The 99,942-nt window shown below is 60.6% G+C and carries 86 protein-coding genes, 1 tRNA gene and 1 pseudogene (1 of these 88 cut by a window edge); 58 read left to right on the forward strand and 30 right to left on the reverse strand.

Translation table 11 applies throughout. The annotated features are described in order from the left end of the window. Positions 1–204, forward strand: partial view of a dermonecrotic toxin domain-containing protein gene (locus HX803_RS13915; RefSeq protein WP_178921337.1) — the 3' portion only. It extends 4,959 nt beyond the left edge of the window; only the last 204 of its 5,163 coding nucleotides appear in the window; its start codon lies beyond the left edge, outside the window; it ends in the stop codon at positions 202–204. Here the strand turns inward: HX803_RS13915 and HX803_RS13920 are convergent. From HX803_RS13920 to HX803_RS13930, 3 genes are all read right to left on the reverse strand, one after another. After that, positions 143–769: a LysE family translocator gene (locus tag HX803_RS13920; protein ID WP_178921339.1), complete on the reverse strand. Its 627-nt coding sequence runs from the start codon at positions 767–769 to the stop codon at positions 143–145. The genes HX803_RS13915 and HX803_RS13920 overlap by 62 nt on opposite strands. 11 nt (positions 770–780) lie before the next feature. After that, positions 781–2,127, reverse strand: a complete 1,347-nt coding sequence (locus tag HX803_RS13925) for an NCS2 family permease (RefSeq protein ID WP_178921341.1) — start codon at positions 2,125–2,127, stop codon at positions 781–783. 241 nt (positions 2,128–2,368) lie between these two features. Next, entirely contained in the window at positions 2,369–2,809 is a 441-nt protein-coding gene (locus tag HX803_RS13930; protein ID WP_178921343.1) for a MarR family winged helix-turn-helix transcriptional regulator, read from the reverse strand. Between the two features lie 81 nt (positions 2,810–2,890). On the opposite strand from HX803_RS13930, the gene HX803_RS13935 reads away from it, so the two are divergent. Beyond that, positions 2,891–4,057 carry a PLP-dependent aminotransferase family protein gene (locus HX803_RS13935; protein ID WP_178921345.1) on the forward strand — a complete coding sequence of 389 codons (1,167 nt, stop codon included), beginning with the start codon at positions 2,891–2,893 and terminating at the stop codon, positions 4,055–4,057. 11 nt (positions 4,058–4,068) lie between these two features. Further along, on the forward strand, positions 4,069–4,671 hold the full coding sequence (locus HX803_RS13940; protein ID WP_178921346.1) for a glutathione S-transferase family protein: 603 nt from the start codon (positions 4,069–4,071) through the stop codon (positions 4,669–4,671). A gap of 118 nt (positions 4,672–4,789) precedes the next feature. Here HX803_RS13940 and HX803_RS13945 read toward each other — a convergent pair whose 3' ends face one another. Further along, on the reverse strand, positions 4,790–5,686 hold the full coding sequence (locus HX803_RS13945) for a LysR family transcriptional regulator (RefSeq protein WP_178921348.1): 897 nt from the start codon (positions 5,684–5,686) through the stop codon (positions 4,790–4,792). Between the two features lie 111 nt (positions 5,687–5,797). On the opposite strand from HX803_RS13945, the gene HX803_RS13950 reads away from it, so the two are divergent. The 3 genes from HX803_RS13950 to HX803_RS13960 are packed head-to-tail and all read left to right on the forward strand — an operon-like array spanning position 5,798 to position 8,734. Beyond that, the gene (locus HX803_RS13950) at positions 5,798–7,090 is read left to right on the forward strand and encodes a CitMHS family transporter (RefSeq protein WP_178921350.1); all 1,293 of its coding nucleotides are present in this window, start codon (positions 5,798–5,800) and stop codon (positions 7,088–7,090) included. 1 nt (position 7,091) lies between these two features. Beyond that, the gene (locus HX803_RS13955; protein ID WP_178921352.1) at positions 7,092–8,417 is read left to right on the forward strand and encodes an acyclic terpene utilization AtuA family protein; all 1,326 of its coding nucleotides are present in this window, start codon (positions 7,092–7,094) and stop codon (positions 8,415–8,417) included. Continuing rightward, complete coding sequence (locus HX803_RS13960; RefSeq protein ID WP_178921354.1) at positions 8,414–8,734, forward strand: hypothetical protein; 321 nt, start codon at positions 8,414–8,416, stop codon at positions 8,732–8,734. The genes HX803_RS13955 and HX803_RS13960 overlap by 4 nt, the downstream gene beginning before the upstream one ends. Positions 8,735–8,842: 108 nt before the next feature. Here HX803_RS13960 and HX803_RS13965 read toward each other — a convergent pair whose 3' ends face one another. The 5 genes from HX803_RS13965 to HX803_RS13985 form a co-directional block, all read right to left on the reverse strand. Then, positions 8,843–9,214, reverse strand: coding sequence for a glutathione S-transferase N-terminal domain-containing protein (locus tag HX803_RS13965; RefSeq protein ID WP_178921356.1), 372 nt, complete (start codon positions 9,212–9,214; stop codon positions 8,843–8,845). A 102-nt stretch (positions 9,215–9,316) separates the two neighbouring features. Next, positions 9,317–9,862: a GTP cyclohydrolase I FolE gene (folE, locus tag HX803_RS13970; protein WP_003204506.1), complete on the reverse strand. Its 546-nt coding sequence runs from the start codon at positions 9,860–9,862 to the stop codon at positions 9,317–9,319. Positions 9,863–9,940: 78 nt separating this feature from the next. Next, on the reverse strand, positions 9,941–10,498 hold the full coding sequence (locus tag HX803_RS13975) for a Smr/MutS family protein (RefSeq protein ID WP_178921358.1): 558 nt from the start codon (positions 10,496–10,498) through the stop codon (positions 9,941–9,943). A 75-nt stretch (positions 10,499–10,573) separates the two neighbouring features. Beyond that, positions 10,574–10,894 carry a hypothetical protein gene (locus HX803_RS13980; protein WP_178921360.1) on the reverse strand — a complete coding sequence of 107 codons (321 nt, stop codon included), beginning with the start codon at positions 10,892–10,894 and terminating at the stop codon, positions 10,574–10,576. Between the two features lie 141 nt (positions 10,895–11,035). Further along, positions 11,036–11,626, reverse strand: a complete 591-nt coding sequence (locus HX803_RS13985; RefSeq protein ID WP_178921362.1) for a cysteine hydrolase family protein — start codon at positions 11,624–11,626, stop codon at positions 11,036–11,038. Positions 11,627–11,865: 239 nt separating this feature from the next. Between HX803_RS13985 and prmB the strand changes: the two genes are divergently transcribed. Then, positions 11,866–12,774: a 50S ribosomal protein L3 N(5)-glutamine methyltransferase gene (gene prmB / locus HX803_RS13990; protein WP_178921364.1), complete on the forward strand. Its 909-nt coding sequence runs from the start codon at positions 11,866–11,868 to the stop codon at positions 12,772–12,774. A gap of 123 nt (positions 12,775–12,897) precedes the next feature. Here the strand turns inward: prmB and HX803_RS13995 are convergent, their stop codons facing one another. Both HX803_RS13995 and HX803_RS14000 read right to left on the reverse strand, forming a co-directional pair. After that, positions 12,898–13,704 (reverse strand): hypothetical protein, encoded by an 807-nt coding sequence (locus HX803_RS13995; RefSeq protein WP_176998079.1) that lies wholly within the window; start codon positions 13,702–13,704, stop codon positions 12,898–12,900. A 99-nt stretch (positions 13,705–13,803) separates the two neighbouring features. Beyond that, a complete protein-coding gene (locus tag HX803_RS14000; RefSeq protein ID WP_178921366.1) occupies positions 13,804–14,766 on the reverse strand; it encodes an alpha/beta hydrolase in 963 nt (320 codons plus the stop codon). Between the two features lie 143 nt (positions 14,767–14,909). Between HX803_RS14000 and aroC the strand changes: the two genes are divergently transcribed. The 4 genes from aroC to HX803_RS14020 all read left to right on the forward strand — a co-directional run bounded on the left by aroC (position 14,910) and on the right by HX803_RS14020 (position 18,250). Further along, positions 14,910–16,001, forward strand: coding sequence for a chorismate synthase (aroC, locus tag HX803_RS14005; protein WP_016976377.1), 1,092 nt, complete (start codon positions 14,910–14,912; stop codon positions 15,999–16,001). A gap of 79 nt (positions 16,002–16,080) precedes the next feature. Then, a complete protein-coding gene (locus HX803_RS14010; protein ID WP_178921368.1) occupies positions 16,081–17,244 on the forward strand; it encodes an MFS transporter in 1,164 nt (387 codons plus the stop codon). Next, positions 17,241–17,771, forward strand: coding sequence for an acireductone dioxygenase (locus HX803_RS14015; RefSeq protein ID WP_178921370.1), 531 nt, complete (start codon positions 17,241–17,243; stop codon positions 17,769–17,771). Before HX803_RS14010 ends, HX803_RS14015 begins: the two co-directional genes overlap by 4 nt. Positions 17,772–17,980: 209 nt before the next feature. Further along, positions 17,981–18,250: a response regulator transcription factor gene (locus HX803_RS14020; RefSeq protein ID WP_178921372.1), complete on the forward strand. Its 270-nt coding sequence runs from the start codon at positions 17,981–17,983 to the stop codon at positions 18,248–18,250. 57 nt (positions 18,251–18,307) lie between these two features. Here the strand turns inward: HX803_RS14020 and HX803_RS14025 are convergent, their stop codons facing one another. Then, positions 18,308–18,586: a DUF3509 domain-containing protein gene (locus HX803_RS14025; RefSeq protein WP_016970113.1), complete on the reverse strand. Its 279-nt coding sequence runs from the start codon at positions 18,584–18,586 to the stop codon at positions 18,308–18,310. A 406-nt stretch (positions 18,587–18,992) separates the two neighbouring features. Between HX803_RS14025 and HX803_RS14030 the strand changes: the two genes are divergently transcribed. From HX803_RS14030 to HX803_RS14050, 5 genes are all read left to right on the forward strand, one after another. Then, entirely contained in the window at positions 18,993–20,819 is a 1,827-nt protein-coding gene (locus HX803_RS14030) for a long-chain-acyl-CoA synthetase (RefSeq protein WP_178921373.1), read from the forward strand. Between the two features lie 110 nt (positions 20,820–20,929). Beyond that, a complete protein-coding gene (locus HX803_RS14035) occupies positions 20,930–21,445 on the forward strand; it encodes an ankyrin repeat domain-containing protein (RefSeq protein WP_178921375.1) in 516 nt (171 codons plus the stop codon). A 41-nt stretch (positions 21,446–21,486) separates the two neighbouring features. After that, on the forward strand, positions 21,487–22,017 hold the full coding sequence (locus HX803_RS14040) for a hypothetical protein (protein WP_178921377.1): 531 nt from the start codon (positions 21,487–21,489) through the stop codon (positions 22,015–22,017). A gap of 68 nt (positions 22,018–22,085) precedes the next feature. Then, positions 22,086–22,277: a PLDc N-terminal domain-containing protein gene (locus HX803_RS14045; RefSeq protein ID WP_003192770.1), complete on the forward strand. Its 192-nt coding sequence runs from the start codon at positions 22,086–22,088 to the stop codon at positions 22,275–22,277. Between the two features lie 423 nt (positions 22,278–22,700). After that, complete coding sequence (locus HX803_RS14050; RefSeq protein WP_178921379.1) at positions 22,701–24,791, forward strand: LTA synthase family protein; 2,091 nt, start codon at positions 22,701–22,703, stop codon at positions 24,789–24,791. 54 nt (positions 24,792–24,845) lie between these two features. Here the strand turns inward: HX803_RS14050 and HX803_RS14055 are convergent, their stop codons facing one another. Continuing rightward, positions 24,846–24,998: a DUF3309 family protein gene (locus tag HX803_RS14055; protein WP_015885095.1), complete on the reverse strand. Its 153-nt coding sequence runs from the start codon at positions 24,996–24,998 to the stop codon at positions 24,846–24,848. A 326-nt stretch (positions 24,999–25,324) separates the two neighbouring features. Here HX803_RS14055 and HX803_RS14060 point away from each other — a divergent pair, with 326 nt between their 5' ends. Both HX803_RS14060 and csrA read left to right on the forward strand, forming a co-directional pair. Further along, positions 25,325–26,140, forward strand: coding sequence for an SDR family oxidoreductase (locus HX803_RS14060; RefSeq protein ID WP_178921381.1), 816 nt, complete (start codon positions 25,325–25,327; stop codon positions 26,138–26,140). 128 nt (positions 26,141–26,268) lie between these two features. Further along, complete coding sequence (gene csrA / locus HX803_RS14065; RefSeq protein WP_178921383.1) at positions 26,269–26,466, forward strand: carbon storage regulator CsrA; 198 nt, start codon at positions 26,269–26,271, stop codon at positions 26,464–26,466. Between the two features lie 7 nt (positions 26,467–26,473). On the opposite strand, the gene HX803_RS14070 is transcribed toward csrA, so the two are convergent. The 4 genes from HX803_RS14070 to HX803_RS14085 form a co-directional block, all read right to left on the reverse strand. Then, the gene (locus tag HX803_RS14070; protein WP_064453367.1) at positions 26,474–26,701 is read right to left on the reverse strand and encodes a YheU family protein; all 228 of its coding nucleotides are present in this window, start codon (positions 26,699–26,701) and stop codon (positions 26,474–26,476) included. Between the two features lie 69 nt (positions 26,702–26,770). Then, positions 26,771–27,955 carry an osmoprotectant NAGGN system M42 family peptidase gene (locus tag HX803_RS14075; protein ID WP_178921385.1) on the reverse strand — a complete coding sequence of 395 codons (1,185 nt, stop codon included), beginning with the start codon at positions 27,953–27,955 and terminating at the stop codon, positions 26,771–26,773. Between the two features lie 148 nt (positions 27,956–28,103). Continuing rightward, positions 28,104–29,837 carry an N-acetylglutaminylglutamine synthetase gene (ngg, locus tag HX803_RS14080; protein WP_178921387.1) on the reverse strand — a complete coding sequence of 578 codons (1,734 nt, stop codon included), beginning with the start codon at positions 29,835–29,837 and terminating at the stop codon, positions 28,104–28,106. Positions 29,838–29,840: 3 nt separating this feature from the next. Continuing rightward, positions 29,841–31,613 (reverse strand): N-acetylglutaminylglutamine amidotransferase, encoded by a 1,773-nt coding sequence (locus HX803_RS14085; RefSeq protein ID WP_178921389.1) that lies wholly within the window; start codon positions 31,611–31,613, stop codon positions 29,841–29,843. A gap of 308 nt (positions 31,614–31,921) precedes the next feature. Between HX803_RS14085 and HX803_RS14090 the strand changes: the two genes are divergently transcribed. Next, on the forward strand, positions 31,922–36,772 hold the full coding sequence (locus tag HX803_RS14090; protein WP_178921391.1) for an NEL-type E3 ubiquitin ligase domain-containing protein: 4,851 nt from the start codon (positions 31,922–31,924) through the stop codon (positions 36,770–36,772). On the opposite strand, the gene mnmC is transcribed toward HX803_RS14090, so the two are convergent. Continuing rightward, positions 36,773–38,761, reverse strand: a complete 1,989-nt coding sequence (gene mnmC, locus HX803_RS14095) for a bifunctional tRNA (5-methylaminomethyl-2-thiouridine)(34)-methyltransferase MnmD/FAD-dependent 5-carboxymethylaminomethyl-2-thiouridine(34) oxidoreductase MnmC (protein ID WP_178921393.1) — start codon at positions 38,759–38,761, stop codon at positions 36,773–36,775. Between the two features lie 141 nt (positions 38,762–38,902). Between mnmC and pap the strand changes: the two genes are divergently transcribed. The 3 genes from pap (at position 38,903) to HX803_RS14110 (ending at position 42,867) form a co-directional block, all read left to right on the forward strand. Beyond that, on the forward strand, positions 38,903–40,417 hold the full coding sequence (gene pap / locus HX803_RS14100; RefSeq protein WP_176998096.1) for a polyphosphate:AMP phosphotransferase: 1,515 nt from the start codon (positions 38,903–38,905) through the stop codon (positions 40,415–40,417). A 113-nt stretch (positions 40,418–40,530) separates the two neighbouring features. Next, positions 40,531–41,715: a thiolase family protein gene (locus tag HX803_RS14105; protein WP_178921395.1), complete on the forward strand. Its 1,185-nt coding sequence runs from the start codon at positions 40,531–40,533 to the stop codon at positions 41,713–41,715. Between the two features lie 195 nt (positions 41,716–41,910). Further along, a complete protein-coding gene (locus HX803_RS14110) occupies positions 41,911–42,867 on the forward strand; it encodes a DMT family transporter (RefSeq protein WP_178921397.1) in 957 nt (318 codons plus the stop codon). Here the strand turns inward: HX803_RS14110 and HX803_RS14115 are convergent. Then, entirely contained in the window at positions 42,864–44,246 is a 1,383-nt protein-coding gene (locus tag HX803_RS14115; protein ID WP_178921399.1) for a class II fumarate hydratase, read from the reverse strand. The genes HX803_RS14110 and HX803_RS14115 overlap by 4 nt on opposite strands. 181 nt (positions 44,247–44,427) lie before the next feature. Between HX803_RS14115 and HX803_RS14120 the strand changes: the two genes are divergently transcribed. The 7 genes from HX803_RS14120 to HX803_RS14150 all read left to right on the forward strand — a co-directional run bounded on the left by HX803_RS14120 (position 44,428) and on the right by HX803_RS14150 (position 52,286). Next, positions 44,428–44,946, forward strand: coding sequence for a DUF2059 domain-containing protein (locus tag HX803_RS14120; RefSeq protein WP_178921401.1), 519 nt, complete (start codon positions 44,428–44,430; stop codon positions 44,944–44,946). 6 nt (positions 44,947–44,952) lie between these two features. Beyond that, a complete protein-coding gene (locus tag HX803_RS14125) occupies positions 44,953–45,249 on the forward strand; it encodes a BolA family transcriptional regulator (protein WP_178921403.1) in 297 nt (98 codons plus the stop codon). Positions 45,250–45,367: 118 nt separating this feature from the next. Beyond that, the gene (locus tag HX803_RS14130; RefSeq protein ID WP_178921405.1) at positions 45,368–46,309 is read left to right on the forward strand and encodes a rhodanese-related sulfurtransferase; all 942 of its coding nucleotides are present in this window, start codon (positions 45,368–45,370) and stop codon (positions 46,307–46,309) included. A gap of 36 nt (positions 46,310–46,345) precedes the next feature. Then, the gene (locus HX803_RS14135; protein WP_178921482.1) at positions 46,346–46,948 is read left to right on the forward strand and encodes a DsbA family protein; all 603 of its coding nucleotides are present in this window, start codon (positions 46,346–46,348) and stop codon (positions 46,946–46,948) included. After that, positions 46,941–48,761 carry an ABC transporter ATP-binding protein gene (locus HX803_RS14140; protein ID WP_178921407.1) on the forward strand — a complete coding sequence of 607 codons (1,821 nt, stop codon included), beginning with the start codon at positions 46,941–46,943 and terminating at the stop codon, positions 48,759–48,761. Before HX803_RS14135 ends, HX803_RS14140 begins: the two co-directional genes overlap by 8 nt. 198 nt (positions 48,762–48,959) lie before the next feature. After that, complete coding sequence (locus HX803_RS14145) at positions 48,960–51,434, forward strand: EAL domain-containing protein (RefSeq protein WP_178921409.1); 2,475 nt, start codon at positions 48,960–48,962, stop codon at positions 51,432–51,434. 78 nt (positions 51,435–51,512) lie between these two features. Next, the gene (locus HX803_RS14150) at positions 51,513–52,286 is read left to right on the forward strand and encodes a TenA family transcriptional regulator (protein ID WP_218647053.1); all 774 of its coding nucleotides are present in this window, start codon (positions 51,513–51,515) and stop codon (positions 52,284–52,286) included. Between the two features lie 22 nt (positions 52,287–52,308). Here the strand turns inward: HX803_RS14150 and HX803_RS14155 are convergent, their stop codons facing one another. The 4 genes from HX803_RS14155 to HX803_RS14170 all read right to left on the reverse strand — a co-directional run bounded on the left by HX803_RS14155 (position 52,309) and on the right by HX803_RS14170 (position 56,957). After that, on the reverse strand, positions 52,309–53,238 hold the full coding sequence (locus HX803_RS14155) for a GGDEF domain-containing protein (RefSeq protein ID WP_178921413.1): 930 nt from the start codon (positions 53,236–53,238) through the stop codon (positions 52,309–52,311). A 307-nt stretch (positions 53,239–53,545) separates the two neighbouring features. Then, the gene (locus HX803_RS14160; RefSeq protein WP_178921414.1) at positions 53,546–54,820 is read right to left on the reverse strand and encodes an MFS transporter; all 1,275 of its coding nucleotides are present in this window, start codon (positions 54,818–54,820) and stop codon (positions 53,546–53,548) included. Between the two features lie 55 nt (positions 54,821–54,875). Continuing rightward, positions 54,876–56,030 (reverse strand): acyl-CoA dehydrogenase family protein, encoded by a 1,155-nt coding sequence (locus HX803_RS14165; RefSeq protein WP_178921417.1) that lies wholly within the window; start codon positions 56,028–56,030, stop codon positions 54,876–54,878. 69 nt (positions 56,031–56,099) lie between these two features. Beyond that, a complete protein-coding gene (locus HX803_RS14170) occupies positions 56,100–56,957 on the reverse strand; it encodes an IclR family transcriptional regulator (RefSeq protein WP_178921419.1) in 858 nt (285 codons plus the stop codon). Positions 56,958–57,219: 262 nt separating this feature from the next. Between HX803_RS14170 and HX803_RS14175 the strand changes: the two genes are divergently transcribed. From HX803_RS14175 to HX803_RS14185, 3 genes are read left to right on the forward strand one after another with little or no spacing between them, the layout of a single operon-like run. Next, on the forward strand, positions 57,220–58,005 hold the full coding sequence (locus tag HX803_RS14175; RefSeq protein ID WP_178921420.1) for an enoyl-CoA hydratase: 786 nt from the start codon (positions 57,220–57,222) through the stop codon (positions 58,003–58,005). Positions 58,006–58,007: 2 nt separating this feature from the next. Then, positions 58,008–59,537 carry a 3-hydroxyacyl-CoA dehydrogenase gene (locus HX803_RS14180; protein WP_178921422.1) on the forward strand — a complete coding sequence of 510 codons (1,530 nt, stop codon included), beginning with the start codon at positions 58,008–58,010 and terminating at the stop codon, positions 59,535–59,537. Between the two features lie 26 nt (positions 59,538–59,563). Continuing rightward, positions 59,564–60,796 (forward strand): CaiB/BaiF CoA-transferase family protein, encoded by a 1,233-nt coding sequence (locus HX803_RS14185; RefSeq protein WP_178921424.1) that lies wholly within the window; start codon positions 59,564–59,566, stop codon positions 60,794–60,796. Here HX803_RS14185 and lldD read toward each other — a convergent pair. After that, a complete protein-coding gene (gene lldD, locus HX803_RS14190; RefSeq protein WP_178921426.1) occupies positions 60,793–61,923 on the reverse strand; it encodes an FMN-dependent L-lactate dehydrogenase LldD in 1,131 nt (376 codons plus the stop codon). The genes HX803_RS14185 and lldD overlap by 4 nt on opposite strands. 100 nt (positions 61,924–62,023) lie before the next feature. Between lldD and HX803_RS14195 the strand changes: the two genes are divergently transcribed. The 18 genes from HX803_RS14195 (at position 62,024) to HX803_RS14280 (ending at position 80,704) form a co-directional block, all read left to right on the forward strand. Next, the gene (locus tag HX803_RS14195; protein ID WP_178921428.1) at positions 62,024–62,920 is read left to right on the forward strand and encodes a LysR family transcriptional regulator; all 897 of its coding nucleotides are present in this window, start codon (positions 62,024–62,026) and stop codon (positions 62,918–62,920) included. 60 nt (positions 62,921–62,980) lie between these two features. Continuing rightward, positions 62,981–63,056, forward strand: a tRNA-Asn gene (locus HX803_RS14200). A gap of 337 nt (positions 63,057–63,393) precedes the next feature. After that, positions 63,394–65,115 (forward strand): ShlB/FhaC/HecB family hemolysin secretion/activation protein, encoded by a 1,722-nt coding sequence (locus HX803_RS14205; protein ID WP_178921430.1) that lies wholly within the window; start codon positions 63,394–63,396, stop codon positions 65,113–65,115. Positions 65,116–65,247: 132 nt separating this feature from the next. Beyond that, entirely contained in the window at positions 65,248–72,162 is a 6,915-nt protein-coding gene (locus HX803_RS14210) for a DUF637 domain-containing protein (protein ID WP_178921432.1), read from the forward strand. A 1-nt stretch (position 72,163) separates the two neighbouring features. After that, the gene (locus HX803_RS14215) at positions 72,164–72,715 is read left to right on the forward strand and encodes a hypothetical protein (protein ID WP_178921434.1); all 552 of its coding nucleotides are present in this window, start codon (positions 72,164–72,166) and stop codon (positions 72,713–72,715) included. Between the two features lie 493 nt (positions 72,716–73,208). Beyond that, complete coding sequence (locus HX803_RS14220; protein ID WP_178921436.1) at positions 73,209–73,580, forward strand: hypothetical protein; 372 nt, start codon at positions 73,209–73,211, stop codon at positions 73,578–73,580. A 65-nt stretch (positions 73,581–73,645) separates the two neighbouring features. Then, on the forward strand, positions 73,646–73,948 hold the full coding sequence (locus HX803_RS14225) for a hypothetical protein (protein ID WP_178921438.1): 303 nt from the start codon (positions 73,646–73,648) through the stop codon (positions 73,946–73,948). A 13-nt stretch (positions 73,949–73,961) separates the two neighbouring features. After that, complete coding sequence (locus HX803_RS14230; protein WP_178921440.1) at positions 73,962–74,432, forward strand: DUF4265 domain-containing protein; 471 nt, start codon at positions 73,962–73,964, stop codon at positions 74,430–74,432. Positions 74,433–74,802: 370 nt separating this feature from the next. Further along, the gene (locus HX803_RS14235; protein WP_178921442.1) at positions 74,803–75,174 is read left to right on the forward strand and encodes a hypothetical protein; all 372 of its coding nucleotides are present in this window, start codon (positions 74,803–74,805) and stop codon (positions 75,172–75,174) included. 373 nt (positions 75,175–75,547) lie between these two features. Then, on the forward strand, positions 75,548–75,964 hold the full coding sequence (locus tag HX803_RS14240; protein ID WP_178921444.1) for a contact-dependent growth inhibition system immunity protein: 417 nt from the start codon (positions 75,548–75,550) through the stop codon (positions 75,962–75,964). 424 nt (positions 75,965–76,388) lie between these two features. Further along, positions 76,389–76,829 carry a hypothetical protein gene (locus tag HX803_RS14245; protein WP_178921445.1) on the forward strand — a complete coding sequence of 147 codons (441 nt, stop codon included), beginning with the start codon at positions 76,389–76,391 and terminating at the stop codon, positions 76,827–76,829. 481 nt (positions 76,830–77,310) lie between these two features. Then, positions 77,311–77,742 carry a hypothetical protein gene (locus tag HX803_RS14250; RefSeq protein WP_256732852.1) on the forward strand — a complete coding sequence of 144 codons (432 nt, stop codon included), beginning with the start codon at positions 77,311–77,313 and terminating at the stop codon, positions 77,740–77,742. A 184-nt stretch (positions 77,743–77,926) separates the two neighbouring features. Then, a complete protein-coding gene (locus HX803_RS14255) occupies positions 77,927–78,409 on the forward strand; it encodes a hypothetical protein (protein WP_178921447.1) in 483 nt (160 codons plus the stop codon). A gap of 93 nt (positions 78,410–78,502) precedes the next feature. Next, positions 78,503–78,745 carry a hypothetical protein gene (locus HX803_RS14260; RefSeq protein ID WP_178921449.1) on the forward strand — a complete coding sequence of 81 codons (243 nt, stop codon included), beginning with the start codon at positions 78,503–78,505 and terminating at the stop codon, positions 78,743–78,745. A gap of 705 nt (positions 78,746–79,450) precedes the next feature. Then, a complete protein-coding gene (locus tag HX803_RS14265; protein ID WP_178921451.1) occupies positions 79,451–79,768 on the forward strand; it encodes a hypothetical protein in 318 nt (105 codons plus the stop codon). A gap of 100 nt (positions 79,769–79,868) precedes the next feature. Beyond that, positions 79,869–80,132 (forward strand): hypothetical protein, encoded by a 264-nt coding sequence (locus HX803_RS14270; protein ID WP_178921453.1) that lies wholly within the window; start codon positions 79,869–79,871, stop codon positions 80,130–80,132. A gap of 8 nt (positions 80,133–80,140) precedes the next feature. Next, positions 80,141–80,443, forward strand: coding sequence for a hypothetical protein (locus tag HX803_RS14275; protein WP_178921455.1), 303 nt, complete (start codon positions 80,141–80,143; stop codon positions 80,441–80,443). An 18-nt stretch (positions 80,444–80,461) separates the two neighbouring features. Next, positions 80,462–80,704 (forward strand): hypothetical protein, encoded by a 243-nt coding sequence (locus HX803_RS14280; protein ID WP_178921457.1) that lies wholly within the window; start codon positions 80,462–80,464, stop codon positions 80,702–80,704. Between the two features lie 155 nt (positions 80,705–80,859). On the opposite strand, the gene HX803_RS14285 is transcribed toward HX803_RS14280, so the two are convergent. Next, on the reverse strand, positions 80,860–81,759 hold the full coding sequence (locus HX803_RS14285) for a LysR substrate-binding domain-containing protein (RefSeq protein ID WP_176998601.1): 900 nt from the start codon (positions 81,757–81,759) through the stop codon (positions 80,860–80,862). Between the two features lie 180 nt (positions 81,760–81,939). On the opposite strand from HX803_RS14285, the gene HX803_RS14290 reads away from it, so the two are divergent. Then, positions 81,940–83,202: a dicarboxylate/amino acid:cation symporter gene (locus HX803_RS14290; RefSeq protein WP_178921459.1), complete on the forward strand. Its 1,263-nt coding sequence runs from the start codon at positions 81,940–81,942 to the stop codon at positions 83,200–83,202. Beyond that, positions 83,199–84,647 (forward strand): amino acid racemase, encoded by a 1,449-nt coding sequence (locus HX803_RS14295; RefSeq protein ID WP_178921461.1) that lies wholly within the window; start codon positions 83,199–83,201, stop codon positions 84,645–84,647. The genes HX803_RS14290 and HX803_RS14295 overlap by 4 nt, the downstream gene beginning before the upstream one ends. An 11-nt stretch (positions 84,648–84,658) precedes the next feature. On the opposite strand, the gene HX803_RS14300 is transcribed toward HX803_RS14295, so the two are convergent. From HX803_RS14300 to HX803_RS14310, 3 genes are all read right to left on the reverse strand, one after another. Further along, complete coding sequence (locus HX803_RS14300; RefSeq protein WP_178921463.1) at positions 84,659–85,930, reverse strand: cation:dicarboxylate symporter family transporter; 1,272 nt, start codon at positions 85,928–85,930, stop codon at positions 84,659–84,661. 94 nt (positions 85,931–86,024) lie between these two features. Further along, positions 86,025–87,233: a pyridoxal phosphate-dependent aminotransferase gene (locus tag HX803_RS14305; protein WP_178921464.1), complete on the reverse strand. Its 1,209-nt coding sequence runs from the start codon at positions 87,231–87,233 to the stop codon at positions 86,025–86,027. An 11-nt stretch (positions 87,234–87,244) separates the two neighbouring features. Further along, positions 87,245–87,910: an RraA family protein gene (locus HX803_RS14310; protein ID WP_178921466.1), complete on the reverse strand. Its 666-nt coding sequence runs from the start codon at positions 87,908–87,910 to the stop codon at positions 87,245–87,247. Between the two features lie 122 nt (positions 87,911–88,032). Between HX803_RS14310 and HX803_RS14315 the strand changes: the two genes are divergently transcribed. Further along, positions 88,033–88,929 carry a LysR family transcriptional regulator gene (locus HX803_RS14315; protein ID WP_178921468.1) on the forward strand — a complete coding sequence of 299 codons (897 nt, stop codon included), beginning with the start codon at positions 88,033–88,035 and terminating at the stop codon, positions 88,927–88,929. Here HX803_RS14315 and HX803_RS14320 read toward each other — a convergent pair. Next, a complete protein-coding gene (locus HX803_RS14320; protein WP_178921470.1) occupies positions 88,926–89,819 on the reverse strand; it encodes a LysR family transcriptional regulator in 894 nt (297 codons plus the stop codon). The two genes, HX803_RS14315 and HX803_RS14320, sit on opposite strands and share 4 nt — an antisense overlap. Continuing rightward, entirely contained in the window at positions 89,816–90,721 is a 906-nt protein-coding gene (locus HX803_RS14325; RefSeq protein WP_178921472.1) for a LysR family transcriptional regulator, read from the reverse strand. The genes HX803_RS14320 and HX803_RS14325 overlap by 4 nt, the downstream gene beginning before the upstream one ends. 154 nt (positions 90,722–90,875) lie before the next feature. On the opposite strand from HX803_RS14325, the pseudogene HX803_RS14330 reads away from it, so the two are divergent. The 5 genes and pseudogenes from HX803_RS14330 to HX803_RS14350 form a co-directional block, all read left to right on the forward strand. Further along, positions 90,876–92,203 (forward strand): annotated as a pseudogene (locus tag HX803_RS14330) (MFS transporter). 8 nt (positions 92,204–92,211) lie between these two features. Beyond that, positions 92,212–93,246 (forward strand): hydroxyacid dehydrogenase, encoded by a 1,035-nt coding sequence (locus HX803_RS14335; RefSeq protein ID WP_178921474.1) that lies wholly within the window; start codon positions 92,212–92,214, stop codon positions 93,244–93,246. Between the two features lie 99 nt (positions 93,247–93,345). Next, on the forward strand, positions 93,346–94,410 hold the full coding sequence (locus HX803_RS14340; protein ID WP_178921476.1) for a hypothetical protein: 1,065 nt from the start codon (positions 93,346–93,348) through the stop codon (positions 94,408–94,410). A gap of 54 nt (positions 94,411–94,464) precedes the next feature. Beyond that, positions 94,465–97,494, forward strand: coding sequence for a porin (locus HX803_RS14345; protein WP_178921478.1), 3,030 nt, complete (start codon positions 94,465–94,467; stop codon positions 97,492–97,494). Between the two features lie 10 nt (positions 97,495–97,504). Next, the coding region (locus HX803_RS14350) for a filamentous hemagglutinin N-terminal domain-containing protein (protein WP_178921480.1) at positions 97,505–99,942 on the forward strand (2,438 nt) is incomplete at its 3' end.

Below are 99,942 nucleotides of genomic sequence, written 5' to 3' on the forward strand. Positions count from 1 at the left end.
CGCGCCGCCACAGCGAGCTTTGCCACGGCGTTCGCGCCCATCAAGCAAGCGATGGACGAAGGGCGCCTGGTGAGGATCATCGCAGGCATCCAATGGACACCCACGACAGCCCCGACGGTGTTCTTCGTGCGGTTCGGCAGCCTCAGGCCCGCGCCAAGGCCGCACCGCCGGCGCCAGCAAACAAGGCCGCGCTCACGCGATTGAACCAGCCCTGGCCCTTGCCGCTGCGCAAGTAACGCGCAGCGCCGTGGGCGCTGAGTCCGTAGAACACCTTGCACAGCAGGTCCAGTACGGTCCAGGTGGCGATCATGATCAGCAATTGCGGGATGAAGGCCTGCTCACTGTGGAGGAACTGCGGCAGGAATGCGGCGAAGAACAGGATGTCCTTAGGGTTGCTGGCGCCGAGTACGAAAGCCCGGCCAAACAGCGCACGAAAGCGTGGAATCGGCGCGCTGTAGGGCACTTCTGCGGCCTTGGCCGGTTGCCGCGATTGCTGCCAGCTCTGCCAGGCGAGGTAGAACAGGTACACCGCGCCGACGATCTTCAGGGCGCTGAACAACTGTTCCGATGCCAGCAGCAGCGCACCAAGGCCCAGTGCCGAAGCACTGAGCAGGAGGATCGAGGCCGATACCCCACCGAGAAACGCTGGATACGAACGGCGCAGGCCGTAGTTGAGACTGTTGCTGATCATCAACAGTGACAGTGGCCCGGGTATCAGGATCACCACCCATGCTGCGCCGCTGAACAGTAGCCAGGTTTCCAGGTTCATCCGTTGCTCCTTTATAGAAATATGAATTTGGCGATAAAGATCGCGCACAGCACCCACAGGCTCGCGGAGATTTCACGGTACTTGCCGGTGCCGGCCTTGAGCGCCACATAGGTGATGAAACCCAGGGCGATCCCGTCGGCCACCGAGAAGGTCAGCGGCATCATGATCGCAGTGACAATCGCCGGGATGCTGTCGGTGGCTTCATCCCAGTTGATGTGCGCCATGCTTGCCATCATCAGCATTGCCACGTAGATCAGCGCACCTGCCGTGGCGTAGGCCGGGATCATGCCGGCCAGCGGGGCGAAAAACATCGCCGCCACAAACAGCACACCCACGGTTACCGCCGTGAGTCCGGTACGACCACCGGCTGCCACACCGGCAGCACTTTCCACGTAGCTGGTCACGGGCGGCACGCCGACCATGGCACCGAATACGCTGGAGGCGCTGTCGGCCTTCAAGGCGCGGGACAGGTTATCGATGCGCCCATCGGCGTTCACCAGGCCGGCGCGCTGCGCGACGCCCATCAGTGTACCTGCAGTGTCGAACATGTGTACAAAAAGAAAGGCAAATACCACGCTGATCATGCTGATATTGAATACACCTTTCACATCCATGGCCATCCAGGTCGGTGCCAGGCTCGGTGGGGTGGAGATCATGCCGTTGTAATGCACCAGGCCCAGGCCCCAGCCCGCGAAGGTGACGGCGATGATGCTGATCAGGATCGCGCCGAACACACGGTGATAGCTGAGGATGGCGATCAGCAGGAAGCACACGGCTGCCAGTAACGGTGCGGGCTCATGCAGCGAACCGAGCTTGATCAGGGTGGCTGGGCTGTCGACGATGATGCCGGCGGTCTTCAAGCCGATTACACCGAGGAACAGGCCGACACCGGCGCCCATGGCGTGGCGCAGGCTGACCGGAATGCTGTTGAGCAGCCATTCGCGCACGCGGGACAGGGTGAGGCCCATGAACAGCACGCCGGAGATAAACACCGCACCCAGCGCGGTTTCCCAGTGGTAGCCCATGGTGCCGACCACGGTGTAGGTGAAGAACGCGTTCAGGCCCATGCCGGGCGCCAGGCCCACGGGCCAGTTGGCGTACAGGCCCATCAGCAGGCAGCCCAGCGCGGCGGCGATGCAGGTGGCGACGAACGCCGCGCCGTGATCAATGCCGGCGTCGGCCATGATGTTGGGGTTGACGAAGATGATGTAGGCCATGGTGATGAAGGTGGTGAGGCCGGCGATCAGCTCGGTCTTCACTGTGGTGCCATGCACGCTGAGCTTGAACAGGCGTTCTAGCCAGCTGTTGTTGGGCGGGGCGATGTCCAGCGTCGGGGCTTCGGATTTGCGGCTTTCCACAGCGAGTACTCCTCAAGAGTTTTATTGTTATTTCCAGCGCCGGTCACAAAGGTGGGCAACAGCGCTTTGAGGTGCTGGCAAGTTTGTTGACCAATAGGTCAAGAACTCACTCGATGTGGATTATGCTTTTGTATACAAATAAAGCAAATAATGTTTTCAGTACGACAGATGAATGGCTCCTGTAGGAGCCGGCTTGCCGGCGAAAAACGCTTAGGCGCCTGGTTAATCAGGCATGCGACCGTTACACATTACGGGTAGCACACAGCGCTTGGTTGACCGCCAGCCAGCCACTGACGGCCTCTTCCCCGGCTTCGCCGAAGGCCCGCTGCAACAGCTTCACCTGCTCACGCCGCAGCGACTGCTCCAGTCGTACGCCTTCCTCACTCAATTGCAGCAGGCGTTTGCGCTTGTCAGTCTCGGACGCGACGCTGTCCACCAGGTGCATTTCCTGCAATTGGCGCAGCGGGATGTTCAGCGCCTGCTTGCTCACGCCGAGCAGTTCCAGCAACTCCTTCACGCTTAAGGCCGGGTAACGCGCAATAAAAAACACGATGCGCTGGTGCACCCGGCTCAGGCCACGGCGCTCAAGCATTTCATCGGCCTTGGCGGTAAAGGCCTGGTAGCCGAAGAAGAAGGCTTCCATGGCTTCTTGCTGGCTGGCGGGATTTTTAAGGTCAAGCATATTGACGTATCCGTTGAAGTCGTCGTAATTTCGGTCAACCAGTTTGACGTATTTCCCACAGGCTTCGCTAGCGGTGACCTTATGGCCTTCTCAGAACGTGTTACGCGCCTCAAAAGCTCCTTGATCCGTGAAATCCTCGCGGCTGCCCAGCGTCCGGAAGTGATGTCGTTTGCCGGCGGCCTGCCGGCCGAAGCGATGTTGCCGGCATTGAACTGGGACGCCATGCCCTTGACCATCGGCCAATACGGCATGAGCGAAGGCGAGCCGCAACTGCGCGAATTGCTCGCCGCCGAGGCCCGCGCCCTGGGCGTGCCGTGCCAGGCCAGCCAGGTGCTGGTGGTCAGTGGCTCCCAGCAAACCCTCGACCTGGCGGCCAAGCTGTACATCGACAAGGGCACGCCGATCCTGCTGGAAGGCCCGACCTACCTGGCCGCGCTGCAAATCTTCCAGCTGTTCGGCGCCGACTGCCTCACCGTGCCGTTGGAAGCCGATGGCCCCGACCTGGCGGCCTTGCGTGCCAGGCTTGAGCGCCACCGCCCGGCGTTCATCTACCTGATCCCGACCTTCCAGAACCCTTCGGCCGTGCGTTACAGCGAGGCCAAGCGCGCGGCGGTCGCAGCCTTGCTCGATGAATTTGGCGTGACGCTGATCGAAGACGAGCCTTACCGCGAGCTGACCTTCGACGGCGGCAGCGCCAAACCCATCGCCGGGCGCCTGAAAAAAGCCAGCTGGATCTACACCGGCACAGTGTCCAAGACCTTGCTGCCGGGCCTGCGTGTCGGCTATTTGATCGCCAGCCCGGACCTGTTTCCGCACCTGCTCAAGCTCAAGCAGTCGGCGGATCTGCACACCAATCGCGTCGGGCAATGGCAGGCAATGCAGTGGATCGGCAGCGAAAAATACCAGCAGCATCGGGTGGAACTGCGCAGCTTTTACCGTGAACGCCGCGATGCATTCCAGGCTGCGCTGGAGCGTCATTTTGCGGACCTGGCCGACTGGCAAGTGCCCCAGGGCGGATTATTCTTCTGGCTGACCTTGAAACAGCCGCTGGATACCCGCACTTTGTTGGCTCCATCGCTCGATCAGGACGTCGCGTTCATGCCCGGTGAACCGTTCTTTTCCGAGCCGGACCAGCACCATGGTTCGCTGCGACTCAATTTCAGTCATATCGACCCGGCCCGTTTGGACGAAGGTCTCAAGCGTTTGGCCGCAGTGGTCCGTCAAGCACAGCACGCGCAAGCGGCATAAGGGGAAGGTCCATGTACAAGGTTTATGGCGATTACAAGTCGGGCAACTGCTACAAGGTCAAATTGATGCTCAACTTGCTGGGCATCCCGTATCAATGGATCGATGTCGATATTCTCAAGGGCGACACCCAGACCCCTGAATTCCTGGCCAAGAACCCCAACGGCAAGATCCCGGTGCTGGAGCTGGAAGACGGCACCTGCCTGTGGGAATCCAACGCGATCCTCAACTTCCTGGCTGATGGCAGCGAGTTCCTGCCCAGCGAGCCACGCCTGCGCACCCAGGTGCTGCAATGGCAGTTCTTCGAGCAGTACAGCCATGAGCCGTATATCGCAGTGGCGCGCTTCATTCAGTTTTACCTGGGACTGCCAGAAGATCGCCTCGAGGAATACAAGAAGCTGCACAAAGGCGGCTACAAGGCGCTGAAAGTCATGGAGCGCCAGCTGCAACTGACGCCGTACCTGGTGGGTGAGCAGTTCTCCATTGCCGACGTGGCCTTGTATGCCTACACCCACGTGGCCCACGAGGGTGGTTTTGACCTGGACGCCTACCCGGGCGTGCAGGCGTGGCTGGCTCGCGTTGCCAACCATCCAAAACACGTCGCGATGCTGGACTGATAATACGGTTCAGATGTGGGAACTGGCTTGCCTGCGATGCGGGCAACTCGGTCTGTCAGTTGTACCGAGGTGATGCCATCGCGGGCAAGCCCGGCTCCCACACAAGCCTGCTCTAATTTTAGCGCTGCGGTTTATCAGATAATTGCTCGTTCAGCAGGTCAAAGCACCGCTGCGCGGCAGGGCTCAAGCCCATCCCGCTGCGCGTGATCAACCCGATTTCCCGGTTCACGCCGGGGTGATCGATGGGGATGCGCTTCAACCCCTCCAGACTGTCCGCCGCCGATTCCGGCAGCACACTGATCCCCAATCCCTGACGCACCAGTGCCAATACTGTCGACATGTAGTTGGCTTCCATGCCCGCGTTCAGCGTCAGTCGCGTCTCATCGAACAACCCATCCACTTGCTCACGCACGCTGCTGTCGCGCCCGGTCAGGATGATCGGCTGGTCTGCCAGTTGCTCAAGGGTCAGTTGGCGGTGACGAGTGAGGGGGTGGCTCACCGGTACAAACGCACACAGGCGATCATTGAGCACCGGCACGAACCCCAGCCCGTGGCTGAGCCGCGCCCGCACGCCAATACCAAAATCCACTTCGCCGGAACGTACTTGGGCGTGAATGCGGTGGGCTACCAGGTCATGCAGGCGCACTTCGATCCCGGCAAAACGCTCGCGGAACAGGCGCAGCACGGGCGGCAAGGTGCCGGCGCATACCGAGGGCAGGGCGGCAATGGTGACCACGCCCCGGCGCAAGGCCGCCAGGTCGCGGGAGCCGGTGACGATGTTGTCCAGGTCCAGCAGCAGTTTTTCCATGGGCCCACGGGCGTCCTGGCCGGCCGCAGTGAGGCTGACATGCCGCGGGCTGCGGTCGAGCAGGGCGACACCGAGCCAGTCTTCCAGCTGTTGCACCTGCACAGTCAATGCCGAAGGTGACAGGTGCAGTTCGTTGGCCGCCTTGGTGAAACTGCCCGTACGGGCCACGGCAAGAAACGCTTGAATGTGTTGGATGCTGTTCTTCATTTTGTTTTTCCGAACACTGACCGGTGAATATTCCAATTTACAAAGACTAACCCGCTTCCAATACTCCAGGGAAAACAATAACCGGCCACCAAGGCCGCTCTGGAGTAACCCATGCTCGCAACCCTGGGTGTCATCACCATCCTGTGCCTGCTCGCTGCCGTCATGAGCAAACGCCTCTCGCCCCTGGTAGCCCTGATCGCCTTGCCGATCATCGCTGCGCTGCTCGGCGGTTTCGGCCTGCAAACCAGCGCCTTTATCATCACCGGCATCAAGAACGTCGCCCCCGTGGTGGGCATGTTTGTGTTTGCCATCCTGTTTTTCGGGATCATGACCGACGCCGGCATGCTTGACCCCATCATTGATCGCATCCTGCGCACGGTAGGGACGCGTCCTACGCGCATTGTTGTAGGCACCGCCACCCTGGCGTTGCTGGTGCACCTGGACGGTTCCGGCGCAGTGACCTTCCTGGTCACGGTGCCGGCGATGTTGCCGCTGTATACGCGGCTGGGCATCGACAAACGCATCCTCGCCTGTGTGTGTGCGATGGCGGCCGGGGTCAACTTCCTGCCATGGACCGGCCCCGTCCTGCGCTCCTCGGCGGCCCTGCATGTGCCGGTGGCTGACCTGTTCCAGCCGTTGATTCCGGTGCAGATCGTCGGTTTGATCTTTGTGTTCGCCTGCGCCTGGTGGCTGGGGCGCCGTGAGGAAAAACGCCTGGGCCTGGGCGCCGGTTCCTCGGTGGGTGCGGTGCCGCAACGGGTGCTCAGCGACGATGACATCAAGCTGCGTCGCCCGCGTCTGTTCTGGGTCAACCTGGTACTGACCGTGCTGGTGATGGTGGTGATGATCGCCGGCTGGGTCGATCCGGTGGTGATGTTCATGCTCGGCACCGTGGTCGCGCTGTGCATCAACTACCCGAACGTGGACGCCCAGCGTGCACGCATTGACGCCCATGCGAAAACCGCCCTGACCATGGCCAGCATCCTGCTCGCCGCCGGCGTGTTCACCGGCATCATGCAAGGCACCGGCATGCTCAAGGCGATTGCCGAAGTGGCGGTGGCGCAGATCCCGGCCGGCCATGGCCAGTTGATCCCGGCAGTGGTGGGCTTTATTTCCATGCCGCTGAGCATGCTGTTCGACCCCGATTCCTACTATTTTGGCGTGATGCCGGTGATCGCCGAAGTGGGCAAGGCCCTGGGCGTCGACCCGCTGCAAGTGGCCCAGGCCTCGTTGCTGGGCGTGCACACCACCGGTTTCCCGGTCAGCCCGCTGACCCCCGCAACCTTCCTGTTGGTGGGCCTGTGCAAGATCGAATTGGCCGATCACCAGCGCTTCACCATTCCGTTTCTGTTTGCCGCGTCGGTGTTGATGACCCTGACCGCGTTGCTCCTGGGAGTGATTTGAGATGAAAACCTTGCGCATCGGTTCCGGCGCCGGCTACTCCGGCGACCGTATCGAGCCCGCCGTGGAACTGGCCGAACAAGGCGACCTGGATTACCTGGTGTTCGAGTGCCTGGCTGAACGCACGATCGCGTTGGCGCAACAGGCACGGATCAACGACCCAGCGGGCGGCTACGACCCGCTGCTGAGTGAACGCATGCGCCGCGTGCTGCCCTTTGTCGGCACGAAGGCGGGGCGCCGACGCTTGCGAGTGATCACCAATATGGGCGCGGCCAACCCGGTGGCGGCGGCTGATGAAGTGCGACGGATTGCGGCTGAGCTGGGCCGGGTTCTCAAGGTGGTTGCCGTGGTCGGCGATGACGTATTGCAGGCCTTGCAACCCGAGTTCTTGCTGGATAACGGCCAGACCGTTGGCTCCTTGGGCGAGCGGCTGCTTTCGGCGAACGCCTACCTGGGTGTCGACGGCATTCTGCAGGCGTTGCACGCGGATGCGGACGTGGTGATCACCGGGCGCGTGGCTGACCCTTCGCTGTTCCTGGCGCCGCAGATGTTTGAATTCGGCTGGGCGCAGGACGATTGGCAGCGCCTGGGGCGCGGCACGCTGGTGGGGCATTTGCTTGAGTGTGCCGGGCAGGTCAGCGGTGGTTACTTCGCTGACCCCGGGTTCAAGGATGTGGATGACCTGGCGCGCCTGGGTTTTCCGTTGGCCGAGATCGATGCCGAGGGTGAAGCGCTGATCACCAAGGTCAACGGTTCAGGTGGTCGCGTCAGCCGCGCTACGTGTACGGAGCAATTGATCTATGAGGTGCATGACCCGTCGGCGTACCTGACGCCGGATGTGACGGCCGATTTTTCCAAGGTCGGGTTTGTTGAAGAAAGCGTTGATCGGGTGCGTGCCCAGGGCGCGGGAGGGCGTTCGCGGCCCGAACAGTTGAAAGTCAGTGTCGGTTATCTGGACGGTTGGATTGGCGAAGGGCAGATGTCCTACGGCGGGCCTGGCGCTGTCGCACGGGCCCAACTGGCGCGGGATGTGGTGCTCAAGCGCCTGGAATTGATGGGCGTGAAGATGCAGGACGTACGCGCCGAATTGATCGGCATGGACTCGCTGCACGGCCCGCGCAGCGGCGTTGAACCCTGGGAAGTGCGCCTGCGCGTAGCAGCCCGTTGTGAAGCGCGCAGCGAAGCGGTGCGCGTGGGCAATGAGGTGGAAACCCTCTACACCAACGGCCCGTCGGGCGGCGGTGGGGCGAGTAAAAGCGTGCGGCAGGTGGTGGCGGTGGCGTCGTTATTACTGCCACGCGATAAGGTCAATCCGAGGATTCAAGCATGAAGCTGCACACGCTGGCCCATTCCCGTACCGGGGACAAGGGCGACACGTCGAACATCTCGATCATTGCGTACCGGGCCGAAGATTATCCATTGCTGTGTGAGCACCTGACGGCTGAGCGTGTGGCTGAGTTCTTTGCGGGCTTGCGGGATACAGGGGCGGCGCCGGTACGACGGTATGAATTGCCCAATGTGCAGGCGCTGAACTTCGTGCTGCCGGGGATTTTGCGTGGCGGGGTGACGCGTTCGCTGGCGCTGGATGCCCATGGCAAGTGCCTGGGCTCGGCGCTGCTGGAACTGGATTTGATAACACCGAACTAAATGTGGGAGCTGGCTTGCCTGCGATAGCGGCGGGTCAGCTTGCACTTTTGCTACTGATACACCGCTATCGCAGGCAAGCCAGCTCCCACAAGGGTTACCTCGCGCGTATCAGACCGCGGCGAAGCGCTTGTCCAGGTAGTCGATGATCACCTTGGAGTCGTACATCCAGGTGGTCTGGACGTTCTCTTCGATGCGCAGGCACGGCACTTTGATCTTGCCGCCTTGCTCCAGCAGGGTCTGGCGGTCCTGCTCGTTGTTCTTGGCGTCCTTCAACGCCACCGGCACATTCAGGCGGTGCAGGGTGCGGCGGGTCTTCACGCAAAACGGGCAAGCGTGGAACTGGTACAGGGTCAGGTCCTTGGCGGCCTCGTTCACCTGTGCCTGCTGTTCGGCAGGGCGCTGCTTTTTACGTGGACGGGTCAGGAAGTCGCCCGCGATGATGACGTGGCCGAGGCCCACTCGAAGTGCTTTGACGAACATGGCTTGAACCTCTTGCCCAGAACAGAAGGGGTCGCAGCTTACAGCAATTCTGCGGGTGAAAAAAAACCGGCGATGAACGCCGGTCTTTTCCTGCCCAGCCGATTACTTGATCAGGCTGAGGAATTCGCTGCGGGTGGCCGCGTTTTCGCGGAACTCACCGAGCATCACCGAGGTGATCATCGACGAATTCTGTTTTTCGACGCCACGCATCATCATGCACATGTGCTTGGCTTCGATCACCACGGCAACGCCCAGGGCACCGGTCACCTGCTGGACCGCATCGGCGATCTGGCGGCTGAGGTTTTCCTGGATCTGCAGGCGGCGGGCGTACATGTCGACAATCCGCGCGACCTTCGACAGGCCCAGCACTTTGCCGCTCGGGATATACGCCACGTGGGCCTTGCCGATGAACGGCAGCAGGTGGTGTTCGCACAGCGAGTACAACTCGATGTCCTTGACCAGCACCATTTCGCTGTTGTCGGAGCTGAACAAGGCACCGTTGGTGACTTCTTCCAGCGTCTGTTCATAACCGCGGCAGAGGTACTGCATCGCCTTGGCGGCACGCTTTGGCGTGTCGAGCAGGCCCTCGCGGGAAACGTCCTCGCCGAGCTGGCCGAGGATCGCGGTGTAATTCTGTTCCAGGGACATGAAACTACCTGTGGGATTTTCGCAAAGCGCAAGGTTACGGTGGCGGACACATCGCTGCAAGCCTGACGATGGCAGTTGTTACTCGTCGCGGCCTTCCATCATGGTGCGCTTGAGCATCACATACACGGCACCCGCGCCGCCGTGGCGGGCCTGGCACGAGGTAAAGCCGAGCACCTGGGCGTGTTGGCGCAACCAGGTATTGACGTGACTCTTGATCATTGGCCGCTTGCCATCGAGCCGCACGGCCTTGCCGTGGGTGACGCGCACGCAGCGGATTTCGAACCGGGTGGCTTCGGCCAGGAAGGCCCAGAGGGTCTCCCGGGCTTTTTCCACGGTCATGCCGTGCAGGTCCAGGCTGCCCTCGAAGGGGATCTGGCCGATCTTGAGCTTGCGCATCTGGCTTTCCTGCACGCCATCGCGGGCCCACATCAGCTCGTCTTCGGGGCCGACGTCGATCACGAACTGGTCCGACAGGCCGTCCACGGTGGTTGCATCGGTGCGCACGGTCGCGGCCTGGCGCAGCTTGGCGATCTGCGCGCGGTCAGCCTTGGGTTTACCGGTGTCGGCACGGTCGTGCTTGATCGGCTTGACGCCGCGCAGCTCGTTTTTGAACAGGGAAAAATCGTCGTCTTGCATGTCAGCCTCCGCGAAGGGCGGGCAGTTTACCTAAATCGCGGCGGCCGGGGCGCAGGAAACGCTATCCAAGCGCCATCAGTCGTGCTTTTTCATCAGGTGCGAAGCGATGTTGAGCGACAACGGCTGGCGCATTTTTCGACGACTACGGCGCCACAACCAAATGCCCAACCACAGCACCAGCAGCCCGATCGCCAACAGGATAGCCGAACCGCCAGGGCTGGCGTTCAATTCGCCCAGGGCGGGAGAGTGACCTAACAACCCGGCGCCACCCGCGCCAGCCATCAACAAACCTACAATCGCCAGCAGCGCGGCAAAGCCAGCCACCAGGCGCAGACGCCAGTTGCTCGGGCCCTTGGGGCGCAAGCGACGAGCATCAAAACCATCGGATATCTTCATTCCGACCTTTCCTCCAGGGTATCGGCCCTTCGACCGGACAATACACAGGTTGTTCCGGGGGGAGGGGTAAATGCGCCAAATGAGAGGGCTTTGCGGATGAGCGGGGCCGTAGACCGGCCGCGCCGCTCACCGGAAGGTCGATCAGATCAGATCTTTGGTCAACGCCAGGGTGGCGAAGTTGTCGGCCATGATGGCCATTTCGGTCTGTTGCACGTGCTCGGCGCTCAGGATGCCGCTTTTGTAAGGCAGGTCGCGGGTGGCGCAGGCGTCTTCCACCAGGGTGCAGCGAAAGCCCAGGTTCTTGGCCGCGCGCACGGTGGTGCTGACACTGGAGTGGCTCATGAAACCGCACACGATCAGGTCGAGGGAGCCAAGGTCTTGCAGGTGTTTTTCCAGGCCGGTGCCGTGGAATGCGCTGGGCAGCAGCTTACCGATGATGGTTTCGTCACCTTCGGGTTCCAGGCCGGGAATGAACTGGCCGCGCTCGCCCTGGGGGTCGAACAGGCCGCCCACGGTACCGAGGTGGCGCACATGCACGATGGGACGTCCGGCGTTACGTGCTGCAGCGACCAACTGCTTGATGTTGCCAACCGCCGCATCCATGCCCGAAAGGGCGAGTGGGCCGCTGAGGTATTCCTTCTGGGCGTCGATGATCACGAGGGTCGCATGGTTCAGGTTGGCTGCTGAGTAACCGCGACCGCTGAGTTGAAACATCGTCTTTGGAACGGACATTCTGGGGCTCCTGTGAGGGGGGCTTTTGCGACATTGTCCACTGGCTGAGCGGTTCTGTGAACCGCTACCATCGTAAGGTACGCCGTTGTTGGCGTGCAGCCATGTCAAGTGGGCGGGTTGTTTAGCGCAATGATGGCAAAATGGATGAAATCCGACGGATGGCGAAGGATTTTCGTACATCGAAGGGACAGGCGAAGGCTGTTAGAATCGCCCGTCGTTTTTTCCAGGAGTTCTCCCCCGTGATCACATCCCGCCTGCGCACCTTGCGCGACCACATCCGTTGGGCTGTCAGCCGTTTCCATGGGGAAGACCTGTTTTTCGGCCATGGCACCGATAATGCCTGGGACGAAGCCCGGCAATTGGTGCTCGGTGCCTTGCACCTGCCATGGGAAATTGCTGACAGCTACTTGGACTGCAACCTCGAAGAAGAAGAAATCTCCCATGTGCAGCGTCTGCTGCATCGTCGTATCCATGAGCGCGTGCCCACCGCCTACCTGCTGAAAGAGGCGTGGTTCTGCGGGCTGTCGTTTATTGTCGATGAACGCGTGTTGATCCCGCGTTCCCCGATTGGCGAGCTGATCGAAAACCGCTTCGAGCCCTGGCTCGCGCAACCACCGGCGCGCATCCTCGACCTGTGCACCGGCTCCGGTTGCATCGGCATTGCCTGCGCCTATGAGTTCCAGGACGCCGAAGTGGTATTGGGGGACTTGTCCTTCGAAGCGCTGGAAGTGGCCAACCAGAACATCGAACGTCATGGCGTCGATGAGCGCGTGTACACCGTACAGGGCGATGGCTTCGACGGCCTGCCGGGCCAGCGTTTTGACCTGATCGTGTCCAACCCGCCGTATGTCGATGCCGAAGATTTCGCCGACATGCCCGACGAATACCAGCACGAACCGGAACTGGGCCTGGCCTGCGGTGATGATGGCTTGAACCTGGTGCGGCGCATGTTGGCCGAAGCGGCAGACCACCTGACCGAGAAGGGGTTGCTGATCGTTGAGGTGGGCAACAGCCAGGTGCACGTCGAGGCGTTGTACCCGGAAGTGGATTTTGCCTGGCTGGACTTCCAGCGCGGCGGTCACGGCGTATTCATGTTGACGGCCGAGCAGTGCCGCCAGCATCAGGCCGTCTTCGCCGCTCGCATTTAACCCAATCGCAAGATAGAACGCGGTCAATGTGGGAGCTGGCTTGCCTGCGATAGCGATGGTGAATTCACTGCCGCTATCGCAGGTAAGCCAGCTCCCACCTGTTTGACCGCATTTCAGCCGCTGTCAGCGGTGCGTGGCAATCCAGATCAACAGCCCCGCCTGAAACACGGTAAACGCCACCAGGCAGGTGATGGTAAAGCGCAAGCCGCTGTCTTCACGCTTGAACTTGGTGACCTTTTCCTCTTCCTTGCGCAGCTTCACTTCCTGCTCTGCCAGGTTCTGTTCGGCCTGCTGCAGCATCTGCGCGGCTTCGAGGATCTCCACGAACTGCAGCTTCTCAGTGTTCCAGCTGTCCAGTACGTCGCTGACCTTGCCCGGTTGCACGTTGCCCTTTAGGTGCTGCACATCGGCGTAAGCCACATCAAACCCCTGGATACGCAGGAAGTGGTCGCGGCGCAGGCGCGTGGCTTCGTTCAGTGCATCCTTGTTGGCCAGGTCCACACCGTCGACGCGGTAGTGGGACCACTTCTTCTTCGCCCACGCCGCCCCTTGTGCCACGAGGAAACGGCCGATGCCACGGTTGGCGGGTTCGATTTCCAGGCTGTTGCCCGGGCCGAAATGCACACGATGGGTGTCGTGGTCGACCCAGATGTCCAAATGGTTCTGCTCGCGGCGCACCCGTTGCCCCGGCAATTGAATCACCATGCGCAACAGGCTGTGGCGTTTATCGTGGCGCTCGGCGTAGCCGAACTGCACGAAGCGCAGTGGCCGCACGCCGGTGGCGCGATCCGTGGCCAGGGGCGCCAGGCGCAGCATCTTGAAATGTTCGGCCTGCACGTCCGCCCACGGCAAGGCGGCCGCGTCGTTGGCCTCGGTTTTTTCAGCCGGGGTTTCGGCGGTCGGTTCCGGTGTTGCTTCAGTGGTTGTCATGCGGCGCGATCCTGTCCAAGCCCAGCGAGTCGGCAGTCTTTTTACTGTCGACACTGGGCTTATCGGCCGCTTTCTCCAGGACTGGAGGCAAATAGTCGCTTAACGGGGCCCAAGTCCGCCGATAAAGCGCACCACACGCTCACCCAGCTCGGCGGCCAGGGGTAATTGCGGGTCGTTGTAGGAGGCCAATTGTTCCTTCACGTTGTTGGGCACGATGCGCATCACGTGGTTCATGCCTTCGATCACCGCCAACTGCGCATCGGGCTTGGCCTTTTTCAGTTGCCGGGCATCGCCCACGCCCACCTGGATATCGTTGGTGCCCTGGAGGATCAGGGCCGGCATCTTCAACTTCGCAAAGGCGGCAGAGGGATCGGCGCGGAACAGGCTGATAAGGTAAGGCTGTACGCTCGGCCGGAAAATCCCCTCCAACGGGCCCGGCACATCGGCATCCACCTGGCCAGCCTTGAGGTGGTCGAGGATTTCATTGCTGCGCAGCAGCAGGGCAGGGGGCAGGTGGTCGGCCAGTTGCTGGCGGATCACCTGATCGACCGGGCGGGCGCTGCCGGACAAGGAAATGACCCCGGCCGGGTCGAGTTGCGGCGCGGCAAGGGCCGCCACCAACGCGCCTTCACTGTGGCCCAGCACGATCAGCGGGCCCATGCGTTTGTCGGCCTTGAGCAGCTTGCCCCAGGCCACGGCGTCAGCCACATAGGCGTCGAGGGTCAGGTTGCGTTCGTCCGGGGTGGCGGCCAGGCTGGCGGCCACGCCGCGCTTGTCGTAGCGCACGCTGGCGATGTTATGCCGGGCCAGTACCCAGGCCAGGCGCTTGAGGCTGTCATTGCGTGCGCCGTCGGCGCTGTTGCCATTGCGGTCCGTGGGGCCGGAGCCGGCGATGATCAGCACCACCGGCACCGGGGTGTCGGACTGGGGCAGCAGCAACGAGCCAAACAGCTCGCCGCTGCCGGTGTCCAGGCTGATGGGACGTTGCAGCACGACGGGGGAGGCGGCCTGGGCCACGGCGGTAAACAGGGTGAGGGTAAACAGCAGAACTCGCAGCATCATCGCGCCATTATGAGAGAGGTGCCGGTTGGACAGAGGTCTACCGGTAAGGTTTCGAGGATGAACTAGTCGATTAGCCTGCGTATACTGGCGCCCTTAAGTTATTACGGTTGACTTGATTCAACTGATTTCACGGAGCGCCCTGCATGTCCGGCAATACCTTCGGCAAACTGTTCACTGTCACCACCGCGGGCGAAAGCCATGGCCCGGCGTTGGTCGCCATTGTCGACGGCTGCCCGCCGGGGCTGGAGCTGTCTCTGGAAGACCTGCAGCGTGACCTCGACCGCCGCAAGCCCGGCACCAGCCGCCACACCACCCAGCGCCAGGAGCCCGACGAAGTCGAGATCCTCTCCGGCGTGTTCGAAGGCCGCACCACCGGTTGCGCCATCGGCCTGCTGATCCGCAACACCGACCAGAAGTCCAAGGACTACTCGGCCATCAAGGACCTGTTCCGCCCGGCCCACGCCGACTACACCTACCACCACAAATACGGCGAGCGTGATTACCGTGGCGGTGGCCGCAGTTCCGCGCGCGAAACCGCGATGCGCGTAGCAGCCGGTGCGATTGCCAAGAAGTACCTGGCCACCCAGGGCATTGTGATCCGTGGCTACATGAGCCAGCTGGGCCCGATCGAAATCCCGTTCAAGACCTGGGACAGCGTCGAAGACAACGCCTTCTTCAGCCCCGACCCGGACAAGGTGCCAGAGCTGGAGGCCTACATGGACCAGCTGCGCCGCGACCAGGACTCGGTCGGTGCCAAGATCACCGTGGTGGCCGAAGGCGTCAAGCCTGGCCTGGGCGAACCGATCTTCGACCGCCTGGACGCCGAACTGGCCCACGCGCTGATGAGCATCAATGCCGTGAAAGGTGTGGAAATCGGCGCCGGTTTCGCCTGTGTGTCCCAACGTGGCACCGAGCACCGCGACGAGCTGACCCCGGAAGGTTTCCTCAGCAACAACGCGGGCGGCATCCTCGGTGGCATTTCTTCCGGCCAGCCGATCGTGGCGCACCTGGCACTCAAGGCCACGTCGAGCATCACCACGCCGGGCCGTTCGATCGATGTGCACGGCAACCCGGTGGACGTGATCACCAAGGGCCGTCACGACCCCTGCGTGGGCATCCGTGCCACGCCGATTGCCGAGGCGATGATGGCCATCGTGCTGATGGACCACCTGCTGCGCAATCGCGGACAAAACGCCGATGTGCGCGTGAGTACCCCGGTACTGGGCCAATTGTGACAGCCCTGTGTGATGAGCGAGCTTGTTGTGGCGAGCGAGCTTGCTCGCGCTGGGCTGCGAAGCAGCCCCTTAATACACCATGACCCAAGCCCTCCCCTACTGGCGCCTCTCCAGCTTCTACCTCTTCTACTTCGCCCTGCTGGGCGCGACGGCACCGTTCCTGGCGCTGTATTTCGATCACCTGGGGTTCTCCAGCGCGCGCATCGGCGAGCTGGTGGCCATCCCCATGCTGATGCGTTGCGTGGCGCCCAACCTGTGGGGCTGGCTCGGGGACTACACCGGTCGGCGCCTGGCCATCGTGCGTTTCGGCGCGGTGTGCACCCTGGCCAGTTTTTCGCTGATCTTCGTCAGCAAGACCTACGCTTGGCTGGCGCTGGTGATGGCGCTGCATGCGTTCTTCTGGCACGCGGTGCTGCCGCAGTTTGAAGTGATCACCCTGGCCCACCTGCACAAACAGACCTCACGCTACAGCCAGGTGCGGCTGTGGGGCTCCATCGGTTTTATCCTCACCGTGGTCATCATGGGCCGTCTGTTCGATTGGCTGAGCCTGGACATCTACCCGGTGGTGGTCGTGGTGATCATGGCCGGTATCATCGGCGCCAGCCTGTGGGTACCAAACGCACAGCCCACCACCCACGGCAATCGCCTGGCCGGTGATGGTTTCCTCAAGCAACTGCTCAGCCCCGGCGTGCTGGCGTTCTATGCCTGCGTGGCGCTGATGCAACTGAGCCACGGCCCGTATTACACCTTCCTCACCCTGCACCTGGAACACCTGGGCTACAGCCGTGGTGTGATCGGTATGCTCTGGGCGCTGGGGGTGGTAGCTGAAGTGCTGATGTTCCTGGCCATGAGCCGTATTCTCACGCGCTTCTCCGTGCGCCGCGTGCTGCTGGCCAGCTTTCTGTTGGCCGCGCTGCGCTGGTTGTTGCTGGGCTCGTTTGCCGAATACCTGTGGGTATTGCTGTTGGCGCAAGTCATGCACGCCGCGACGTTCGGCAGTTTTCATGCGGCAGCGATTGCTTTTGTGCAACGCAGCTTCGGCGACCGCCAGCAAGGCCAGGGCCAGGCGTTGTATGCCGCGCTGGCCGGGACCGGTGGCGCGTTGGGCGCCCTGTATGCCGGCTACAGCTGGAACCTGCTGGGGCCGACCCTGACATTCAGTATCGCCAGCGTCGCGGCCCTGGCGGCCGCCGTTATCATTGGCCTGCGCTTGCAAGAGCCGAATAGAGGAACCGTGCAATGAGTTATGTCGCCGTTTATCACATCGCCACGCCTGATACCCCGAACAAGGTGCTCACCCACTTCGACGATATTGTGTCGACCCTGGCCGAGCACGGCGTGCGGTTCGAGCGTTGGCAGCCCAGCCCGATAGAGAAGGGCGCCAGCGCGGCTGAAATGATTGCGGCCTACCAGCCGCAGATCGACGCCCTGGGTTACCGCTCGGTCGAGCTGCTGAGTGTCACGGGCGGCCACCCGCAAGCGGCCGAAATGCGCGCCCAGTTCCTGGATGAACGCCGCTACAGCGAAGACGATGCGCGTTTTTTCCTGGCTGGCCAGGGCCTGTTTTGCCTGCATGTGGGTGACTATGTCTACGCCGTGCGCTGCGAAAAGAATGATTTGCTGCTGATTCCGGCCGGCTTGCCTCACTGGTTCGACATGGGTGAAAACCCGCACTTCGTGGCACTGCGCATGTTCGATACAGCCCAAGGCTGGGTACCGATGTTCACCGGCGACACCCTGGCCTCGGGCTTTCCAGGGTTGGATGACTAGGCGCAAACGTAAGAATGATCAACCCCGGCCAGTTGGAAGTTGGTGTGGGAAGCGGCCTAACAATCTGTGAGACCCTGCTGTTTATTCGGCACCCTATGCTTTCATTCCTTTCATTATGTAACTCTCTCCTGCCCCTATGTTTATAACGTCTGTCAATCGGAGGAATCCGAAGATGGGCGGGGGCATCCGATAATAAGAAGGAGAGAGTCATGAGCGGCCCCGAGGATTCATGCCGTAAGCCGGTTACTGCGCCGATCGCGACAAGAAGGCGCCTGAGCCAGTCGGGCAAAACCCTTACGGTTAGAGAGCTTGAGATCTTGCGCTGGGCGGCAGAAGGGAAAACCGTCTGGGAAATCAGCCAGATTCGCGCGGTCTCCGAAGCCACCGTGAAGTTTCACCTGCGTAATATCTACGGCAAGCTGCAGGTCACCAATCGTGTGCAGGCAATGAACGAAGCGGCCCGCCTGGGGCTGTATTGAGGGCAAAAAAAGGGCCGCGACGCTCAACGGCGTCGCGGCCCTTTTTTGTGCCGGTGCTTAGGCCGAATGGTAAGTCGGCAGGGCAAAGCGGTTCTGGCTTTGCAGCATCGAAATCTGTGGCAGCTCGCTGGCTTGCTCGGCCAGGTCGCGGCGAATGGCGCTGATCACCCAGGTCAGTTGATCGGCGGTGTGCAGCTGTTGGTACGAGATCGAGCGCTTGACCTGTTTGCCTTCGCTGTTGCGCAGGGTCAACAGGATGCCGCCGTCCGGGCGCGGCTGGGTGGTGACGTCGTATTGGGAGAATACAGAAGCGAATTTATCTTGGATCAGGCTCATGTCTATCAGCTCCGTTGGCTCAAGTTGGCAAGCATGGAGTGATAGGTGCAGTGATTGTGCCAGTATTGGCTATCTATAAAAAACCTTATAAATCAATTACTTATAAAAATATGCGATTTTCGATTTCGTGCAATTTGCATGAATGGCCATCGTGCATCCTGCATTTTGCGCTATCCGGGCCGGGTTTTTTCCGTGACGTCTCGGCGTCCAGTCCTTCTATCGACTGCTGTCTGCGGGGGTAATTCCATTTAACTGAACGCAGGGGTTCGGGATACAAAACTTTTCAAATCCCGCATGTACAGTCCAAGAATGGCTGGCGTATTTTCCTGCAAGACATTCGACCTCCTGCCTACAGAAGCGTCGCTGTTTCAGGATCCTACGAAGAATAAGAAAAAGGACGTTCCCCATGAGCCAACCGCCAAACGACATGATCACCTGGGGCATGATGCTGCGTAAGGTGCCCACCATTGTCCGGGCCCTGCCTCGGGTGGTGCGCGGCATGCGCGCGGCCAATGTCACCGACCCCGCGCAGCCCTGCGGCCTGGGCTGGCATTTTGAGCAGGCCACATTGCGCAACCCCGATGGCGTCGCGCTGCTGTATGCCGATACCTGCCTTACCTACCGTGAGGCTAACGGTCGCGCCAACCGCATTGCCCACTACCTGCATGACCAGGGCATCCGCAAGGGGGATGTGGTGGCGTTGTTCATCGAGAATCGCCCCGAATTGCTGCTCAGCGTGCTGGCCGTGGCCAAGCTGGGCGGTATCTGCGCCATGCTCAATACGGCGCAGACCCAGGCCGCGCTGGTGCACAGCCTGAACCTGGTGAGCCCGGCAGCGATTGTGGTGGGGGCGGAACTGGTGGCGTCCTATGAAGCGGTGCGTCATCAGGTGCAGATTCCCGCCGAGCACACCTGGTTTGTCGCCGACCAGCAGGCCAGCGCAGTGCCCGACGGCTACGTCGACCTGATCACCGCCAGCGCCGAGTCCCCGGCGGACAACCCGCCGAGCACCGCGCAAATCTTCTTCAACGACCCCTGCTTCTATATCTACACCTCCGGCACCACGGGGTTGCCCAAGGCCGGCATCATGAAGCATGGCCGCTGGACCAAGACCGCCGTCAGCTTCGGCAGCATCGCCCTGGACATGGGGCCGGAGGATGTCCTTTATTGCACCCTGCCGCTGTACCACGCCACCGGCCTGTGTGTGTGCTGGGGCTCGGCGATTGTCGGCGCGTCGGGGTTCGCCATCCGGCGCAAGTTCAGCGCCAGCCAGTTCTGGGATGATGCGCGCAGGTTCAAGGCCACCACCCTCGGTTATGTCGGTGAGTTGTGCCGCTACCTGCTCGACCAGCCCGCCAGCGAAAAAGACCGTGATCACAGCGTGACCAAGATGGTCGGCAACGGCCTGCGGCCTGGGGTGTGGGCGCAGTTCAAGGCGCGTCATGGCGTGGCGCATATCTGCGAGTTGTATGCCGCCAGCGACGGCAATATCGGCTTCACCAATATCTTGAATTTCGACAACACCGTCGGCTTTTGCCTGCAGCACTGGGCGCTGGTGGACTACGCCCACGACACGGGAGAGCCGGTGCGTGGCAGCGATGGTTTCATGCTGAAAGTGAAAAAAGGCGGACAGGGCCTGTTGCTGGCCAGGATCGATGAGAAGTCACCCTATGACGGCTACACCGACCCGGAAAAGAACCGCAAGGTGATCCTCACCGACGTGTTCGAAAAGGGCGACCGCTACTTCAATACCGGCGACCTGGTGCGCAGCATCGGCTTTGGTCACGCGCAATTCGTCGACCGCCTGGGGGACACCTATCGTTGGAAGGGGGAGAACGTGTCCACAACCGAAGTCGAGAACGTGTTGCTGCAACACCCGCAGATCGCCGAAGTGGTGGCCTATGGCGTGGAGATCGAAAACACCAACGGCCGTGCCGGGATGGTCGCCATCACGCCGAGCGAGTCCCTGGCCTCACTGGACATGCGTGAATTGTTGCGGTTCGCCCACGGCCAGTTGCCCCACTATGCGGTGCCGCTGTTCCTGCGGATCAAGGTGAAGATGGAAACCACCGGCACGTTCAAGTACCAGAAGGTCAAGCTCAAGGAGGAGGCCTTTGACCCGGAGAAGGCGGGCAATGACCCGGTCTATGCGTGGCTGCCGGGTTCGGACTGCTACGTGCCGGTGACCGGTCAACTGTTGGCGCAGATTCAGGGTGGGCACTTTCGTTATTAAAGGCGGCGTTATTGATTCTGCCTATGGCCGCTTTTGACAAAAAAGCCATGACAGGTGGGAACTCCCTCGCGACACTGGGCGCCTATAAAGCACCAGACAAGGAGCCCCACATGTCAGACCACGCCAAACAAATGACCGAAGACGAAGCCGCCGAATTTGCCGAACAGGTCTTCGACGTGGCCCGCCGCGGCGACGCAGCCATGCTCGCAGCGTTGCTGGCCAAGGGCTTGCCCGCCAACTTCCGTAACCACAATGGCGACACGTTGCTGATGCTCGCGGCCTATCACGGCCACGCCGACGCGGTGAAAGTGCTGCTGGAATTCAAGGCCGACCCACAGATCGCCAACGACAAGAACCAATTGCCCATGGCCGGTGCGGCGTTCAAGGGCAACCTGGCGGTGGTCAAGGCGCTGATTGAAGGCGGAGCGCCGGTGGATGCGGCCTCTTCCGACGGGCGTACGGCGTTGATGATGGCGGCGATGTTCAACCGTGTCGAAATGGTCGAGTACCTGCTCGGTCAGGGGGCCAACCCCAAGGCTGTTGATGCCCAGGGTGCTACTGCGCTGGCCGCGGCCCAGACCATGGGCGCAGTGGATACGGCGGCGCAGCTGCAGAAACTGGTGTAGGCTACGCGCCCTCGAAAACCCGCCCGCCACAGGATCGCCCCATGAAAACCGCCCTCGTCGAACTCATCAGCAAAATCAGCGCCGGCGTCATGGGCGAGGACGAAGTGGCGCGCATCGCCGATGAAGCGGCCCAGGCCTACGCCGACCCTGCGGCCTTTCTAGCGGCCAACCCGGATATCAACTACGACGACACCTTCCCTATTCCGCTGGGGGAGTGGGTCGTGGTTGGCAGCCTGCCCGATACCGTGCTGTTCCAGGCCGACACCTACGGCGACCTATTCGCCCAGATCGTCGCCTCGTTCGGCCCTGGCGTGGCGTTCAACCTCAAGCCCAAGCAACTGGCCAAGACCGAAGACCTCACGGCGCTCAACCGTATCCAGATCCAGATGAGCGCCCTCAGCCCGGAAGACGGTGGCTACGTGCTGCTCAACTTCAGCCAGTTGCTCGATGACGAAATCCAGGCGGTGCTGGTCTACGGCAACGACTTGCCGCGCGTGCTGGAGCTGTGTGCCGAAGTGGGCATCAAGGGCGAGCCGTCGTTGGAAGCGTTGCGCATTGCCCTGCACGTCTGAAATAAAACGGAACCCCTGGCAGGGCTGACTATCCTACAAGTGCATGCCCCTCACTAAGGAGCGACACCATGGGTTCCACGTTTAATAGCCTGATCGGGCTGATCATCCTCGCCCTGGATATCTGGGCGATCATCAACGTGTTCAAAAGCGGCGCGAGCACGGGTGCCAAAGTGCTGTGGATCCTGTTGATCCTGTTGTTGCCGGTATTGGGCCTGATCATCTGGGCGATTGCCGGGCCGCGTGGCAACGTGCGGATCTGATCCCCCCTCGATTCGAAGCGGACACAGTCAATGTGGGAGCGGCGGTGCGACGATTCGACTTGCCCGCGAATGCGGTGGATCAGTACCAGAAACTCAGGCTGACACACTGTTTTTGCGGGCGGCTCGTTCCCACGTTGTTTTGTGTGCGTCCAGAAATTTATGTGTCGAAATATTCGCTGCACAGAATTTTCACAACTCCCCTCGGATAATTCCCACGCTTCCACTCTCTGCCGGAAAGATCTTTTTCATGCCAGGGAAAACACCACAAAGAAGCGCTAATCCTCAGTAAACCATAGCGTTGCTGGCAGTGATGGGGCACCATTCGCGCCAAAGCGCCGCCTCTGTTTTCCTACATGCTTGAGTGTCGGTAGGAAGACGCTGCAATATTTCGCAACTTTAACTTCCAATGGGTCCTTAAACGACATGGCAAACCCGGACGCCCTGAGTCAGCAGCGAGCTTCTAATCGCTTGCTGCAACCGACCGTCAAATCCCATCTGGCGTACACGCTGCTCTGCGCACTGGTCATGATGGTGATGTTCTCCCTGCTGCGCCTTGCGCTGCTGGTCTACAACCGCGAGATGATCCTCGACACACCGGCCTCGACATTCCTGGAAGCGTTTGCCAACGGCCTGCGCCTGGATATCCGCCTGGTGATGTACGTGCTGGTGCCGCTGCTGCTGGCCCTGTTCAGCGTGCGGGCCATGGCGGCACGTGGGTTCTTCCGTTTGTGGCTGACCGTCGCGTCCAGCATTTGCCTGTTCCTGGGCCTGATGGAAATGGACTTCTACCGTGAGTTCCACCAGCGCCTCAATGGCCTGGTTTTTCAGTACGTGAAGGAAGACCCGAAAACCGTGATGAGCATGCTCTGGTACGGTTTCCCGGTGGTGCGCTACCTGCTGGCGTGGGCCGTGGGCACGCTGATCCTGAGCATTGCCTTCAAGGGCGCCGACCGTGCAACGCGCCCCCGTGGCCCGTTCAGTGGCGGCAGCATCGGCACCCGCCAAGTGGCGCCGTGGTACACACGCATTGCGGTGTTCGTGGTTTGCCTGTTGATCGCCGTGGTCGCCATCCGTGGCACCCTGCGCCAGGGCCCGCCACTGCGTTGGGGTGACGTCTACACCACCGAATCGAACTTCGCCAACCAACTGGGCCTCAACGGTACTCTGTCGCTGATCGCCGCCGCCAAGTCGCGTTTCTCCGAAGAGCGTTCCAACATCTGGAAGGCCACCCTGGAGCAGCCGCTGGCCACCCAGACCGTGCGCGACATGCTGGTACTGCCGGCCGAGAAGCTGGTGGACACCGACACCGCTGCCGTGCGCCGTGACTACACGCCACCGGCCGAGAAAACCCTGCCGATCAAGAACGTGGTGGTGATCCTGATGGAAAGCTTCGCCGGTCACTCGGTGGGCGCCTTGGGCCGTCCCGGCAACATCACGCCTTACTTCGACAAGCTGTCCAAGGAAGGCCTGCTGTTCGATCGCTTCTTCTCCAACGGCACCCACACCCACCAGGGTATGTTTGCCACCATGGCCTGCTTCCCGAACCTGCCGGGCTTCGAATACCTGATGCAAACCCCGGAAGGCAGCCACAAGCTGTCGGGCCTGCCGCAGCTGCTCAGCGCGCGCAAGTTTGACGACGTGTATGTCTATAACGGCGACTTTGCCTGGGACAACCAGTCGGGCTTCTTCAGCAACCAGGGCATGACCAACTTCATCGGCCGCAATGACTTCGTCAACCCGGTGTTCTCCGACCCGACGTGGGGCGTGTCCGACCAGGACATGTTCAACCGTGGCCTGGAAGAGCTGAAAACGCGCGGTGAAAGCGGCAAGCCGTTCTATGCGCTGCTGCAGACCCTGTCCAACCACACCCCGTACGCCTTGCCGACGCCTTTGCCGGTCGACAAGGTCACCGGCCGTGGCAGCCTGGACGAGCACTTGACCGCCATGCGCTACTCCGACTGGGCCTTGGGCCAGTTCTTCGAGAAGGCGCGCAAAGAGCCGTACTTCAAGGAGACCCTGTTCGTGGTGGTGGGTGACCACGGGTTTGGCAACGAGCAGCAGATCACCGAAATGGACCTGGGCCGTTTCAACGTGCCGATGCTGATGATCGCACCGGGTATCCAGGAAAAATTCGGCCAGCGTGACCACACCGTGGGCACTCAGATCGACATCGTGCCGACCATCATGGGCCGCCTCGGTGGTGACACCCTGCACCAGTGCTGGGGCCGCGACCTGCTGAACCTGCCGGAAGGCGACAAGGGCTTCGGCGTGATCAAGCCATCGGGCAGCGACCAGACCGTGGCCTTGCTCACTGCTGATCGCGTGCTGGTATTGCCCAAGGAAATGCCACCCAAGCTGTGGGAATACGAATTGGGTGAAAACCCCACGGGCAAAGTGATTCCTGAATCGCCGGACGAGGCGGCGCTTAAGCAGAAACTCGAGTCGTTCCTGCAAACCGCTACCAAGAGCCTGTTGGATAACACCGCGGGTGTGGTTGATGGCAAGCCGGACTAACTAATCGGCAATAAAAAAGAGGCCTCTTGGAGGCCTCTTTTTTTTGCCTGGGTTTTATATCCGACCGAGTAACAACAGCACCAGAAGCACCACCAGTACAACACCGAGGATACCCGAGGGGCCGTAACCCCAGTTACGCGAGTGCGGGAACACTGGCAGGCCACCGACCAGCAGGAGGATCAGGATAATGATCAGAATGAGGCTCATGGTTTATCTTCCTTATAGGCCTTCTGCAAAGACCGGTTATTTAAAGTAAGGTCCGTTTATTTACGAACGCCTTAACAACTCCGACTCTGGCACTTCACAGAAAATTCACTATTTTTTTAAAGCATTTTGCACGCCGTGTTATTTCTTTTAATACGCTCGCAACTTCATCTGTCTAGTTGAAAATTATTGAACTTGCGCTATAGGCCGCCCTCGCACCCGGGCGCCGGTTTGCCTGAGGCATTCATCAATTGGATGGTACGTGGGTGTAGGAAAAACCTTCGCTACACTGCCGATCACTTCTTCCGTGAACCACAAGGCTACTTCCTATGCAAAATCGCATGATGATCACTGGCGCCGGGTCCGGCCTGGGTCGCGAAATCGCTCTGCGCTGGGCGCGCGAGGGTTGGCAACTGGCCTTGTCGGACGTCAGCGAGCCGGGCTTGCAGGAAACCCTGAAGCGGGTGCGCGAGGTCGGCGGTGACGGCTTTGTGCAGCGTTGTGACGTGCGCGACTACAGCCAGCTCACGGCATTTGCCCAGGCCTGCGAGGTCAAGCTCGGCGGTATCGATGTCATCGTCAACAACGCCGGCGTGGCCTCGGGCGGCTTCTTCGCCGAATTGTCCCTGGAGGACTGGGATTGGCAGATCGCAATCAACCTGATGGGCGTGGTCAAGGGCTGCAAGGCGTTCCTGCCGCTGCTGGAAAAGAGCAAGGGGCGCATCATCAACATCGCGTCGATGGCGGCCTTGATGCAAGGCCCGGCGATGAGCAACTACAACGTGGCCAAGGCCGGCGTGGTGGCTTTGTCGGAAAGCCTGCTGGTGGAGCTCAAGCAGCAGGAGGTGGGGGTGCACGTGGTCTGCCCGTCGTTCTTCCAGACCAACCTGCTGGATTCCTTCCGTGGGCCAACCCCGGCAATGAAAGCCCAGGTGGGCAAGTTGCTGGAAAGCTCGCCGATCTCGGCGGCCGATATCGCCGATTACATTTACCAGCAGGTGGCCCAGGGCGAGTTCATGATCCTGCCTCACGAGCAGGGCCGCATGGCCTGGGCGCTGAAGCAGAAAAACCCGCAGTTGCTGTACGACGAGATGACAAGCATGGCGGACAAGATGCGCGCCAAGGCCCAGGCAGCCAAAGGCTGATTGGGTCGCAGTCTGTCAGGTAAGTTACCTTGTGGTGTAGGTGCGGCCTGATTTGGCCGCAAGGCATTGATGCCCGCCTGCTCTAGCGCGCATGGTCAAGGTCCTGTCACTGAATAAGGACAACCGCCATGCTGGTCTTAAGCCGCGCCGTAGGCGAAGTCATCTCCATCGGCGATGACATCACCCTGCACATCCTCGAGTTGAATGGGCCCCAGGTGAAATTTGGTGTGGAAGCACCGACCGGGGTGCACGTGCACCGGGCCGAGGTGTATCAGAAAATCCTTGAGCGCCAGGGCACCGCTGCCCACGCGGTGCCCAACCCCTGAGCCTCCCTCAGTCGAACAGATGCTTGGGCACATCGTGCTTGAGCATCAATTGGCATTGCTCGCTTTCAGGGTCGAACACGATCAGCGCCTGGCCCTTGGTCAGTGCCTGACGCACACGCAGAACACGCGTTTCCAGGGGCGTTTCATCGCCGTTGTCGGTGCCGTCGCGGGTGACGAAGTCTTCGATGAGGCGGGTCAGGGTGTCGACTTCAAGTGCGTCGTAGGGAATCAGCATACAAGCCTCGGGTAGTGAGTCCCGGCGATCCTACTGCGCCGGGGCTCTTGTGACCAGCTGTTGCCCGTATCAGGACTTCTGTCCGACCAGGCTGTCCACCGACGGCACCCGCGTGTCGCTCTCCATCTGTGTCTCATGTTCCAGCTGGTGGCTGAACCGGTCCAGGGAGCCCTGGGCGGGCTGCGCATCGCTGGCGAACACGGGCGGGCTGAGGATGTAGGCCCCCAGCAAGCGGCTCAGCGCCGCAAGGCTGTCGATGTGCGTGCGCTCGTAACCGTGGGTCGCATCGCAACCGAATGCCAGCAAGGCGGTACGGATGTCGTGGCCAGCCGTGACCGCCGAGTGCGCATCGCTGAAGTAATAACGGAACAGGTCACGACGCACCGGCAGCTCGTTGTCCGAGGCCAGGCGCAGCAGGTGACGGGACAGGTGATAGTCATAAGGGCCACCGGAATCCTGCATCGCCACACTCACCGCATGTTCGCTGGAATGTTGCCCGGGGGCGACCGGGGCGATGTCGATGCCGACAAACTCACTCACGTCCCATGGCAAGGCGGCTGCCGCGCCGCTGCCGGTTTCCTCGGTGATGGTGAACAGCGGGTGGCAGTCGATCAGCAAGGGTTCGCCGCTGTCGACGATCGCCTTGAGCGCGGCGAGCAGGGCGGCCACGCCGGCCTTGTCGTCGAGGTGACGGGCGCTGATGTGCCCGCTTTCGGTAAATTCAGGCAGGGGGTCGAAGGCCACGTAGTCACCGATGCCGATCCCCAGGGAGTCGCAGTCGGCGCGGGTGGCGCAGTAGGCATCCAGGCGCAGCTCCACGTGGTCCCAGCTCACCGGCATTTCATCCACGGCGGTGTTGAACGCATGCCCGGAGGCCATCAGCGGCAGCACGCTGCCCCGGATCACGCCGTTATCGGTGAACAGGCTGACGCGGCTGCCCTCGGCAAAGCGGCTCGACCAGCAGCCCACCGGGGCCAGGCTCAGCCGGCCATTGTCCTTGATGGCGCGGACGGCGGCACCGATGGTGTCCAAGTGTGCCGACACGGCACGGTCGGGGCTGTTCTTCTGGCCTTTGAGGGTGGCGCGAATGGTGCCGCGCCGGGTCATTTCAAAGGGGATGCCCAGTTCTTCCAGGCGCTCGGCGACGTAGCGCACGATGGTGTCGGTAAACCCGGTGGGGCTGGGAATGGCGAGCATTTCCAGCAGCACTTTCTGCAGGTAGTTGAGATCGGGTTCGGGGATGGTTCGGCTCATAAAGACTCCTATTGGCTTGTCAGGATGTAGTGCCTGTAAAGGCCTCATCGCGGGCAAGCCCGGCTCCCACAGGTGATCGCATTCCAATGTGGGAGCTGGCTTGCCTGCGATAGGGCCAGTGCAGGCACCCCACCTCTCAAGCAGTCAGCTAACTGTGGGGAAACAGCAGGTCCACAAACCGCTCGGCCGTTGGCTGCGGCTCATGGTTGGCCAGTCCGGCCCGTTCGTTGGCTTCGATAAACACGTACTCGGGTTGATCGGCGGCCGGCACCATGAGGTCCAGGCCCACCATGGGGATATCCAGTGCACGGGCGGCACGCACGGCGGCGTCCACCAGCGTGGGGTGCAGGATCGCGGTGACGTCCTCCAGGCAGCCCCCGGTGTGCAGATTGGCGGTGCGGCGCACGGCCAGGGTCTGACCACGCGGCAGGATGCTGCTGTAGTCGTAACCGGCGGCGTGGAGGGTGCGCTGGGTTTCGGCGTCGAGGGGGATCTTGCTCTCGCCATCGGTGGCCGCCTGGCGGCGTCGGCTCTGGGCCTCGATCAGCGCGCCAATGGAGTGATGACCGTCGCCGGTCACCTCGGCCGGACGGCGGATCGCGGCGGCGACCACCTCAAAACCGATCACCAGGATGCGCAGGTCCAGGCCTTCATGAAAGCTTTCCAGCAGCACGCGGCTGTCGAACTGGCGCGCCGCTTCAATGGCTTTCTGCACCTCTTCGATGTTCTGCAGGTCCACTGCCACACCCTGGCCCTGCTCGCCATCGAGTGGCTTGACCACGATGCGCTGGTGCTCGTCGAGAAACTCCAGGTTGTCATCGGCACTGCCCGCCAATTGCTGCGACGGCAGTTTCAAACCGGCGGCCTTGAGCACCTTGTGAGTCAAACTCTTGTCCTGACAAAGGGTCATGCTGATGGCGCTGGTCAGGTCGCTCAACGACTCGCGGCAGCGCACGCGGCGCCCGCCGTGGCTCAAGGTGAACAGGCCGGCATCGGCGTCGTCCACCTGCACATCGATGCCGCGCCGATGGGCTTCCTCGACGATGATCCGCGCATAGGGGTTGAACCCTGCCTGGGGGCCCGGGCCAAGGAACAACGGCTGGTTGATGCCGTTCTTGCGCTTGATCGCAAAGGTGGTCAGTGCACGAAAACCGAGCTTGGCGTAGAGGCTCTTGGCCTGGCGGTTATCGTGCAACACCGACAGGTCCAAATAGCTCAGGCCACGGCTCATGAAATGCTCCACCAGGTGACGCACCAGTACCTCACCGACGCCTGGGCGCGTGCATTGCGGATCGACTGCCAGGCACCACAGGCTGCAACCGTTTTCCGGGTCATGGAAGGCCTTCTGGTGGTTGAGGCCCATCACGCTGCCGATCACCGCGCCGCTGTCTTCGTCTTCGGCCAGCCAGTACACCGGGCCACCTTGATGGCGCGGCGTAAGGCGTTCAGCGTCCACCGGCAACATGCCGCGTCCCTGGTACAGCTGGTTGACCGCTGCCCAATCCGCCTCGGTCTGCACCCGGCGAATGCGAAAGCCGCGAAACACCCGGGTGGCCGGGCGGTAGTCGGTGAACCACAGGCGCAGGGTGTCGGAGGGGTCGAGGAACAGTTGCTGCGGGTCGATCCCCAGGATCTGCTGGGGCGCGGCCACGTACAACGCGATATCCCGCTCTCCGGGCTGCTCGTTGAGCAGCTCCTGGGCCAGGCTCGCAGGGTCGGGGAAGGTATGCCCGATCAGCAACCGGCCCCAACCGCAGTGCACGGCAATCGGTTCGGCGCTCGAAGGACTCCCGTCTTCGGCCAGCCGGGCTTGCAGGCGCTCGTAGGAGGGCGCCTGGCCCTTGAGCAGGCGTTGGCTGTAAGCCGCTGCATGGGGTTTCATCGATCAGATTCCTTGTTCACTGAGCCACAGGTTCAGCGCCGCCAGTTGCCACAGCTTGGAGCCGCGCAGCGGTGTCAGTTGGCCTTGCGGGTCGGTGAGCAGGCGGTCGAGCATCGCAGGGTTGAACAGGCCACGATCCTGACGCGGGTCCAGCAGCAGTTCGCGCACCCAGTTCAGGGTGTCGCCTTGCAAATGCTTGAGGCCCGGCACCGGGAAATAGCCCTTCTTGCGGTCGATGACTTCACTGGGGATGACCCGGCGCGCGGCTTCTTTCAACACCTGTTTGCCGCCATCGGGCAGCTTGAACTTACCCGGCACACGGGCCGAGAGTTCCACCAGGCGGTAATCGAGAAACGGCGTGCGCGCTTCCAGGCCCCAGGCCATGGTCATGTTGTCGACGCGTTTGACCGGGTCGTCCACCAGCATCACCGTGCTGTCCAGGCGCAGGGCCTTGTCCACGGCGGCATCGGCGCCTGGCATAGCGAAGTGCTCCCGCACGAAGTCACCGGCCGCGTCGTTGGCGGTCAGCCACTTAGGCGCGACGGTGGCAGCGTAGTCGTCGTAGCTGCGATCAAAGAACGCCTCGCGGTACGCCGCATACGGATCGCTGGCGCCGTCCACCTGCGGGTACCAGTGGTAACCGGCGAACAGCTCATCGGCGCCCTGGCCGCTTTGCACCACCTTGCAATGCTTGGCCACTTCCCGCGACAGCAGGTAGAAGGCGATGCAGTCGTGGCTGACCATCGGCTCGCTCATGGCACGGAACGCGGCTGGCAGTTGCTCGATGATCTCGCGTTCGGCAATCCGCAACTGGTGATGGCGTGTGCCGTAGTGCTTGGCGATCAGGTCCGAATACTGGAACTCGTCACCGCGCTCGCCGCCGGCGTCTTCAAAGCCGATGGAGAAGGTCGACAGGTCTTCCACGCCGACTTCGCGCAACAGGCCGACGAGCATGCTCGAGTCCACGCCGCCGGAGAGCAGCACGCCGACATCCACCGCCGCACGTTGGCGGATGGCCACGGCTTCGCGGGTGCTGTCCAGGACGCGGTCGGTCCAGTCTTCCAGCGTCAGGTGCTTTTCATCCTCACGCGGACCGTAAGGCAGGGTCCACCAGGTTTTCTGTTCGGTCTTGCCGCTGGCGTCGATGCGCATCCAACTGGCCGGTGGCAGTTTTTCAATGCCCGCCAGCAGGGTACGCGGGGCCGGCACCACGGCGTGGAAGTTCAGGTAATGGTTGAGCGCCACCGGATCGAGGATCGGGTTGATATCGCCGCCCTTGAGCAAGGCTGGCAGTGCGGAAGCAAATCGCAGGCGCTGGCCGGTGCGCGACAGGTACAACGGCTTCACGCCGAGACGGTCGCGGGCAATGAACAGGCGCTGAGCGTCACGCTCCCAGATGGCAAAGGCAAACATGCCGTTGAGCTTGGGCAGCAAGGCTTCGCCCCAGGCGTGGTAACCCTTGAGCAGCACTTCGGTATCGCCACCGGAATAGAAGGCGTAGCCCAGGGCTTCCAGCTCTTCTCGCAGTTCCGGGAAGTTGTAGATGGCGCCGTTGAAGGCCAAGGACAGGCCCAGGTGGGCGTCGACCATCGGTTGGGCCGAGCCGTCCGACAGGTCCATGATTTTCAGGCGTCGGTGGCCCAGGGCAATCGGCCCTTGGGCGTGGAAGCCCCAGGCGTCGGGGCCACGGGGGGCCAAATGATGGGTGATGCGCTCAATCGCAGCCAGGTCGGCAGGTTGGGCATCGAAACGTAATTCTCCAGCTAATCCGCACATAAATTCCTTACCGGTTTTTCCGTTGGGGAGGTTTTTAAACTCAATACGCCCTGAGGGCGCGTACCCAGAAACTGACCCAGTGCTATCCGTGGAGTTTTAGACCGATAAGTTATAAGGCACATAGCCGTAGGCGCCGCGACTGCTGTGCAGGCGTTGCGCGGGCTGCACACCTGTGGCGGTAACAGCTGCTGGTTTAGAACCAGAATCTTGAGCATGTGGGCGCGCAAAGCATGGGAATTTGAATCTTTCAGGGCGACAGCCGGGCTTATCGTATCCGGTCATCATTGACGGCATGAGGGACGGTTGGGATGACTGAAACACGAGATGTACAGGCGCTGGTTGCGCCGATGACCGCCGATGAGCTGGACGCGGGGTTGCTGGAGATCACCGGCGACCTGGACAAGGCCCGGGTGTTGCGCGAGCGACTGCCGCTGTGGATGGTTCAAGCGCCACCGCAGACGCTGTCGGCCATCGAGCAGGCGCACAGTCACAGTGAAACGTCGAGAAGGGAATTGACCGAACGCCTGCGCGCGCTGCAGCCACTGGATCGTTTTTGCGCGGAAAAACTGCGCGCTTACCTGATCGCCCAGGGGCATATCGGGCTGGATGTGCGCCGCGATTACCTGGAGCGACCCCGACGCCAACCCTTCGGAGTGGGGCTCTACGTCACCGGCGTTTTGCTGGAAACGGCGAGAGTGGAAAGGCCCAGCCTGTTGCAGGCGGCCATGCAGAACTTCACGGCCGCGGAAGCCGAACCCGGTGGGTTGCCGGACGATACCGTGATTCGCCGGGGCGAGGACGCAAGCCTGGCGCCTGGAATGACCGCGCGACAGTTCGTGGGCTATTGCCGCGCGCTGGACCTGGGCAGTGCCTACCAGGCCCATCTGCGAGAAGTGTTCAGTTTGCCGGCCCCCGGTGAACCTCCACTGGGGCTGAGCTACAACGCGATGGCGGTGGCCGTGGGTTCGGTCAAGCGTTCAGACGTACTGATCGACCTGCATATTGCCCTGGGCAAGCAACATATCAGCGCGGCCATCCATGCCCGGTTGCTGTCGTTGATCAACGCCGATGTTCCGGCCGGCCAGGTCGTCCAGGCGACGGCCGCGCAAACGCCTCTGATCTGGCAAGGCTTGAACATCGACGGCGCCTGCCTGTGGAGCGTCGTGGTGTTCGGCGAGGCTTCGCCGGGCGAGTTGCCGGCCAGAGACCTGATCGTCTACATGCCCAATGAACCCGTACGCCCCTGGTATGAGTACCCGTCCCTACAGGATTTCGAGCAATACCTCACCCTGAAATTGCAGGTGGCCTCGTATCGACAGGTGTTCGGGCAATACCTGGACGAATCCGAGCGCCTGAATTTTTTCACGCAGTTTGATCAGCGCCAGGCCTTGGGCGCCATTACGGCGGTGCCGGTGCTCAGTAACCTCAGCGATTTTTTCTTTCGTGCCTATGTCGGCAAGCTCCAGTTGGACGCCCGGTTGCTGGCCGTACCCGTCGAGCAGGTGGATGAAGATGCCCGGCAACAACGCTGGCTGGATTACCTCGGCGTTGGGTTGGACGTGTTGAATGTGGCGTCCTTCGTCGTGCCGGTGCTGGGGCAATTGATGATGGGCGTGGCCATTGGGCAGCTGCTGGGGGAGGTGTTCGACGGGGTCGAGGACTGGAGCCACCACGACAACGCCCAGGCGCTCCGGCATCTGGTGAACGTGGTGGAGGACATTGCGGCCATGGTGCTGTTTGCGGCAGGAGGGCGCGTGGTGGGTTCGCTCAAGCGTAGCCTGAGTGCCTCGACACCCTTTTTCGACGGGGTGGAGGCGGTCAGGCATGTGGATGGCCAGCCACGCCTGTGGCGCCCACGCCTTTCATCGTACCGGCCGGGGGTGGACCTGCAGGTGCCCAGGGTCAATAACAGTCGCGGGGTGTACCAGGCCAATGGCAAGTCTTACATCCGCATGGATGGGCACGTCTATGACATCAGCTATGACCCCGCCATCGGCCTGTGGCGGATCAACCATCCGCGGAACCCGAAGGCGTATCGGCCGCCGCTCAAACATAACCACCAGGGCGGATGGCAGCAAACTCACGAGCGTCCGCAAAGCTGGACCGACCCTGTGTATCACCTCCGGCGCCTTGCACCAGGCCTGGCCGACGTGCCTGCCGAAAGCCTGCAGCGTATTGCAGCCATCAACCAGGTCGACCTGGAGGTGCTGCAGCAGTGGGCGCAGGATCACCAGGCGCTGCCACAACGCTTCCAGGACGGCGTGGCCCGATGGCGCCAGCACCGCAAGGTGCTGGACCTGATCGAGACCCTGGAAAACGGCCACGCCCCGGATCCCGTCACCGCACGCACCCAGATTCTGGCCCTGGCGCTGATGCCCGGGTGGCCGGAAGGGCGTTTCTTTGAGGTGTTGGACGAAGAGGGCTACCTGTTGGTCAGCTACCCGGACCTGGCGCCGTTCGACTACGAAGACCGGAGCATCCATATCACCGAGCAGCAACTCAGGGACGGCCAGGTCACCGACACCTTGCTGCTGGCCTTGACCGAGGATGAGCGCCATACGCTGCTGGGGCAAACCGTTGAACTCAAGGAGGCGCCGGCGTTGCTCACACGCCGTTTGCTGGACACCGTGAAAGATCAGCACCACGTCCTCTATCGCAAACTGTATGAACACTACAATGGCTTCGCCGTTGGCGAACTGGCGGCCCTGTGTGCGCACTTTCCACGGTTGCCGCGTCGCGTCGCCTGGGAATTGTTCTGCGATGCCCCTGGGGTGGAACGTCATTACCTGCGCAAAACCGGCCGAGTGTCACTGGGGTTGGCGCAGCGCAGCCGAGTGATGCTCGACCTGATCGATGAGGACCAGGCCCTGATGGGCCTGTACTGGCCTGAGTTGGCCGATGCGTCGACCCGGCGCGCGGTGTTCGGCATGCTCGGGCGCCTGGCGCATTGGCCCAAGGACCTGCTGCTGCAACTGCGCGAGGGAAGCCTGGCCGGGCCGGTGCTGGATCAGGTCGGCGCTGCCACTGCCGCAGTGCGCCGGACGATCTTGCACACGGCCGAGGGCTTCCAGGCCTTCGATGAGCGCGCAGCAGACCTCAATACCCGCGTCAACGGGCCCGATGGCCTGCTCCAGGCCGTGGTGGATTGTCTGTCGGCCGCCGAGCGCCGGACGATGAACCTGGTGGGTGAGCAGTCGGTCGATCACCTGCGCAGCCAGTTACGCTTCAAGAGTCAGGATGAACGTGGGCGCATTGCGCGTTACCTGTGGCCTGAACGGGTGCAGATGGAAGAGGACGAGCCCGCTGTGTGCATTCAAAGCCAGTTGCAAGGCAAGCCCGGCCCCGCGGTCGAGTTTGCTCCGGCGCTGGTGCGCAAGGTCGGCAAGCTTTACCCGGGCATGTCTCCGGCACAGATCTGCGTGTTCCTGCAGGGGGCAGGCCACGATCACTTGAGCCGCGCCAAGGCTGTCCAGGGGCTGGAGGTGGAACTGGGCGCGCTGCAGCAGGCACTCAAACGCTGGGCCAGCGACCGTCGTGGCCACACAGACGCCGATGGCCCCTTGTGGGACTACCGCCTGCGACGTGCCCAGGCCAGTAAAGCCATAGAGCGTTGCTGGCGCGGCCAATTCATCGTGCATGACGCGCAGCGTCTCGATGTGCCCGGCTTGACGCTGGATGGCATGACACTGGGCAGCCTGCCGCCTCTGCCGCCCCAGGTGCGTTTCGACAGGGCCCGGCAGGTGTCCCTGCGCAACATGGGGTTGGGCGATGACGTGACCTACTTTCTCAAGCACTTCACTCGCCTGCGTTCGGTGGACCTGGCGGACAATCGGCTGACGCGCCTGCCAGAGGCGCTGTCCCTGATGCCCGATCTCGACCATCTGCGCCTGGCTCGCAACCGCCTGCAACTGACCCAGCACACGCGCAAGAAACTCGCCGAAATGCGTGGCCTGAAAAGCCTCGACCTGGCTGGCAACCCGCTGATCGACTCCCCGGATGTAGGCCAGTTGCGGGGCTTGCGCGAATTGATCCTGCGGGACTGCCGGCTCAAGGACTTTCCCGCCAGTGCCCGTGGCTTACCCTATCTGGAACAGGTTGACCTGCGCGAAAACGACATCGCCGAGTTGCCCGACTGGCTGCTGGCGTTGCCACGGGAGAGGGCTCGGGCGTTCAACCTGCGCCATAACCCGTTGTCCACCGTCAGCCGCGCGGCGCTGGGCGACTACCGTCAGCGCGTGGGTGTCGGCATGGGGTTCCTTGAAGATGACATCAGCCGTTTGAACGAACAGCGGGCCCGGGATACTTGGCTGGCGGATGAGCATGTGGCGGATTACGCCGACAAGGACCTGGCCTGGTCCGGCCTTAAAAACGAACCCGGCAGTGACGGGTTATTCACCTTGCTGGCTGAACTGGGCCATACCTCGGATGCCCGGCAGGTGCGTGAGGACATGAACCGACGTGTGTGGCAGGTACTCGACGCTACGGCAGCCGATGCCGATCTGCGTGAAGAGATTTTTCAGCGCGCGGCCACGCCCCTCAATTGCGACGATGCGGCGTCCGTGAATTTCAGCAGCCTGGAAGTGCTGGTGGAAATCCATCAGGCGTCGCGTGCGATCAATGGCAAACCCCTGACTGCCAAGCCGCTGTTGAAATTGGCCAAGGGCTTGTTTCGACTCGACCAGTTGGAACACATCGCCCGGCGTCATAGCCTGGAGCACCCGGGCGCCGACCCGTTGGAGGTCAGCCTGGCGTTTCGCACCGGGCTGAAGGGCGTCGTGTATCTGCCAGGGCAGCCCCAGGGCATGCTCCACAGCGATTTGGCCAAGGTTTCGCGCACGGCACTCGACCAGGCGCAACTGGATCTCAAAGCCGCAGAGCTGTCACCGGCGCTGTTGAAGTACATCGTCGAATTGCCGTTCTGGCGGGAGTATTTGAAGCGCACCCATGCCAGCCGTTTCGAGGCGTTGAATGCGCCATTCAGCCAACGCATGCAAGACGTCTTCGACAACGCGCTGGAACTGCAGGATGCCGAGTATCGCGCGCGCATGAACGAGGTCCATAGGGATCAGCGCCAGGCCGAAGTCAGGGAAGTCGAAACCCTGACTCAGGATGCGTTGCGCCTGGACGACTTCAGCCTGTGCGCGCCGTCGGCCAGTTGATCAACGCGCTGGCGCCTTGCCACGGATCAACGTGCGCAAGGCAAACCGGTTCGGATGGCACGCCTCGGCGACACTGGCCGGCACGGGCAGCGGTTCGTCATTGAGCCAGGCTGCCAGCAGTTCGCCGCACAACGGTGCGGTGATCAGCCCGCGCGAGCCATGGCCAGTGTTGATGTACAGGCCAGGCAGCCAGGGGCAGGGAGTGTCCGGCACTTGCCGGGCATCCTTGCCCAGTACGGCATAGGCCTGGTTGAACGCAGTGAAATCGGCCAGTGGCCCGACGATGGGCAGGTAGTCGGGGCTGGTGCAACGAAACGCGGCGCGGCCTTCCATGTGTTCGGGCGCCAGGGTTTCGGCGCCCAGGCGATGCAGCAAGTCTTCGGAGATCTCCCGCAGCATCGTCAGGTTGCCCGCGTGCTCGGCGGCTGTGGGTGTCAGGTCGTCGTTCTTGAAGTCGAAACTGGCGCCGAGGGTATGCTCTCCCAGGCGTGCTGGCGCGACGTACCCTTCGGCGCACACCACCGTAGTCAACGCTTCGCTCGCCGGGGTTTGCGCCAGCCGCGTGATCTGCCCGCGAATGCGTTTGAGGGGTAGCTCGCGGCTGGCGGGGAACTGTCTGATCTCGGCGGCGCCGGCCAGTACCACCACGCTGGCGCTGGCCAGCAGCGTGTCGCCGTCATGGGCCTGCCACTGCTGGTCGACGCGCTGCAACTCGACGGCATGGTGATGGGTGAGGACATTGATCAACGGGTGCGTCGCCTGCCATTGGCACAGCGCCGGCGGGTGGACCCAGCCACCTTCGGGGAAAAACAGCCCACCGTGGGCCAGCTCGATGCCGGCTTGTCGCTGAGCCTGGTCGCGGTCCAACAGGTGCAGCAGCTCAGGCGCAAAGGCCTCGGCCAGTTGCGCCTGACGCTCGGCTTCCTTGGCGTCGAACGCCAGTTGCAACACGCCGCAGCCCTCCCAGTCGAGACCCCGGTGCAGGTGTTCCAGCAGACGCCGGGTGTGGCCGAAACCACTCAGGATCAATTGCGACAACGCCGTGCCGTGGGCCGACAGCTTGAGGTACAGCACACCCTGGGGGTTGCCTGAGGCTTCCTGGGCCAGGGCGGCATGCCGCTCCAGCAGACTGACGCGCCAGCCACGGGCGGCAAGGCTGGCCGCGGTGGCGCAACCGGCCAGGCCGCCGCCGATGACCATGGCATGGCGTTCGCCATCGAGTGCCGGCGGGCGTGAGAACCAGGGTTTGGCGGGCGGCGGCGCAGGTGCTTGCGAGGGCCAGCCGAGGAACTCACCGCGCAGGATCTCCCACTTGTGGCCGATGCCTGGCGTGCGCTTCATCTTGAAACCGGCCGCATTGATCAAGCGGCGAACCCAGCCGGTGCTGGTGAAGGTGCTGATGGTCGAGCCGGGGGCTGCCAGGCGTGCCAGTTGGGCGAACAGCTCGGCGGTCCACATCTCAGGGTTTTTTGCCGGGGCGAAGCCGTCGAGAAACCATGCATCGATTTGCGCGTCCAACTGCGGCAATTGCTCCAGCACGTCGCCGATCAACAGGGTCAGCGTTACGCGGCCGTTGTCCAGCACCAGGCGTTGGAAGCCCTGGTGGATGGCGATGTACTGCGCCAGCAATTGCTCGGCAAAGGGTTGCAGCTCGGGCCAGAGGGCGAGGGCCCGTTGCAGGTCGGCGTGGCTCAGCGGGTATTTCTCCACGCTGACAAAATGCAGGTGCGCACCGGCCACCGCCTGCTGCTCGAACAATTGCCAGGCGCACAGGAAATTCAAGCCGGTGCCGAACCCCGTTTCACCAATCACCAGCCTCCCGCCCACCGGCAAAGCCGCAAAGCGCTCCTGCAAGCGGTTTTGTTCAAGGAACACATAGCGGGTTTCTTCAAGGCCGGACTTGTCGGAGAAGTACACATCGTCGAAGACCCGTGAGTGCGGGCGGCCTTGTTCGTCCCAGTCGAGCTGGGCAGGGGTGATGGGGGTCATGGGCGGCTCGGTAAAGGCAAGGCGGCCATTCTAGCTGATCAATGGGCTTTGAATTGACCCACGGCAAGCGCAGGTGGAATTTCCTGCCGCGCGTTGTTGCCCAATCCGCTAGTCTTGATCCATCTTCACACGGAGCTGCCCATGTTCGAATCCGCCGAAATCGGTCACGCCATCGACAAAGACACCTACGACGCCGAAGTGCCGGCGCTGCGCGAAGCCTTGCTGGAAGTGCAGTACGAGCTGCAACAGCAGAAGCGCTTCCCGGTGATCATCCTGATCAACGGTATCGAAGGCGCCGGCAAGGGTGAGACCGTCAAGCTGCTCAATGAATGGATGGACCCGCGCCTGATCGAGGTGCGCACCTTCGACCAGCAGACCGACGAAGAACTGGCCCGCCCACCGGCGTGGCGCTATTGGCGGCAGCTGCCGGCCAAAGGGCGCATGGGGATTTTCTTTGGCAACTGGTACAGCCAGATGCTGCAAGGCCGGGTGCACGGGCAGATCAAGGACGCGCGCCTGGACCAGGCCATCGCCGGTGCCGAACGCCTCGAAAAGATGCTCTGCGACGAAGGCGCGCTGATCTTCAAGTTCTGGTTCCACCTGTCCAAGAAACAGATGAAGGCGCGGCTCAAGGCCCTGGCCGACGACCCACTGCACAGCTGGCGCATCAGCCCGCTGGACTGGCAGCAATCGGAGACCTACGACAAGTTCGTGCACTTCGGTGAGCGCATCCTGCGCCGCACCAGCCGCGACTACGCGCCCTGGCATGTCATCGAAGGGGTGGACGCCCATTACCGTGGGCTCACCGTGGGCAAGCTGCTGCTGGAAGGTCTGCAGAATGCCCTCAAGCTGCCCAAGGGCAAGGCCAGCGGCATGAACCCGGCGCCGCTGATTGCGTCGGTGGACAAAAAGAGCCTGCTCGACAGCCTGGACATGACCCTGCGCCTGGAGAAGGACGACTACGAAGAACAGCTGATCACCGAGCAGGCGCGCTTCTCTGGCCTGATGCGCGACAAGCGCATGCGCAAGCACGCCCTGGTCACGGTGTTCGAGGGTAACGATGCGGCGGGCAAGGGCGGGGCGATTCGCCGTGTGGCCGCAGCGCTGGACCCGCGCCAGTACCACATCGTGCCGATTGCCGCGCCCAGTGAAGATGAACGCGCCCAGCCTTACCTGTGGCGGTTCTGGCAAAAGATCCCGGCGCGGGGCATGTTCACCGTGTTCGACCGCTCCTGGTACGGCCGCGTGCTGGTGGAGCGCATCGAGGGTTTCTGCACCCCGGCCGACTGGATGCGCGCCTATGGCGAGATCAACGATTTCGAGGAGCAGCTGCGCGATGCGGGGGTGATCGTGGTCAAGTTCTGGCTGGCCATCGACAAGGACACCCAGCTGGAACGTTTCCAGGCCCGCGAAGAGATCCCGTTCAAGCGTTTCAAGATCACCGAGGACGACTGGCGCAACCGCGACAAATGGGACGACTACCGCGCGGCAGTCGGCGACATGGTCGACCGCACCAGCACCGAAGTGGCGCCCTGGACCCTGGTGGAAGCCAATGACAAGCGCTGGGCGCGGGTCAAGGTATTGCGCACCATCAACCTGGCGCTGGAGGAGGCCTTCGCCAAATCCGACAAGCACGACAAAAAGAAAAAGAAATAACCCGTGGCCCGTCATCATGGGTTTGCATATCCGGGGTGAATGATCGTCGCGGTTGGCGGGAGCGGGATCTATCCTCGATCCATCTCCTGACAACCACAAGATCGAGGTAGCCCATGCGTGAAGTAGTGATCGTCGACAGCGTGCGAACCGGCCTGGCCAAGTCCTTTCGCGGCAAGTTCAACCAGACGCGCCCGGATGACATGGCGGCCCATTGCGTCAACGCGTTGCTCACCCGCAACGGCATCGACCCGGCGACGGTGGAGGACTGCATCGTCGGCGCCGGCTCCAACGAAGGCGCCCAGGGCTACAACATCGGGCGCAACGTGGCGGTGCTTTCGCAATTGGGCACCGGTACGGCCGGGATGACCCTCAACCGTTTCTGCTCTTCGGGGCTGCAGGCGATTGCCATCGCGGCCAACCAGATTGCCTCGGGGTGCAGCGATATCATCGTTGCAGGCGGTGTGGAGTCCATCAGCCTGACCATGAAAAGCGTCAACACCGATCACCTGATCAACCCGTTGCTCAAGGAGCAGGTGCCGGGCATCTATTTCCCCATGGGCCAGACCGCCGAGATCGTCGCTCGTCGTTACAACGTCAGCCGCGAAGAGCAGGACCTGTACGCGCTGCAAAGCCAGCAGCGCACGGCCCAGGCGCAGGCCGACGGCTTGTTCAACGATGAAATCGTGCCCATGGCCGTCAAGTACAAGGTCGAGGACAAGAACACCGGCGCCGTGCAGGTGCTCGACGGCGTGGTTGATCGCGATGACTGCAACCGCCCTGACACCACCCTGGCCAATCTGCAAAGCCTGAAACCGGTGTTTGCCGAAGACGGCTCGGTGACGGCGGGCAACTCTTCGCAGCTCTCCGACGGTGCGTCCATGACCTTGGTGATGAGCCTGGAGAAAGCCCTGGCCCTGGGGCTCAAGCCCAAGGCGTTTTTCCGAGGTTTTACCGTGGCCGGCTGCGAGCCGGACGAGATGGGCATCGGCCCGGTGTTCTCGGTGCCCAAGCTGCTCAAGGCCAAGGGCTTGCAGGTGGCGGACATCGATCTGTGGGAACTCAACGAAGCGTTTGCGTCGCAGTGCCTGTATGCGCGTAACCGCCTGGAGATCGACAACGCCAAGTACAACGTCAATGGCGGCTCGATCTCCATCGGACACCCGTTCGGCATGACCGGCTCGCGGCAGGTGGGGCACCTGGTGCGTGAGTTGCAGCGACGTAACCTGCGCTACGGCATCGTCACCATGTGCGTCGGCGGCGGCATGGGCGCGACTGGCTTGTTCGAAGCCGTTCGCTAAATCCCACTGGAGAAACGGGATCAAAATGTGGGAGCGGGCTTGCTCGCGAATGCAGGGTGTCAGTCGCTAGATGTATAGGCTGATACACCGCATTCGCGAGCAAGCCCGCTCCCACATTTTAATGTGTGGCGTATCCCGAGTCTGGCTATTACCCCTAGAATGCCCCTTCCACTTCCTCTGGTATCTGGGGCATTCATGCACATCTCTTCCGGCCGCTGGGTCTACGGCTTTTGCTTGACCCTGTTGACCGCGCTGCTCTGGGGCATCCTCCCGGTGAAACTCAAACAGGTGTTGCAGGTGATGGACCCGATCACCGTGACCTGGTTTCGCCTGATCGTCGCCGGCAGTTGCCTGTTCATCTACCTGGCGCTCACCAAGCGCCTGCCCAGCCGCAAGGTGCTCGGGCCCAGAGGCGGTTGGCTGGTGGGCATGGCGGTGTGCGGCCTGGTGGGCAACTACGTGCTGTACCTGGTGGGCCTGAAAATGCTCAGCCCTGGCACGGCGCAGTTGGTGGTGCAGATGGGGCCGATCTTCCTGATGATCGCCAGTGTCTTTGTGTTCAAGGAGCGTTTCAGCCTGGGGCAAGTGGCCGGGCTGGTGGTGCTGGTCGTGGGGTTCGGCCTGTTCTTCAACCAGCGCCTGGAGGAAATGCTGACCTCATTGGGCACCTACACCGCCGGCGTGTTGACCATCCTGCTCGCCACCACCATCTGGGTGTTCTACGCCCTGGGCCAGAAGCAATTGCTGACGGTGTGGAATTCGCTGCAGGTGATGATGGTGATCTACCTGTCTTGTGCCGTGCTGCTCACGCCCTGGGCCCATCCTCTGGAAGCCCTGGACCTGAGCCCGCTGCAAGGCTGGCTGTTGCTGGCGTGCTGCATGAATACCCTGGTGGCGTATGGCGCGTTCGCCGAGGCTTTGGCCCATTGGGAAGCCTCGCGGGTGAGCGCCACCCTGGCCCTCACGCCGTTGGTGACGTTTGTCGCCGTGGCGCTGGCCGCCTGGCTGTGGCCGGACTTTGTGCAGGCCGAAGAGATCAACGCCCTGGGCTATGCCGGGGCGCTGGTGGTGATGCTGGGGTCAGCGACCGTGGCGCTGGCGCCGTCGCTGATTGCCGGGCTCAAGGCCCGGCGCATGCGCTTGGCGTCTTAGTTGCCCAGCATGTTTTCCGGGCGTACCCACTGGTCGAACTCTTCATCCGTGAGGTAGCCCAGCTCCAGCGCGGCTTCGCGCAGCGTCAGCCCCTCGGCGTAGGCCTTCTTGGCAATCTCTGCCGACTTGTCATAGCCGATATGCGGGTTGAGTGCAGTCACCAGCATCAGCCCACGCTCCAGGTGTTCGGCCATCTGCGCAGCGTCGGGTTCAAGCCCGGCCACGCAATGCTCCTGGAAGTTATTGCAGCCGTCCGCCAGCAAGCGGATCGATTCCAGCAGGTTGTGGATGATCACCGGCTTGTACACGTTCAACTGCAAATGCCCCTGGCTGGCGGCCATACCGATGGTCACGTCGTTGCCCAGTACTTGGCAGGCCAGCATCGACAGCGCTTCGCACTGGGTAGGGTTGACCTTGCCCGGCATGATCGAGCTGCCCGGTTCGTTGGCCGGCAACTTCACTTCGGCCAGCCCCGCACGTGGACCGGAGCCCAGCAGGCGCAGGTCATTGGCGATTTTCATCAAGGCCACCGCCAGGGTTTTCAGCGCGCCGTGCAGGGTCACCAGGGGTTCGTGGCCGGAGAGGGCGGCGAACTTGTTCGGCGCGGTGACGAACGGCAAGCCCGACAACGCAGCCAATTCGGACGCAATGGCCTCACCAAACCCGTGAGGTGCATTGAGCCCGGTGCCCACGGCGGTGCCGCCCTGGGCCAGCTCGCACACGGCGGGCAGGGCGCTGCGAATCGCGCGTTCGGCGTAATCGAGTTGGGCAATAAAGGCTGAGAGTTCCTGGCCGAAGGTGATGGGCGTGGCGTCCATCATGTGGGTGCGGCCGGTTTTTACCAGGGTCATATGGCGCGCAGCCAGCTCGGCCAGGCCACCGGAAAGCGTGGCGATGGCCGGCAGCAGGCGCTGATGCACGGCCTGCACGGCGGCGATACTCATGGCCGTGGGGAAGCAGTCGTTGGAACTCTGTGAGCGGTTCACATGGTCATTGGGGTGCACCGGGCTCTTGCCGCCACGGGTCTTGCCCGACAGCTCGTTGGCGCGGCCGGCGATCACTTCGTTGGCGTTCATGTTGCTCTGGGTGCCGCTGCCGGTCTGCCAGACCACCAGCGGGAACTGGTCGTCATGCTGGCCTGCGAGCACCTCATCGGCGGCCTGTTCGATCAGGCGGGCGATGTCGGCGGGCAGGTCGCCGTTGCGGTCGTTGACCCGTGCGGCGGCCTTCTTGATCAGGGCCAGGGCGTGCAGTACCGCCAAGGGCATGCGCTGTTCGCCGATGGCAAAATTCACCAGCGAACGTTGGGTCTGGGCGCCCCAGTAAGCGTCATCCGGGACATGGACTTCTCCCAGGCTGTCGGTTTCGATACGGCTCATCGGGCACACTCCTTCAGGTCTGTTTGCGCAGTTTAGGCCGTGATCGACCGGGCGGGTTCCCTAAAAGACTTTTCATCGGGCAATCCAGGCTCTACCAGGCTCGGGGTTGAGCCATAAGGTTTTTTAGGCGCAGAATGGGCGCCCTTGGGGTCTTACCTCGCCTGCTAGAAAAGGAAACTCGATGACTCGTCTTCGTGCCATCTGTACCGCGGTTGCTCTGGTTTGCGCCAGCGGCCAGGTTTTTGCCGATACCGCCAGCCACAACGCCAGTGCCGAAGCCTTCCTTACCCTGGCCCATGCCGACAAGCTGGGTACCCCGGTGTACATGCAAGTGCAGCAAATGTTCGCCCAGCGTTTCGAACAGACCAAGGCGCCTGCCGCCAAGCAGTCCGTACTGGACAGCTACCAGGCCAAGGCCAACGCCGCCCTGGACCAGGCCATCGGCTGGCCCAAGCTGAAGCCGGACATGGTCAAGCTCTACACCAGCAACTTCAGTGAGTCCGAGCTCAAGGACCTTGTGGCGTTCTACCAGTCGCCACTGGGCAAGAAAGTTCTGGAAAAAATGCCGCAGCTGACCCAGCAATCGGCCCAGATGACCCAGGCCAAGCTGGAAAGCGCCGTGCCGGTGGTGAACAAACTGCTGGAAGACATGACCAACGAGCTGTCGCCTAAAGCCGCCGCTCCGGCCAAGAAGAAGTAAGCAGGAATGACCATGCAACAGCGTATCGAAACGGCGCTTGCCGCCCTGGGCACCGACCATTTGAGCGTGCTGGACGAAAGCCACATGCACAGCCGTGGGTTGCAGACCCACTTCAAGGCCGTGCTGGTCAGCTCGCAGTTCGAGGGGCTCAACCGCGTCAAGCGCCACCAGAAGGTCTACGCCACCCTGGGTGACCTGATGAGCGAGTTTCATGCGCTGGCGCTGCATACCTACACGCCTGAAGAATGGGCGAAAATCGACGCAGCCCCGGCCTCGCCGACCTGCGCCGGCGGGCATGACTGACGCACGGGTGTCTCTGGCACCGGGCATTTGTTAGAATCCGCAACGCGCCGCTTAGCCGGCGCGTTTTTTTTGCATCCGGTTCACCCCTTACGAGGGTAGCCACCTGGAGAGAACACCCATGACTCAACCGATTGTCGTGGCGGCACTGTATAAGTTCGTCACCCTCGAAGATTACGTCGCCCTGCGCGAGCCCCTGCTGCAGGCGATGGTCGACAACGGCATCAAAGGCACCTTGCTGATCGCCGAAGAAGGCATCAACGGCACGGTTTCCGGCAGCCGCGAAGGCATCGACGGCCTGATCGCCTGGCTCAAGACCGACCCGCGCATGGTCGACATCGACCACAAGGAATCCTACTGCGACGAGCAGCCGTTCTACCGCACCAAGGTCAAGCTCAAGAAAGAGATCGTGACCCTGGGCGTTGAAGGCGTGGACCCGAATAAAAAGGTCGGCACCTACGTCGACCCGCAGGACTGGAACGCGCTGATCAGCGACCCGGAAGTGCTGCTGATCGATACCCGTAACGACTACGAAGTGTCCATCGGCACCTTTGAAGGCGCGATCGACCCGAAAACCACCAGTTTTCGCGAATTTCCTGACTACATCAAAGCCAACTTCGACCCGGCCAAGCACAAGAAGGTCGCGATGTTCTGCACCGGTGGCATCCGTTGTGAGAAGGCGTCGAGCTACATGCTCAGCGAAGGCTTCGATGAGGTCTACCACCTCAAAGGCGGCATCCTGAAGTACCTCGAAGAGGTGCCGCAGGAGGAAACCAAATGGCAGGGCGACTGCTTTGTGTTCGACAACCGTGTGACCGTGCGCCACGACTTGAGCGAAGGCGACTACGATCAATGTCATGCCTGCCGCACACCGGTGAGCGTGGAAGACCGTGCGTCCGAGCACTATGTGGCGGGCATCAGTTGTCCACATTGCTGGGATAAGCTGCCGGAGAAGACCCGACGCAGCGCGATCGACCGGCAAAAGCAGATCGAGCTGGCCAAGGCCCGCAATATGCCGCACCCGATTGGCTTCAACTATAAGCAATCACCTTCCGAGGCCTGACCCATGCCCGCACGCCTGCTCTATGTGATGGACCCGATGTGTTCCTGGTGCTGGGGCTTTGCCCCGGTGGCCGAGGCGTTGGTGGAGCAGGCCCAGGCCGCTGGCGTCGAGCTGCACCTGGTGGTGGGCGGCTTGCGCACCGGCAGTGGCGCGGCCCTGGAGCCGGCTACCCGGCGCTACATCCTCGAACACTGGCAGGCGGTCACCGAGGCCACTGGCCAGCCGTTCAACCGTGAAGGCGCGCTGCCCGACGGTTTTGTGTACGACACCGAGCCTGCGTGCCGCGCGATCGTCACCGCGCGCAGCCTGGCGCCGGATTGTGCCTGGAAGCTGCTGGGGCTGATCCAGCGGGCATTTTATGTCGAAGGTCGCGACGTGACCCTCGCCAGCGTGTTGGTGGAATTGGCCGAAGAGGCCGGTATCCCGCGTATCGAATTTGCTGGCGCCTTCGACCGCGCCGAGCAGCACGCCGCCACGGCCGCTGACTTCACCTGGGTGCAGGACCTGGGTATCGCCGGTTTCCCGACGCTGCTGGCCGAGCGCAATGGTCAACTGGCCTTGCTGACCAACGGCTACCAGCCGTTGTCCGAGCTGTCGCCGCTGTTGGGCCGATGGCTGGAGCGAGCAACCTGTGCATGACCAGCCCGACCTCACTGAGCGGCCCAAACGCACTGATCGTCTGACCTGGGCGGAAATTCGCCGCCTGGCCCTGCGTCACAAGAAATCCCTGTGGATTGCCAATGGCGTCGCCGTCCTGGCGACCCTGTGCAGCGTGCCCATCCCCCTGCTGCTGCCGTTGCTGGTAGACGAAGTGCTGCTGGGCCATGGTGATGCAGCCTTAAAAGTCATGAATCACGCGCTGCCCCTGGGCTGGCAAAAAGCGGCGGGCTATATCGGCCTGATGCTGCTGGTGACCCTGCTGCTGCGCTGCGGCGCGCTGGTGTTCAACGTGGTGCAGGCGCGGTTGTTCGCACGGTTGGCCAAGGACATCGTCTACCGCATCCGCGTGCGCCTGATCGAACGGCTCAAGCGCATTTCCCTGGGCGAGTACGAAAGCCTGGGCAGTGGCACGGTCACCACGCACCTGGTCACCGACCTGGACACGCTGGACAAGTTTGTCGGCGAAACCCTCAGCCGCTTCCTGGTGGCGATGCTCACGCTGGTGGGCACTTCGGCGATCCTGGTATGGATGCACTGGCAGCTGGCGTTGCTGATCCTGCTGTTCAACCCGTTGGTGATCTACGCCACGGTGCAGTTGGGCAAACGCGTCAAACACCTGAAAAAACTGGAGAACGACAGCACCTCGCGCTTCACCCAGGCCCTGACCGAAACCCTGGACGCGATCCAGGAAGTGCGCGCTGGCAACCGCCAGGGCTTCTTCCTCGGCCGCCTTGGCCAGCGTGCCCAGGAGGTGCGTGATTATGCGATCAACTCCCAATGGAAGAGCGACGCATCGAGCCGCGCCAGCGGGCTGCTGTTTCAGTTTGGTATCGACATCTTCCGCGCGGCGGCGATGCTCACCGTGTTGTTTTCCGACCTGTCCATCGGCCAGATGCTCGCGGTGTTCAGCTACCTGTGGTTCATGATCGGCCCGGTGGAGCAACTGTTGAACCTGCAATACGCGTACTACGCGGCAGGTGGGGCGCTGACGCGGATCAACGAGCTGCTGGCGCGTGCCGACGAGCCCCAATATCCCGGCGGTGAGGACCCGTTCATCGGGCGCGAAACCGTCGGTATCGAGGTGCGTGGCCTCAACTTCGGCTACGGCGAAGACCTGGTGCTTGACCAGTTGAACCTGGCCATTGCGCCCGGCGAGAAGGTGGCGATCGTCGGTGCCAGCGGCGGCGGCAAGAGCACCTTGGTGCAACTGCTGCTGGGGCTCTACACCCCGCAGGCGGGCAGCATTCGTTTCGGTGGGGCGACCCAGCAGGCAATCGGCCTGGAGACCATTCGCGAGAACGTCGCCGTGGTGCTGCAACACCCGGCGCTGTTCAACGATACAGTGCGCGCCAACCTGACCATGGGCCGCGAACGCTCGGACCAGGCCTGTTGGCAGGCACTGGAAATCGCCCAGCTGGATGCTACCGTCAAGGCATTGCCCTTGGGCCTGGACAGTGTGGTGGGGCGCTCGGGGGTGCGTTTTTCCGGGGGCCAGCGCCAACGCCTGGCCATCGCGCGGATGGTCCTGGCCGAGCCCAAGGTGGTGATCCTGGACGAGGCCACTTCGGCCCTGGATGCGGCTACCGAGTACAACCTGCACCAGGCGCTGGCGCGGTTTCTCAGTGGCCGTACTACACTGATCATCGCCCACCGGCTTTCAGCGGTGAAACAGGCTGACCGGGTGTTGGTGTTCGATGGAGGGCATATTGCCGAGGATGGCGACCATCAGCAGCTGATTGCCGACGGTGGTCTCTACGCCAAGTTGTACGGGCACTTGCAGCAAGTTCGTTGATGTCGGGTGTGCACGGGTTTTTATGTAATAAGTACGAGAGTCTCCCCAGGAAATAGTGGCCTTCCCTCTCCGGACGACGGCGTGGGCACGTAAATCGGCGCGATCCGTTTGGTCGGTTCGAGCGAATTCAGCCAAGGCCGTGCTGTCAGGAGCGTTAACCACTCGCCGTTTTTTGGTAGTGCTTGTGCAAGGGACCTCATGAAGCAAAAGCGGACTCTCGGAACGACGTTAAGCACGCCTCGACTATTGGGCATCGTCTGGCCCTTTATCGCGGTGGTGCTGTTCCAGGCATTATTGGGCTGCGTCAGCCTCTACGTGCTCTCGGCCGTGCGCGGTTATGTGGCGGGCGAAAGCTTGTGGTCCAAGGGCCAGAAAGACGCCATCTACTACCTGACGCTGTACGCCGACAACCGCGACGAAGCCACGTTCCTCAAATACCAGCAGGCCATCGCCGTGCCCCAGGGCGGGCATGAGCTGCGCATTGCCCTGGATCATTCCACGCCGGACCTGACCGCCGCACGCCTGGGCATTCTCAAGGGCGGTAACCACCCGGATGACGTGTCCAGCCTGATCTGGCTGTACCTCAATTTCCGTCACTTCAGCTACCTGGAAAAAGCCATCGAGCTGTGGACCGTGGGTGACGGCTACCTGGTGCAATTGGATGACCTGGCGCAGACCATGCACCGGGCGATCAGGGCCAATCAGGTCAGCAGCGGCGATGTGCGAGAGTGGAAGGCGCGCATCATCGGCATCAACGACGGCGTCACCCCGGCTGCCAAGGCCTTCAGTGATGCGTTGGGCGAAGGCTCGCGGGTCATCCTGAGGTTGCTGTTGATCACCAACCTGGCCACCGCCCTCGGCCTGATCGCTCTGGCATTGTTGCGCACCCATAAATTGCTGACCCAGCGCCACGCGTTTGCCGACGCCCTGCAGGTGGAAAAGGAGCGGGCGCAGATCACCCTCGAATCGATTGGCGACGGGGTGATCACCACCGACGTCGACGGCGCCATCGCCTACATGAACCCGGCCGCCGAGGCGCTCACTCACTGGAAGTCAGCCCAGGCCCAGGGCTTGCCGCTGGCGGCGCTGTTCAACCTGCTGGATGAGAACGCCGAGCCTGACGGCTTCACCTTGATCGAGCACATCATCAAGGGCCAGCTCAGTGGCGGCAGCGAGCATTCCAAACTGATCCAGCGCCTGGACGGCAGCACGGTCTCGGTGACCCTGGTGGGGGCGCCGATCCGCAGTGCGGGCAAAGTCAGCGGCGCGGTGCTGGTGCTGCATGACATGACCCAGGAGCGGCAGTACATCGCCAACCTGTCCTGGCAAGCGACCCACGATGCGCTGACCGGCCTGGCCAACCGCCGCGAGTTCGAGTTCCGCCTGGAGCAGGTGTTGCAGCAGGTGGGGCGTCAGCCGGGCGGGCGGCATGCCTTGATGTTCCTGGACCTGGACCAGTTCAAGCTGGTCAACGACACCTGCGGCCATGCGGCCGGTGATGAGCTGTTGCGGCATATCTGCGCGCTGCTGCAATCGGACCTGCGCGAGGGCGATACCCTGGCACGGCTGGGGGGCGACGAGTTTGGCATCCTGCTGGAGAACTGCCCGGCGCCGGTGGCGGAAAAGATCGCCGAGAGCCTGCGCCATACCGTGCAGAGCCTGCATTTTGTATGGAAGGGCCGGCCGTTCATGACCACGGTCAGTATCGGGCTGGTGCATATCTCGCAAGCGCCCACCACCCTGGAGACGTCACTGCGCGCCGCCGACATGGCCTGCTACATGGCCAAGGAAAAAGGCCGCAACCGCGTGCAGGTCTATCACGCCGATGACTCGGAACTGTCGCTGCGTTTTGGTGAAATGGCCTGGGTGCAGCGTTTGCACATGGCGTTGGAGGAAAACCGTTTTTGCCTGTATGCGCAGGAAATCTCGCCCCTGGGCCACACCGACGGCGGGGACGGCCATGTCGAGATCCTGCTGCGCCTGCACGATGAGGCCGGCCGGATCATCCTGCCGGACAGTTTCATCCCGGCCGCAGAGCGTTACGGCTTGATGACGTCGCTGGACCGCTGGGTGGTAGAGAACGTCTTCAAGATCATCGCCAACTGTATGCGTGAGCGCCCAGGCCGGCCTATGGCGATGTGTGCGATTAATCTGTCAGGTATTACTATTGGTGATGATGACTTTCTTGGTTTTCTGCATGAGAAGTTTGCCGCTTATAACATTCCACCGACGATGATCTGTTTTGAAATAACAGAAACCAGCGCTATAGCGAATTTAGGTAGCGCGATCCGTTTTATCAATGAACTCAAGGCGTTAGGTTGTCATTTCTCCCTCGATGACTTTTGTGCCGGTATGTCCTCATTCGCCTATCTCAAACATTTACCTGTAGACTTCCTGAAGATCGATGGAAGTTTCGTAAAGGATATGCTGGACGACCCGATTAACCGCGCGATGGTCGAAGTGATCAATCACATTGGCCATGTCATGGGTAAGCGCACAATTGCCGAGTTTGTTGAAACACCGCAAATCGAACAGGCTTTACTTGAGATAGGTGTGGATTACGCTCAGGGTTACCTGATTGAACGACCGCAATTGTTTACCTTTGATAGCTTGCAGTGTCGACCTGTGCGGCCGCAGCCTCTGCTGTTCAAGGCGCCCGGCACATTCCGCTGAAAACTTTGCTGGTCTGTACAATCACACTTAAAAAGGAGCCCTATAGTGATCGACACATTCAACAGAACCGGCCCGCTTATGGAAGCCTCGAGTTACCCCGCCTGGGCGCAGCAATTGATCCAGGACTGTAGCGAGAGCAAGCGCCGAGTTGTCGAGCACGAACTGTACCAGCGCATGCGCGACAACACGCTCAGCGCCAAGACCCTGCGTCACTACCTGATCGGTGGTTGGCCCGTGGTGGAACAGTTTGCCTTGTACATGGCACAGAACCTCACCAAGACCAAGTTTGCCCGCCATCCTGGGGAGGATATGGCGCGCCGGTGGCTGATGCGCAATATTCGCGTGGAACTGAACCATGCCGATTATTGGGTGCATTGGGCGCGGGCACATGGTGTCAGCCTCGAAGAACTGCAGGCGCAGAATGTACCGCCTGAGTTGCACGCACTGAGCCATTGGTGCTGGCACACCAGCTCGGCCGACGCGTTGATCGTGGCGATTGCCGCGACCAACTACGCCATCGAGGGGGCTACTGGGGAGTGGTCCGCCGTGGTGTGCTCCACCGGTGTGTACGCGGCAGCCTTCCCTGAGGAAGACCGCAAGCGCGCGATGAAGTGGCTGAAGATGCACGCCCAGTACGACGATGCTCACCCGTGGGAAGCCCTGGAAATCATCTGCACCCTGGCCGGAATGAACCCGAGCAAGGCCCTGCAGGTTGAGTTGCGCCAGGCGGTGTGCAAGAGCTACGACTACATGTACCTCTTCCTGGAAAGCTGCATGCGTCTGGAAAAAGAAAAGGAAAAGGCGCCCGTAGCCGTTCGCGAGCGTCAGGCGCGCGTGGCCAGCGAAGCGTGATGTAAGCGTGATGGCGGGGTGCTTACCCCGCCATTGCCAAGCGGTTGCGGCCTTCGCGCTTGGCCACGTACAGCGCATTGTCGGCGCGGCGCAGCAAGCTGTCGGCCGTTTCCGCCGCCAACAATGTCGAGCAACCCAGGCTCACCGTCAATTCGATCCGCGTACCGTCCGCCCAATAATCCTGGGCCTGTGCCGCCTGGCGCAGGCGCTCACCGACCATCGCCGCCGCCTCCCGGCCGGTGTTCGACAGCAGGATCAGAAACTCTTCCCCGCCAAAGCGAAACACCATGTCCACATTCCGCAACTGGCTTTTGATTGCTCCGGCCACGGCGCGTAGCACGTTATCGCCGGCAGCATGGCCGTGGGTGTCGTTGATTTTCTTGAAGTGGTCGATGTCCAGCATCAGCAAGGACAGCGGGCTCAGGTGTCGGCGTGCCATGTCGATTTCCCGTTGCAGGGTCTGGTCCATGGCGATGCGGTTGCCGGTTTCGGTCAAGGGGTCACGCAGGGCGCTGCGGGTGGCGGCGCGGTAGAGCAGGGCGTTGCGCATCGGGTACAGCAGGGTGGCCAACAACGATTCTAGCTGCCCGAGTTCTTCTTCGACCAAGCGTTGGTTGCGACGGAAAATCAGCTCACCCAGATGCTCGCCTTCATGGCTCAAGGTATAGCTCACCGAGTGATGGCCGCGATGACCAAACTCCAGGCGCAGGTCGCTGGCTTCGTGGCGATAGTGCAGGGCATCCAACGGCACCAAGCGTTGAACCTCACGGAAAAACAGGCCGAGGATGCGCTCCGGTTCCAGGCTGGTCTGCAAGTGCAGGCCCAATTGCTGGCGCAATTGAGCGATCGACGCGGGGCGGCGAATGGGGAGGAGGGAAGGCTGACCAAAGCCCAGGCGTTGCAATTTGGCACTGTCGAAGTCAATTGCGTGGGTCTGGGTCGGTGTTTTCATAAGCGATCGGCCTCTAAGCACTTACTGTCTTACAGGCTCGATGAGAGTGGCGAGTGCCAAGCGTCTTACTGTTCCTTCAGTTCCGTAAAACATTGGAAACAGTTTAAACCGCTTTGACAAGGGTTATAACCCCTGGGTACTGCCGCACGTCTTGTCATCGCTTAACCTGCTTGAAAAAGGTTAGAGCGAGATTCATGCCAAATCGTTGTATAAAAATAAAACCCTTTATAAATCAAGCGACTGTTTTCAGATTCGAAAACAGTCGCTGAATGATGACGCCAGTTATTTGGCAACTAAGCGGGCGGCCTTACTGTTTCTGTGGGTCGAACTGCTTATCGCGAATAAACAACGCGGGGATCACACCACAAATAAAGTACGCGCCCCCCATCACCAGGAAACCCATGCCGATGGAACCGTGGGACGCCAGGAAACCAATGGCCGCCGGCGCTACGGCCGCGCCAATACGCCCGATGTTGTAGGCCCCGCCCACCGCCGAACCGCGAAATTTCGCCTCGAAGCTTTCAGTCATGTAGGTGGCGTTCACACCATAGGGAATCCCGTACAGGAAGCCGAACACCACCAGCATCCACAGGATGTTCTCAGGGCTCTGGTCCAGCACGATCACCGGCAGGAAGATCGCTGTGCCCAAGGCACCGAACGCGAACACGGTGCGCCGGCCCAGGCGGTCGGCCGCGAGGCCGGCGAGGATCTTGCCGAAGATCATCGCCGCGTAGGTGCCGACCATGTAGCTGGTCATCGACTTGAAGTTCATCCCCAATTCACTTTCCAGGTAGGACGGCATCCAGTTGTTCACGCCGTAGTAGCCGAACTGCAGGAAGCCTGCGGTCAGCGCCCACAACAGGAACATGCGGCTGGCTTTCGGGTCGCTGAAGATCAGCTTGAACATGCCGTCGGGCTTTTTCTGCGTGGCTTGGCGTATGCCGTTGGCTTTCTGCTGGGCGCGTTCAGCCTGGGCAGTGATCCAGGCCTGGGGTTCCGGCACCAGGCGTTGCATGAGCACCGCCAGGATCACCGGGATGATCGCCACGTAGAAGAGCCAGCGCCAGCCGTGCTCCGGCAGGATCCAGCCGGCGAGCAGGGTGGCGACGATGTAGCCCACCGACCAACCGGCTTGCAGCGTACCGAGCACCGTGGTGCGGTAGCGAGTGGGCACGTATTCGGCCATCAGGGTATTGCACGCCACGTAGAGGGCGCCCAGGCCCAGGGAGGCGAAGAACCGTGTGCTCGCGAACTGCCAATAGCTGTGGGTCATGCCCAGCACCGCCGTACCGACGGAAAACAGCAGGATGCTCCACACCACGGTTTTCACCCGGCCGAAACGGTCGCAGGCCCAGCCGCCGTAGATGCCGCCGATGGCCATGCCGGCCAGGGTGAAGCTGCCCAGGCTGCCGGCTTCGACGCTGGTCAGGCCGAACTCGGCTTTCAGGCTGCTGAGGCTGTAGGACAGCAGCATCAGGTCTGCACCATCGATCAACAGGCCGAGGAAGCAGAAGGCGAACACAACAATCCACAGTTTGCTTTTTGCAGGCGACAACGCGCCCGCCGATGCGGCGACTTCCATAGCGATACCTTGTTTGTAGTTGTTAGGGCATTGGGTATGGGTGAAGCGGTGAAACCTAGCGTTGCGCCGCGCGAATCATGTTGCGGGCAATCACCAACTGCTGGATTTGCGTGGTGCCCTCATACAGGCGGAACAAGCGCACATCCCGGTAGAAACGTTCGATGGCGTATTCGCTGATGTAGCCGGCGCCGCCGTGGATCTGCACGCAACGGTCGGCGACGCGGCCGCACATCTCGGTGGCGAACATCTTCGAGCACGAGGCTTCGGTGCCGATGTCCTGGCCTTCGTCACGCTTGCGCGCAGCGTCCAACACCATGCAGCGGGCGGCGTAGATCTCGGCCTTGCTGTCGGCGAGCATCGCCTGGATCAACTGGAACTCGGCGATGGGCTGACCGAACTGCTTGCGTTCGATGGCGTAGTTCAGCGCGTCATTCAACATGCGTTCGGCGGCGCCGACGCTGACGGCGGCGATGTGCAGGCGACCCTTGTCGAGCACCTTCATGGCGGTCTTGAAGCCCACGCCTTCCACGCCGCCAATCAGTTGGCTGGCCGGCACGCGCACGTTGTCGAAAATCACGTCGCTGGTATGGGCACCTTGTTGGCCCATCTTGTGGTCGCGCTTGCCGAGGGACAGGCCGGGAGTATCGCGCTCGACGATAAATGCGCTGATGCCGCCCGAGCCTTTGATCGCCGGGTTTGTGCGCGCCATCACGGTGAAAATGCCGGCGTGGGGCGCGTTGGTGATAAAGCGCTTGGTGCCGTTGATCACGTAGTGGTCACCCTCGCGCACGGCAGTGGTTTTCAACGAGGCGGCGTCGGAGCCGGAGTCGGGTTCGGTGAGGCAGAACGAACTGAGCAACTCGCCGCTGGCCAGCAACGGCAGGTAGTGTTCCTTCTGTGCGTCGGTGCCGTCGAGCAGGATGCCGATGGAACCGATGCCATTGTTGGTGCCGAAATAGGAACGGAACGCCGGGGAGGTGCGCCCCAGTTCAAAGGCGATGGTCACCTCTTCTTCCATGGTCAGGCCCAGGCCGCCGTAGGCTTCGGGAATGGTCAGGCCGAACAGGCCCATGTCCTGGAACTGGCTGACGATGTCCGCCGGGATGTCATCGGTCTCGGCGACTTCGTTTTCCCGTGGGATCAGCGCTTCATCGACGAACTGCGCGATGGCGTCCACCAGGATATGAAGCGTTTGTGCGTCTCGGATCATGTGCATTCCTCAGCGGCCCGTTCGGCGGGCCTGTTATCGTCGATCTGCCGAGGCCATGCACCGGTCCAGCTAGCGGGTGGCGGCCTCGATGTTGTTCACCATGTGCTTGAGGCGTGGGCCGATGTCGTCTTCGAGTTTCTCCCGCGAGAGGTGGAAACTCGGTCCGCCACAGTTGAACGCCAGCAAGCCGTGTTGTGCGTGTCGCAGCGGTACGGCGATGGCGTTGACATCGCGGTGCCACTCACCGATCGACATGCAATAGCCGTAATCGGTGTAGTCCCGGAAGGCGCGTTCCAGCCCCTTGCGGATGTTCGGCCAGTCCTCCAGATGGCGCTGGCGGATGTGGTCGAGAATGAACTCCCGCTCGTTTTCCGGCATTGCTGCCAGGCAGGCGCGGCCTGCTGAACTCAAGTGCAACGGCAACCGCGTGCCGACCTGGCGGCGCATGGTCATGTTCGCTTCACCCTGGACCACGTCCAGGTACACCGCATCAAGGCGGTCCCGAGTGGCCATTGCGACGGCGGCCTGGGCGTACTTGGCCATGGTCTCCATCAACGGATGGGCCACAGCCCGTACCGACAGGTTCGACAACATGGCGTAACCGAAGGCCATCACCCCCACGTCCAGCTGATACCGACCCGACTGCGGCATTTGCTTGAGATAACCCAAGCGCGTCAGTGTGTGGGTCATCCGCGTGATCGTCGGCTTTGGCAGCCCGGTCTTGCGCGCCAGTTCCTGGTTGCCCAGCACACTCTCGCTCGGCGTGAAGCAACGCAGCAGTTCCAGGCCGCGCGCCAGGGCGGTGACGAACTGACGGTCCTTGTCTTCCTCCTCATCGTTGTTCATCGGGTCAATCAGCACATGCTCGAAGGCGGTGTTGCCTGCAGGCACTTCGGTGCTGTCCGCATCCAGGTTTCGACGGCGCATGGTAAGCCTCATTTTTTTATAAAATCAACAAAACAAAATAGTATTCCGCACAGCGAAACTAAGCAAGTTTTCGAAACCTGCACCTGGCGACTGATAAATACCTTTAAAACAAAGGTTTATAGGCCGTTTTCAAATGTGTTCTGGTTTTTACGTTTACACCTGCAGAGTCGATACCTATGATTATCGCTAAATACGGAATGTTATTTCGCATAGCGAAACAAATGACAGTCCAACTAACAAGAACGTTGCAGCAGGAGTGAATGTGACCAGCGCAAACCCATCTGTGGTGACCCTCGACGTCCATGACAATGGCGTGGCCGTAGTACGTATCCACCGCCCCGAGGTGAAAAACGCCCTCAATGCCCAGGTGCGCGAAGCACTGGCCGAGCACTTTCGTGACTTGGCCAAGCGTCGGGAGGTGCGTGCCATCGTGCTCACCGGTGGCGAGCAATTCTTCGTGGCCGGCGCGGACATCAAGGAGTTCGCCAGCGCGGGCGCGATCGACATGTACCGTCGCCACACCGAGTACCTGTGGGAAGCCATCAGCCGCTGCCCCAAGCCGGTGATTGCGGCGGTCAACGGATTTGCCCTGGGCGGTGGGTGCGAATTGGCAATGCACTGCGACCTGATCGTGGCCGGCGAGTCGGCGCGCTTTGCCCAGCCGGAAGTGAAGTTGGGCCTGATGCCGGGGGCGGGCGGCACCCAACGCTTGATTCGGGCGGTGGGCAAATTCCAGGCGATGCGCATTGCGCTCACTGGCTGCATGGTGAGTGCGCCGGAAGCCCTGGCCATGGGCATGCTCAGCGAGATGGTCCCTGACCACCAGACACTGCCCCGCGCCCTCGAGTTGGCCGCGCAGATCGCTGCCTTGCCGCCCTTGGCGGTGGAGCAGATCAAGGAGGTGATGTTGGCCGGCGCCGACTTGCCGCTGGAAAGCGCCCTGGTGCTGGAGCGCAAGGCGTTCCAATTGCTGTTCGATTCCAAGGACCAGAAGGAGGGCGCCGCCGCGTTCTTCGAAAAACGCGCGCCGCACTACCGAGGGGAATAAACATGAGCCACACGATCAATACCTTGGGCCTCGTGGGCACCGGCGTCATGGGCGCCGGCATTGCGCAGATCGCCGCCCAGGCGGGCGTGACGGTACGGTTGTTCGATGCGCGTGAAGGCGCTGCGCAATCGGCACGGGAAAACCTCGGCGCGACATTCGCCAAGCTGGTGGGCAAGGGCAAGATCAGCCAGGCGGTGATGGATGAGGCACTCGCTAACCTGCAGATCGCTGGCGTGATCAACGACCTGAAGGATTGCGACCTCATCGTCGAAGCCATCGTGGAAAACCTCGACGCCAAGCGCGGCCTGTTGCAACAGCTGGAAGGCATCGTCAGCCCGACCTGCATCCTGGCCACCAATACCTCTTCACTGTCGGTCACGGCCATCGCCACCGGTTGCCAGCGCCCCGAGCGTGTTGCCGGGCTGCACTTCTTCAACCCGGTGCCGTTGATGCGTGTCGTGGAGGTCATCGACGGCCTGGCCACCGCGCCAGCCGTCGGCGATGCACTGCTGACGTTGGTTGCCCGCATCGGCCATCGCGGCGTGCGCGCCAAGGACACCCCCGGTTTCATCGTCAACCACGCCGGTCGCGCCTACGGCACCGAAGCCTTGAAGATGCTCGACGAGGGCATTGCCGAGCGCGGTGATATCGACCGTATCCTGCGTGACGGCGCCGGGTTTCGCATGGGGCCGCTGGAGTTGCTGGACCTCACAGGTTTGGACGTGTCCCACCCGGTAATGGAGTCGATCTATAACCAGTTCTACCAGGAGCCGCGCTACCGGCCATCTGCCCTGACCCGGCAGATGTTGGTGGCGGGTCGCCTGGGGCGCAAGACGGGGCAGGGCTTCTATCACTATGAAAACGGCCAGCTCATCAACGGCCCGCAACCTCAGCCTGTGCCCACGGTACAGCCGCAGCCACCCGTGTGGATCGCCACCGAGAACAGTGAAGACTACGAGCGCCTGAGCGCCTTGGTGATCGACCTCGGCGCCCATCTGGAGCATGTCGCGCAGCCGTCGGCCCAGGCACTGTGCCTGCTGGCGCCGTACGGCCGTGACGCCACCAGCGCCTGCGTGCGTTTCGACACCGACCCGGCGCGCACCCTGTGCATCGACCTGCTGACGGACCTGTCGCGTCATCGCACCCTGATGCAAAACCCGCTCACATCCCCCGCCATGCGCGACGCTGCCCATGCCTTGCTGGCAGCGGATGGAGTAGGGGTGACGGTGATCGGTGACAGCGTGGGTTTTGTCGCCCAGCGCACCTTGGCCATGGTGGTCAACCTGGCCTGCGATATTGCCCAGCAGCGCATCGCCAGCGTCGACGATATCGACCAGGCGGTGCACCTGGGCTTGGGCTATCCACAGGGCCCGCTGGCCTGGGGCGATGCCCTAGGGCCACGGCGCCTCCTCACGATTTTGCAGCGCATGAACGAACTCACCCACGACCCGCGCTACCGCCCCAGCCCCTGGCTGCGGCGGCGGGCGATGCTGGGTGTTTCCCTGCGCCATGAAGAGCCGACTGTCGGCTGATTTGCCAACCTCACAGGATAAGAACAATGGGTGCTTTGACAGGTTTGCGAGTATTGGATTTAAGCCGGGTGTTGGCCGGCCCCTGGTGTGGGCAAGTGTTGGCGGACCTGGGTGCGGAAGTGGTGAAGATCGAGCGCCCTCAAAGCGGTGACGACACCCGTGGCTGGGGCCCGCCCTGGATGAAGACCGACACCGGCGAGTCGTCCGGCGAGGCGTCGTATTATCAATCGACCAATCGCGGCAAGTTATCCGTGGCCATCGACCTGGCCACCCCTGAAGGCCAGGAACTGGTGCGGGCGCTGGCGGCCAGTTCCGATGTGCTGATCGAGAACTACAAGGCCGGCTCCCTGGCGCGCTACGGCCTGGACTACGCGACCTTGGCCGAGATCAACCCGCGCCTGGTGTACTGCTCCATCACCGGCTTCGGCCAGACCGGCCCGCGTGCCGAAGAGCCGGGTTATGACTTCATCATCCAGGGCATCGGCGGCTTGATGAGCATCACCGGCGAGCGTGATGACTTGCCGGGCGGCGGTCCGCAAAAAGTCGGCGTGGCGTTTTCCGACCTGATGACCGGCCTGTATTCCACCGTGGCGATCCAGGCCGCGCTGCTCAGCCGGGAGCGCACTGGCGTCGGTCAGTACATTGATATGGCATTGCTGGATGTGCAGGTCGCCACCTTGGCCAACCAAAGCATGAACTACCTGGCCTCGGGCAAGGTGCCGCAGCGCTACGGCAATGCCCACGCCAATATCGTGCCGTACCAGGTGTTCCGCGCCGCCGACCGCGACTTCATTATTGCCTGCGGCAACGACAGCCAGTTTATCGCCCTGTGCCAGAGCATCGGTTTGCCGCACTTGCCGGATGACCCGCGCTTTCGCCGCAATGCCGACCGCGTGGCCCACCGTGAAGAAATCGTGGCGTTGCTTTCGGCGCACTTCCTCGGGCGCAGCGCCGATGAGTGGGTGGCCTGCATTCACGCCTCGAAAGTGCCGGTGGGGGCGATCAACTCCATTGCGCAATCCCTGGAAGAACCCCAGGTGATTGCGCGCAATTTGATGGTGAAGATTCCCCACCCGCAGAACCCGGACTTCGCCATGGTCGGCAGCCCGATCAAGATGTCCGGCACCCCCGTGGAATACCTGCGGCCGGCGCCGAGGCTGGGGCAGCACACCGACGATATCCTCGGGCAGCGCTTGGGCCTGTCAGCCGAGCAACTGGCCCAGCTCAAGGCCCGTGGGATCGTCGAGCAGCAGGGCTAGACCAGCGTCGAGCGGTCGATCTGCGCGATGGAGGTGACCCCGGTGAGGGTCATCGCCACGCGCATTTCCTTGGCGAAGATGTCCAGCAGGTTTTCCACGCCGCTCTGGCCATCGGCGGCCAGCGCGTAGGCGGTGGCGCGGCCCAGCAAGCACGCCTTGGCACCCAGGGCGAGCATGCGCACCACATCGAGCCCGGAGCGGATGCCCGAATCCACCAGCACCGTGAGGTCATCGCCCACCACGTCGGCAATCGGCGGCAAGGCCTTGGCGGTGGAGAGCACGCCGTCCAGCTGGCGTCCGCCATGGTTGGACACCACGATGCCGTCGGCGCCGAAGCTCACCGCGTCCTTGGCGTCTTGCGGGTCGAGGATGCCCTTGATGATCATCGGGCCCTTCCAGAACTCGCGGATCCACTCCAGGTCTTTCCAGCTGATGGACGCGTCGAAATTATTCGCCAGCCAGCCGATGTAGTCTTCCAGGTGCGTAGGTTTGCCCAGGTACTTGGAGATGTTGCCCAGGTCGTGAGGGCGGCCCATCACGCCCACATCGAAGGCCCATTGCGGCTTGGTGACGGCCTGCAACATGCGCCGTGAAGCCGCGAACGGCCCGGACATGCCCGAGTGCGCATCCCGATAACGTGCGCCTGGGGTCGGCATGTCGACGGTAAATACCAGGGTGGTCACGCCCGCCGCTTGCGCACGCTCCAGCGCATTGCGCATGAAACCGCGGTCTTTGAGCACATAGAGCTGGAACCAGATCGCCCGGGCGCTTTGTGACGCCACTTCTTCAATCGGGCACACCGACACGGTCGACAGGCAGAACGGAATGCCCTTGTTTGCCGCCGCCTTCGCCGCCTGCACTTCACCGCGTCGCGCGTACATGCCAGTCAGGCCCACGGGGCTGAGGATCACCGGCATGTCCAGTTCCTGGCCGAACAGCGTGGTTTTGAGGCTCAGGTTGTCGACGTTGCGCAGGATGCGCTGGCGCAGGCTGATCTCGGCCAGGTCCGAACTGTTCGCGCGCAGCGTGTGTTCGGCGTAGGCGCCGCCGTCGATGTAGTCGAACAGAAAGCGCGGCAGCTTGCGCTGGGCGGCTGCGCGGTAGTCGGAGGCGGACGAGATGATCATGAACAGTGGCTCCACAAGGCAAGGTGGCTCAGGATAGGCAAACTTCTGGCATGATAAAAACAACTTTTATCGCTAGTAGCCAGTCGCGAAAGGAATACTGATGAACCTCAGAACATTACGCGCCTTTGTCGAGGTGGTGCGCCAAGGCGGCTTCTCCCAGGCGGCTGAAGTGGTGTCGTTGACTCAGTCGACGGTGAGCAAGGCGGTCAAGACCCTGGAAGACGAACTGGGCGTGCCGCTGCTCAATCGCCTGGGGCATCGCAACGAACTCACCGCGGCCGGCGAAATCGCCTACCGCCGCGCCCTGGTGCTGCTTGCCGAGCGCAACGACCTGGTCGCTGAAATCAACGACCTGCGCGACCTCAAGCGCGGCCTGCTGCGCATCGGCTTGCCACCGGTGGGCTGCGGTGTGTTGTTTGCGGCGATGTTCGCCACTTACCGCAGCCGCTACCCGGACATCGAAATCGAACTCACCGAATACGGCAGCAAAAAACTGCGCGAATGCCTGGAAGCGGGGGAGATCGACCTGGCGGCGCTCTTGTTGCCTATAGATGAAGGCTTCGACTATCAGCCGGTGCGCAACGAGCCGTTGATGGCAGTACTGCCCGTGAGCCACCCGCTGGCGCAGCGCACACGTATCGACTTCACCGACCTCGCGGATTCGCCGTTTATTCTGTTCGAAGCCGGTTTTGCCCTGAACGCCAAGATCCTCGCCGCCTGTGAGCGCAAAGGTGTCACGCCCCGGGTGACCGCCCGCAGCGGGCAGATCGACTTTATCGTCGACCTGGTGTCCGCCGGGCTGGGCGTCGCCTTCCTGCCGCGCATGCTCGCCCACAAACATCAACACCCGGGCATCGCCCTGATCCCCCTGGACGAACCCCACACCGACTGGCACATCGCCCTGGCCTGGCGCGCCAGCGCCCACCTGCCACCGGCCGCGCTGGCCTGGTTGGAGTTGGCTAGGGAACACCCGCTTTCAACCGGCCATCCGGTTTAATCGACCCAATTGCCAGAGAAAGCTTGACTTCCCCTTTTTAATCAGTAACATACGGCGCATTCCGCGATAGCTCAGTTGGTAGAGCAAATGACTGTTAATCATTGGGTCCCTGGTTCGAGTCCAGGTCGTGGAGCCAGATAGAGAAAAGCCTGCAGAGATGCAGGCTTTTTTTTGCCTTGAATTCCGTGCTTTCGGGTTTGCCCCGCGCTGCGGTGTGTCAGGTAGACATGCGGGGTCTCAGACATCGCGGCGCGGGGCAAGCCCGCTCACTACAGTTAGTCATGTGTACATCCCAGGCGTGGAACCCGATAGAGCAAAGCCTGCAGAAATGCAGGCTTTGTTGCCTTGGGTTTTATCAGTCCACGTTACGTACCAACGCTGAAACAAATTTATACATTTTGTTGACGCCATCAAAACGCCACCCTAAGATCGCCGCCCATTGATGGCACAGTGCCATGTAGAGGGATCTAAACATGTGGCGTTCGGTACGTCGGACCAGGCTCAGCCTGCTGTCCGCTTTTTTTTGCCTGGGCACAGCCAGCTTGGCTCAAGGCGCCACTCCACCGAACACGCCAGGCGTCACTGACCTGATCCGCGACCGCCAGGACCGTCTGCTCGAAGAGCAGCAACGCCGCCTGGAAGAACTGAAAGACCTGCCCGGAAAAACTTCCGCCCCAGCCAAACCATCAGCACCTGCCGACACCCGCTGCTTCCCCATCAAAACCATCGAACTCAGCGGCGCCGACGCCCTGTCCGAAGGCGAGCGCGACAGCCTGCTCAAACCCTACATCGGCCAATGCCTCGGCGTGCCGCAGCTCAACGAGCTGCTCAAGGTCATCACCGATCATTACCTCGGTAAAGGCCTGGTCACCAGCCGCGCCTACCTGCCGCAACAGGACCTCTCCAGCGGCAACCTGAAGGTGCAGGTGATCGAAGGCCGTTTGGAAGGAATGAAGAGCGAGGAGGGCAGCGGCATCAGCGATCGCCAACTGGCCATGGCTTTCCCCGGCAAATCCGGCGACTTGCTCAACCTGCGTGAAATCGAGCAGATGGTCGACCAGTTGAACCGCCTGCCGTCGAACCAGGCACAGATGGAACTGGCCCCCGGCAAGGCCGTCGGCGGCAGCGACGTGTTGGTGAAGAACGCCCCGCAGAAACCCTGGCGCGTCGGCCTGTCGCGCCACAACGGCGGCCAACGCAGCACCGGCGAACAGCAGTGGGGCGCGAGCCTGGACTGGGACAACCCGCTCGGCCTGGCCGACCAACTCTCCCTGCGCGGCGGCCATGATGCGGTCAGCGATCACCAGAAAACCTCGCGCAACTCGATGCTCAATTACAACCTGCCCTTTGGCTGGTGGAACCTCAATTACAGCTACAGCGAGTCCGAGTACCGCTCCCTGGCCCAGGCCAGCAACTTCAACTTCAAGCAGTCCGGTGACAGCCAGAACCACCAGTTGCGCCTGGAGCGGGTGGTCCACCGCGACTCGCTGAGCAAAACCTCCCTCAGCACCGGCGTGGCCTACCTGCGCACCAACAACTTCATCGAAGACAGCAAGCTGGCCCTGAGCAGCAACCGCTTGAGCGAAGCGCAATTCGGCATCAACCATGGCCGGCGCATTGGCGGCTCATTTCTCAACATCGACCTGGGCATGCAGGACGGTATCGGCGCCTTCGACGCCCAGGCCAACCACAACCCGCGCCCGGGCCAGCCGGATGCGCGCTACCGCAAATACACCGCGACGCTCAGCTACCTGTACCCGTTCAAGCTGTGGGGCGAGTCGTTCAGTTTCAGCAGCCTGATGACCGGCCAGCGCAGCGAAGACGTGCTCTTCAGCCCGCAACGCATGAGCCTGGGCGGGCAGTCGTCGATTCGTGGCTACAAGGACCAGACCCTCAGCGGCGACAGCGGCGGCTACTGGCGCAACGACCTGCGCTGGAGCCGCCCGGTGACCTGGGCCTGGCTGCAACCGGTGCTCAGCGAATACGGCACCAGCCTCGGTTACGACCAGGGCGTGATCAGCCACGGCCGCTACAACGCCGAGCAGCATGGGCGCATGAGCAGCAACTCGGTCGACCTGTTTGCCCGCGGCCAGAACGTCGCCGCCACGGTGACCTTCGCACACTCTTTGGAACGACCGGACCCGATCACAGAACGTGAAGCGCCGATCTATTTCCGACTGGATTTCTTCCTTTAATTTTTTACCGCCCTTTGGGCATCGAGACATCACATGGACGTTCGCCAGTTCGCCTTCCTTGCGCGCCAACCTTCTGCGGCCGTAAAAAGCCGCTCTACCTTCCTGGGCATGCCCAAGCGCGGGTTGGCATTGGTGCTGGCCAACGCCATGTTCTGGCAACCGTTGTTGGCGCAGGCGGACGGCATTGTGGTCAGCGCACCCGGCACCAGCCTGGGACAGGCAGCGAATGGCGTGCCCATCGTCAATATCGCTGCACCCAATGCCAGCGGGCTGTCGCACAACCAGTTCAAGGACTACAACGTTGGCGCCAACGGACTCATCCTCAACAACGCGACGAATCGCACCGAGTCCACGCAGTTGGGCGGGATCATTCTCGGCAATAGCAACCTCAACGGTCGCGCCGCCAGCACCATCCTCAATGAAGTCAATGGCGGTAGCCCAAGCCAGTTACGCGGCTACACCGAGGTGGCGGGGCAGTCGGCTCATGTGATCGTTGCCAACCCCTACGGCATCACTTGCAACGGTTGCGGCTTTATCAACACCCCACAGGCGACGCTGACCACGGGTAAGGCGGTTATCGAGAACGGCCAGGTCAGCCGCTATCAAGTGGATAAGGGCAGTGTTTCCATCGAAGGTGCCGGGCTTAACGCCAACAATATCGACCGCTTCGAAATCATCACCCGCTCGGCCAAGCTCAATGCCGAGATCCAGGCCAAGAACCTGGCGATCATCGCCGGCGCCAATGACGTCGATGCCAAGACCCTCAAAACCACGGCGCGTGCCGCTGACCCGGCGACCGCCCCTCAACTGGCTATCGACTCTTCGGCGTTGGGCGGTATGTACGCCGGCGCAATCAAGCTGGTCAGCAGTGAAGCCGGTGTGGGCGTGAGGCTCGACGGCAAGATGCTCGCCAGTGGCGGCGACATGCAACTGGATGCCAATGGTCACTTGAGCCTGGTGCAAGCCACCGCTGCTGAAGCGGTTGTCATCAAGGCCCAGAGCCTCGACGCTCAGGGCAAGATCTACGCCGGCACCCGTGTTGAAGCGACCACTCAAGGCACGTTGACCAATCGCAGTGCCATCGCTGCCCAAGACAGCGTTGCGCTGACCAGTGCGGGTCAGCTTGAAAACCTGGGCATGATCGAAGCCGGCGTCACCCCGGAGAACACCCGCAACCAGACGGGTGACGTGGTGCTCACCGCCAAGCGCATCGACAACCGTGGCCAGAGCGTTGTCGCCAGCCGCGACCTCAAGGCCACCGCCACCGAAGCACTCGACAACCGGGCAGGTACGCTTTCAGCCAACACCCGCCTGACGCTTGACGCGCAGGATCTGGACAACCGTGGCGGCACGTTGACGGGGCAGGGCGCGGTCAATACCACCCTTAGCGGCACACTCGATAACCGAGACAAAGGCACGCTCGCCAGCGGCGGCGAGCAAACGTTGAAGGCGGCGGCGGTAAAAAACACTGATGGCGTGATCAGCAGCCAGGACACGCTCGGCCTGGATGTAGCCAGCCTCGACAACACCAGCGGCAAGATCACCGCCCAAAACACCCTGACCCTTGATGGCACGACCTTTGAAAACGCCAAGGGTCAGATCACCAGTCAGGGAGACATCCTCGCCACGGCCAAAACGTTCAGCCAGCAAGGCGGCAAATTGATCAGCCAAGGCCAGCTCACGCTGGTAGCCGACACCCTTGACAACAGTCTTGACGGCTACATCGCGTCCGCCAATGCCATGAGCCTTACGGCCCACCAGCAATTGATCAACACCGGCAAAGGCATTATCAGCACCCAGCAGGGCCTGACGATCAACGGCGGGGCGGTGGACAACACCACCGGCAGCCTGCTCAGCCAGAGCGGTATCACCGCTACGTTGAGCGAGGGGCTCAACAACCGGGACGGCAGCGTCATCACGCAAACAGACGACCTCACGATTGACGCCGACGGCGTCGATAACCGTGGGGGCGTATTGGCGAGTGTCGCGGGCAAACTCAAGGCCACCCTGGCATCTGTTTTGGATAACGGCAAGTCGCTCAGCACGCCCGGCGAGGCGGGACTGATTCAGGCTCAGTCGCTCAATCTCGGTGCCCAGCAGGCCGTGCTCAACAATGGCGGCCAGGTCTCTGCCTTGAATGGCGATGCCCTGATCACCACCGCCACCCTCGACAACCAGGGCGGCGCCTTGCTGGCCAAGCAACAGCTGACGGTACGCGCTCACGACCTCAACAACACCCAAGGCCGCGCGGCCGGCGACTCCATCGATTTCGGCCTGACCGGCGCACTGAGCAACCAGTCAGGCCTGGTCGAGGGCAGCAGCGGTTTGCTGATCGACGCCGCCTCCATCAACAACCAGAACGGCAAGTTGCGTTCCCTGGGCCAACAAGGCACCGCCAGCGTAGCCAGTGCGCAGTTGCTGGATAACCAGAGCGGCATGATCGAAGCGGCTAACCATGACGTCTCGTTGCGCATGGCCAGCTTCAATAACGCGGGGGGCAATATCCAGCACGTCGGCACGGGGACCTTTGGCGTCGATCTGGCGAAGTTCAGCAACATCGGCGGCAGCGTCGCCACTGCCGGCACACTGACCATCGATGCGGCCAAGTGGGATAACAGTACCGACGTTCAAGCCGATGTACTGAACGTCACCGTAGGCCAGTTCAACCAGGCCGCTACCGGCAAGCTTGCCGCCAGCCAGCGTTTCACCGGTCAGGGCGACACCTGGACCAATGCCGGGCGTATCACCAGCGGCGGGGCGTTCTCCCTGACCGCGACCAACGTCATCAACACCGGTACCCTCGGTGGTGCCGGCAAGGTGGATCTGAACGCCGAAGCCGTGCGCAACGACCATGGCCTGATCTTCAGCGGCACTGACATGGCATTGCGCTTTAAGAACCTGACCAATTACTACGCCGATATCTACAGCCTGGGCGGCCTGAGCATGATGGCTCGCGACGGCGTGGCACGCAGTGCGTCGTTGGAAAACATCTCCAGCCATATCGAAGCCACCAACGATGTGCTGGTGCGCAGCGACAGCGTCATCAACCGCAAGGACGTATTCAGCACCGTCGACGAGGCAGTCTCGGGCTACCTCAGCGTGACTTGCTACGACTGCGGCGGTGATCACCACAACGTCGACTACGTGGCACACGAAGTCTCCAAGAGTGTGGTGGCAACGGATTCCGCCAGTTCCTCGATCCAGAGTGGCGCCAAGCTGACCGTCGACGGTTCAAGCGTGCTCAATAAATACAGCACCATGGCCTCGGGTGCCGACCTGGTGATCACCGCTGATAACTTCGCCAACATCGGCGCGACTACCGGCACCAGCACGCGTACACGTACCTGGAACACAGGCCGCATAACTGACGGTACCGATGACCGCTTCCGTGCAAACTGGATCTACCCCTACAACGCCCAACCCAACCCCAAGGTATTGCCGGTTGGCGCACTCAACTCCTTCAGCCTGGTAGGTGATACCACCACCGTGACCCCGGGCGACCCGATCGCCTCGGTGATTCAAGCGGGTGGCAACGTCAGTATCTTGGCTACCCAGCAGCTGGAAAACAGCAGCATCGTACAGTTCGCGCCGCCTACACCTGTTCCGGACAAAGGCGGCGCCACTGCAGTGACCAAACCCGCTGTGGTCGTGCTGAACCCACAACTGCCACCCGACCTGGCACAGCAACAAGTCAACCCGACCACCCTGCCAGGCTTCACGTTGCCGAGCGGTACGAATGGCTTGTTCCATGTGGTCGATAGCGCCGCTGCCGCCAAAAACAGCCAGGACCTGAGCAAGGCCAACATCCAGGGCTCGGACGCCAGCCGCGTGGTTGTTGGCCCTAAATACCTGGTCGAAACCAACTCTGCCTTCACCGACCTCAAGCAATTCATGAGCTCGGACTACCTGCTCGGCCACCTCGGCTATGACCCCGAAACCAGCTGGAAACGCCTGGGTGACGGCCTTTACGAACAGCGCCTGATCCAACAAGCCGTTACTGCCCGAACGGGCCAACGTTTCATCGCTGGCCAGACCACCGATGAAGGCATGTTCAAGTACCTGATGAACAATGCCATTGCCAGCAAGGATCAACTCAACCTTTCCGTGGGTGTAAGCCTCACCTCACAACAAGTCGCCGCACTGACCCACGACATCGTCTGGATGGAAGACCAGGTGGTCAATGGTGAACACGTGTTGGTGCCCGTGTTGTACATGGCCCAGGCGAACAATCGCCTGACGGCGGATGGTGCGCTGATTCAAGGCAAGGATGTGACGCTGATTGCCGGTGCGGACTTGAAGAACGCCGGGACCTTGCGCGCCAGTGAAAGTCTGTCGGCAGCGGCGGGCGGCAATCTGGTGAATACACGCCTGGCTGAGGCTGGTGAAAAGCTCAAGCTGGTCGCAGGCAAGGACCTGGTGAACATCCAGGGCGGCATCCTCAAGGGCAAGGATGTTGAGCTGAACACGTTGACCGGCGATATCCGCAACGACCGGACCATCACCACTGTTGAGAACAGTGGGAAGGGTTTCAGCTCCAGGACTGCAGTCGTAGATAGCGCTGCGAGCATTGAAGCTGGAAACAACCTGACGATGCATGCCGCTCGCGACCTGCTGAACGTGGGCGGGGCCATTACGGCAGGCAAGAGCGCGTCGTTGAGCGCGGGTAACGATGTTGTTATCGCGGCGGCTCGCGAAGAAACCGGGTCGATGCGCCAGGACAAACGGCATTTCTGGGATCAAAGCCAGACGGTGCAGCACGCCAGTGAGATTAAGGTCGGTGAAGATCTTGAGGTTAATGCGACGAATGAACTGACGATGGTTGCCAGTCATATTAAAGCCGGTGGCGACGTCAACTTATCAGGCACTGACGTGAGCCTCCTCGCGGCTGCCAACGAGGAGTCGAGCGAATATCGCTACAAGCGTAGCGGCAAGAAGATCAACCAGGAAGAAGAGCATGCTCGGCAGCAGGGCACAACGATTGAGGCCGGTGGGGATGTAAAAGTCGCTGCGCTGCACGATGTGACGATGGTCTCCAGCAAGATCGACGCCGGAAATGAGGCCTATCTGGCTGCCGGGAACAAGTTGAATTTGTTGGCAGAGCTCAACCGCGACTACTCCCTTTATGACATGACCAAAAAGGGCAGTTGGGGGAGCAATGCGGCGAAACGCGATGAGGTAACGCAGCACACGAACGTCGGGAGTGAAATCAAGACGGGTGGCAATCTCACACTCAAAAGTGGCGGCGATCAGCGTTACCAAGTGGCAACCCTGGACAGCGGTAAGGACCTGACGCTGGAGAGCGGTGGCCGCATCGTGTTCGAGGGCGTGAAGGACTATCACGACGAGAGCCATACCAAGAGCAAGGGCGACTTGGCTTGGTACAAGATGAAGGGCGAAGGAAAGACAGACGAGACGCTACGGCAAAGCGCCCTGATTGCTCAGGGTAAGTTGGTGATCAAGGCTGTTGAAGGCGTGCAAATCGACATCAAACAAGTCGACCAGCAGAGCGTCAGTCAAACCATTGATGCGATGGTTCAAGCCGACCCGAATCTCGCCTGGATGAAGCAAGCAGAAGCGCGTGGCGACATCGATTGGCGTCAGGTCAAGGAAATTCACGATAGCTTCAAGTACGAGTCTTCCGGGTTGGGGGCGGGGGCGAAGATTGCCATCGCAATCTTGATGTCGTTCATCATGGGCCCAGCAGGTTTCGGGTTAGAGGGCGCCAACTTGGCCGTGGCGACAAGCCTGGGGACAACTGCTGTCACGAGCACCATCAACAACAAGGGCAATCTTGGGTTGGCGGTGAAAGAAACGTTCAGTGCGGGCAGCTTGAAAAACGCTGCTGTTGCGGGCGTGACGGCGGGTCTAATCGACTACGCAGACACCAAGTGGTTTTCCGATGCGAGTGGAGCGACTAATGGCGGCTCAACAGTTGTCTCCAGCGGGCCGATACAGAATCCTGGCTACGCCTCAAGCATGCTCAAACCGGAAAACTGGGCCGATACTCTCCTGAGAAGTGGCACCCATGCACTCATCAACGGCAGCGTCTCTACAGTCATTACCGGCGGGAGTCTAGGTTCTAATCTGGGAGAGGCGTTCATTGGTGAAGGCATTGAGCTAGGTGCCGCAATCGGGAACAAGAAAATTGGTGACTTGGCGGCGAACCTGGACGTTGCCCCCAAGATAGCTGAGAAGCTGGTACTGCATGCGGCATTGGGTGGCCTGATCGCCAAGGCTCGCGGAGAGAGTTTTGCCAGTGGAGCAATTGCAGGCGGTGTGGCTCAAGGGCTGACACCCATTGCGAATGGCTTGTTGGCAGAGTATGTCAGCTCACGCTTTGAGGCGGCTGACCTAAGCGATGCGGGAAGCCAGCTGAAGATCGGAACAGCGCAGATCATTGGTTTGATTGCTGCGGGAGCCGCAGGTGGAAACCCGGCGACAGGTAGCCTGATTGGCGGCACGGCGGAAAAGTACAATGATCAGGGGTTTCACCTTGACCCTACCGATCAGTTTAATGACCATGGCTTGCCACCGCAGAATACGCCGTCTGACGTCGATAAGCTCAAAGCGGAAATATCGTTATTCATCCTGATGGGGCTTGTCCCCGAATTGTTGGGCGGGGCTGCTGAGGGGTTCATAGCTAGAATCACTGGGATGTTCAGCAAGTCTCCAAGTGAAGCATTGGCTGGAGCGGGGACCAGGGCTGGGGCAGGTGGGGCTATAGATGTTGGAGCGGCATCGGAAGGTGGTGCTCTTGAAGTTGGCGCCAGTAGTCAAGTCACCGAGATTGAGTTCTTGCCGAAGGCGACCAGAAATAGTTCAGGGCAAATTGAGACTAAAATTTCTCAAGGTGAAGCTATAAAAAATCTTGAGTCCAGCGGGTACAAAAAAACTTTTTCTCAAGATGGAAAAGTTACTATATTAATGAACGGAGAGAAAACATATCGCTTCTACCCGCTTTCGACATCCACTGGACAACCTTCAGCATCTTTAACTGTTGAGGGGGTCAAAGGTGTAGTTGTGAAGATTCGTTTTTTGGGAGAGTAAAGTGACTATTTTGAAAGTTGAGCAAAGAGAGTTGGACTTGTTTGTTGAGAAGTTGTTATGTGTTATCGATTTTGATAAAGATTTGCCGGAGAACGTTTTTTTAAGGGATGAGTATATTTATTGGTTTTTCGAAAGGCCGCTACTTTGTTTTTATGATTTGTTTTCTGGTTTGGTTTTGGAGAGTGTTTCAAGCTTTAAGTCTGACGTCTTCATAAAATTTTCTGGCGGGCAACCATTGTCGGGGTCGTGCTTTTCAATTGATTCAAGCAACATAAGTGGGGACTCTAATTGGTTGGTCGTTAACTCCGAGAATTTTTTTGAGGGAACAGTAGGGTACCCGATTGTTTTGTGTAATGACACGGATGATTGGTTTGCTTTTGAAAGCGCCCACGAGGAATTCGGTGTTTTAGCTGTAAATAAGTCTTCTCTTCATGAGGGGTTTTTGGGGTATTTGAATGCGAATTTAATTTCGATGAGTGATTTGAGTGAATTGGCAAAGACATCTGTGGCAGAAGGTGTGATCGCACAAGTCTTGATTTCCTATTATGGCTGAAGGGTTGGATTTGAGTGAAGGTCAGATTTTCAAATATTTTGCTGTGCTAGTAGCTTGTAGGGTGTTCAATTTATTGATTGTTTGGTAGGTTTATTAATCAAAGGTTTGGGTGTGAAATGTCTAGGCTGCGAAGCATAAGCGAGTAGAGGTGCGGACACTGATGATGTTGATTTCGCTAAACAACTAATTGAGGGGCTCGACAGTGCTCATCGCCGATGAGTTTTTCAAAAAATTTGTTTTGTGATTGGTTTTTTACGCTCCGGCTGAGGGGGTGAGTTTAAAAATAACAGTGGAGCCTCCGTTTTTAAGGGGGTATGAATGCTATGTTGTTAATACACCCGAAGGAAATTTCACGCTTCGAAACTTTTCCTCTTCATCTGGTCCAGCCTGGACTATTGATGTGCCTAAAGCCGCCACAGGCACAACGTATAATCCAGAAATAAAATTCCTGATTGGAAACCCATAATGGATATTAAGTTTGTTGAAAAAAATAGTGCGTGATTCATTTGGTCTATGGATATCGGCACTTTTCAGCGCCATTGGTTCATGGAATCCTGAGCTATCATTCTCTCAACAAAAAGATGCTTTTTTTTCTGTGATCGAATACCTGCTTGTTACTGGAAGAATAAAATTTATCGCGCCAAATGCAGATTGCTATATTTCTTCAGAAAATCCGCACCCCAGATTTTCGATTGATGATGAAGAGTCTCACTGGGGGTTGGATGCGAAGCAGATTGTTTCTTACTTGAAAGATAAGTGGCCGGAAGGTGTCGTGAGTGAAAGTGACGAAGCACTCACGCTGTATTTTTATGAGGTGCCAGGGATCATTTGGGTTGACGAAAACGGCTGTTTGTTTGCTTCATGATTTGTTGGTGGAACAGGAAAGGGCGAAGCTTCAGGGGGCGCAAAAAATTTCTTATGTGATGACTTATGCGCGTGGCGGAGAAGTTGCAACCAAATTCGCCGGCTGATGGGTACGAAGTCCTCACCTTTAAAAATAATGGTGCATTCTTCGTTTTGGGCGAACGTATGAATATTGAATTTTATTGGAGCAATTTTCTAGATGAGCCCGCTCCGAATTGTCGTTCAGGCGTGGATGGTCCTAGTGGAGTGGATTTTCTCGCTTGCCTGTTGGGTGATGATGGCGGCAGGTGCTTTAATACGATGCATCAGGCTTTTTTCGATCCCCTCCAGAGTTTCTTGGTGAATAGCCCTATTCCCACGGGTAAATAAGTAGAGGATACATATGAAGTATCAGGCCGGAGAATATGAAGCTGTTCATCAATCGCCCGTTTGGCGTGATCGTGCCAATTTCATATTCGCCGCTCATCTTGGAACCAAGGATGGAAATAACGAATGGGAACAGCTCTGGGGGCAAAAAACAGCTGCTCACAAATTTATTGTGTGCTGTATACCTTTCTTTGCTCGAAATATTGCTCTAGGCGACGAAGTAGAAACGGATATTGACTTTGTGGTTCAGCGAGTTATTCAGCGTGGATGGCAAACTACCTTCAGAGTATGGTTTGCTTCCCACGATAAAATGCTACGCGAAGCATTGATGATAGAGATTGAAAGCATGAGCCCATTAATGGAATGGTCTTCAGGGGATTTGCTCGCACTTAGCCTTTCTGATGGGGTCGAAGCGCAGCGCATGGCCAATTATTTGCATGCGTGTGAGGAGAAAGATTTGCTCAAATATGAAACTGGGCGGCGCTGATATTTAGATGCAAAAGGGATAGGCGAAGCTTCAAGGCCCATAGAATTTCTCAACTGCCGGTCGCTCCTTTGGTCGGTATCAATGATACTCAAATTGGGTACTTGTAAGAAAGTTTGATGTTTCTGTCTTGCAGGCCCGTTCTAATAATCTTGGAGCTACTCGGTTCCTACTCGGAAGGACAGGGGGCGCCAATGTAATTTTAAAAATTAGAAGGGATGCTGATTCAAATTACCTTGCCGTGAGGTGAGATGAACATTATTTCTGCTGGTGCGATTAAATCTAATAAAAAAATAGAATATTGGTGCGAACGTTAAAGGCTCGGCTGCTGGGGATATGGATTTCGCTAAATAACTAATCAAGGATCTTAACAATGCTCTTGGCCGATGAATGTTTAAAAAGGTTTGTTTTGTGGCTGGTTTCTTTGCCTTTCCTTTCTGCCGAAGTTTTGGAGGACTCATTGCAAGACCTAGGCGGGATGGATGGCATTATTGAAAACTCATATTATATATCTGCGTACGAGTCTTTAGGTCGGGCTCTGGTGCAAGAAAACTCATTTCAAAGTATTTTAGAGTTTTTTCGAGTTTTTAAATTGGAGTTGAGTGTGTGTCCTGAGCATTTGTACTACTTTGTCGAGTCAATAGTTGATTGGTCTTTAGCTCGTGGTGACCAGTTGGAAGAGCTAATAAGTGTGGCTCCTGAAAATTATAAAATATTTCTGCATAGAAGGTTTTCGCCAAGATAAACTGATTCGTTACTGCAAAGGTGAATACTGGCTTTTCCAAAACACTAAGGTTCAGTGTGGACTATGCCGGTAAAACTATTGGCTTAGATCTCGGGGCTCAGGGGAACAAATGTAATGGTCATGGGGCGTATGCCGGTGCTCAGTATCCGTTGCAAAGGAAAATTCTAGCGTCATGGCTGATCATACCTAGCCCTTTTTCCTACAGATCATTGATTTCCCCTGCTTTGACAAGCCACCCCAGCACGACCGGATTCAGGGACTGACTAAGCATTCTGAAATGCTCAAGAACGTCAACTATCCCGAGGCAAGAGCAGCTCGACAGGCAGCGCTTGATGCGTTAAAAAATTTCTGATGCTCTAGGGGGTGCTGAAATATGAAAAAGACATTCCGTGATATTGACGAAAGTAAAGGATTTAAATGGGAGCTTGGGCCTGACCCGTCAGCCCTGGAGTTGTGGCATATGTCTATATTAGATACCCCGATTACGGAATTGGAAATTGGGGGCTTGTGTCGGGCTGTTAGGCAGGATATGTATATTTCAGAGCTGCTTCCCTTGGTGGTTTCTGAATTGGATAAAGATGTATTGGTTGGTTATTGGGATGATGCAGAGCTGCTGAGATTAACTTCAGAACTACCCGGTTCAGTGTGGGGGCAGTGTTTTGTGCTTACCAAGAAGATGTTCGATATCCTTTGCAGAGATAAAGAATTGCTTGCGCAAGATACATGCGCTGTCGCCTGTGCTACAAAATTAGAGCATAAACTTTTTATTGCTCTTGGCGATCAGGGATGAGGCCGTAAGGGGAGGGGCCGTTTGGACGGGGCACTCGCTGCGTAAAAATTGCGAATGTGCTAAAAGGCGAATGAACCGTCAGCAGGTTCTGCTCAATATGTCTCAATGGGATCAGGATACTCATCTACCTCGGACGATTGCTCTGAGACCGGCTGAGGCGTGCTTGAAAGATGCGTGTATTGAAATTTCGGAGGCCGCAAGGAATATTTCGAGGGTTTTATCGTCTATCGAAAATCGTTAGAGGGGATTGTTTAAGCTTTAAATGCGTTTGTCGAAGTGGCAGGCTTTCGCAGGGCAGTGGTAACAGAAAGCAGTACTCGCGTGAATTAATGTATGGAATGAAGGGGGGGCTAAAATTGGTAATAAGAGATGGCCAGAGAGTTATCATCGATTCCAGTCCTGGGTAGCGAGAGGAGAAAGTGTTATGTCCGAATTCAAATGTATTTTCCTCGATCATGAACTCGACGCCGACCCTGCGTTGCGTTTTTATGCTGACTTCTTTTTGAACTATCAGCCTTCGAAGTGGCAGAAAGGAGGTGGCGATGGAGTGTTCAGCTTCGTCAGTGATGATGGTTACAAGGCGCAGTTGTGCGTTCTGGAGAGCAAAGGTCTTGGTATCTCTGTCAGGTACAACCTCAGAGCAGCAGGCGAGCGCGAAGGGGTGGAGTTCTACTCGGTAGGTCAACCCGAAAAAATGAATCGGGTTGAGGACTTTGGTGATGATCAGTGGGTACCTGCGGGCTCATTTCTTGCTCCGATGAAGGCATGGCTGGCGGTCGAGGATTTTTTCCACCATCCATTGGAGAAATCCTCTCGGATGGGGTGGCTCAGTTCTCACGAGATCTGTTGGCCAGATAAGTGTTAGGTCCTGTCGTCACAGCGATGGGTGCCGGTAATGGCGGTATAGTGGTAGCTAGGGTGCACCCTGATACAGTGAAATATATTGAGCGTAAGTTGGGTGTGAAGTTGATTGTCATTTTTCTCGAATTTTTTCTTAGTGGTAAGTGGGTAGTTAGATCATTGAAACGCACTGAAGGCAATGCCGTAGCCGGAAGTAGCTGTCTGCGTTACCATTCGTTACTGCAAGACTTTTTTCTGAAGCTGACTGGGGTGGGGCGCTCTATTCCGCGCCAGGCCTAACCCAGGCGTTCCATAAGGCGTATCATGGAACATATTTTCCGAAGAAGGGTGGCGATACAAAAACTTGAGGGAAATATTTATCGGCCGGTTCTTGAAGGTTTGGGATTGAATTGATGAGAATATACAAAGGTAATGTCCCTAAAGAGTCATTAAGTTTGTTTGTTTAAGATATTGGCTTTGGGGAGTTTTTTTCCTATTCGGGAAGCTTGGTTTCATTAGAACAAGCAATTTCTATTCTTGGCTTGCTCTCTCCTGATTTTATTGAGATCAATAGTCACATTTTTTGGCTGCCGGACGCCCATCAATACGATTCGCAAAAACACCATTTGAAAGGGCTAGTCGAGGTCAAACCCGGTGTGTTGGAGCCAAGTGCATCACGCAAAGACGTTGAACGATACAAAAATATATTTTCAGTAAGTCAGTTTTTTTCAAAGTGGGAAGAAGCACCGGGACGCTCCGTCTTTAAAGTAGGTCTGTCGGAACAGGATTATCGTCTCTGTCATTTATTTGCTGAGAAGATCACTAGGTACTGGAAACGTGCACTATCAGACGCTTTCCCAGAGAGGGTATTTCAGTTTGAGATTGCTGACGATCTCCTCGATGAGTATGGCGTTTGTCTGACATTCTGGCAGTCGTAGTTTAATGAGCGCTCAGAAACGGTACAAAAGCTAATGGTGGTGTTGTCGGAAAGGTGGATGATTCATGAAGTCTCTTCAACACTCCAGAAAATTGGAGTCGCCGCAAATGAACCTGCGGCGGTGCAGTTTTTAGGCATGTCTGAATGTCGTTAAGTTTTAGGTGTTATCTTGAAGGGGAGTGGTCATGTTATTTAATTTTGATAAGGCAGGTGTCCCTATGAAAGTGGTGTACTTGCTGAAAGAAGAGTTGAAAGAAAACCCCGAGAGAGTCGCGTTGGCGCAAGCGCTGACACTGAATGCGTCAAAACCCTATATGGGGCTTAAGGGCACTTATGGGCTTTTTGGTTCGGAGGAATGGTGGAAGAGTATCGATGACAAAAGAATGCCTTTGCTGTTTCTCTCTGGAATAATTCAAAGGACCTATATTGCGGGGCAAGATCCATCGTCTAAAGCTAATAGTTTTAGCTTTTTACTCGATGACGGATCTGTGCGTGAAGAAAGTATATATGATTTCACAAGCGCGGAAGATCGCGAGCTATTTGTGGTGGGTTCTAGGGTGGAGGTTGTTTACGCATTTGATGAACTGAAGCCTGGGGCAGTAGAAGGTGAAAGTACCCATCTGGATATTGTATTGGAAATGGCTGTCTCATTGCGGCCGGTTAATTAAATTTGACAGGCTCGCAGGGTGAGTGTGTTAGGGAAAGGTTTGAATCGGCTAATCTTCCCCGATGAAGTATATTTATAATCAGAGGCTCGATGGGTGAAGGTTGTGGTAGATACTCTGTTTATAAAGAAAAACCTTGATGTCAAATCTACTGTTTTCTTTAGAAAGACGCGTGAAATTGTCTACGTATTTGAAGTTGATGGTGTTGATGTCAGTTTTGAAGGGAAGCTGCGAAAGAATGGTGATATCAAAGGCATCGAATATGGCGATAAGCTGGAAAGATTTTTAATGGAGTTTATGCCGGTTGATCGTGATGTATCAAAAAACTATCTCTACTAACCTGGCGCTACGTAGAAGGTGCAAGCATCGAGTTCCCTGTCTCTTTAATATCTAGTAGCACTAACGAAACTATTGTGCCGAAGTGATTATGGAACCAGTTTGGTTGCCTGGCTCTAGGTAACGATCAAGCATGGATGACGCTTTCTAAAGATCGCTCGTATGCTGCGGATTCTAAGCGTTAAATGTATGGTGACTTCAAAGCACCTAGAGCTGACTATGTCTGTCTCCTTTTCCTACGGATCATTGATTCCCCTGCTTTGACAAGCCAACCCAACCCGACTAACTTTCCTGGTGTTACGCATTCATGCGACCAACGCTATGCAGCAATCCATTCTCTCCACCACTTTTTTCGTGGTTTCTATGCGCCTAACAGCCAGCAAATGACTGTTAATCATTGGGTCCCTGGTTCGAGTCCAAGTCGGGAAGCCAGACAGAGAAAGTCCTGCAGAAGATGCATGCTTTGTTTGCCTTGAACTTCGCACCCCTGTAGCAAGCGGGCCTGTCCCAAGCGCTGCTGTGTGTCGGATAAATATGCTGGGCTTGAAACAGCGCGCCCGGGGCTCGGCCGCTCATTACGGTCTTAAGGATGCGCTACAATTTTGAATGAGGCGGCTTCTGGCTTGAGTATGATAAAACTCTACGATTCAGTCTGCCAGAATTTAACGTCGAGTTTATAGTTGGCCTGAGCAAAAAATAAGGAATTTTATGCAAGTTGACCAGTTTTGTGATGAAATTAAGTCATTGTTGGGTGATTTTATGTTGGAGCGCTCGTCGTTTGCCAATGGAGAGTTTGGGGACCTTGAAAGAGTTGAGTTGGAAGGTCTGAACAAACTCGTAACCGTCGATTTTTGGTCTAAGGGGTGGATTGCTATCGATGTTTATGACTGCCCGAGTGAGCAGCAGATAATGAATGTGCTACTGTCCCCAGAGGAGGTAGGTTTTGTTTCTGAAGCGTTTGACAGGCTTATGAATATATTAGTGGCATCAAAGGGTAAGATTATCCATTTGAATTTGTTTGGTTGAAGGGTCGTAGCACTAAAAATACTTGTGTTTTTTTAGAAGGTGCGAGAGATATGTGACAGTGTTTTATACTCCAACTCAACGCGCTAGAAAGGGGGGCAGCATGATAGATTCGATAACCGGCCAAAAAATCTTCCTGATCGAACACCCTACGTATGGTCCCTATGTTCGCGTGTCGAGCTACGAAGACAGTATGGATCTTGAAGACTTGCTAGATGACAAGTATTACGTACCTTACTGGATAGGCAAGCCCAAAGACTTACAGTTTCTCGGAGGGGCTGAGTACTATTTTGGCCCGGTGGTAGATGTGGAAAAGCTGCAAGCAATACTTGACTTGATCGATTCGGATTATCGCGAGCTAAAATAGGGGGGCGTATGATTCACAGTGTGTCTGGTAATCGGGTTCTTGTATGTGTAGATCTGACATATGGACCTTATTTTGAAATGGTGGCAGACGCTGAGCCGCTTTGGTTAGAGGCTATCCTTCAAGGACGATTTTATATTCCTTATTGGGTCGTTAAGAAAAAGTCTGAAGAAACCCCTACGAAGCTGGCTTATCATTTCGGTGCTGCTGCTGATCCAGAAAAATTACAGAAAATTTTAGATATGATTGATTTTGAAAGAAAATCTATCTTTCAAGGTGGCGGCATTGTATTGCGTTGGCCAGGGAAATGTTAGCAGTTGGGAGCGAAGTCTATGCAGAGAATTAATTGCCTCAATGGAAGTGAAGCAGTGATGCTGCTTATTATCGAGCCCTGGGCTGAAGAATACCTGATTGAGCCTGGCGCGTCAGTTGACATTGTTGGGCAAGGAGGGTGTTTTGAAACGGGATTCGAGGTGGAGCATGTTGATAAAGGTATGATTATCTATGGCTGGGAAGGATCTATAGTCTCTGTCTTTTCGAATGGAGAAATAGTTGAGCCTGGTTTTCAACAGTAATGGGTCATGATAGTTGTCCGGCGCGACTAACTTTCGTGTTCCAGGTGCGCTAGCAATTAGCAAGTCCGGGTTAGAGCGAGTCAGTACTTTTTAAGCGCCTGCGTCCCAGAAGACGTATCACCAGCGGTTTCAACGAGATTTCAGTCGCACTCTATTCAGAGCCCCTCCAACGCCCGCCACAACTTCCTCATCGTCGGATTCTGATTCTCCACCGCGCAGTACGAGCGAATCTCCAACCGCGTACTCCATTCCTCCCCCCCAGCCCGCACCAGTACCCCACGCTCCAATTCATCCACCACCGCACTCTGCGGCAACCACGCTACGCCATAGCCCTCGATGGCCATACGCATCAACAACATCGCCATATCCGCCTCATAACAGCGTTCCAGCACAACGGGTGACGGCCCGTTCTTGATCACGATTTCAGCCACTCGCCCCAAAAAAGTCGTCGCGGTGTACGCCAAATGCGGCACCGGCTTCCCGGCCGTTCCCGGCAAGCGGTACAGCGGTCGACCGCGTTTATCAGGGGCACACAACGGGATAAACGCATCATGTCCCAGGGCCAGGCTGCCAAAGCGTTGCGGGTCGAGCAGGATCGGCGCCAGCGGGTGGTGGTAGACGATCATCAGGTCGCAGCTGCCTTCCTCCAGCGCGATCACCGCGTCATGGATATTCGCGGCCACGACGCGCGCATTGAACTGTTCGGTCTGGCGCTGGAATTGCGCCAGCCATTTGGGCAGGAAGGTCATCGACAGGCTGTGTCCCGCTGTCACCTGGATCGAGCGCCCGGGCATGCGTTCCACTTCGCGCAGGCTGGCGCGCAGGCGCATCAGGCCGGCGAGGGCGTCGCGGCTTTCGGTGCAGAAGGCTTGGCCGGCGGCGGTGAGTTGCACCGGGTAGGTGCCTCGGTCGACCAGTTCGGCACCCACCCATTCTTCCAGTGAGCGAATGCGCCGCGACAGCGCCGATTGGGTCACGCATCGCACTTCGGCGGCGCGGGAGAAATTCTTCCACTCGGCGATGGCCAAGAGGTCGTCCAACCATTTGATCTGCATGCCCGGTCTCCAGGGTGTGAGCCTTGAGTGTATGCCGTCGCGCCCAGGCCAGGCGTGGCTTTTCGCTAACTATTCCAAAAGCGCATGGGGTTAGCCGGATTACTCATCAAGAGGCCTGTGAGCTGTCCCTAGAATTTCTGCCCATCACCCACACAACAAAAACCACATGAGGGCAGCACTGTGAAGCACAACAAACTTCCCCGTCGAATTGCAGCCGGCATCGCCTTGGGCGTGCTGGTGGGTTGGGCGTGTCATCACTATGCAGGGAGCGAGCAGGGCGCCAAGGAGCTGGCCGGGTATTTCTCGATGGTCACCGACATCTTCCTGCGCATGATCAAGATGATCATCGCGCCGCTGGTCTTCGCCACGTTGGTGGGCGGCATCGCCAGCCTGGGCAGTTCGCGTTCGGTAGGGCGTATCGGCGTGCGTGCGATGCTGTGGTTTGTGACGGCGTCGCTGGTCTCGTTGCTGCTGGGCATGGGTCTGGTCAACCTGTTCCAGCCCGGTGCGGGGATGAACCTGCAAGTGGTGCAAAACGCGGCGGCGGCGGTGGCGGTGAATACTGGTGACTTCAGCCTCAAGGCATTTATCAGCCACGTGTTCCCGCGCAGCATCGCCGAAGCCATGGCCAACAACGAGATCCTGCAGATCGTGGTGTTTTCGCTGTTCTTCGGCTTTGCCCTGGCGGGTGTGAAGCGCGCCGGTTACACGCGCATCACCGACACCGTGGATGAGCTGGCCAAGGTGATGTTCAAGATCACCGACTACGTGATGGCCTTCGCGCCGATCGGCGTGTTCGCGGCGATTGCGTCGGCGATCACCACCAATGGCCTGGGCCTGCTCGCCGATTACGCCAAGCTTATCGCCGAGTTCTACTTGGGGATTGTTCTGTTGTGGGGGCTGCTGTTCACGGCCGGCTACCTGTTCCTCGGGCGCTCGGTGTTCACCCTCGGCAAGTTGATTCGCGAGCCCATCCTCTTGGCATTTTCCACCGCCAGCAGCGAGTCGGCTTATCCGAAAACCATGGAGGCCCTGGAAAAATTCGGTGCCCCCAAGCGCGTGTCCAGCTTCGTGCTGCCGCTGGGCTATTCGTTCAACCTCGACGGCTCGATGATGTACCAGGCCTTCGCGATCATGTTCATCGCCCAGGCCTACAACATCGACCTGAGCTTCACCCAGCAACTGCTGATTTTGCTCACGCTGATGATCACCAGTAAAGGCATGGCCGGCGTTGCCCGAGCGTCGGTCGTGGTGGTGGCGGCGACCTTGCCGATGTTCAACCTGCCCGAAGCCGGGTTGTTGTTGATCATTGGTATCGACCAGTTCCTCGACATGGCCCGCACCGCCACCAACGTGGTTGGCAACAGCATCGCCACGGCGGTGGTGGCGCAATCGGAGGCCGAAGAAGAGCCGGCCGAAGCACCACAGGCGGTGCGCACATGAGCAGTACCCGACGGCTGGGCATCGTCGGCGGGCTGGGCTCGCTGGCCGGGGCGGACCTGTTCTACAAGCTGGTCAAGTCCCGGGCGGTGCTGGAGGACCAAGGCCGCTATCACTTCCTGTTTGAGCAGCACCCGTTCAAGGATGTGCTGCTGCCGCTGGACCGCAACGCCAGCATGACGTCGCGCAAGTTCTACGTGTTCCAGGTGTGCAAAACGTTTGAGAACAGCGGCGTGGACGCGGTGCTGCTGCCGTGTTTCGCCAGCCAGACCTTTCGCGAGGAGATCCAGCAGGAGCTGGGTATCCCCGTGCTCGACATGATGCAGGCGCTGGTCCAGCACATCACCCGCAGCGTTGCGCCTGGCACGCGCCTGGGTGTGATTGCGTCGGACTTCGTGCGCCACTGCGGCCTGTTTGAAAGACACCTCGGCCAGCACTTCAACCTGCTGTACCCCGACGCCGAGGCGCAGGCGGCCTTGATGGAGGCGATGTACGGCGTCAACGGCATCAAGGACGGCCACCTGGAAGGCGTACCGCTGGAGGGCGTGTACCAGGCGTGCCTGTCCTTGCAGGAACAGGGCGCCACGCTGATCGTGCCGGGTATGACCGAGCTGTCACTGGTCTGCGGCGACTTGCAGCGGCGCGGCATCAGCGCGCTCGACATCAACCAGCTCTACGCCGACTTCGCCACCCAGGCCGATGGCCCGGCGCGCCAGCCGCCGTTCAAGCTGGGCATCGTCGGCGGCGTGGGCCCGGCCGCCACCGTGGACTTCATGGGCAAGGTGGTCGCCCACACGCCGGCCGGCAAAGACCAGGACCATATCAAGATGGTGGTCGAGCAAAACCCGCAGATTCCCGATCGCACCGCCAACCTGCTACGCGATGAAACCGACCCGACCCTGGCGCTGTACGCCACCTGCAAGCGCCTGGAAAGCGCCGGCGCCCAGGCCATTGCCATTCCGTGCAACACCGCCCATGCGTTTGTCGAGCGCCTCCAGCCGCACCTGCGCGTGCCCATCGTCAACATGCTCAGCGAGACCGTGGAGTGGATCGCGCAGCACTACGGCAGTGGCCAGGCGGTCGGGCTGCTGGCCACCTCCGGCACGGTGCAAAGCCAGGTCTATCACCACGCGGCGCGGCGTGTGGGGTTGCAGCTGATCACGCCGGGCTTTGACTACCAGGCGCTGGTCATGGAGGCGATCTACGGTGAGCGGGGGATCAAGGCGGGGTTTACTGAAGGCATCTGCCGAGAGCAATTGCTGCTGGCGGCCGAGCACTTGTGTGAGCAGGGGGCGAAGGTGTTGATCCTCGGCTGCACCGAGTTGCCGCTGGTGCTGGCCCACAGCGAGGCTTTCGAGATCAACGGGCACCGCGTGGCGCTGGTGGACCCCACCACGATCCTTGCGCGCCAGTGCATCCGGCTGTCACAGGTGAGCGTTGATCGATAGGTGTTGCACCCTTATCCCCGTCGCACAGGCACTGCCTCTATGACCGGCTGACGCTCATGCCCCTCCCACTTGGCAATCACCAACGGCGCCAAGGCATTGCCCAGCACGTTCAACGCCGTGGTGGGCATTTCCATCAAGCGGTACACCCCGGCGATAAACGCAATGCCTTCCAACGGCAGGCCGGCGCTGGCCAGGGTGGCCGAAAGAATCACGAACATGAAGCCCGGCACCCCGGCCGCGCCTTTGGAGGTGAGTACCATGGTCACCACCAGCAAGGCCTGGTCGCCCAGGCTCAGGTCGATACCGTAGAGCTGCGCGACGAACAACGTGCCGATACCCAGGAACAGCGAGGCACCGTCCAGGTTGAACGAGTAACCCACCGGCACCACAAAACTCACCAGCGAAGGTGGCACGCCGTAGGTTTCGAGCTTTTTCATCAGCTGTGGCATCACCGCTGCGGAGCTGGCGGTGGAGAAGGCCAGGGCCAGTTCGTCCTTGATATGACGCATCAAGGCAAACAGGTTGATCCCGCACAACCGTGCAATCAGGTTCAGCACCACCAGCACAAAAAACACGATGGACACATAGCTCACCAGGATCAGCTTGGCCAACGGCAGCAGCGAGCCAAACCCGAAGTTGGCCACGGTCACTGCGATCATCCCGAACACACCAATCGGTGAGTACGCCATGATCATCGACGTGACCTTGAACATTGCATCGCTGACACCACGCAGCAGCGCGATCACCGGGTCTTTGCGTTCGGCGGGCAAGCGCGACACGCCCAGGCCGAACATCACCGCAAAAAACAGCACCGACAGCAGGCTGCCCTGGGCCATGGCGCTGATCACGTTGTCGGGGATGATCCCGACGAGAATCTGGCCCAGGCTATGCCCGGCGCCGCTGCTGGTAGGCAGGCTGATAGTGGCGGCGTGCAGGCTGGAAAGTTCGGTGCCGGCACCTGGCTTGAGCAGGTTGCCCAGCACCAGCCCGACGATGATCGCCAGGGTGGTGATGCAGAAGAAATAGCCCAGGGACCTGACCCCGATGCGACCCAGGGATTTGCCGTCACCGTGCCCGGCAATGCCCACCACCATGCAGGAAAACACGATCGGCACGACGATCATCTTCATCAGCTTGATAAAGATGTCGCCCGCTGGTTGCAGCACGTTGTCCACCAGCCATGGGCGGGACTCGGGAAAGCGGTGCAACAGGGCACCAATGGCGATGCCGGTGAGCAAGCCGATAACGATTTGCCAGACCAGCGCGATGCGGGGCGTGTGCATAGGAATGCCTCATTTGAGATCAATGATTTTTAAGTTGTTGTTCTAGGCAGTCGAAAGGCGGCCGTGGTGGGCCGCCGGGTGCAGCGAGAAGCCGTCAGCGCAGGTCGTGGCATGCGTCTTTGAGACGACGGCATCCTTCTTCGATCACGTCCAGGGCGCTGGCAAACGACAGGCGCACATACGGCGACATGCCGTAGGCCGCGCCGCTGACCGTGGCCAGGCCGTAGTCACGCAGCAGGTAGTCCACCAATTGCGTGTCGTCCTCCAGGCGGTCGCCCGCCGGGGTGAGCTTGCCCATCAGCGCGCTCACATTGACGAACACGTAGAACGCGCCGTCCGGTGGGGTGCAGCTCACGCCGGGGATGTCCGCCAGTAACCCCAGCATGTGCGCGCGACGTTGCTGGTATTGCGCACGCATGTCGGCGATGGGCGCCTGCTCGCCGGCAAAGGCGGCCACGGCGGCGGCCTGGCTCAGTGAGCTGGGGCAGGTGGTGGTTTGCGACAGCAGCTTGGCGATGGCGCTGATCAACCATGCCGGGCCGGCACCAAACCCCAGGCGCCAACCGGTCATGGCGTAGCCCTTGGACGCGCCGTTGACGATCAGCGTGCGCGGCTTGAGGTCGGGCGCCAGGCGCGTCAACGGCACATGCCGGGCGTCACCGTAGACGAAGTGCTCGTAGATCTCATCGGCCATGACCAGCACATGGGGATGGCGCCGCAGCACGTCGGCCAGCGCCAGCAGTTCGGCCTCGCTGTACACCGCGCCGCTGGGGTTGTTGGGGCTGTTGAGGATCACCCATTTGGTGCGTGGGGTGATCGCCTGCTCCAGGGTGTCGGGCGCGAGTTTGAAGCCCAGGCTTTCATCGCCGGGGATGATCACCGGAGTGGCATCGTTGAGCCGCGCGATGTCCGGGTAGGACACCCAATAGGGCGTGTGCACGATCACTTCGTCGCCACGGTTCAAGGTGGCGGCCAGCGCGTGATAGATGATGTGCTTGCCGCCACAGCCGGCCACGACTTCGTCCAGGCCATAGACCAGGCCATTGTCCCGTGCGAGCTTCAGGCAGATGGCCCGGCGCAGGGCCAGGGTGCCGGTGGTCGGTGTGTAGTGGGTGTCGCCACTGTGCATTGCCAGGCTGGCCGCTTGCAGGATATGCGGCGGGGTGTCGAAGTCCGGCTCGCCCACGGTGAAATTGACGATGTCACGGCCCTGGGCACGCAGCTCGCTTACCAAGGCATTGGCGGTAACGCTGGGGGAGGGCGCAATGCCCAGGACGCGGTCGGAAAGAAATGCAGTGCTCATCAGGGTGTCCTTCAGTCCGCCAGGCCGGCGTTGGCCAGCACCTTGTCGATCCAGCTCTGGCGCACCGCGCCGGTGGCGATTTCGGCCTTCACCGCTTCTTCATGCTCGGCATGTTGCCCGGCGCGGCGCAGCACCTCGGCGGCATCGGCTTGGGAGAACGCCACCAGGCCATCTTCATCGCCCACCAGCAGGTCGCCCGGGTTGATCAGCATGCCGCCGATGGACACCGGCACGTTCACCTCGCCGGGGCCGGTCTTGTAAGGGCCGGTGTGCACCACCGCACGGGCGTAGCAGGGCGTGTTGTCGAAGCTGGCGACGTCGCGGATCGCGCCGTCGATCACAAACCCGACGCAGCCGCGCTGCTGGGCGTAGAGCTTGACCAGCTCGCCGATCACCGCGTTGTTGGTGTCGCCCTGGCCGTCCACCACCAGCACGTGGCCGGGTTGCATCATGCTCATGGCTTTGTAGATCAGCAGGTTGTCGCCGGGCCGCGTCTTCACGGTGATCGCCGTGCCCACCAGCTTGCCGGTGCGGTTGTAGCGCGTCAGGCCACGGGCGCCGATGTGCCGGCCCAGGTTGTCGCTGATGTGCGGCGTGACCACATGGGCGAACGCCTCCACCAGTTCGGCCGGGGCCATCGGTGCGTTGGGAAGGATGCGGGAACCGGGCAAGGACATGGCAAATCTCCAGAATCGTGGGATAGCGACGGGCTATGGCCAAATCTTAGGAGTGATGAACGGACAGTTTTAGCGATATTTTATGATGTGTTAGCATCGCTTTTTCTCATGAGTTGCCCGGCATGATCACATTCAAGCAAATCGACGCGCTCTACTGGATTGCCGAACTGGGCAGCTTCGAAGCGGCGGCGAACAAGCTGAACATGTCGCAGTCGGCGATCTCCAAGCGCATCCAGGAACTGGAAGAAACCTTCGATGTGGAGATCTTCGACCGCAGCAAGCGCAATGCGCGGCTGACCGAAAAGGGCGGCGAGCTGCTCGACTACGCCCGCGACCTGCTCAACAGCCGCGACCAGTTGCTCGAACGGGTCAGCGCGCGCAACGTGCTGGTGCGCAGGTTTCGCCTCGGGGTCACCGAGTTGACCGCGCTGACCTGGCTGCCGGCCCTGGTGGAGGCGTTGCGCCAGGCGTACCCGAAGGTGCAGATCGAACCCTCGGTGGAACTGAGCAGCGAGCTGTTCCGCAAACTGGAAAGCGACCAGCTGGACCTGGTGATCGTGCCCGACGCCTACAGCGACTCGCGCTTTCACAGCACCCCGCTGCAAAGCGTGAACAACGCCTGGATCTGCTCGCCCGGGCTGATCCCCGACGCCGACCCGGTCAGCCTGGAAACCCTGGCCAGCTACACCGTGCTCACCCAGGGCTCGCAGTCGGGCACCGGCTTGATCTACGAGCGCTGGATGGCCACCCACAACGTGCAGATGCCGCGCACGCTCACCAGCCACAACCTGCTGGTGCAGGTGGGCTTGGCGCTGTCGGGGATTGGCGTGAGCTACCTGCCCAAGGCGTGCCTGTCCCATCTGATCGAGCAGGGTTCGCTACGGGCATTGGTCACCGAGCCGGAATTGCCGAGCGTGCGTTACGTGGCGTTGCACCGGGTCGATCGCCAGTTCGGCTTGAACCAGGACGTGGCGCAGATGGCCCAGGCCTGCTGCGATTTTTCGCGGCTGTTGCTCTAACGGCGGGCATCGCCCTGGGTCGACTGGCGCGCCAGGTCGGCCAGGGTGTCAATCAGCGCGGTGCGCCCATGCTTGAGAAACGCCAGGTGATAATTCACCGCAGCCGGTGGCACTTCCAGCGTCACCTCCTGGAATTCCCCGCGCTCGATCTCGTCCACGAACAAACCCCTCGGCAAACAACTGATGCCCACCCCCGCACGGATCAACGCCAGCAGCGCGAACAGGCTGTTGCTGCCGTACACGTGGTTGAACTCGATACCCTCCTGGGCAAACAGCTGCTCGCAGCGTTGGGTGATCCCCGAGTCCGGGCCTTGCACGATGATCGGCCACAGCGCCAGTTGCTTGAGGGAGAGGGTGGTGCCTTCGGGGAACAGCCGTGGCGGTGCCAGCCAGGTGAAGGTGATCGATTGCAGCGGGATCGAGGCCATGGCGGCGGTGACGTAGTCCTGCGGGATCACGACCAGGTCCAGGTCACCGTCGAGCAGCTTGCGTTGCAGGCGTGCGGACAGGTCCACGTCCGGGTGCAGGCTGATGTCCGGCAGCTCGGCCTTGGTGCGCGCAACGAAGTCGGTGAACCAGGTGATGGTCACCAGCTCCGTCAACCCCATGCGCACGGCGCGCTGCACCTGGTGGGCGGCGCCGCGCAAGGCGTCCAGCCGGGCCAGGCTGGCGATCAGGCCTTCGCTGGCCTCCAGCAATTCGGCGCCCTTGGGGCTCAGTTGCACCTTGTGGCTGCCGGGCTCGAACAGCGGCAGGCAAGCCTGTTTTTCCAGCTCCTGCAGGCGCTTGGTGGCGGCGGACTGGGTGATAAACAGGCGCGTGGCGGCGCGCTGCAAGGTGCCGAGCTTGAGGGTCCAGTAGAAAGTTTCGATCTGCTTGATGTTGATCATGCCGGGCGTCCATAGGCCTGTTGCAGGTCGCAATGTTCGCCGAGCAATTCCATCACATGCCGGTGAAACGGGCTGTAGCTGTCGGCCCGTGCCAGCGCCACATAAGGCGTGGTGGGCAGCGGCGGCGTCACGTCGAGCTTCACCAGTTGCCCATTGAGCAAATAGGGCGCGGCGGTGATGTCGGGCAGGTAGGTTACGCCCAGGCCGGATACGGTCAGGCCGATCAGGGCCGCCAGGCTGCTGCACGGAATGTGCGCGCTGGGGCTGGCCTGGTGCGTGGCGAGCCAGGTGTCTACCAGCAGGCCGGAACCCGACAACCGGCCCTGGGCGAGCAGGGTGCAGTGGCTCAAATCTTCCAGGGTCAGGGGTTGCTGGTGATCGAGCAGGCCCGGTGCGCAGAACCAGTTGTTGCGCACCTCATCGAGTGCCACCTTGATCAGGCCATTGCTGCTGAACGCATCCGGCACCACGATCACATCGACCTGGCCGGCCATCAGCAACCCATGCAGACGTACGCTGAGGTCGACTTCCGGCTCGATGCGCACCTTGGGGTAGTGGCTGGAAACCGCCTTGATCAGCCGCGGCAGCCAGGTCAGGGCGCTGAGTTCGGTGATGCCGATGCGCAACCGACGGCTGAGCACCTGCGGGCTGATCAGGCAACTGTTGACGATGTCGCGCTGCAACAACACGTCGCGGGCCTGGGCCACCACCGGTGCGGCCAGCGCGGTGAGCCGGGCGCCACGGCCGCTGCGGTCGAACAGCGCGAACCCCAGCCAGTGCTCCAGTTCCTGGATCTGCCGGGAAATGGCCGACTGCACCTGGCCCAGGCGGTTGGCCGCGCCGTCGAAGGTGCCGTGGTCGACCACGGCAATCAGCGCTTCGAGCTGTTTGAAGGTAGGCACAGGATGAATCCCATCTGGTTTTGGAATGTTTTTAGTTCACGGAATATCTCTATGTCTACTTAAATTTCCTCGGCACTATCCCGCTCACGGCCTACTGGCGTGAGGGTTTCTTCACGGCGTACCGACCATAACTCCAAGAAAGATCGGTGAAGAAATGAAAGCTGACTCCAAATCCACCAGCCGTTTTCGCTGGGTCGTGGCGGCGCTGTTTTTCCTGGCCTACATGGTGGCCGGTGCCGACCGTGCCAACATCGGCGTGGTGGTGCCCTTCTCAAACAGGAATACCACCTGAGCAACACCGACATCGGCGCCCTGGCGAGCCTGTTCTACCTGACCTACGCCATCGTGCAGATCCCCGCTGGCTACCTGTTCGGCCGCTACGGCATCCGCAAGCTGCTGACCGGTTCGCTGGTTTTGACCTCCCTGGCCACCTTGCTCATCGGCTTCACCTCCAGCGTGCTGCAACTCAAGCTGGCGCGTGCGTTGCTGGGGGCGGCGGAAGGGCCGATCAACATCGGCATCGTGTCGATCATCAACCGCTGGTTTCCGCCGAGCGAAAAGGGCCTGGCCACCGGCATCTTCATGTCGTCGATCAAGGTGGCGCCGGCCATCGTGCCGCCGCTGTGTGCCTACATCGTGCACCTGTACGGCTGGCGCGAAGTGTTCTTTTTCTTTGCCATCCCGGGGTTCTTCGTGGCCCTGTTGTGGTGGTGGCTGGTCAAGGACGACCCGGCTGACAGCCCGCACTGTTCGGCCAGCGAGTTGCAGCATATCCAGGGCAGCCACGCCCAGGGCGCGGCCTCGGTCCAGCCGATGGTGCGCATCCCGGCGTGGTTCGACCGGCTGATCCGCACCCGCCAGGTGCCGCTGCTGGCCGACAACAAAAGCATCCTCGCCTCATGGAACGTGTGGGCCTGTGCCATGGGCTACTTCCTGATGGTGGGCATCACCTATTCGATCATGACCTGGGTGCCCACCTACCTGATCACCGTCAAGCAGTACTCGGTGTTGAAGATGGGCATGGTCGCCTCCGCGCCGTGGGTCGGCGCGATCATCGGCAACCTGCTGGGCGGCTGGCTCTCGGACCGGGTGTTCGACCGTCGGCGCAAACCGGCGATGCTGATCGGTTCGCTGGCCACGGTGCTGATGATGGTGGTGCTGCTCAACGCGCCCAGCGACCCCTTGCTGTTGTCGGCAGTGTTCCTGCTGGCGGGCATCCTGCTCAACATCGGCTACTCCACGTTCCTGGTGTACCCCATGGGCCTGGCCACCAAAGAGCGCGTGCCGTTCGCCGCGTCCATCGTCAACACCGGCGGTTCCCTGGGCGGTGCCTTCACGCCGTTCGTGGTCGGCGTGTTGCTCGATCATTTCAATTGGGACTACGTGTTCGGTTTTCTCGGGGTGAGCTCGCTGATCACCTTCGCCATCGTGCTCACCATGGTCGAGCCACGCCCTCCAACTGCCGCCAACCCACAAGCCTAGGAGCCCGGATGAACCGAGTGATGCAGGTGTGCCGCCTCGATTTCTGGATCAACCCCGTCTTTGACGAAATGATCCAGGCCAACCCCCAACTGGCGCTGCAGGTGCTGCCGCGCCAGGGGGACGATGAACGTACCCTGGCCGCCTTGCGCCAGGCCCACGCGTACCATGTCTCGGCCGCCAAGGACGAGTTGCCCAGGCACTGGTTTGCCGGCCAGGCGTTGATCGAGCAGTGCCCGGCACTGCTCTGCGTGTCGTCGGGCGGCGCGGGGTTCGATACGGTGGATGTGGCCGCCTGCAGCCGTGCGGGCATCGCCGTGATGAACCAGGCGGGGGCCAATGCCCACTCGGTGGCCGAGCACACCTTTGGCCTGCTGCTGGCGGTGGTCAAGCGCATCGTCGAGTCCCACGACACCCTGCGCCACGCCACGGGTTTCAGCCGCGAAGACCTGATGGGCGAGGAGATCCATGGGCGCACCCTCGGCCTGATCGGCCTGGGGGAAATCGGCCGGCGTGTGGCGACCATCGCCCGGGGTTTTGGCCTGGAAGTGCTGGCCTATGATCCCCATCTGCGCGATGAGCAGATGCAGGCCCAGGGCGCGCAACCGGTGACCTTGGCCGAGCTGTTGCGGCGCAGTGATGTCGTGTCCCTGCATTGTCCGCTGGATGCCAGCACTCGCCACTTGATGGGCGCCGAGCAGTTCGCGGCGATGAAGCGGGGCGCGGTATTCCTCTCGACCGCCCGGGGTGGCATCCATGATGAGGCGGCGTTGTACGTGGCCCTCAAGAACGGCCATTTGAGCGGCGCCGGGCTGGATGTGTGGGCCTGCGAACCCCCGCCCCAGGATGCACCGCTGATGAGCTTGCCCAATGTGGTCGCGACCTTTCACACGGCAGGCGTTACCCATGGGGGCCGGCGCAACGTGGCGCGTTCATCGGCGGCGCAGATCGCGGCGTTGCTGCGCGGCGAGCGTCCACCCCATCTGCTGAACCCCGAAGCCTGGGGGCTGATCAGCGAGCGGGTAGGGCGTGTGGTGGGTGTTTGATTGGCATATCTTTAAAGTATCCAAACCCCGTTATTTAGATATTTTTAATAGGTGGACAGCACTGATAGGCTCTTAAAAAAACAAGAGAAGTGCCCGGTCATGTTCATAAGCCTGCCCACCGCCTTGAAACCCTTTACCGCCGTTTTGGCCTCCCTCGCCCTGATGGGCACCCTGAGCAGTTGCGCCAAGGTCGACGTGCACAGCGAGGGCGTCGACAAGCCTGAAGCCGATGCCCGCCAGGTCCTGCGCCTGGGCCACGATGACCGCGCCTACCCGTTCCCGATCTACGCCAACGCCGACCTCTACAACCCGCCCAAGACCCTGGAGCGTGCGGTGGTGATTTTGCACGGCGTGCAACGCGACGCCGACCAGTACTTCAACACCGGTCGCAAGCTGCTGGGCAACGCCCGTCTGCCGAGCACCACCACCTTGTTGCTGGCGCCGAATTTCCTCACCCCCACCGACGCCGGTGTCAGCAATGACATGCCGCTGTGGCCCCGCGACAAGTGGATGCACGGCATCGAATCGCAATTCGGGCGCAAGGGCATTCCGGCGTTCCAGGTGCTCGACGATGTGGTTGCCTACCTGTCCGATCGCCAGCGTTACCCGGCGCTCAAGGAAATTGTGATGGTCAGCCATTCGGCCGGTGCGCAGCTGATGCAACGCTACGCGGTGATGAATGACCTCGACGCCAGCCTTAAGGCCCACGGCCTGACGATCCGCTACGTGGTCGCCAGCCCGTCGAGCTACGTGTACTTCGACGAAAACCGCTTGCAGGACGGCGTGTTCAAGCCGGTGGTGAGCATCATGTGCCCCAGCTACAGCCGTTATCGCTACGGCCTCGACAATGCACCCGCCTACCTGCAGAACCAGCACCTGACGAACCGCCAAGTGTTTGCCCGCTATGCCGCGCGCGACATCACCTACCTGGTCGGTGCCCAGGACAACAACCCCACCAGCCGCGTGCTCGACAGCTCCTGCGGGGCCAATTACCAGGGCGATACCCGGCTCGACCGGCAACTGAATTTCGTCAGCTACGAGCAGTTCCTGTCGAGCCAATGGCAGATTCCCTTGCGCCATCCCCAGCACACGATTCCCGGTATCGGCCACAACGCGGCGCGCCTCCTGGGTGACAAGGCGGTGGCGCGAATGCTGTTTCCCTGAGTTTCACGCTGTTTGCCCAACGCTGCGTCTCGATAAAAACAATAAGAGAACTGTATGAGCCCAACTCTCCCCACTGCCCGGGCGCCGCGCGCCTGGGGGCCTGGCGCATTGTCGCTGCTGGCCGCCGCCCTGATCGCTGCCCAGGCCCAGGCCGACACGCTGCCCTCGTCCGGCACCCTGTTCGATAACAGCCGCTCGGTGCTGCGCCCCACCGACAATGCCCAGCCGGCTACTCCTGGCAGCGTGCGCATCGAAAGCCAGGACGACACGCCAGCGCCCAAGGTGGGCAATTCAAGCGTGCAGGTGCAGGTCAAGCGATTCGTGGTGAAAGGCAACCGCGAACTCAGTGATGCCCAGTTGCAGCCGGTGCTGCTGCCCTACGCCGGCAAGACCCTGAGCCTGGATGGCCTGCGTGACACCGCCGCGCAGGTCACGGCGCTGTACCGGGCGCGGGGTTACCTGGTGGCGCGGGCCTACCTGCCGGCCCAGGACATTCAAAATGGCCAGGTGACCCTCGGTGTTTCCGAGGGCGTGATCGGCCAGGTCAGCGCATTGCCGGACGCCAATGTGCGCCTGCGCCCCGAAGTGCAGCAGCAGTTCGTCAACGCGCTGCCCTCCGGCACCATCATCCGTGAGCAGGACCTGGAGCGCGTGTTGCTGCGCCTGTCGGACATCACCGGCGTGGCCGTGCACGCGATCCTGCGGCCGTCGCAGCAGCCCGGCGCCGCCGACATCGTGCTCAAGCTCAGCGAGATGACCGCCTGGACCGCCCGCGCCGCCATCGACAACTACGGCAACTACTACACCGGCAGCAATCGCCTGACTTCAAGCGTCAGCCTCAATGATGCGCTGGGCCTTGGCGACAGTTTTACCGCCACTTCGCAGAACTCCTTTGAAGGCCTGGACATCAAGGGCATCGGTTACCAGCAACCGCTGGGCGCCACCGGGATCTCGGTGGGCGCCAACTACGCCGAGCTGGAATACAGTATCGGCAAGAACCTCAAGGGCCTGGATGCCGACGGCACCGCGCAGGTGTCTTCGGTGTTTATCAACAGCTCGCTGCTGCGTTCGCGTGACAGCAACATCAGCTTCAACCTGGCCGAAGATCACCGGCGTTTCGAAGACTCCGCCGGTGGTTTTACCGTGAACAAGTCGGCGGTGTTTCGCAGCGCCACGCTGTACGGCAACTGGCGCGATGACTGGCAGGGCAGCAACACCTGGAGCCTGGCCTACGGCATTGGCGACCTGGATAAAAAAACGCCGGCCGACGCCGCGTTGGATGCGCTCACCGCCAACGCCGCCGGGCACTACAAGAAAGCCAACCTGAGCTTCAGCCGCCTGCAATACCTGGGCAATGGCTACTCGCTGTTTGGCTCGGTGACCGGGCAGTGGGCCGACAAGAACCTCGACTCCTCGGAAAAACTCAGCCTCGGCGGGCCCAACGGTGTGCGCGCCTACCCCGTCGGTGAAGTGGCCGGCGATGAAGGCGTGCTCGGCCGCTTGGAGCTGCGCAAATACCTCGGGCGCTTCAACGGCGCCATCGCCGAGGGCACGTTGTTTGCCGATGCGGGCAAGGTCACGGTCAACAAGAACCCGTGGGACGCCAGCGAAAACACCCTCACACGCTACGGCTACGGCGTGGGCTTGAACCTCTATCACCGCGACCTGGTGATGAACACCAGCCTGGCGTTCTCCCCGGGTACCGACCCCACCAGCGACGACCGTGCGGCCAAGCGCCTGTGGTTCTCGATTTCCGGTTCGCCCCAGGCGTTCGCCGGGCTGGCCAGCGACATCGGCTCCAAGGGCGAAGACTTCGAAGTGGCCGAGACCGACACTGTCATCTACGGCAACTTCGGCATCGTTCCTGAATACGTCGACCGCCATGGCTCCACCCCGGCAGCACCGGCTGACCAGAGCCGCCTGGCCACGCCGAACGGGCGCAACATGGCGAGCTTCTGGCGCGCCCGCGACAACGTGTCCGCCCTCGGCGTGCACGGCGGCTACGGCCTCAGCGATGACTGGAAGCTGCTGTGGCAGCTGGAATACGGCATCTCGATGAACTACACCGCGAGCAACGACAAGTCGGTGAACCCTTCGGCATCGCCGAGCACCAAGCTGCGCAACACCGGCGCGGCGTTCAATAACACCGACTACGGCACGTTGCTGTATGGCGTGTGGGACATGCCGATGAAGGAGTCCACCACCACCCTGGATCCGTTCAACGGCAAGACCAGTGCGGCGTACTTCAACATCATCGGCTCGCCGGGCTTCAGCGCCGGCCTGTCGACCAACGTCAACGGCCCGCAGAGCTACAACGACACGGCGGTAAATGGCGACGCGGCGTTCAACCGCCGCCAGGCCGGCGTGGTGGAATACTGGACGCCGGAGTGGAACGGCCTGCAACTCAAACTGGCGTATTCGAACAACGGCATGAACGCCGCCAGTGATGTGGACAAGGGCTATGTCTACGGCAGCAGCCTGACCTACAACAACGGCGGCTTCACGGCGGTGTTCGCCACCGAGCGGCACATCAATTATTTCGGCATTGCCGACCTGGGCCGCAACGCGCGCGGGCTGGGCAGCAGCACCCACGTCACCGATGGCACCTCGTCGGATGATTTCAGCTTCCGCTACGGCCTGGCCTACGACTTTGGCGCGACCAAGCTGTCGCTGATCGCCGATGACCTGTCCTATTCCGAAGACGGAGTGATCAACACCAGCACCACCACCAGCGACCTTTCCAAGTACCGCCGCCGGGCCTACCTGGTGGGCGCGTCCCACAAGATCGGCCCCTGGACATTGAAGGCCAGCTACGGCAAGGCCTTGCCCGGCAAGTGCGAGATGATCCGCGCCACCCCGGTGGAATGCGACACCCACGGCATGGGCGCCACCCAGTACGCCATCGGCGCCAACTACAAGCTGACCAAGCGCATCGACCTGTTCACCCAGTACGTGCTGCTGAAGAACAACTCCCTGGCCAACTACAACTTCGCCCTCACCGGCGTCACGGCGGCCAGCGGCTACTCACCCGGCGCGGGCACTACCATCAGCGCCGTCGGCACTGGCATCAACTATTCGTTCTGAGGAGAAGGCTGTGAGCACACAACAATTCCAAACCGCGCTGCCTGTTCTCAAACCCCTGAGTTTCGCCGTGCTCTGCGCGCTCTACAGCCTGACGCCGCTGCCCGCGCTGGCCCTGGACAGCAACGCGTTGCCCACCAACGGCCAGGTGGTCGCCGGCAGCGGCACCATCAGCAGCAGCGGCAATGTGATGACCGTGCACCAGGGCAGCGACCGCCTGATCACCACCTGGGACACGTTCAATATCGGCAGTGCCGCCCAGGTGAATTTCCTGCAGCCGGGGGCGTCTTCGGTGGCGCTCAACCGGGTCACCGGCAGCGATGGCTCGCAGATCCTCGGGCACCTGAATGCCAATGGCCAGGTGTTCCTGATCAACCCCCAGGGCGTGCTGTTCGGCGCGGGGTCGATGGTGGACGTGGGTGGGTTGGTGGCCAGCTCGCTGAACATTTCCAACAGCGACTTCATGGCCGGCAAATACGTGTTTTCCGGGCCCAGCGGTGGCGCGGTGATCAACCAGGGCACGATCAGTGCGCGGGATGGCGGCAGTGTCGCGTTGCTGGGCAGCCAGGTGCGCAACGAAGGCACGGTGGTCGCCAAACTCGGCTCGGTGGTGTTGGGCGGTGGGGAAAAAATCACCCTGGATTTTACCGGTGACGGCCTGATCAACGTCGAGGTCAACGACCCGGCGATCGGCGCCAGTGTGATCAACCGCGGGCTGCTCAGTGCCAACGGCGGTGCCGTGGCCATGACCGCCCGCGACTCCCAGGCGATGCTCAGCAATGTGGTGAACAACGAAGGCGTGATCGAAGCCCGCAGCCTGCAACAGCGTAACGGCCGCATCATTCTCGATGGCGGTGACAGCGGGGTGGTGGTCAACAGCGGCGTGCTCGATGTGTCGGGCAAGAACGCCGGCGAGCGCGGCGGCAACGTGACCATGACCGGCCAGTACGTGGGCCTGTTCGACAGCGGCCGCATCGACGCCGATGGCGACATCGGCGGCGGCACGGTGTTGATGGGCGGCGATTACCAGGGCAGCGGCAACCTGCACCAGGCCGACAGCACCTTCATGGGCAGCGATGCGCGCATCAGCGCCAATGCGTTGAGCCAGGGAGACGGCGGCAAAGTGATCCTCTGGTCCAAGGACAACACTCAATTTTATGGCGGCATCAGCGTGCGCGGCGCCGGCAGCCAGGGGCGTGGCGGGTTGGTGGAAACCTCCGGGCATGCGCTGGATGTGATGGGCGTGGTCGACCTCAGCGCGGTGTCGGGGCAGGGCGGCACATGGCTGATTGACCCGTTCAACATCAACATCACCCGCACCGCCAGCACTGGCACGTCCAGCAGCACACCCTTTACGCCGAATGCGGGGGCCAGCTCCAACCTCAGTTCAGCAACCCTGAATGCCTCGTTGTCGGAAGGCGCGAACATCCTGGTGACCACCTCTTCCGGGGCGGGCACGTCCGGGGACATCAACGTGCTCGACAACGTCAAGGGCGTGGGCAACGCGACCCTGACCCTGCAGGCGCACCGCAATATCGTGATGACCAACACCAGCATCAGCAATGGCACCGGCAAGACCCTCAACGTGTCGCTGGTTTCCAACTTCAACAACAGCGGCAACGGCTCGGTGGCCCTGAGCAACGCGAGCATCAGCACCAACGGCGGCAACCTCACCATCAGCGGCGCGGTCGACCCGGCGACCTCCTGGGCCAGCACCAACGTCAGCAATGGCGTGGGCATTTCGTTGACCAACGGCACGCGCATCAGCACCAGCGGCGGTGACATCACCTTGCGCGGCGCCACGTCCGCCAGCCTGGCCGCCGGCTCCACCGCGACGGCGATCAACATCAGCCGCAGCACCCTGGACGCCGGTGGCGGCAACATCAGTATTACCGCTGTGCAGGCCAGCAGCACGGGCAGCGGCGATGCCTTCGTGCTCACCGGCGGCAGCAATATCGTGACCTCGGGTGTGGGCTCCATCACAGTGGACAGCACCAACCTGGGCAGCGGCAACGGCACGCGGATCTTCAGCACCAGCAACACCATCGCGGCCACCGGCAGTGGCAATGTCACCCTGCGTGGCAGCGCGGTGTCGGGCAGCGGTGTGCTGGTGTGTTCGACGGCGGCGTCGTCGGCTCAAATCCTGAGTGTGGGCAGCGGCACCTTGACGGTCCAGGGCGCTGCGGCATCGGGCCGTGGCGTATTCCTGGCGGCCTCCACCACCGGCGCGGTGACGCTGAGCGCGGGTGCGGGGGGCGATATTGTGGTTGATGGCCGCAGCGCCGGCGACTCCGGCACGGTGGTCAACTCCACCGGCACCGCGTCGGTGATCAACCTGACCACCCTGGACGGCAACCTTTCGTTGAGCGGAACGGCCGGCGCGGCGTCTGCTGCGCCGGGCTTGAGTATTCGCAGCGGGGCGTCGGGGGCGGGCAATGGGGTGAATATCCT

The sequence above is a fragment of the Pseudomonas sp. P7548 genome (assembly GCF_013386585.1).
Taxonomy (GTDB): Bacteria; Pseudomonadota; Gammaproteobacteria; order Pseudomonadales; family Pseudomonadaceae; genus Aquipseudomonas.

Coding starts and splice junctions, on each gene's coding strand:
- HX803_RS13930 (WP_178921343.1), bottom strand. CDS start 2,809: ATGCTTGACCTTAAAAATCCCGCCAGCCAGCAAGAAGCCATGGAAGCC.
- HX803_RS14285 (WP_176998601.1), bottom strand. CDS start 81,759: ATGCAGATCAAATGGTTGGACGACCTCTTGGCCATCGCCGAGTGGAAG.
- HX803_RS14145 (WP_178921409.1), top strand. CDS start 48,960: ATGAAGCAAAAGCGGACTCTCGGAACGACGTTAAGCACGCCTCGACTA.
- HX803_RS13955 (WP_178921352.1), top strand. CDS start 7,092: ATGAAAACCTTGCGCATCGGTTCCGGCGCCGGCTACTCCGGCGACCGT.
- mnmC (WP_178921393.1), bottom strand. CDS start 38,761: ATGACCCCCATCACCCCTGCCCAGCTCGACTGGGACGAACAAGGCCGC.
- HX803_RS14270 (WP_178921453.1), top strand. CDS start 79,869: ATGATAGATTCGATAACCGGCCAAAAAATCTTCCTGATCGAACACCCT.
- HX803_RS13995 (WP_176998079.1), bottom strand. CDS start 13,704: ATGACAACCACTGAAGCAACACCGGAACCGACCGCCGAAACCCCGGCT.
- HX803_RS14345 (WP_178921478.1), top strand. CDS start 94,465: ATGAGCCCAACTCTCCCCACTGCCCGGGCGCCGCGCGCCTGGGGGCCT.
- HX803_RS13965 (WP_178921356.1), bottom strand. CDS start 9,214: ATGTTCGTCAAAGCACTTCGAGTGGGCCTCGGCCACGTCATCATCGCG.
- HX803_RS13935 (WP_178921345.1), top strand. CDS start 2,891: ATGGCCTTCTCAGAACGTGTTACGCGCCTCAAAAGCTCCTTGATCCGT.
- HX803_RS14115 (WP_178921399.1), bottom strand. CDS start 44,246: ATGAGCCGTATCGAAACCGACAGCCTGGGAGAAGTCCATGTCCCGGAT.
- csrA (WP_178921383.1), top strand. CDS start 26,269: ATGCTGGTCTTAAGCCGCGCCGTAGGCGAAGTCATCTCCATCGGCGAT.
- HX803_RS14195 (WP_178921428.1), top strand. CDS start 62,024: ATGAACCTCAGAACATTACGCGCCTTTGTCGAGGTGGTGCGCCAAGGC.
- HX803_RS14180 (WP_178921422.1), top strand. CDS start 58,008: ATGAGCCACACGATCAATACCTTGGGCCTCGTGGGCACCGGCGTCATG.
- ngg (WP_178921387.1), bottom strand. CDS start 29,837: ATGAAACCCCATGCAGCGGCTTACAGCCAACGCCTGCTCAAGGGCCAG.
- HX803_RS14310 (WP_178921466.1), bottom strand. CDS start 87,910: ATGTCCTTGCCCGGTTCCCGCATCCTTCCCAACGCACCGATGGCCCCG.
- HX803_RS13940 (WP_178921346.1), top strand. CDS start 4,069: ATGTACAAGGTTTATGGCGATTACAAGTCGGGCAACTGCTACAAGGTC.
- HX803_RS13920 (WP_178921339.1), bottom strand. CDS start 769: ATGAACCTGGAAACCTGGCTACTGTTCAGCGGCGCAGCATGGGTGGTG.
- aroC (WP_016976377.1), top strand. CDS start 14,910: ATGTCCGGCAATACCTTCGGCAAACTGTTCACTGTCACCACCGCGGGC.
- HX803_RS13945 (WP_178921348.1), bottom strand. CDS start 5,686: ATGAAGAACAGCATCCAACACATTCAAGCGTTTCTTGCCGTGGCCCGT.
- HX803_RS13950 (WP_178921350.1), top strand. CDS start 5,798: ATGCTCGCAACCCTGGGTGTCATCACCATCCTGTGCCTGCTCGCTGCC.
- HX803_RS14020 (WP_178921372.1), top strand. CDS start 17,981: ATGAGCGGCCCCGAGGATTCATGCCGTAAGCCGGTTACTGCGCCGATC.
- HX803_RS14090 (WP_178921391.1), top strand. CDS start 31,922: ATGACTGAAACACGAGATGTACAGGCGCTGGTTGCGCCGATGACCGCC.
- HX803_RS14150 (WP_218647053.1), top strand. CDS start 51,513: ATGGAAGCCTCGAGTTACCCCGCCTGGGCGCAGCAATTGATCCAGGAC.
- HX803_RS14280 (WP_178921457.1), top strand. CDS start 80,462: ATGCAGAGAATTAATTGCCTCAATGGAAGTGAAGCAGTGATGCTGCTT.
- HX803_RS14025 (WP_016970113.1), bottom strand. CDS start 18,586: ATGAGCCTGATCCAAGATAAATTCGCTTCTGTATTCTCCCAATACGAC.
- HX803_RS14225 (WP_178921438.1), top strand. CDS start 73,646: ATGCGCGTGGCGGAGAAGTTGCAACCAAATTCGCCGGCTGATGGGTAC.
- folE (WP_003204506.1), bottom strand. CDS start 9,862: ATGTCCCTGGAACAGAATTACACCGCGATCCTCGGCCAGCTCGGCGAG.
- pap (WP_176998096.1), top strand. CDS start 38,903: ATGTTCGAATCCGCCGAAATCGGTCACGCCATCGACAAAGACACCTAC.
- HX803_RS14000 (WP_178921366.1), bottom strand. CDS start 14,766: ATGATGCTGCGAGTTCTGCTGTTTACCCTCACCCTGTTTACCGCCGTG.
- HX803_RS13960 (WP_178921354.1), top strand. CDS start 8,414: ATGAAGCTGCACACGCTGGCCCATTCCCGTACCGGGGACAAGGGCGAC.
- HX803_RS13980 (WP_178921360.1), bottom strand. CDS start 10,894: ATGAAGATATCCGATGGTTTTGATGCTCGTCGCTTGCGCCCCAAGGGC.
- HX803_RS14110 (WP_178921397.1), top strand. CDS start 41,911: ATGCACATCTCTTCCGGCCGCTGGGTCTACGGCTTTTGCTTGACCCTG.
- HX803_RS14335 (WP_178921474.1), top strand. CDS start 92,212: ATGAACCGAGTGATGCAGGTGTGCCGCCTCGATTTCTGGATCAACCCC.
- HX803_RS14300 (WP_178921463.1), bottom strand. CDS start 85,930: ATGCACACGCCCCGCATCGCGCTGGTCTGGCAAATCGTTATCGGCTTG.
- HX803_RS14060 (WP_178921381.1), top strand. CDS start 25,325: ATGCAAAATCGCATGATGATCACTGGCGCCGGGTCCGGCCTGGGTCGC.
- HX803_RS14275 (WP_178921455.1), top strand. CDS start 80,141: ATGATTCACAGTGTGTCTGGTAATCGGGTTCTTGTATGTGTAGATCTG.
- lldD (WP_178921426.1), bottom strand. CDS start 61,923: ATGATCATCTCGTCCGCCTCCGACTACCGCGCAGCCGCCCAGCGCAAG.
- HX803_RS14255 (WP_178921447.1), top strand. CDS start 77,927: ATGTTATTTAATTTTGATAAGGCAGGTGTCCCTATGAAAGTGGTGTAC.
- HX803_RS14120 (WP_178921401.1), top strand. CDS start 44,428: ATGACTCGTCTTCGTGCCATCTGTACCGCGGTTGCTCTGGTTTGCGCC.
- HX803_RS14125 (WP_178921403.1), top strand. CDS start 44,953: ATGACCATGCAACAGCGTATCGAAACGGCGCTTGCCGCCCTGGGCACC.
- HX803_RS14075 (WP_178921385.1), bottom strand. CDS start 27,955: ATGAGCCGAACCATCCCCGAACCCGATCTCAACTACCTGCAGAAAGTG.
- HX803_RS14165 (WP_178921417.1), bottom strand. CDS start 56,030: ATGATCCGAGACGCACAAACGCTTCATATCCTGGTGGACGCCATCGCG.
- HX803_RS14035 (WP_178921375.1), top strand. CDS start 20,930: ATGTCAGACCACGCCAAACAAATGACCGAAGACGAAGCCGCCGAATTT.
- HX803_RS14085 (WP_178921389.1), bottom strand. CDS start 31,613: ATGTGCGGATTAGCTGGAGAATTACGTTTCGATGCCCAACCTGCCGAC.
- HX803_RS14050 (WP_178921379.1), top strand. CDS start 22,701: ATGGCAAACCCGGACGCCCTGAGTCAGCAGCGAGCTTCTAATCGCTTG.
- HX803_RS14045 (WP_003192770.1), top strand. CDS start 22,086: ATGGGTTCCACGTTTAATAGCCTGATCGGGCTGATCATCCTCGCCCTG.
- HX803_RS14015 (WP_178921370.1), top strand. CDS start 17,241: ATGAGTTATGTCGCCGTTTATCACATCGCCACGCCTGATACCCCGAAC.
- HX803_RS13985 (WP_178921362.1), bottom strand. CDS start 11,626: ATGTCCGTTCCAAAGACGATGTTTCAACTCAGCGGTCGCGGTTACTCA.
- HX803_RS14030 (WP_178921373.1), top strand. CDS start 18,993: ATGAGCCAACCGCCAAACGACATGATCACCTGGGGCATGATGCTGCGT.
- HX803_RS14135 (WP_178921482.1), top strand. CDS start 46,346: ATGTGTTCCTGGTGCTGGGGCTTTGCCCCGGTGGCCGAGGCGTTGGTG.
- HX803_RS14070 (WP_064453367.1), bottom strand. CDS start 26,701: ATGCTGATTCCCTACGACGCACTTGAAGTCGACACCCTGACCCGCCTC.
- HX803_RS14265 (WP_178921451.1), top strand. CDS start 79,451: ATGCAAGTTGACCAGTTTTGTGATGAAATTAAGTCATTGTTGGGTGAT.
- HX803_RS14105 (WP_178921395.1), top strand. CDS start 40,531: ATGCGTGAAGTAGTGATCGTCGACAGCGTGCGAACCGGCCTGGCCAAG.
- HX803_RS14315 (WP_178921468.1), top strand. CDS start 88,033: ATGATCACATTCAAGCAAATCGACGCGCTCTACTGGATTGCCGAACTG.
- HX803_RS14320 (WP_178921470.1), bottom strand. CDS start 89,819: ATGATCAACATCAAGCAGATCGAAACTTTCTACTGGACCCTCAAGCTC.
- HX803_RS14130 (WP_178921405.1), top strand. CDS start 45,368: ATGACTCAACCGATTGTCGTGGCGGCACTGTATAAGTTCGTCACCCTC.
- HX803_RS14185 (WP_178921424.1), top strand. CDS start 59,564: ATGGGTGCTTTGACAGGTTTGCGAGTATTGGATTTAAGCCGGGTGTTG.
- HX803_RS14305 (WP_178921464.1), bottom strand. CDS start 87,233: ATGAGCACTGCATTTCTTTCCGACCGCGTCCTGGGCATTGCGCCCTCC.
- HX803_RS14235 (WP_178921442.1), top strand. CDS start 74,803: ATGCTCTTGGCCGATGAATGTTTAAAAAGGTTTGTTTTGTGGCTGGTT.
- HX803_RS14040 (WP_178921377.1), top strand. CDS start 21,487: ATGAAAACCGCCCTCGTCGAACTCATCAGCAAAATCAGCGCCGGCGTC.
- HX803_RS14010 (WP_178921368.1), top strand. CDS start 16,081: ATGACCCAAGCCCTCCCCTACTGGCGCCTCTCCAGCTTCTACCTCTTC.
- HX803_RS14245 (WP_178921445.1), top strand. CDS start 76,389: ATGTCCGAATTCAAATGTATTTTCCTCGATCATGAACTCGACGCCGAC.
- HX803_RS14160 (WP_178921414.1), bottom strand. CDS start 54,820: ATGGAAGTCGCCGCATCGGCGGGCGCGTTGTCGCCTGCAAAAAGCAAA.
- HX803_RS14295 (WP_178921461.1), top strand. CDS start 83,199: ATGAGCAGTACCCGACGGCTGGGCATCGTCGGCGGGCTGGGCTCGCTG.
- HX803_RS14170 (WP_178921419.1), bottom strand. CDS start 56,957: ATGCGCCGTCGAAACCTGGATGCGGACAGCACCGAAGTGCCTGCAGGC.
- HX803_RS13975 (WP_178921358.1), bottom strand. CDS start 10,498: ATGCAAGACGACGATTTTTCCCTGTTCAAAAACGAGCTGCGCGGCGTC.
- HX803_RS14055 (WP_015885095.1), bottom strand. CDS start 24,998: ATGAGCCTCATTCTGATCATTATCCTGATCCTCCTGCTGGTCGGTGGC.
- HX803_RS14340 (WP_178921476.1), top strand. CDS start 93,346: ATGTTCATAAGCCTGCCCACCGCCTTGAAACCCTTTACCGCCGTTTTG.
- HX803_RS14240 (WP_178921444.1), top strand. CDS start 75,548: ATGAAAAAGACATTCCGTGATATTGACGAAAGTAAAGGATTTAAATGG.
- HX803_RS14205 (WP_178921430.1), top strand. CDS start 63,394: ATGTGGCGTTCGGTACGTCGGACCAGGCTCAGCCTGCTGTCCGCTTTT.
- HX803_RS14155 (WP_178921413.1), bottom strand. CDS start 53,238: ATGAAAACACCGACCCAGACCCACGCAATTGACTTCGACAGTGCCAAA.
- HX803_RS14230 (WP_178921440.1), top strand. CDS start 73,962: ATGAAGTATCAGGCCGGAGAATATGAAGCTGTTCATCAATCGCCCGTT.